The sequence below is a fragment of the Streptomyces sp. NPDC005017 genome (genome assembly GCF_042873115.1).
Lineage (GTDB): Bacteria > Actinomycetota > Actinomycetes > Streptomycetales > Streptomycetaceae > Streptomyces.
Genome location: NZ_JBIALD010000008.1, coordinates 57,045 through 170,865 on the forward strand (window position 1 = coordinate 57,045; position 113,821 = coordinate 170,865).

Here is a 113,821-nt window from a genome sequence, read left to right on the forward strand (position 1 = left end):
TTCCTGCGGGTCAAGAACCGGCACCGGTTCAGGCCGGGCCCGTGGAACCTGGGCAGCTGGGGCGTAATGGTGGGCACAATCGCCGTCATCTGGGTGATGTTCGTGACCGTCCTCTTCTGTCTGCCCCAGACCCGCCCCGACGGCGGTGCCCTCGCCACGGTCGACACGTTCAACTACGCGCCGGTGGCCCTAATCGTCGTGCTCGCACTGGCGTGGGGGTGGTGGCACAAGCAAGGCAGCAAGTACGAGGTGCCGGCCCAGAACTTCGACCGCTCGGCAGGCGAGTACGAAGACGAGGTCGTGTGATGACCACAACGAGCAACGGCACAGCCCCGCGCCTGGCCGTAGCGGCGGCTTCCGCATCGGGGGCGCGCTCGGAGAAGGCCCTGTCCCTGACCGACCTGCGCGACCTCGTAAAGGGCGGCGCGATCGACACCGTGCTGCTAGCCGTTCCCGATCTGCAGGGGAGGCTGAAGGGAAAACGGTACGACGCCGACCACTTCCTCAAGCGCGTCGCGCATCACGGTGCCGAGATGTGCGCCTACGTCCTGGCCACCGACGCTGAGATGAGCCCGGCGGACGGCTTCAAGCTGACCTCGTGGGACAGCGGCTACCAGGACCTGTCCGTTCAGCCGGCCCTCGGAACCCTGCGCGTGGTGCCGTGGCTGCCGCGCACCGCCATCGTCCTCGGCGACGCCGTGCACCACGACGGAACCCCCATCGACGTCGCGCCCCGCCAGATCCTCCATCAGCAGCTGACCCGGCTGTCACGGCACGGCCTCCAGGCCAAAGCGGGAATCGAGACCGAGCTCACCATCTACCAGGGCACGTACGCGGAAGCGGAACGGGCCGGGTACCAGGGCCTGCGGCCCGTGACGATGGACAATCTTGACTACGCCCTCGACCACGACCCCGCCTGCGACCGGTTCTTCCGCCGCCTGCAGCGGGCACTGGCCGGGGCGGGCATGCCCGTGGAAGCGATCAAGACCGAGGCCGGCCCCGGCCAGGTAGAGGTGACCTTCCCGTACGGACCCGCGCTCACCGCCTGCGACCGGCACCTGCTGTTCAAGCACGCGGTGCGCACGCTGGGAACGCGCAGCGGACTGGCGCCCACGTTCATGGCGGCCCCAGAGACCGGGTGGGCCAACGGCCTGCACCTGCACGTCTCACTGTGGTCGAAAGCCCTTAGCCAACTCCACGCCCCTGACAACGAATACGAGCTGTCCCAGATCGGACGGAACGCAATCGCGGGGCTGCTCGCAGGCTTGCCGGAGCTGGGCCCGTTCTATGCCCCGAACGTCAACTCGTACAAGCGATTCACGCCCGGCTCGTTCGCGCCGACCATGCTCCACTGGGGCCACGACAACCGCACGTGCGCTGTCCGCGTCGTCGGTCATGGAGAGGGCCTCCATCTGGAAATCCGTGTGCCGGGCGCGGATGCCAACCCCTATTTGGCCCTGGCCGCGGTACTGGCGACGATCGACTACGGCATCGAGCAGCAACTCGCCCTCGGCCCTGAAGCGGCCGGCAACGCCTACAGCGGGGGCGGCACCCCTGTGCCGCCCACCCTCGCTGACGCCCTGACCGCCTTCCAGGAAAGTGCCCTGGTCCACAGCGCGTTCGGCACCGAAGTGGTCGAGCACTATGCCCATCTCGCCCGCTTGGAACTCGACCACCAGCAGCGCCTGGTCACCGATGCCGAGCGGCAGAGGTGGCTGGCCCGGGCCTGATCGTCAGCCACCAAGAAGGAAAGGACCTGGAACTCCCGTGAGTGCACGACCGGCGCGCCCGCCCGCCAAGTACCTCGATCTCACACCCGCGCAGGTTCGGATCGCGCAGAAGGTCGCGGAGGGCAAGAGCACCGATGTGATCGCATCCGAGCTGACCATCACCGCCGGGACGATCAACGTGCAGATGAAGCACTGCGGTCAGAAGCTCGGGGTAAGCGGTCGGGCGGCCGTCGTCCACGCGTGCTACGTGACCGGGCAGCTCAAGCGTCCCGGGAAGGCAGTCTTCCCGGAGACGTTCTCGGACGCAGAGACGGAGACGTGGCGGATGATCGCCACCGGTGCGGCCTCGAAGGACTACGCGGACCGTGCTCGTATCAGCCGCGACGAAGCCCTTCAGCGGATCAGAGCTCTCCGGGAGCGTGTCCGGGCGCACAACGACCCGCACCTGGTGACGCTCGGCTGGACGTACGGGGTCATCGACGAGTCCCTCGTCGAAATGGTCTCTGGCACGGTCCTTCGTGCCCCGGCCCCTACATGACGAGCAGACCTGTTGTCAGTCCCCCGTGGCACACTCCCCATCCCTGCATGACCACCAAGAGCACCCAATCAACCACGTTTCGTGATCGGACTGGGTGCCACGGCCAATGGAAGGGCGCACCAAAACGTGACCGATATGCCCCGCGCACTCCACCAGTTGGTGGAATCGGTGACCGGCACCTACACCGTGGTTGCCGAACACCCCCGGCCCGGCGACATCAGACCATCCCTCTGGGAGATCGATGGACTCCGCGGCGAGCGATGGTTCGCCAAGCAGCACGTCGGCCCGAAGCTGCACCGGCGTGAGGTCGACGCGTACCAGAAGTGGACGGTCTCCCTGGGCGCCGACCGTGCGCCCGAGCTCATCGCTTCGAACGCGGAGACGCGAACCGTCCTGGTCACCGCGGTGCCCGGGCTCAGCCTGGACACGCTGCGGCCGCCGGCCGAGCAAGAGCGCAAGGCGTATGAGCAGGCCGGTGAACTCCTGGCCCGGCATCACACCGCGGCGGCGGACGAGCCGACCACAAATGTGAGCGAGGAGGCGTGGGACGCGACGGCTGCGAAGCTACTGGGTGATGCTGCCTCCCACGTGCCGGAGCACGAGATCGCGATGGTGCGTTCGATCGTCAAGGAGCCACCGCCGCGTCTGCCGCAGGTGGCGGCGCACGGCGACTACATGCCCAAGAACTGGATGTGGGACGAGACCGAGCAACGGCTTCGGATCATCGACTTCGAGCGGGCGGAACTCCAGCCCGCTGCCCGCCGGGACTTCAGCCGCCTGCGCTACCGGATCCTTCTGCAACGCCCCGACCTCCTTGCCGCCGTCCACCACGGATACGGCCGCCGGCTCACCGAGGAGGAGCTGGCGGCATGCCGGGCGTACGCGGCCTTGGACGCGCTCGACTCACTGTCCTGGGGGATCACGCATCGCGACATCGGGCTCGTCGACGAGGCCCACACCATGCTGGAGAACCTGCGTCAGGAGAGCGGCACGCGCATGTGGGGCGGGTGGGGTTCGTGAACGCCTTTGCCGGAACTGCCTCTTACTACCGGCGCTTCCGCCCCGGCATCCCAGTCGACCTTGCCGCCTTTCTCGCCCACGAGGCGCCCGAGGCTTCTCCACGGCGTCTGCTGGACATCGGCACCGGCCCAGGGCTCGTTGCCAGCGCGCTCGCCCCGTACTTCGACGAGGTGATCGCGGTCGACTCCGACCAGGCGATGTGCGCCGAAGCTGAGGCCGTACTCCGTCCCGCGCTCTCCGGCGGCCAGCGGTTGCAGCTCCGGCACGCGCTGGCGGAGGACTTCGAACCGCCGACGGGATGGCAGCCGCACCTCGTGACCTGTGGCCGTGTCTTTCACTGGCTCAACCGGCCTCGTTTCCTCGACCGACTGGCCGAGTACGTGGGCCCCGGCGCTGTGCTTGCGGTGTTCAGCGACCGCAGCCTGTGGACCGCCGAGAGTGCCTGGCAGCAAGCCGCGCGCGCCGTCGTCCAGCAGTTCCTCGGTGAGCAGCGGCGAGCGGGGGACGGAGTCTTCGGCCCGCCCGGGCCGCCGTATGAGGAAGTGCTGCGCGCATCCGCCTTCTGCGAGGTCACCACCGCGACCATCCCCGTTCGCCGCGAATGGAGCATCGCCGAAGTAATTGGCTACCTGTACTCGACTTCGTTCGCGGCCTCGCACCTGTTCGGCGACCGCCAGGATGCCTTCGAGACGGCACTCACCGAGGCCCTGGTCTGCTTCACGGAGGGCGGGTTCCTCGTGGAGGACAACACATTCACCGTTCTCACCGCGCGCCACCCCTCCTCCACGGACCGGTGACGGGGATGAGCGAGGCGGACTGGGACGCGGCGGTGACAGCTGACGTGCTGGAGGAGCGCTACGGGCTCGTCGTGAACGTGGTCGAGCCGGTGCACATGGGCACGGACACGATCAACCGGCGGGTCCTGACCGACGACGGAATACGGCTGTTCGTCAAGGAGTACCGGACGAACGCGGACCTGGAGGCAGCCCGCACCGCATGGGACATGTCGGAGTACTGCCGAGCCGCGCGCCTTCCCATCCCCCGCGTCTGGGACGACGAGGACGGCAACCTCATCACGATCGCGCAGGGCAGCGCCTGGGCCGTGGTCGACGAGGCGCCCGGCCGCGTGACCTCCTCGGCGATGACGGTGCCCCTCGCCCGACATATCGGCACGGTGATGGGACGCATGCACCGGGTGCTGGCCGCCTACCCGCTGCCGCAGCGCGTGCAGCAGTCCCGCTGGCGGACAGGCACGGTCGAGGACGCGGTCGCCAAATGCGACACCGTGATGGCCACGGCCCTGCAGCAGGGGCATGAAAGTCTCGAGCACCTACGGACCGACCTCGATCAGCGGCGGGAGGACCTACAGGATCACGTCCACCGGCTACGGAAGCACCTGCCCGACACGATGGTGGAGCAGGCACTGCACGCTGACCTCAGCCGCACCAACTTGATCGTCCTCGCTGATGCCGTCACCGGTGTCATCGACTTCCGGGGCGCAACCGGCATACCGGCCTGGGAACTGGGCCGGGCCGCGTTCGATCCGCGCACCGTGGCCACCAGTCCGGAATGGGACGCCTGCGCCCTGGCGATGGTGAGCGCCTACCACGCAGAAAACCCCAGCCTCCCCCTGGTGGAAGTACGAGCCTGCGCCCGGATCGCACTGCTGTACATGCTGTTCAGCTTCTACGGCGCCACCACCGCCGAATACGACCTTCCTCCCGAAGCGGAAGCCGACCTGAAGCAGCACTGGAACGAGCGGCAAACCGCCATCCGCCGCATGCTGAACAGCCTTTCCGACCTCGATGACGCGTTCGCCAGCCTCTTTACGGACGGAGGCTGCTCGTGACAAACCAGCCGTCGCGCATCGCCGGAGTCATCGGCACCCTGCACGGAGTACGCAGCGCCCTGATCGCAGGCGCCGTTCTCCTGCTCCTCCCGGTCTTCGTCCTGGCGCTCTCCCCGGTGCGTTCCCTGCGCGCCCTTCCGGCGACCACGCCGAGTCCAGGCGGCCAGGCCCCTGTCGTGACGGGCGGGCCGTCTGGTGCCAGCCCAAGTGCCCTGTGGCAGAAGGAAAGAGACAGGCCGTGACGGAAACCACCAATAGGCTGCACGGCGACAACGGCGAGACAGACGACGCGAATTCGGTGCCCGCTGGCGAGGAACAACTTGCGTTCAACCACCCGGGCGGGGACAGCCTGGAGCTGGCCGAGCTGCTGACCGGACGCACGATGGCCCGTCGGCTTCCCTCACTGATCCGCAGGACCTTCTCCCTAGCCTGGGAGGTCGATCGCAAGGCCGTCGTCGCCCTGCTGGCCTGCCAGATCGTCTCCGGGGTCTCCGGGGCGCTCGGGCTGTTCGCCACGACGAAGGCGTTCTCGGTGCTCATCGAGACGGCACACGATACGAGTCGGCTGCCCGCGGCGATTCCGGCCGTGTCCTTACTCGCCGGGACGGCTGGACTGCGGGCTCTCCTCGGCATCGCCATCCAAGCTCTGTCCAACCGGCTTTCACCGCGCATCTGCCGCGAGGCGGAGTACAAGATGCTGGAAGCGGCGACCAACGCGGAACAGGCCGCCTACGACCACCCGGGCTTCAACGACCGCTTCGACGCTGCCGAGAGGGGAGTCGACGTCAGCCGGGACATGATCGGCCAGTCCCAGAACTACATTTCCTCCCTGGCCACCCTGATCGCCGCTGGCTTGGTCTTGGCCAGCCTCTACCCCCTACTTCTGCCTCTGCTGCTCCTGGCCGCCGTACCGCAGGCGATCGCCTCCATCCGCGGTGAGCGCGTCACCTACCTGGCGACGGTCGCCACCCACAAGGACCGGCGCGTGATGTACATGCTGCGCTGGCACTTGATCGCCAAGGACCAGTCCGACCAGGTCCGCACCGACACCCTGGCCCCCTACCTGCTGGAGAAGTACAAGGCCAGCGCGGAGCGGGTGGAAACCACCAGCAACACCGCCACCTGGGACCGGGCCAAGATCGCCGCCCTCGGCGCCGCCGCCACAGGGCTGGCGTCCTCGGCAGTGTGGGGGGCGGTACTCCTGCTGCTGGGGACCGGCCGGATCTCGGCGGCAGCGGCCGGCACCGCCGTATTCGCGCTGCGCTCCGCGGCCACCGGACTCCAGGGACTCGTCGGCTACGGCCGGGACCTGCTGCGCACAGGGCTCTACCTCGACGACTGGGAGCGGTTCGTCAAGGAAGCCGCCGGCCAGCGCCTGGACCGCGGCACCATCACCCCCAAACGGCCCCGGCACATCGCCCTGCGGCAGGTCACCTTCCGATACCCCGAGGCCGCCCAGGACACCCTCCACGACATCGACTTCGAAGTCCGCCAAGGCGAGATCGTGGCCGTCGTCGGGGAGAACGGCTCCGGCAAGTCGACCCTGATGAAACTGCTGTCCGGGCTCAACTTGCCCACCAGCGGGGTCGTCACCTGGGACGGCATCAGCATCGCCGACCTCGACCCGCATGCGATGTGGCGGCACACCTCCGTGGTGCCACAGGACTTCGCCCGCTGGCCCATGACCGCGCGCGAGAACATCACCCTTGGCCAGCCGCGCCCCGAAGGCGACCTGGCCGTCCAGCGCGCAGCACGGGCCAGCGGAGCCGACGACGTGATCAAGACCCTTCGGTCAGGGCTGGGCACCTTGCTGGCCCGAGAGTGGTGGGGCGGCGTGGCCCTGTCCCCAGGACAGTGGCAGCGCATCGCCGTCGCTCGGGCCGCACACCGAGACGCGGGCCTGCTCGTCATGGACGAACCCACCTCGGACCTCGACCCTCGGGCCGAGCACCGGATCTTCACCGGCCTACGCGAGATGGCCGGGGACCGGGCCGTCGTGCTCGTGACCCACAACCTTGCCAACACCTCCGTCGCCGACCGAGTTTTCGTCCTCGACAAGGGCCGCGTAGTACAGACCGGCACATTTCACGAACTGATCAACCAGCCCGGACTGATGCAGGACCTCTGGCGCCTGCAGCAAGACCGAGACGCCTACCGCACGGAAGGGGAAGACACGTGATCCAGTCCCCCCGGGCCTACTGGGAGCCGCTGTGGGCCTCCGGCCGCCGCTACCGGCAGATCAACGACCAGGAGACCCAACTCCTCGCCAAACACCTCGGTCCCGGCCGCGCTCGCCCAGCGCTCGATGTGGGATGCGGCGACGGCGCCCTCGCCCGCCACCTGCACGACCACCTCGGCTACCGGGCCACCGGCATCGACTGCGCACCCAGCGCCGCCGCCATCGCCGCGAGCACGGACGATAACGTCCACTTCCAGGTCATGGACTTCGCCACCGACGACCTGAACCAACTGCCCGATCCGGCCTACGCGGTGGTCACCTGCCGCCTGGTATACCGGTTCATCACCGACAAGGGCGCCTTCCTGGACCGGGTCCGTCAGGTCCTCGCCCCCGGCGGGACCTTCTGGGTGGTCACCGAACTTGCCGACCGACGCACCGATGACGACCCCCTCAAGAGCCTGGGCATCACCGCACACGACGTCGAACTCCTCACCTGGCGTTGGTCCACCGTGAAAACCGTGGACCTCGACCGGTTGGCCTGCTTCGCCCTGCGCCCCTGATTCCACACTTCTCGACCATCGAAGAAGGCCGCTTGATGAGCGAGCAGACCAACCTGGCTTCCTGGAAGGCGTACGGAACGCATCACGTCCAAAGAGGAGACCGACGTTCCAGACCTCGACCGCCTGGCCTGGGGGTTCTGGCCAACCGGGCCCGGCGCCAAGGCCCTCGCGGACATCGCCGACCGCCGTGTACGCGACCTGGGCTCGGCAAGTACGCCTCATACCTCGCGCGTGAGCACGGCGCGCTGGTCGACGCCGTCGAGGTCTCCCTTCCCAGCACCAGCGCGCCACCGCCCGCTATGGCCGTAAGCCGGGCCTCAACCTTGCCTGCGAAGTTCCGGCCGCGATCCTGGCCCGCATGCTGGGCATTCAGCAGTCGGTCGCCGTCCGATGGCAACAGGCAAGCAATGGGACTGGATGGCGTACGCCGCCGAGTTTGCGGCCTGCCCGCCGGCCAGGTGAGCCGCTGGGCAGGCACGGTCAGCGAGCCGGCCAGAGGGGAACGTGCGGCGTGGCGAGCACCCGTGCGGCGATCCCCACGACCGCTGGCCAGATCTCGCTGACCTGAATCGCGTTGAGGGAAACGGTCTCGGTGTATCCCTCATACCCGTAGCCGTTGTCCAGAACGGGCTGAAGGTTGCGGGCACGCCACGACTGGACGAGTGCAGTCTCGACCCTGCGGGCGTCGGCACCGACTGCGAACCGCATCTTCTCGATCGTGATCCAGCCGTTTAGAGCGTGCTCGTACAGTCGCCTGTTCTTCGGGCTGTCCTCGCAGATACCGATCTTGGCTGCAACCAGGTCGGGCTTGACGACCAGGTAGAGGATCGCCGGGAGGTGGGGCTTGAAGCCGTGATCGGCGCATGACTGGCAAGGGCCTTGCCGTTTTTGGGAGTTGAGAACTGGCTCGCAGTAGTGGCCTTTCGCCAGACAGCGACCCGGCCACTTCGTGGCGTCGTTGCTGTAGGGGATGTCCGGATCCGGGGAGTAGCCCCACTCCCGTGCTCGCTGGCGAGCCACGTCGTCCGACAGGCGCCGCTTCCCTCCGCAGTGCTCACAGCCGCCCTGTTTGCCGTTCTTGATGTTGTCGAGCCGGGGTCCGGGCTCGCAGATCCTCCAACAGCGCAAGCACCAGGACCGGACCGCTGTCTTGACGTCTGGTATCTCCACCATGGGCAGCATGTTCCCGAGCCGGATCATGTCTGTTCGGCGCTGATTGGCCCGGTGTCGCTTGTTGCAGTGGACGCAGCCAACCCGGCCCTTCTTGGCCAGTGACCGGACCACACTGAGGTATGCGGGAAAGGGCTCGACGTGGCCCTTGCACTTCGGCTGGATGCAGCGGACGGCGAATGGCTTGGAGGTCACTCCGGGATATGGCTCTATCGGCTCCAGGCCCGAGGCCCGCAGTTCAAGGGTGGCCGCCGCATGGTCGATCTGCGGACGCTTCATGCTCGACGGCCTCCCGTGAACTGGCAACTATCGTTCCGTCGCTGTGAGTTGTCCCCATGATGACGGCCCGGTGCGAGAGCCGCCCGGGGGCCTCGGCCGACAGCGGAACACACCGTGCGCGGTTCGAGGCGCGGCCGGAACAGTGGGTGGGGCCGAGCGGGATTCGGGCGATTGTCTCCCAGGCGAAGCTCTTGGTCCTGCGCGTTCGCCGAGACGTCGACCTGCTCGATGGAGTCGATGCGCAGCGGAGCGTGGCTGAGGCGAACCCGGCGCACTCGCCGGTGGATCTAATGGAAGTGCTCCAGGCTGACCTCGGGCGTGGCGTACGACTCCGCAAGGTGGAGCCGAACGTGCGTCCAGCGCCGACCTGGCGCGGGTTGCGGGCTGCGAGGTGCCCGGGATGGGGAACGGTCGTCACCGACGACGGGCGGCACGAGCTGTGCCCGGCCTGCCAGACCGGAGAGCGCCCAGCCGAATCCGCGACGAATCCGTCCGGCACCCATGTCCGGAAGCAGTGAGGACACGCCCCCTTTCTGGCGGACCTGGTCAGGACGGTTCCTTCAGGAGTGGCACGACCATGCGCAATGGGGGCCGAACGCGCATCCGGTGGGCGCTCCGGCAGGAACCTCGAACGGTGTCGGTGCTGGTCACCTAAGAGGGCTGGGGTCCTGCGGCGCGGCGGAGCCGGTTGGCGATCGCCAGTCCCAGCCCCTCCTCCACCGGCAAGGACACGATAATGAGGTCGCACCCCTGCTGGTCGAGCTCGCGCAGGAACCCGTACAGCCCGCGCGCGTAGGCGGCCATCGAACTGGGGACCGGCACCACGGCGTCCTCCTGCACCGGGGCGCCGGCGAAGGAGGGGGAAGAAAGACTCCCACCCGGTGACTCAGTTCCTGTGCAAGCTCGGCTTCGGCGACGACCTTCTCCGGCTCGACGAGGGTCACCCGCGCCCGCGGCGCGTAGTGGGAGGGGTGCTGGCCCCGGGACCCGAAAACGGCTCGTCGAGGGCACCGCGATCGGACACACCAGCACCGCTTCGAGGTCCTCGCGCGTCACCCCGCCGGGCCGAAGGCCACTCGGAATCTCGCCCGTGACGTCGACGATGGTCGCCTCGACGCGAACTCGAAGGAGCCGCCGACCAGGACGAAGTCAATGGCATCGCCGAGCTCCGCCCGGACCTGGTCAGCGGTTGTGGGGCTGACCAAGCCGAAGCGGTTGGCGGACGGGGCCGCCACGCCGCCGCCGAAGGCCGACAGCAGCGCGAGCCTCACTGACCGCCGAACTGTCAACAGCCGTCGGCAACCAACTGCCCGCGACTCGCAGTGGGATAGCACAAGACCGTCTCAGCGCATCGCGCTGAATACGACAGCGGGTGCCCGCTCTCCGAGTACTGCGCCACCGGTCGTAGGGGCGGGAGTTTTGGTGGACAGCGTCTCGGTCCGCGACGTGCGCTACGGCTCAGGCGGCGCCTTCCGTCGACACAGGGCGGGGATGGCTGACCAGCCCCATAGCCCGCTCGATCGTGATCTCGATGACCACGCGCTCGGGATCAGGGACTGGCCTTCTGCCGTACCTGTCGGCGTAGTGGGCCACTGCGTCATCGACAGCGGCAGCGTCGGTGACAACTTCGGCTGTGCCCTCCAGGGTGGCCCAGCGTCCCCCGGCGACCTGACAGACGGCGACGCGGGCTTCGCCGGGACGTGACGCCTGGATGTTGGCGACCTTCTTACTTGATTTGCGTGTGATAACGCGAGCTATCCCCGCATCAGCGTCCAGAGTGACGCCCACGGGCACCACATGCGGGCTACCGTCGGAGCGCATCGTCGTCAACGTGCACAGATGGTACTCAGACCAGAACTCCAAGTAGCCAGGAGTCTGGCTGGATATCTCACTAGCCATGACCTGGAGGCTACCGACGATCGGCACCTCGATTGACTCAAAAGTGACCACTTCCACAGCAGAGCCAACTCTCCAAGCAGGACCGCATCGCCACTTTGATAGATAAATGTTCGCTTTCAGATCAGTCGAAATGTCTCAGATTTACAACGGATGCGATTGCCCCTCGTTGCGATTGTGGCGCTTGCGGCCGACGCGTGAAGCCCAACTTCAAGCCATGATCCAGAGCAATGTGTGCCGATTTGCCGCGACCTCACACTCGACACCTGCGTGTGCGTGAGCCGTGACTTCCGACCTTGCGCCGGTTCGAGCTTCGCGTAATGTCCGGTGACGTTCCCGATGCATGCCGACGGCATATGACTTTGCTTCCTTGGTCGTTCGCGCTAGTGATCTTTCGCTGCTTGGGAGTCTTGGGGAACGCGTCCTGCGATTCACGGCCCGGCCGCTCGCGACCGACGACGCACTGCCCTCGACACCCGTGACCACTTGCGGCTGCGCTGTGCGGAGGGGACTGGATGCTGTCGACACGGGCGTGGTCGGCGCCCGGCTTCGTGTCGGCGCGATCAACGGCTGGTGCGAAGGGGATTACTGATGTGGTCGGAAAGACATGACCGCAGCGCGGCAGACCCCAAGGGGCCTGTGCAACGCTCAGCAAGCCGTCGCCGACTGGAGCGGTGGCGCACCGCTGAGAAGCGGACGGTAGAGCGGGAACTGCACCGCCGCCTACGGCGAGAACTTCGAGAGCTCGGTATTCAGCCTCCCCTGGATGTGGAGGAGCTGGTCCGGGCGCTCAGCGAGAGGCGTGGACGCCCGATCGCCCTGCGCCCCTTCCCGCTGGAGAAGCCGGGGCCCTCGGGGCTGTGGATCGATATGCCGGATATAGACGTGATCCTGTACCAGCAGGAGACGACCCGGCTGCACCAGCGGCAGATCATCCTCCACGAGATCCTCCACATCCTCGTCGCCGAGTGGGAGGAGGACCAGGCCAAGGAGTCGACGGAGGAATCCCCGGACGACTTCGTCGAGGGCTGGGCGACCCTCATCCCCGTCCTCGATCCCAAGCTGATCCGGCGGGTCGCCCGCCGCTGCTCGTACGAGGACCAGGAGGAGTGCTCGGTTGAGCTCGCGGCCACGATCATCCTGGAGTGGTCCTCGGTGCTCGACGAACTCCCCCCGCTGTCGGAAGACCCGGAGGTACGTCGGGTTCAGTCCGCCCTGGGCGACCGGCGAGGGTGGTTGTAGTCCGTGACCGAGATACTCCTGCTGATCATCGCGGCTGCGGTCATATGGCGGCTCTACCTGTGGTCGCGTGCCCCACACGACGCGCCCACCCGCTCGGTCGCCCTGTCCCTGCTATGTGCGGGTCTGTCCTATCCAGTGGCCATGCCTGGGGGCAGCACCGGCATCGACACCGTCGCCGGGCACGGCGCGGCGAAGGTGGTCCAGAACGTCCTGCTGCTGGGGACGGTCTACTTCCTGATGTGCTTCTACCTGTACTCGGCCGACGGGCAGGGAGCGCGGCGTCGCGCCCGGTGGGAAGCCGCCGTCGTGGCCGCGGTCGCCGTGGCGATCATCCTGGCGGCCGTGAGCGTGCCGCACGAGGCGCTCGCCGGCTCATTCAGCACGGCGGATATGACGATCTCCCAGGTCGCCTTCTTCTACGTCGGCGCCGGCCTGTATCTGATGTACGCGCTCGGGGCTGCCGGATGGTGGTCCGCCCGTTATGCCCGCATGTCGCGGCGTCCGCACGCTACGGGGCTGTGGATGACCGCGATCGGCCTCGGAGCGATGGCGGTGGCCTGCGCTGTCCGCGCGGTTTTTGTCAGCGTCCGGTGGAGCGGGGGGTCCGTGCCGGACCAGCTCACGGCGAGCGTGGCGGTCGGGCTGGTGGTGTCGAGTCTGCTCTTCGTCGCGGGCATCACCTATTCGGGGGTCCGCGCCAGGATCACGGCGACGCGGCTGTGGCTGCGTCGGCGGCGAGATCACGGTCGACTGACCCCGTTGTGGCAGTTGCTGATCGAGGTCTATCCCGAGAATGAGTTGCGCCCTGCTTCCCGCGGGTTCTGGGACCGGTGGCGGGCGCGCGGCGTGCACCGCCGCTACCACCGGCGGATAGTGGAATGCCGGGACGGACTGGTCGACATCAGCCCCTACCTGGTGCGCGGGGAGGGCGGCACCGACCTGCTGGACCTTGAGCCGACTCAGCTGGCCCGGCGCCTGCGATCTGCCGTGACCATGATCAAGAACGGCGACCCGGCACCGGGACAGGCAGTCGCCCTGGCGGTGCCGCAGGAAGACGACCGGAACGCGGATGTCCGCCAGCTCATCGCGGTGTCGGAAGCGCTCCGGCTGCCCGCGTGACCGTGGGAAGAACGAGGGAGACGAGACGAGATGCTGATCACCGCCCGCAGGGTCCTGACCGGCTCCGGGACGTACCTGGAGGACGGCGCTGTCCTCGTCGAGGGCGACTCGATCACCGAAGTCGGGCCGCGCACGCAGCTCGCTGACCGCGCCGACGGGACGCCCCTGGCGTTTCCCGACGCAACGGTGGTACCCGGACTGATCGACGCGCATGTGCATCTCGCGTTCGACGGCGGCGGCGAGCCTGTGGCCACCCTCGCCGAGTCGAGCGACGAGAGACTGCTTCAGGACATGCGCCGGCGCGCGGAGCAGCTCCTGTCCAGCGGTGTGACGACGGTCCGCGATCTGGGCGACCGAGGCGGCCTGGCCTTCCGCCTCGACGAGGAGATCAGCCGGGGCGGCACTCCCGGCCCTCGTATCGTGGCCGCGGGCACACCGGCGACTCCGCCCGGAGGCCACTGCTATTTCCTGGGCGGCGAGGTCTCCGGCGTGGCCGAGGTCCGTGATCTCGTGCGGCGCAACCTCGCGGCCGGCGCCGGCGTGATCAAGGCGATGGTGACCGGTGGCGGCCTGACCAAGGACGGACCGAAGAGCTGGCAGAGCCAGTTCTCCACGGAGGAACTCCACGCCCTGGTGGACGAGGCCCATCAGGCGGGCGTGCCGGTGGCCGCGCACGCTCACGGAACGGACGGTATCGCCGCGGCCGTGGACGCCGGTGTGGACACCATCGAGCACTGCACCTGGATGACTGCCGACGGCTTCGACCTTCGTCGGGACATCCTGAAGAAGATCATCGACCAGGGCATCGTGGTCTGCCCGGCCGTGAGCCCGCATTGGCAGATGCTGCCGAAGTTCTTCGGTGAGGAGCGTGCGGCAGCCATGTTCGCCCTGGTCCGGGAGATGGCCGAGGCCGGCGCCAAGCTCGTTGCCGGAACGGACGCCGGCGTGCAGCGAGCCGGGTTCGACGGGCTCGTGCCAGCACTCGCCTTCTACAAGCATCTGGGCCTGCCCAACAGCAGGATCCTCGACATGGCCACCGCGGACGCGGCCGGAGCCCTGGGGCTCGGCGGGAAGACGGGCCGGATCGCACCCGGACTCCTCGCGGACCTGCTGGTCGTCGACGGAGATCCGCTGGACGACCTCAGCACCCTCCGCCAGATCCGTACTGTGATCGCGGCAGGACGAGTGCACGAGCCGGACTCGCCGGCACAGAAGGAGCAGTAGCCACGCCACCGGCCCGCACCCCATCGGCTGCGGGCCGGACTACTTGCCCGTGTCCACTTCTTTCTCCTCCAGCTCCGCCACCAGCTCGTTGACCAGCGCCAGCGCCTTAGGCGACAGACCCCGCGAGCCCAGGCCGCGGGCCCTCACTCGGCCCACGGCGCCCTTCTTCGCGGCGGCCAGCAGCTGCAGCCCCTCATAGACCTGAGCGGCCACGGCCTCGTCCGGCTCGAAGTACAACCGAGACACGCCGACCACGGCGGCCAGCGCGTCCAGGACCGCGGGCGGCGCCGTGTCCGTGACACCGGTCCGCAGATCGGCGAAGTCCTCCTCGGAGATGATCGCCGCCCCGGCATGGGCATTCAGGTCGGCCGCCATCTCGGCGTCCGAGGGAGGTCCCTGTGGACCGGGGTACGAGCGCTGCAGAATCAGCGTGATCTTCTCGGCGAGGGATCCCGGCGGTCCGTTGAGCTCCGCGGCAGCAGCTTCCTGGGCCCCCGGCCCTGCCGCCGTGCCGTTCTTCCTCGCCTCCGCGGCGGCCATGGAACGGTCTTCGGCCCGGCGCAGCTCCGCTTCACTGACGCCGTACTTCGCTGCCAGGGGTGGGACGTACTTGTCCTTGAGCCGGCGATCACCTCGTTCGGCTCCCGCGACCGGGCCGGCGCTCTTGGTTCCGATCACTTCGGCCGTCTCGTACTGGTAGATGCCGGCATCGCAGCGCAGATCAGCCAGGTCGGGCAGGCCGGTACGGGGAAACAGATCGTCCAGGTCACCCTTGAGCGCCGCCGCGTATGCGGGCAGCTTCTCCGGATCGGGCGAGGAGTGGCCGGCCTCCCAGTTCGCCACCGCGGAGTCGGATACGCCCAACTGTGCCGCCACCTCGCTCTGGAGGATGTCGGCAGCTCGCCGTACCGCGCGAGCACGGTGTCGGTCGAAGTGACGGGCAGGCATCAGACCTCGTTTTTTCTGCAAGTTGAAGTGAATGCATTTTGTTGACTTTTACTTCAGCTGGGAATACCTTCAGCCTAGCGAAAACAGGGTGCCTTCGCATACAGCTGGCCCTCTGGCTTCGGCCTCCCCACCAGCCCCTCCTGGCTGCGGTGAGGCCCACGCCTCGTGCGAGAGGTCCCCTCTTCGCGACGGCGCGGCGTGCTCCATCTGCGTGTCCGGGGCCGGTAGCGCCCCGCCCTGCAGCGGGCATCCCGTTCTCTCCATCCCCGTCAGGAAGTCCGAGCTATGCCGCAGCACCTCTTAAGCCGAGCGGCCAGCCCGCTCGAGGCGTGCGCCGTGTGACTCCGGGGACCGCCGCCCCTTCGCTTCGCTCCGCCTCCTCGGCCCGCCCTCGGCGGCGCCGCGACAAGTTGTAGAGGATTCAAGAGCTAAGTCTGGATGTCGTGCCAGGTCACACGTATGTTGCTGGTCCCCCCGCGGGGCACCGGCCCCGCGACCTGCACGAGAGGAGAAGCGTTGCGACGCGCACCGCCCCGAGCACAGGGCTACGGCTCTGAAAACAGCGTCGGCGCCTGAGAGCGTGCAACTCACAGACGCCGATCGCGAGATGACACTCCTGCCTGTCCAAGGGCGGGAGATTCACCCATCACCGCACCGGCCCTTTCCACGGGGCGTACCGGCGCGGGCTCACTTCACAGGAGAGTTTCGCATGTCGACTGCCCTGCGCAAAAGGCCACTGTGCCTGGCCGGCGCGGCAGACTGTGCCCCTTCCACCCCGTCGGTGCAGCGGAGTGGCGGTGATGCCTGATGGCACGCATCCGCACCGTCAAGCCCGAGATGTTCGAGTCGGAGTCGCTGGCCGAGTGCTCGGTTACCGCCATGCTCACCTTCATCGGGCTGCTGACGCAGGCCGATGACTCCGGCCGTCACCGCGACCACCCGGCGATCATCGCCGGTCGGCTGTGGGCCCTGCGCCCGGAGCACACCGCCGCACACGTCGCCCAGGACCTGGAGGAGCTGGCCACCGCTGGGCTGATCTGCCGCTACACGGGCTGTGACGGGCGTACGTGGCTCCACGTCGTGACGTGGGAGCAGCACCAGAAGATCAACAAGCCCACGGCGTCCCGTGTGTCGCGCTGCCCCAGTCACCAGGGCAATCAGCCGTGCGGCAAGTGCCAGACCGGAGATTGTCCCACGGCGCGCACGGAGGGTTCCGTGACGTCTCCCGGAAACCTCCGGGAGGACTACGGGAGCCTGCAGGGAGCGGTGCACAGCCCCGTTCCCGCCGCCACCGCCCCCGCCGAGTCCACCGCCGCCGCCGGTGAACCTGCGTCTGTGCCTCCCGACGGGCTCGCTGCCCCTGCTGCGGCACCGTCCGGGAAAACTGCAGGTCGGGCGGCATTCCCGGAGGACTCCGGGAGGACTACGGGAGGACTACCGGAAGACTCCCGCTCTGGATCTAGGATCTTGGATCCTGGATCTTTCCTTACGGGGCGCGAGGCGCCCGCACCCGACTCCGTCTCCGGATCAATCTCCGCCAAGGACCTGGTGGCCGAGTACATCCGGGACTGCTCGCGCCGACCGCCGGAGGACTTCCTCAGGCTGCTGGGGCGCAAGGTCAAGGTCCTGCTGGACGAGCGCTTCGAGCCGCAGGACATCCGCGTAGCGCTGGAGCGGCTGCGGGCCAAGGGGCTGCACCCGAGCGTGCTGCCGAGCCTGGTGAATGAGGTCGTCAACGCTGCCCCGCAGGCTGCCTCGGTGCCGTCGTCCGCCTCCGGCGCGGGGCCCTGGGCCAGCACCAGCACGTCCCGCTACACGCCGTACCTCAACCCGACCGAGCCGACGACGTTCGGAGGCCGGCTGTGACCCGCGCGCACCTCGCCGACCCGCAGCCCGCCATCGGGGAGCGGCTTCGTGCCCGCCTGGAGGCGAAGCTGGCCGAGCGCGGCATCGACCCGACCGCAGCGCTGCCGGACACCCCGGAGCCGATCCCGGCCCTGGAAGCCGCGCAGGAGCGCATCCCGGTCGACTACCGCGACGCCGTGGTCGAGCACCCCGACGTCGCCGCCTGGGTGCGCACCATCACCGAGGCGGCCGTCGAGCCGAACGCGGGCGGACTCAACCCGCACTTCGGCACGGCCGGGCGCCGGCGGATCGCCCACGGCCCGTCGCTGCTGCTGTGGGGTGACACCGGGGCCGGCAAGACCCACCAGGCGTACGGGGCGATCCGGGCCCTGACCGCCGCCGGGTGCGGCGTGACCTGGCACGCGGCCACCGCCGCCGACCTGTATGCCGACATGCGCCCGCGGGCCGGTGTGGATCCGGAGCACATGCTGCGCCGGATCGTGCGGGTGCCGCTGCTGCTGCTCGACGACCTCGGCGCCGCCAAGGGCTCGGAGTGGACGGAGGAGATCACCTTCCGGCTGGTGAACTGGCGCTGCCAGAATCGCCTGCCGACGATCTTCACCACGAACCTGCCGCCCGTCCGCGACCGCAGCGTGCCCCCGCAGCAGCCGGTCCTCCGCGACAAGATCGGCGACCGCGTCCTGTCCCGCCTGTCCGGCATGTGCACGCCGGTCCACTTCACCGGCCCGGACCGCCGCTTCCTACGCCGCTGAAGCCCGGCCCCTCCCCCTGACGCCACCTCCGGTGCGGCACCGCCGCGCCCTCACCCCGCCTCATCACCGCGCCGCGCCGTATCCACCCGCCGTCGGCACCGCGCGCCCCACCGAGGCGTACCCGGAGACTTCCTTGCGCACCATCACCACGAACGGCACCGCGCGCCCGACGCTGCGCGGGATCGCCGACCACAGCTGGCACGCCCGGGGCCTGTGCTACGGCATGACCGCCGAGGACGCCGACGAGCTGTTCTTCCACGCTCCCCGCAGCCACGCGGCCATCGCCGAGGCCAAGTCCATCTGCGGCCGGTGCCCGGTCAAGAAGGACTGCTTCAACTACGCCCTCGACAACGAAATCCGCCACGGCATGTGGGGCGGGCTGACCGAGGCCGAACGCCGCCCCTGGCACGCCAGGGTCAGCAAGCGCCTGGACTACAGCCGCGTACTCGCCGCCTTCCAGGGACGCGTCGTGCACCTCAGCGAAGCCGAGCGCGAAGCCGTGGTCCGTCACGCCTACGCCCGCGGATGGACGGTCGAACGCCTCGCCTACACGCTCCAGCTCGAACTCGAATGGGCCAAAGACCTGATGCGACAGGCCGCCCACGACGTCACCGACCGCGACCGCTACTGGGGCCTGTACGACGAGGAGACCGACGCCACCGACGAGGAGCACCCCCAGGACGAGGGCGAGGACGGCGACGAGTCCGAGGTGACCGCCTCGCCCGTGCCCCGCCAGGTGCACACCACTTCCCTGATCGCCGCGCTCGGAAAGGCAGCATGACCCACCCCATCGCCCTCCGTCTGGCCGGCGTCTCCATCGACCTCGCACACCTGCTCACCGCCGCCGCAGCCCTTGCGGGCCTCGCCGTGCTCGCAGGCGGCTGGCTCACTGTGCGCCGCCGTCGCGGCGCGGGCACGGCCCGGTCGTCCACCCCAGCAGTGTGGGTCGCTGCCCTGGCCGCAATCGGCTGCACCGTCTACAGCGCCGACACCAGCTGGCGGTTCGCCGCCGACTACCTCGACATGGCCGGCACCGCCGAGCGCGCCGCAATGTTCGCCGCCGCCGAACTCGCCCTGTTCGCCACCGCGCTGATGGCCCGCCAGAACCTCGCCACCCAGGGCACCCCGGGCCTCCCCGGAACCCTGGTCTGGATCATCACCGGCGTGCAGGTGATCCCCGCCTACGCAGAATCCGGCCCGGTCGGCGGAACCGTACGGGCCTTCGTCGGCCCCATGCTGGCGGCGATGCTGTGGCACCAGGCCATGGGCATCGAGCTGCGGCTGCGCAAGCCCGGCGCCGCCTCGCACGGCATCCTGGCCGTCCTCGGCCGCGAAGCACGCGAACGCCTGCTCTCCCGCCTCGGCATCGCCAGGCGCGACCGCGACGCCGCCCAGATCACCCGTGACCGCGCCACCGCACGCGCGGTCACCCTGGCCACCCGGCTTGCCGGACTGTCCCCGCAGCAGCGCACGAACCGGCGCGGCAAACGGATCACACGGCGCCTGGAGTCCGCCCTCGGACGCTCCGGCGTCGGTAGCGACCCCCAGCAGCTGCGCACGTTCCTCGACCAACTGGCCGCGCGGCGGCATGCCGCCGCGCTCGCCACGGTCGATCTGCCCTCGCCCTGGACACAGCCGTCACGGGACGCCGAGTGCGGGGACCACGGTCCCCTGCCCCTCACCGGAGGGACGCCAGACGCGGACCGCCCGGTCCCCCAGCGCTCGGTCCCCGCCACCGACGCCTCACCGGAGGGGGACGGTGGCGCAGGGGGCCACGGGGACCCGGTCCCGGGGACCGACCCCATCCCGAGCGGGGACCGTCCCGCCGCCGTCCCCAAGTCCGGGGACCGGCAATCGGCCGGGGACCTGGGCACCACAGTGGACCGGGACGGGGACGCCGCCAGCGAAGCTGCGAACGGGGACCAAGGCAACGCGGTCCCCGGGACCGACAGCGCGGAACAACACGCTGAGGCGAGCGAGGAACGCGGGGACAAACCCGCAGCTCAGGCCGAGAGTAGCCCGTCCCCGGCGTCGGACCTCAGCAGCGGGGACCACGCAGACTCGCTCGCCGAAACGGGGACCGGGACCACCGGGGACCGTCCCCAATCGGTCCCCGGCAACGGGCACCGCGATGCCGAAGCGGGGACCGAGCCCAACCGGGACCGTCCCCATCCGGTCCCCGACGACGGGGACCGAGGAGAGCCCGGCTCTGAAACGGGGACCGAACCCACCGGGGACCGTCCCCAAAAGGCCCACTCGCACAGGCGACCGAAGGCGTCCCGGAACCGGTCCCGCACCGGCCAGGGCAAGCCGTCCCGGAGGCAGCGGCCGACTGTGGAGCAGCTCGTCGCCCAACTCCGTCCCCATGTACCCGCGTTGCTGGAACGGGACGGGAATGCCGAGGTCACGCGCACGCAGCTCAGGGAGATCATGCGCGCCCACGACATCGGCATCCGCAACGACCGGCTGACACCGGTCCTGGACCGCCTGCGCCGTGAAACGGCCACGTCCACCAAGAAGAGGAGCACACGGTGAAGACGTGCCCGCGCATGTCGCATATCAGGTCCGACTTCGAGAGGGACATCCGCTTCCTGACCGCCTACGCGGAGCGCAACGCCGGCACCCCGCCGGCCAAGACCAGCGCGAAACAGGCGATCACGGTGAAACGCAACATGGCCAGGGCCATGAGCCGCCACTTCGCGCGCTGCCCCGAGTGCGGCTAACAACCTGAAAGAAGCAGGTCAGGCCCACGCGGAGCCACCCTCATCGCTCAGGTAGCCCGGCCCCGCGTCGGGCTACCCGCCCAGCTTCAGGAGACACCCCCTGTGATTCACCGCCCTGCTCACCCATCCCCACGCATGGCCGCCGAGGCGGATGCCTGGGCGATCGTCCTGGTCCGCCGACGGTTTATGCACGCCATGGTGCGCCTCCCGAGCGGCCAATGGCTCGTCCAGCACAAGCCCGAGGAGCCCGTCCGGCTCCTCACCGGGCCGGCCGACGTCCTCGATCTGGCCGCCACCGTGCAGCATCATCTCCGCACCACGAGGCCCGACTTCCGATGACGAACCCGACTGACAACGGCACCACCCCGGAACCTGCTCTCGATCCCAACTCGACCCCATCGCGAGCAAGTTATCCCAAATGTAGTACTCCCGTCGGTACTACATTTGAGTCACCCGCCCCGGGGGTGGCGGGAGCGGTCCAGCACCGGGGGGCGCTGGACCGGCGGGATGCGACCGAGGGCGGACCGCATCCCGAGGGAGAAGACACTCACTCGTGCCACAACCCCCACTGCGCCCACAGCGCTCCCAAGCCGCCGCCCGCACGCAACCGCCAGCGCCAGCCCAGCGCCAGCAAGCGAATCCACTTGATCGCCAGCCGCTTCAACGACGCAGAAAAGCAAGCCCTCATCGACGCCGCTGCCGCCTGCGCCATGACCCCGTCCGGGTTCCTCGCCCACGCCGCCCTCAGCGCCGCCCGCGACCTGACCCGCACCGCTGCCCAGGTCGCCGGCGAACGTGAGGTCATCGCGGAGCTGTTCGCCCTGCGCCGCCACCTCGCGCACGTCGGTAACAACGTCAACCAGGTGGCCAAGGCCGTGAATTCCGGTGCCGACGCCCGCCACGCCGAAGCAGTCCTCGACGCCGTCCACCGCGCCGCACGCCGCGTGGACGCCTTCACCGAGCACTACCTGGAAACCGAGACCCGAGCCGGATGATCCCCCGAGTCCACCAACGCGGCATGCGCACGATCGGCCTGCTGTACTACCTGTACGGGCCTGGCACCCACGAGGAGCACGTCGATCCTCACCTCGTCGCGGCCTGGGACCCGCTGGCCCCGGACCCCGGCCGCGACGCGAACGCTACGTACGCAGACCTGCAGCGGCTGCTGGACCAGCCCGTCGTGGGCATCGCCCAGCACCGTCGCCCCAAGAAACACGTTTGGCATCTGTCTGTGCGCGCCGCGCCGGACGACCCGATCCTGTCCGACGAGCAGTGGGCGGACATCGCCCGCCGCATGGTCTCGGCCACCGGCATCGCTCCGGACGGCGACGACGCCGGCTGCCGCTGGGCAGCCGTACGCCACGCTGACGACCACATCCACATCATCGCCACCACCGTGCGCGAGGACGGCCGCAAGGCCCGTCTTCACAACGACGCCGCCCGGTCCCAGGCTGAAGCCCGGCTGATCGAAGCCGAGTACGGCCTCAAGCAGCTCAACACCGGAGACGGAACGGCCGCCAGGCGCCCCACCAGCGCCGAGCGTCACAAGGCCGAACGCGAGGGCCGAGAGCGTCCCGCACGCGAGGAACTGCGCGAGACAGTGCGGCAGGCTGCGGCCGGGGCCGGGAGCGAGAGCGAGTTCTTCGACCGGCTGGCCGCCGCCGGTGTACTGATCCACAAGCGCGTCGCGCCGTCCGGTGACCTGCTCGGGTACAAGGTCGCGCTGCCCGACGACCGCAACGGGGACAAGGAGCCGGTGTTCTATGCGGGCTCCACGCTCGCACCGGACCTGTCCTTGCCGCAGATCCGCAAGCGCTGGTCCGGCGACGGCACTCCCAGCCCGGAGGACGAGGCACCGACGGACCACCGCGGGGGCCCTGTGCCGAGCGGTCCGGCCACAGCGCGGCGCCAGGCGGCCACGGCGGCATGGCAAGCGCTGCTGGTCATCGACCAGGGCGACGACGCGGTGGTGGCAGCGCAGATCGCCGCAGCCGGAGAAGTTCTTGACGCGCTCGCCAAGACCTCTGCCGCCCACACCCGTGCCCAACTGCGCGAGGCTGCCTTCGCGTTCGAGCGAGCCACCCGTTCCCACATCCAGGCCGAGCGCGGACACGACCGCGCCCTGCGCCAGGCCGCCCGCGACCTCGTCTACAGCGGGCCCGCACTCGGCCGCGGGGAGGACGGGGCCACCACGGCGATGCTGATCGACATGGCGTTCTTCCTCGTCACCGCCGCTGCTCACTGGCACGGCAAGAAGCAGCACGCCCAGCAGGCCACCGCCGCCCGCGAGACCGCCGAACACCTGCGCGCCGCCTACCAGGCCGCCGCCGGCATGCCCGTGGGCGTGCTGTACCAACGGGGCCGACGCCTGTCCCAGCCCTTGCTGCACAAGCAGATCGCGCACCTGCGCCAAGCGGTGCCCGAGCTGGCCGAGCAGGTCCTGGCCGAGTCAGGCTGGTACGCCCTGGCGGCCACCCTGGCCGACGCCGAGAGCGTGGGACACGACCCGGCCGCGCTGCTGGCCGAAGCCGCCGAGCGGCGGGAACTGGAAACCGCCGACGCGATCAGCGACGTGCTGGTGTGGCGGCTGCGGCGCATGGCGGATCTGCCCGCCGATGCCTCCACGATGCCCGAACCCGGCACCACTGCGGCAGCCCGGACCAGCGGGCGTACCGCGAAGGGTTCCACGCGCCGTACGGACCGGTCGCGCAAGCCCCGCTGATTCTGAATTTTCAACGTTGCGGCAGGTCAGATGCTTAGGGCACTCTCCATGGGCCCGCCAGACGACACAGGGATGGAGACCGCATGTTCCGACGACGTGCCCGCGAGGAGCGGGAATTCCGCAACGCTCAGCGTGAGGCGCTCGTGCTGCTCCAGATGCACGCACACGAGCCCTGGCCCGGTGACACTGTCCAGGCCAAACCCCCTGCCGCGGACGAAGCGGAGGCCGTGGTGCCGGACTTCCCGCCGGCCGACCTGCGGGCACCGTCGAGGCATGACGTCGAAGGCGTGATGATGCGCTGGATGCCCCCGCTCGTTATCAACGGCGAGGTCCACGCCTGCCCGCAGTGCGGCGCATACCGGGACTGGATCGTCTTCAACATGAACGACGACTCCGTGTGGCTGCGGTGCACCGCCGGCCACCAGGTGAAGGAGCCACGGCTGGACGCCGCCTGGTTCAACCGCAACTCCGGTCCCGTCGACCACTGGCACCCCACCCTTGAGGACGGCCTGCGCTTCCTCGGGCACTGACCCCGCGAACCCCTTTTCCTCCTTCGTACTGCCGGCACCGGAGGGCCGGCCCGGTCAGACCGTCCGCACCGTGCCACCAAGGGGTTTCCGCATGCGCCTGCACACCACGACCGTCCTCAGCCTCGGCCTCGTTGTCTTGGCCCTGGCCGGCTGCTCTAACACCACTTCCGCCGCCACCAACCCGGCATCCTCCACGCCCGCCTCCGCATCCCCGGAGGACAACAACGCCCCGGCGGCCACGCCGCTGTCCTCGGCCGCACTGGCCGAGCGGCTCCTGGACGCAAGCGACTTGGGCGAGGGCTACACCCGCAAGCCCGCGACCGTAAAGCGGCACGACGACGTCACCGTGATCGGCTGCCCCGCGCTGGCCGAGCTCGGTAGCCAGGCCGCGGCCGGCGGCAGCCTCGACTTCCCCCGCTCGGCGAAGGCGTCCTTCACCTACGCGGGTTCCAGCAACTCGGAGGTGTCCGAGGAGCTGTACAGCGACACGACCACGAAGCTGTCCACAGGCGTGGACCGGATCTTCAACGCAATGACGTCGTGCCCCAAGTACCAGGTGTCGGTGGGCAGCACGCTCATCGACATGCAGACCCGGAAGGCAGGTGCGCCCCGGCTCGGTGACGAGCGTTGGAGCCAGGTGCTCACCTACAACGCCGGCGGGCAGCGCAGCGTCGTCAAGCAAACCGCGATCCGCACCGGAACGATCCTGGTAGTCGTCTCCGGATCACCCTCTCTCGTCGATGCCCACCTCGCTAGCGCCGTGCGGACAGCGCTGGCACGCTGACCTAGGGCACACCGTCCTGCCCCGTCCCTCCCCTGCTTGTCAGAGGGGGCGGGGCATTCGTCATCCGGCGCTACCGTGTTCCCCGGACACCGCAGGGACGGTGAAACCCGTGGTGCGGCTCTGGCTTCGGGCCGTAGATCATCCGGATGCTGTCGTACGAGAAGAGGTCACCAGCGTGGCGGACGGTCCGGCGAAGACCCGCGGGTGCCTTGCGTTCGTCACCACGCCGCGCCATGAGGTCGTGCTGCAGTTGCGGGACGACAAGGCCGGCATCGGCTGGCCGGGGCACTGGTCGCTGCCCGGCGGTGGACGCGAGGCGGACGAGACGCCGCTCGAGACGATTCTGCGTGAATTGTTGGAAGAGACCGGCATCGTCCCGGACATCATCGAGGAAGCCGCGGTCACCGCGTACGAGAACGGTAAGACGCCGCCGCACGTGTTCGTCGCGGCATGGGACGGCGCCGAGAACGAGTTGGTCCTCGGCGAGGGCGAGGACCTGCGCCTGTTCCCACTCGACACACTGCCCGAGCCGATGCCGCCCCACGTCCGGCACTATGTCGAACAGCTCGTACGGCGCTTGCGACCACGGCGGCCGAAAGCCTGATCCCGCGCCCTCGCACCGTCCGGGTGCCTGCGAGTATCAGGAAGCACGGCGCGCCCTGGCTAATCGAAAACGGGCCCGGTTCCCCACCTTGGCGAAGGTGAGGGAACCGGGCCCTGGTGTTCTGGGTGACAGACGGCACGGTCGCTGCGGGAGAGCAGGCTGCCGCCTGTGGCGCCCTGCGGAGTCAGGGCAGCGTGGGCATGCCCGCTTCCGGCGTATCCGGCCGTTCGATGGCGAGCAGGCGGTCGTGGTGGATGCCCAGCTCCACGATCTCGTCGTCGGCAAGCACGTAGACGAGGACGGCGAGCCGTCGGCCCCGGGCGGGGCGGGTCACGGTCAGGACGTAATGCTGGTCCGGGCAGCCGGACAGCGTGTAGGCATCGCCGGGGTTGAGGTCGGCGGCACGGCCATGGAAGGTCTGAAGTTCCCGGCGCTGGTGCCACCAGCGGGCGCGTGTCCTCATGCGGGGAAGCGCTGCGTCCCGCCGGTCGCGCTCAATCCTCCATTCCTGGCGGCAGGGGGCGCATTCGTTGGTGGCGTCGGGGTTGGGGCCAGACAGCGGCGTCTTGCACAAGCCCATGGCGGAGGCGAGGTGGCGGCGGTGTCCGGTGACGAGGTTGCCGCGCCCGCTGGAAGCCCACAACAGATCCTCCTCGCGCGGGCATGAGCCAACGGAGAGCAGGCTCACCTCGCCCGCGAGACGGTGGAAACGCTCCAGAGCCGCCGCAAGAGCCGAGCAGTTGGCGCACACTCGCCGGGCCGAGGTCGGGCGGGCGTCGAGCGGTTTGCCGCAGTAGCCCATCAGATGACCCGGGATCGGCCGGTGAGCGATGGCACTCTTGCCGGTGCCGATGGCAGGCCGGAGATCGGGTTCGCCGCCGGGGTGCGGCTGCGTGGTGAGGATGAGCCAGGCTCGCGTACAGCTCTGGCACAGAGAGTGCGCCGTAGTTTCCGCGATCGGCGCGAGATCGGTCGAGTGCGTGACACACACCGTCAACGGCTGGGCGCCGATCATGACGCCGTGATGAGCGGTGCCGTTCGTGGGAGAGATGGACAGCCGGATCAGCGGCAGGGGCAAGCAGACCTCCAGGCAATCAGTGTGGGGCGGGCGTGTGACGAGGGGTGTCGTCACATGAAGTCGAAGCGGCCCGGCAGGGTGGCGAGAGTGTGTGCGTCTTCGGCCGCTCTGTCGGCCTCCGCCCAGGCGAGCGCGGCTGGGCAGGCGCCGTAGGCGCGCTCGTTCAGCTCTGCAGCCTCGGTGCACTGCCCGTCTTCGATGATGTAGCGGGTCACCGTCCGGACCAGGCCGGCGTCGGTGGGTGAGTCCGACACCAGCGACAGCACGGACGCCCCCCACCGATTACTCGCATCTGACAGGGCCTGGTCCACCAAGCGCGTCAGGCGGTCGAAGTGTTCCGCGCTCACCGGCCCGAGGGCGAGCTGGTTGCTGCCTAGGTAGAGGACTTCGGCGAGCGCTTCCTGGGCGACCATTGGGCGGATGACGTGCAGGTAGTGCCGGCCTGGTCCGGCCGCCGCGATGGCGTTGGCGAGCGCGAGCCGTCCAGGGGACAGGTGCGGAACGGACAGGTCGGAGTCCTTTCTCGGGGGCTACAGCCAAGGGCGACAACCCTGCGGCCAGCATGAGGAGTTCGTTGTCAGTCACGGCGCACGACGGTGAGCCGCTCCTGCGCGCCCTCCGGCAGGGTGCGCCGTGGCACGGGGACCGGAGAGGCGAGCGAGGCGGCGAAGACTGCGACCAGGTCGTGCGGGACGCTGGCGCTGAAGTTGGCGCACCACAGATAGGGGGCGCCCAGGATGGGTTCCGCCCATGCCTGCCAGCCCATCAGGTCGGGACGCGGATCAGCGTCCTGGATGAGCGGGGGCAGTTCCTCCAGCGACATGCTGGAGGCGAAGCCGGGGTCAGTGGCAGTCGTTCGGGGGCGGTCCACATCCCGGATCCAGCCCTGGGCGACGAGCGCGGCCATGACCGTGTTGGCGTCGTCGAACCCAGCATCGGGCATTTCGCGGGCGTCGAGCGCGACGAGGAGGTCGGCGAGCGCCTCGTGCGGGACGCCGGGGGTGAAGTAAGCGTTCCACTCCGTCATGGCGCTCGCGGCGTGGGGCCGGACGGATAGCTGCCAGGCCACCGGCAGTCCGCCGAGTTCGAAGGGGTAGCCGGCGAGGATCCACTCGGCGCCGCGGAGCTCGTCCGGGCTCACATACAGCAGGGTGTGGCGGGAGGTGGGCCACATGCGCCAGCCCATGCCGGTCAGCAGGTCGCCGATCCGCTCGGCGAGAGCGCCGTCGTCACCGGCCAGATGGCGCGGAGTGACCCAGTACACCGGGTCCGGCGAGTCGGGTTGGGAAGGGTCGGGGTGGTGCGGGTGCAGGGGCGCCTCCGTGTGGTCGTGGGGGATTCAGTTGCCGCCGTCGCGCGGCCCGGTCGCCTTGCGTCGGCGGTGTGAGGGAGCCTCGGTCGGCTCGTGCCAGGTGAGCTGGACGGCGATGTCCGGGGGCAGGTAGCCGATCTGGTCGGCGTCCTTGGCCTCGGCGATGAAGACCAGAGGGTTGCCGCTCTCGTCCTGGGAGGCGATCACCCCGCCAATGCGGTGGGCCATGGGAAAGAACGGATTGATGGCGAGCCGGGCCGGCGTGTCACGGTCACAGGCGGACAGAAGGTCGATGAGGTCACCGACGGTCATCTCGGGCAGGTGAGGGTCCACAGTTTTCTTCCTCGCAGTAGCGGGCAGGGGTGCCCCACAGACGGCAGGGCAGAGTACGTGGTGACGGACGACCCGGCGGCGTGCTGCGGGCAGCAATGCCGTTCAGAGCGACTGTGAGGTGGCCAGGACCTGGGCCACGGCGGCGGCGACGATGTCCGCCGGGGTCTCGGTGTCGAACGACATCCGGTACCCACGGGTCTTCGCGGTGCCGGTGACCGCGATCACCCAGCCCTCACCGTCGGTGCCGGGACGGCCCGTCGGGAACCAACCGAGGTAGAACCGCCCGTCCTTGCTGTTCACATGGACATCGGCGCGATCATCCACGACCAGTTTGAACTCGGCGTCTGTGAACTGGTCGGTCACCAACGTCGGCTGGCCGGGACCGAGTTGCCAGGAGCGCAGCCGCAGAGCCTCCACACTCGTGACGAATCCGGGCTGGGCAACCTCCACAGTCACCGGCATCACCTCTCTGACCTGGCACTTTTCTGGGGAGGCGTCTACGTTGACATGCCGTAGACGCGTTGGCCAGCCCCTTCCGCGATCTTTCCTGTCTGCCCCAGGCGAACTGTTGTAGGGTCTCAAACTTCGTGTCGGAATCTCATGGCGGGCGCCGGATGGAAGTCGGATCCGACGTGGCGCTGCGACGTGCAGGTCGCGCCTGTACCTCGAGCGCGTTGAAACGCCGACGCCTGGAAGGCCAAACGGCCGCGCCGGGAACAGCCGGTCCGGCCGACACGGTTGCATCGAGCGAGGGACCGGCGCCGCACGGGCGGGGAACTCGGAGGCCACAAGGTCGTCCGCCCCACCAGGATCCGGGCCCCAGGGTCGCGATACGCCCGCCGCGCACTTGGATCAAGACGTATTTCCGCAGGAGGACTGTTTCATGACTGACCGGCCCTTGACGCTCATGGCAGTACACGCCCACCCCGACGACGAGGCCACCGGTACCGGAGGGGTTCTCGCGCGGTACGCGGCAGAGGGCATCCGCACGGTACTCGTGACGTGTACCGACGGCGGTTGCGGTGACGGACCGGGGGGTGTCAAGCCGGGCGATCCCGGGCACGATCCGGCGGCGGTCGCCTTGATGCGCCGTCAAGAACTCAAGGCGAGCTGCGACGTCCTGAAGGTCAGCGATATGGAGATGCTGGACTATGCCGACTCCGGGATGACGGGCTGGCCGAGCAACAACGCCCCCGGATCCTTCTGGCAGACCCCCGTGCAGGAAGGCGCGGCCCGACTCGCGGAACTCATGCGGCACTACCGACCCGATGTGGTCGTCACCTACGACGAAAACGGCTTCTACGGCCACCCCGACCACATCCAGGCCCACCGCATCACCATGGCGGCGCTGGAGATGACCACGCTGACACCGAAGGTGTACTGGACCACGATGCCCCGCTCGATGATGCAACGGTTCGGCGAGATCATGCACGAGTTTCATGAGGACATGCCGGAGCCGGATCCTGCCGAGGCCGCCGCGATGGCCGAGATCGGCCTCCCCGACGATGAGATCACCACATGGGTGGACACCACCGCGTTCAGCGGCCAGAAGTTCGACGCCCTGGCCGCGCACGCCAGTCAGGGCGAGAACATCTTCTTCCTCAAGATGGGCAAGGAGAGGTTCGGCGAGCTGATGGGCATGGAGACCTACGTACGTGTCCAGGACACCACCGGCGCGGCCATACCCGAGAACGATCTCTTCGCCGGACTGCGCTGATCCGCCCATCCAGTCCGACCGGCCGGGAAAGCGCATCGACCGCACGGCGCGATCGAACGGTCACACACCCGGAGGCTTGTCCACGCGAGTTCCGCTCCGGCAGCCCGCGTCCAGGCCCTCGCCGACGGCGTCGACACGTGCCCGCACTTGCGACCCGACACCGCGCTCGTCACCAATGCACCTGGCAACCGCACAGGTGGGAGACCTGCGGGCTGCTGACTCGGAAGGCGCGCGACAGCCCAGGTCGCAAGCCCGGCGGTCTGCTCCGATCAAGTACGACAGGAGTTGAGACTCACAGGCCGTGATCCCCACTCATTCAAGGGAAGCCGTGGAGGTGTGCTCTCGTCGGCGCGCTGGCGGTATCGCCTCGCACGCCACCGGCACACGCGTGCGGGTCACCGGGAGCCTACGGGGCCGCACTGCAGGGTGGCCGACTACGCATGTTCACCTGGTCGTGAGAGTTCGAATCCGCGTTTGAGGCCGTGGCCCTCCTTCCAGTGCAATGCGCCGTCGTGCTGGAGCCGACCGACCACGATGCCAGGGGAGATACCTGCTTCTGTGGCGAAGCGCTCGATGTTGGTGAAGGGTTTGGGTCGCCTGCGAAGCGCCTCGTATGCGGCAAGGTATCGGGGTGGGATGAGGACGTTGGCGGCGAAGGTGTTGGCTTCTTCCTCAGCGGGGTCGGCGTCCGCATCGAGGGGGTTCTCGTCCAGGAAGGTCAGGCGCTTGCCGTGGAGGATGACGTGCCCGACCTCGTGGAAGACGGTGAACCAGAAGCGGTCGTCCTTCTTGTAGCGGTCGGTGAGAGCGATCATGACCTTGTCAGGGGTAAGCCATCGCGTGGCCCCGGACAGGTGGGTTTTCTTGAACGCTGGAGAGAAGATCACGGCCACGCCCGCTTGAGCGCATAGAGCGGGCAGCTTCTCGGGCCAGGTGTGCGGTTCCTCAAGGCTTAGCGCCCGCAACTGAGGCAGGAGATCCTGTAGCGCTTCGCGCTGGTAGGGCGCGCACTCCATTTCGCGGGCTTCCCGCTCAGCTGACCGCAGCCACACCGCGGTGGCGTACTCATCCGGTGATGTCACGGTGGAGCGGCGGAAGGCGGCGCGGTAGCCCTGCCAGAGCTCTTCAGCCACTTCGGGGCTGGCAACTGCAAAGAATTCCAGGAGGGCCCGAAGGTTGGCCACGGTCTTGCGCCGGTCGGGGAGGATACGGCGGGCCGCGAGTTCGGCCAGGGGGAAACGGTCCAGCCAGTTCACCTGTGCGCGGAGTGCTTGGTCCTCTTCTTCCCTCAACTGTTGGGTGCGCCAGGCGGCCTCCAGGGTGTTCCAGACGGTCGCGGGTACCTGGGTTACGCGCTCGAGGAGGAGCGCGGTCTCCGGGCTGAGGATGGCGGTGCCCTGAACGATCTGGTTGATGTGCTTGGTCGACAGTCCGGTGCGCCGGGCAAGGTCTGCCTGGGAGATGCCGAGTTCGTCCAGCGTCTCCTTGAGGGTCTCTCCGGGGGGTGAGACCGACTGGGGTGCGTACTCGAGGGGGTCGGCGCCAGGGGTCATCGAGGTGCCTCTCTTCGGGCCCGGGTGGTGCGGGGTCAGGGTGGCGTGCGGCGGCAGGGTCATGAGGCGATGGCTATGGCGAGTACGACGAGAGTCCGGACGCGGAATTCGTCCAGCCCTCCATCGAGCAGCGTGGGCGGTGGGTCGTCCCGGGGGTGCACGAGGAAGTCGGCTGCCGGGCCCAGGGAGATCAGCATGCTGCCGTTGTCCCGTGCGGGATGGCGACGCAGGCGGGCGCTGGGGAGCCGGCGAAGTTCACCGAGGTGGGTGACGGCGTTGATCTCGCAGAGGCGCCTGCGGATAGTCGCAGCGAGCACAGGGCCGTAACGCTCCGTACGAATGCTGTCGTCGTTGCAGCTACGTGCCAGGTCGTCGCTGGCGAAGAGGATCTTCAACTGGCGCCCCACGAATCACTTGCCTTTACCGACTGGGTGCATGCTACTCTCTCGATCAAGGTCCTGAAGTTTCATTTACCCACTGGGTGCATGGAACTTGGACGAGTGTGGGCTGCCGCCCAGGACGGCAGCCCAATTGAGGCACAAGGAGTAGCCATGCCAGGCAAGTCCACCGGCTCGGGAGGCCGCCGAGGCCGCAGCGCGATTACAGGTCGTTTCGTCAAGCAGTCCACAGTGCGCCGACACCCGGCGACGACGGTCAACGAGCGCGTCAAGCCGACGCCGAAGAAGACCAAGTAGTCCCTGGCAGTCCCCTCACCACCGACGTGCCCTCCATATGGCGGGGCAGGAAGGAAACACCACCATGACGACGCAGGACCTAAGCACCACCACAGCAGCCCGACCGCCGCACACCATCACGGTGACAGTCAACGGACAGCCGGTGCAGCTGCCCGAGCGCGAGATGACCGGCGCGCAGATCAAGCAGGCCGCGGCCGAGCAGGGGCTGCCGATCGATAGCGGCTTCCAGCTGTCGGTCAGGCACGGCAACCGCTACCAGGTCGTCGGCGACACCGACATGGTCAAGGTCCATCGCGACCAGGAGTTCCTGGCCGTCCCGCCGGACGACAACTCATGACCGCGCCCGCCACCACCGCCATTGACGCAGCCGTCGCCGCTGTGCAGGCGCACTTCGACCAGAGCACCGTCACCACGGTGCCGGACGGCAACGGCGGCGTGTACGTCCTCATTGACCAGGTCGACGTCGGCCCCACCTACACCCCGAGCACCACCTGGCTCGGCTTCCAGCTTTCCGCGGCCTATCCGGACGCCGACGTCTATCCCCACTACACCGGCCTGCTGACCCGCACCGACGGTCAGGCGCACAGCGCCGCAATCCAGCAGACCACCTGGCAGGGCCAGCCCGACCAGCCTGCCCAGCAGATCTCGCGACGCTCCAACCGTTGGAACCCGGCCGTGGACACCGCCGTCAACAAGGCCGCACGGATCCTCGCATGGCTGGCAGCCCAGTGAACCCGCCGACGCTCGGAACGAGCCTGACCATCCCCATCCACCTGTGGGCGCGCCTGCGTGGCCACCTCTTCCCCGGCGACCATGCCGGACACGGCGCGGCACTCCTGGCCGGGTGGGCGCCCGGCCCCCGCGGTCTGCGCCTGCTGGCCCGGGACTTCATTCCCGCCCGCGACGGCATCGACTACATCCCCGGCGAGGTCGGCCACCACGCCCTGTCCGCCACCTTCGTCCGCGATGCCGCCCTGCGCGCCCGCAACGAGCACGCCGCCTACATACCCGTCCACAACCACGGCGGCACCACGACTGTCCGCTTCTCCTCCACCGACCTGGCCAGTCACCAGCGCGGGTATCCCGCGATCCAGCAGATCACCGGCACCCCCGTCTGCGCCCTGGTACTCACCACACAGGCCGCAGCCGGCGACCTGTGGCTGCCCGACGGCTCCCGTAGCCCCCTCGCCGAAATCGTCATCCCCGGGAACAGCCTGATCCGCTTGCGCCCCTCACCGGAACAGCCTCCGCAATTGTCAGGCAGTCCCATCGGCGCGGGCGGACCAACACACCTCTACGACCGGCAGGTGCGCATCTTCGGGGACGTGGGGCAGCGCACTTTCCAGCAGATGAGCGTCGCCATCGTGGGTCTCGGCGGGATCGGCATCCTCCTGACCGAGTACCTGGCTCGCCTCGGTGTCGGTCATCTCGTCCTCGTCGACGACGACACCGTGGACGAGACCAACCTCCCCCGCCTGGCCGGCGCGCGACATACCGATGTCGACCAGCCCAAGACCGACCTCGCACAGCGTTTGGCTCGCCAGGCTCACCCCGAGATCCGCCTCACGCCTCTTCGAGAGCGTGCAGAGCGCCCGCGATCCCGGCATGAGCTCACCCAGTGCGACTGGATCTTCCTTGCCGCTGACGGAGCGGCAGCGCGCCATTGGGTCAACGCCGTCGTCCAGCAGCACCTCATCCCCGCCACCCAAGTCGGGGTGAAGATTCCCGTCCGCAGCGGAGTCGTCGGGCAGATTCATGCCGTCACGCGGCCGCTCCTGCCCGGAACGAACTGCCTGTGGTGCGACGGCCTCATCGACCCCACCGAGCTGGCAATCGACATGCAGTCTCCGCGGGACCGCGATGCCGCCCGCTACGTTCCCGGAGTCCCTGCCGCCAGCGTTCTCCCGCTGAACGCCCTCGCCGCAGCCGAGGCCGCCAGCCACTTCATGCACGCCGTCACCGGCCTTCACCACGACGACACGGACGCCTTCAGCGTGCTGCACAGGACCCGCAGCCGAGACCGTGACCCGATCACCTCACGGCAAGACCCCGGATGCCGCTGGTGTCAGCCCACCGGGCAATTGGGCTCCGGCGGCGGGCACTCCTTCTGAACCCCACACAGGGACCGGCTGTCAGTGGTCGGTGCGACACTGCTACCCAGAGGTAGTTAGAGCGCATGGCAAACCTATCTGAGCCAGCCCTTTCCGAGGCCGGATCGGCACGAAACGCCCCACAGGATGGGTGGGTGCGGGCACTGGAGGGAGTGACAAGGCAACGTGGAAGCAGGCCAGCAGGTCGCGGCGCGGATCGGGTTCCTGAGAAGGCAACTCATGGACCGTGAGCCGGGATCGCTTCGGGGCGCCTACCTGGCTGTGCCCACCCATGAACGGCCGGTCCTCCAGGGGACGACGGCTCCCGCGCTCACCAAGCTCTGGCAGCAGCGGCCGAGCGGGCTGATCACCCCGGCAACCTCGACGACCCAGCCGATCGACCTCATACAGGTCTATCTCACGTTCAAGGAGATCTTCGGCTTCCCTGCCGATCCCGCCTACCCCGTGAAGCAGCTTCGTGCGCTTCCCCTCGGCATCGTTCTGCAGTTCTGTGCCGAACTACTCAACGCTCTCAGCCGACCGGGGGCCTCACGCCCGGACGTTGACCGCGCTTTCGCGACACAGTGGCTGAAGGAGCCGATCCGCACGCGGGTCCTCAACCAACTGCGTGATCCGCGACGAGCTCTGGTAGTGCCACAGGCGCTGATGCTCCTCGCACGCGCGGCCGTTGACCATAGCCCCGACTCGCTCCCAGACGGCGCCAAGCCGGGCGACCTGATCGGCGCTCTCCTCACGCTTTCCGACGTGATCGGACTCTCCAGCGAGGGGGGTCCGACAGTGATCGTCGACCAGCCGGGCGACTTGGGCCGTGAGATGATCGCAAACCAGTACTTCAACAACAACACCTCTATACCGCACACGCTCGCCCGATACGTGCGAAGGTGGCGCGAACTACCGCAGCAACTCGCGGGCAGCGACGGCATGGTGGACCTTCCCGCCGTCTACGAGCAATGCACGGGCGTCACCCTTGATGACCTCACCGTTGTAGCCGGGGCGCTCTGGGCCGCCGCCTGCAACGGGAACGTACTCACGTCGGCCGCCGAGCTGGAAGCACTCCTCCCGGCGGGACGAGCGGCAAAGGCGCTATCCCTAATCAGCGCAGACCTAGACACTCTTCGCCGGGCTGTGCAGAGCGAGCGGGCCCAGCGTCACACGGAATGGACCTTCGACGCCTTCCAGCAACGACCTGTCGTCCGCCTCGGTGACGAATTCCTTCTGGTCATGGATCAGCGGTACCTGATCGACCGTGCCTTCGGATGGCTGCCGATCCAGGACGTACGCTTCCCTCCTGACTCCCACCCGCGTCCCGCCAACCATGAAAAGCTCGCCGGACGGGCGGTCCGGACGCTGAGGCGATTCAGCGAATTTTACGTGTCTGAGGTACTGCACAGCATTACGGGACAGGGGGCCACTCGTCGTGTATACGACGACGCCGAGCTGAAGGACGCCTTCCAGGGCAAGAAACAGAAGATCGCAGATGCGGCGGTCGACTACGGCGACACCTGGGTAGTCGTCGAAGTCACGACCAGCCAACTGCAGAGAGACGCCGCGACCGCCGTCCCTGGCAATGCGCAGGTGAAGGACATCGACAAGCTTCTCGAAGAGGTCCACCAGATCGACGCCACGATCCAGGCCCTACGAAGGGATGAATCCCGCCTTACGGGCGTGACCAGCTCGATTCGGCGCCGGTACCTACCGCTCCTCCTGCTCACTGAAGGGTTTCCGGTCAACCCTGTCAGCATGACCGTGATCAGAGAGCGCGCCAACAAGATGGGCCTACTCCAGGGCCAGGACGTCATGCCCCTCGAAATCATCGACGTCGAAGAGCTTGAGCAGATTGAAGCGCTCCAAGAGCAACAAGGCGTCAGCCTGCTGACGATCATTCAGCGCAAACAGAGCAGCAACCTGGAGCGTACGTCGATGCGTAGCTTCCTATCGGACACGCTTACGACACCCTTGAGCCATCCGCAGCGATTCGAAGGGCAGATAAGAAAGGCTCTCGGTCCACTTGAGGCCGCCCTGCTCAAGCGCGACCAACATGAGACCTCGGCCAGTGAGACGTCGCAGGTCTGTGACTAGGTCTCTTGACCCGTGCAGGAAATGACACGACTCGTGAGACTGAAGCCGCCCGACATAATGTGAGACAACCGGAGAAACGCCGAGGCCACGGACTTCGCACATGACACCCAGATTGAGAACCTACAACTGTCCTTTGCCAGCGAACCTAGCGCAGATGTCGCTGACCTGCGGCGACTAGGTTCGCTGGCAAAGGTGCCACAGGCAGCCCAGGACCGAGCCAAGTAGCCGTCTGATTCCGGATACCCCCTCCTTAGCTGGAATCACACACGCCAGGCAACCGGCGCCTGCAGCGACTTCGGCAGGATGGTCCGAGAGCGCAAGGGGAGCAAATGACCGACGGGATCCCGCCCACCGAGATGCCCTGGGAGCTCGCTGCGGTGTTGCCGGACCGCCTGTGCACGCGATACATCGCCATGAAGACCTTTGAACGGAACGCCGCGTGAGCGCCCCTTGGGCCCCTGTGCCCAGCCCCCGGCCGGAGCCGGTTACGGCATCGCTGCAGCGAACCCCGGTGGCGTTCCCGCCCGTTCTCAACGGCTTGGACTACCTCGACAGCGTAGTTAGCCACCTCTCCAACGACGAGGAACCCGACGACAGAGATTCACACCCGACGCCGCGCGACCTCAAGTACGCAGTCCTCCACCTCCAGGCCGCCACGGAAGTCCTACTCAAGGCCCGCCTTCAGCAGGCACACTGGACGCTGGTGGTAAAGGATCCCGGCAGAGCCAGCCACCAGAAGTTCACCAGCGGGGACTTCCTTAGCTGTGGCACCGACGAGACCTTGGAACGCCTACGGAACATCCTCGGCCTCGAACTCGACGCGCAGCAGCTTGAAGCAGTCAGGAAGCTGGGCAAGACACGCAACGCCCTCCAGCATTACGGGCTCACCCAGTCGGCGCACGCCGTGGAGGCCCAGACAGCCACCGTGCTGGACTTCCTCCTCACCTTCATCAACGAGCATCTTCGCCCACATGTGCCTGCCGCTGAACAGGCCCTGGTCGACGCGGGTATGGAGGGCATCCGCCACCGGCTGCACACCATGACCCGGCTGATCGCCACACGGATGGCCGGACTGCGGGAGACCCTGGACGCCTGCGCGGAGACCACGGTCCACTGCCCGGAGTGCGGGATGGCCGCCCTGGCCGCCAGCGCCCCGATCTCGTGCCGCTTCTGTTACCGACAGTGGTCGGACGGCGAGGCAGCCGCCGAGGACTACGTCTGGGCCGCCATGGTCCGAAACGTCGCAAAAGACCCCCACGACAATGAGACGCCACCGATCCACTGGTGTCCGGCCTGCTCCGCCCCCGCCCTCGTCAAGGCCACCTGCCCCCTCACGGAGGCACCGGACTACGCGATCCACCTGTGCCTCGGCTGCGCGGCCGTCTTCGACCGGTTGGGCTACTGCCACTGTGGGGGACTGCTGGACAACCGCTTCGACAAAACCGTCGACTTCTGCCTCGACTGCGCCAAGCGGATGGCAACGAAGTGTTGAGGCATGCCCAGGCAGCAATAAGGGAGCGGGCAATGCCGTACGGCACGGTCTTCGAGCGCGACCAGCAGCCCACGCCCCGAACTCCCACGAAGACCTCCTCCAATAGCTGACTAAGGCCGCGATCTTGGTCTCTCGACGACGGCCGAACCCTGACCGTCTGAACCCGGGCTGGCAGCCGCGGTCGGAATGGAAGATCACCGACCCAGCGGGGCGGCGTCGGTGGCAGGCGGCTCGCAGAGCGTCGGCGACCAGCTCGGTGCGCAGCGTGCAGCTCCAGCACCGTCCATCGGGCGGATCAGCCGCCAGGGCGAGTGCCGAGAACGCCGAAGCCCCATGAATCCGCTGCAGGGCGGTTCCATGGGGCTTTGACGGGTGGATCGGAGCAGTACTGCTCCTGGCGGGGACTACTCGTCGTCCGTACGGTGGCGTCGTGCGGCGAACACGGCTCCTCCACCAGCGACAAGCAGGAGGCCGGCGCCGCCGAGCAGCCACGGCGTGGCGTCGGCGCCGGTGTGGGCGAGCGTGCCGTCGGGGATGGGCTCCGAGATGCTCGATTCGCTTGGGTTCGTCGCCAGGGTGTCGGAAGGCGAGGCCGACGAAGAGGAAGTACCGCCGGTCTTGTCGGCCTTTTCCCGGGTCGTCGTGTCCGGCGTGGGCTCGTTGGTGATCGGTTTGCTGGACGGCTTCTCGGAGGTGGTGGGCGTCGGTGTAGTGCTGGCGGTCTTGGCGTTGGCGACGGTCAGAGTGACGGTGCTGCCGGGCTTCGCGGTGAAAGTCCGCGCGGGCTTGAAGAGCTCGTATCCGTTCGGTGCAACGGTCTGCTTGGCCCAGAACTCAGTGCCGGTACGGCTGTTGACGGGCAGTAGGGCGGAGGCGGAGCCATTGGAGCCGGTGGTGAGGGTGAGGACGGTGGTGTCGCCGGTGCCGATGTTGACCGTGGATCCGGGCAGCAGCTTGCCGCTCTTGCTGTCCTTGGCCTTGAGTAGAAGCGTGGCGGGCTTGAAGGGGTCGATGATCGTCAGCGGCGCGTCGGCATCCGGGGTGACGATGACGTCTTGGTCGTCGACCACGTCGTGCAGCGGGCTTCCGCTGGAGACCTCCTTGAGCCGGTAGACACCTGGGGCCAGGTCTTTGAAGGCCAGCTGGCCTTCGGCGTTGGTCTTGCCGCTGGCAGCCTGCTGGCCTGCGGAGTCGAGCAGGGTGAACGTGGCGCCGGCGAGTACGTCGCCGGCGGGGTCCTTCTTCAGGATGGTGACTCCGCCGGTCTCGGCCGCGTTCAGCGGGGCGATGGTGGTGGACGGCGTCGGCTCGGGGGTTTGCGCCGAGGCGGCCGGGGCCAGGGACACAGTGCCGGTCACGGCCGCGGCGGTGATGGCCGCGGCGGGAAGGCGGCGGGCGGAGCGGGTGCGCAAGAAGAGATTCTCCTGGGTGAGGCCGGTCAGCGGGTACGGCGTTGGGGCGGGACTGGTGAAGCTGCCGGTGTCTAGGGCGTTCGCGCTGGACGTCGTGCTGGGGCGGTGATCGAGTAGCGGCGGGCGGCAGCCCGGACGAGCCGTTGCTGGTCCTCGACGGGCATCGCCTCGATGCGCGCCAGGGCCTGACCGACGGCAGGGCCGAAGGGCGAGCCCGCAGTCAGGCCAGCGGCTTGGACGATCTGGGCGGCGGCCTCGGCTTCGACGAGGATGCCGTACTCAGTGGGGATGTTGAGCATGTCGGTCGCGTGGTAGCGGGCGCCGTCGATGGCCTCGGTCAGGGTGAAGTCGTCGTACAGGACGCCCTCGACCATGTCGAGCATGGTCAGCGTGGCGGTGTGCAGCCGGTCGCGGAAGGCAGGGTCCGTGAGCCAGAAGCCCTGTGGTCCCGGCGGCGAGGGGGTCTCTGGTTCGGCCGTGCGGGCGGCCTCGGGCTGCGGTCGGCGCCGGAAGGGCAGCCAGCGGGGCGGGGGCATAGGGCTCCGGATGGCGGTTCAGCGGGCGCGGGCTGCGGTGGGACCGGCTGGGATGGTCGGGGCCTTGCGCGCCGTACGGGCCGGTGGCCGGGATCGGGCGGGTGCCGTCCAGGCTCCGGGGAACCAGATCTGCGTGTACTGCTCGATCGCGACCCGCAGTCCGCGGACTTCCGCGCCGGTCCACGGCGGCTGGCGGTTGTGATGGCGCAGGTCGAGGATGCGGGCGTAGCCGCTGTAGCCGGGCTGGATGTCACCTGCGGCGTCGCGCCGGGTGAAGGTGTCGTGCTCGGCGAAGGTGAGGACGACGGCGTCGATGTCCCCCTTCTCGGAGTGGCAGACGGCCAGGCGCAGCCCGTCGTACTCGTTCTCGCGGATGGTGCGCGAGAAGTCGATCCGTAGCCGGAGCGGGGAGTTGGGCAGCGGGGTGGCGTAGTAGGTGTCGCCGACGACAGTGCTCTCGGTGAACGGAAGCGTGAGGTGCTCGGTGAAGAACTGCTGAGCGTGCAGGGACAAGGGGCGGAATGCCTTCCGATGTACGGGTAGGCAGCGGCGGCCGGTTCAGCGGCGTGGGCTGGTGCGGGCCGCTGCGGAGGCTGCGGGAACGGTGGTGGTGCTCCAGCGCGGGACGCTGCGGGTGCCGAGGGCCGGCGGCCGGCGTGCGGCGGCGCGCTGGACGTCGAGCGGTGTGGGAATCGGGGGTGCGGGCGGTGTGACGGGAGTGAGCTGGGCGGTCTCGCGCAGCCAGGGGAGCATCCCGTCCTTCCAGCGGGGCACGGGTGCGGGGTCGGCCACGCTCTGGGTGATGGCCTTCACCAGAGCGGTCGGTGTGTGGGTGGAGGCGGTGGCGTACCAGCGGGCGTGGCCGCTTTTCGGGCCGCCCGACAGGTACCAGCGGGCGTCAAGCGTGGTCAGTTCCTTCTCCGGGTCGAGCTGGCCGGTGGTGTACCGCAGGGTGGCCATCCCATCGGGGGGCTGCAGTTCCATCACGCCCCAGCGCGGGTGCTGGAACTGCCAGCCGCCCTTGATCAGCGGGACCACGGCATCGAAGGCGCCGAGCTCGGGGTCCTTGAGGACGGGCGGGGCGAGGTAGGTGTCGGGGCCGGCGGTGTATGCCTGGGCAAGGGCGGTGGTGAAGGCGGTGACGAACTCGATGGGCGCCATGTCGTTGAAGCTGACGCCCCACGCGGGCGGGCCGAAGCGGTCTCGGTAGGCGTTGATCCGCCACAAGCCGTCGTCGTCGCCCTCAGGCAGAAAGCCGAGTCTGACGCGGTGGTCCGGTGCGGTGACGTAGGCGTTGCCGAGGTCGTCGTTATGGAGGTCGAAGCCAAGCGCGTAGAGCGGCTCCAGCGCGGGGTCTCCGATGGCGGTGCTGCCGGCGAGGTAACGCGGGGATACGTAGACGTCGCCGTCAATCTCTTCGGTGTCGGGCACGAGGGTCCTGGGGGTCGGGATGGTGTCGAGCGCTGGCCGGAGGCGTCAGTGGCTGGTGCCGCGCCCGCCGGCCGGTGAACTGGGAGGGGTGCCCGGGCGGGTCTGGAGCAACTGCTCCTCCAACTGGGCGGGTTGGCCGGTGTAGTGCAGGGTGCGCAGGCCCAGCGCGGCGGCGGCCTGGCAGTTGTCCGCGCGGTCGTCGACGAACATCACGCGTCCCGGGTCAGCGGCGCCGGTGGCCGCCAGGGCGTGTTCGTACGCGGCCGGGGCGGGCTTGCACACGCCGAGCCGGGCCGAGTAGAGGGCCTCTGCCATGAGTGTCTGGCGCCATTCGGTGGCGTCGAGGACGTTGCTGAGGTGGGCGGGTGCGTTGGAGAGCAGAACCATGGGCAGGCCCGCGATCCCCACGCGGTGCAAGACGGCGAGGACCCACGGATCGGTCTGGGTCCACATGGCGGTGTCGCAGGCAAGCAGGGTGCGCAGCCACCGCGCACCGGGGTGATGGCCGAGGACCTTCGCCCAGTAGGCGAGATCGCTCAGTTCTCCGGCGTCGTACGCCTCCCGGTGAGCCCAGAAGGCGTCCTGGAAGGAGGCGAGTTGTCCGTCGGGCCACTCGGCGAGGCTGGCGAGGCGGGTCCACATGGCGGTGGTGGGCTGCAGGCCGAGGACGCCGTTGTAGTCGATGATCACGGCGTCTACGCCGGTCGGGGTGTCGGAGGGGCTGGTCAAGGGGTGGTGTTCTCCAGGGCTTTGCGGGACAGGGCGGCGACGGCTGCGGCGAGGAAGGCGGGCAGCAGCAGCGCTGTGGGCAGGGCGGTGTGGGTGGCGAGGGCGCCGATGAGAGCGGGGCCGGCGAGCAGGCCGACGTAGCCGGTGACGGCTACGGTGGCGACCGCGCGGGGGCCGCCGATTCCGGCGGCGGTGATCAGGCTGGGGATGGTGACGGACAGGCCGAGACCGAAGACCGCCCACCCGAGCAGTGCGAAGGTGATGGTGGAGCCCGCCAGGCCGGTGGTGAGGCCGAGGGCGGCCAGGGCGGCGCCGATGCGTACGACGGTTGCGGCGCCGAAGCGCGTGGTGAGCCGGTCTCCGGCGAGACGTCCGACGGCCATGGCCGCGCTGTAGAGGGCGAACGCTGCCGCGCTGGTCGCGGCCGTCGCGTCGAGGCTGTGCAGGTGGACTGCGGCCCAGTCGGCGGCGGCCCCCTCGCCAAGCAGGGTGGCGGCGGCCAGCGCGCCCAGCAGCCACAACCGGGGCCGGGACAAGCCCCCGTGTTCGTCCGGGCTCGGCGTGCCGGGGCCGGGGACAGGCTCGAGTCCGGGTGCGGCGAGACAACGGGTTGCCCGAGTCGTCGCGCAGGCGGCTGCGGTCGCGGTGGCCCCGACGCCGGCGAACAGCAAGGTGTGGGGGGTGTGGGCGGTGGCTGCGGCGACGGCGGCGCCAGCGAGGGCGCCGAGGCTGTAGCTCGCGTGGAGTCCGGCCATGATGGGGCGTCCGTGCGCGTTTTGGCAGCGGACGGCCGCGGCGTTGGCTGCGACGTCGAGGACACCGTGCGCGGTGCCGAAGACGAAGGCCACCGCAAGGAGGGTGTCCAGGCTGCGGCAGGCTCCGAGGGCGGCGAGGCAGGCAGCGAGACCGATGGCGCCGCTGGTCAGCAGCGCGGGGAGCCGGGTCGGGCGGGCAAGGTGTCCGCCCGTCTGAAGGCCGGCGACCATGCCGAGGGCGGCTGTCAGCAGGACCAGTGCGAGATCAGCATTGCTCAAGCCGGCGGCTTGCTGGACGGCGGGCATCCGCGCGCCCCACACGGCCATCACGGCACCGAGACCGGCGAAGTACCCCGTCAGCAGGCGACGGCTGCGCACCAGTTCGGCTGCGACCGTGCCGCTCACTGGGCGACACCTTCTCCGGCCGGGTCCGTCTGTGGTGCGGGAGTGATCTGGATATCGAGATTGCGGTACGTCTCCTGGGCGCGGGCCTGGGCGATGGCGGCGGTCGGGCCGGTGGTGATCAGGAAGCCGATGCGCGCGGTGAACAGATCGCCGCCGTCCTGCGGCAGCACGATCTGGTCACCCACGTGCCGCTGGAAGCGGACGCGCTCCAGTCCCCCGATCGGTTCAGTAAGGCGGCAGGTGGTGAGGGTGCCGGAGTAGGCGGGGTAGATGAAACGGATTGCTGCGGCCTCGTGGCGGGTGGGGGTCAGGTCGGGGGTGCGTCCGCAGGCGATGTCGGCGGCGGCTCGGGCGAGGTCGACGCCGGTGGCGAGGTGGACGAGGTGGCTGATCAGGTCGCCCGCGATGCGCGCGTTGATCTCGATCAGCCTGGGGCGGCCGTTGACCAGGCGCATCTCGACATGGCTGATCCCGTTGGTGATGCCCAGCGCGGCGATCGCGGCTTCGGCCGGCGGGGCCACGGTGGCGAGCAGCGGGTCGGCCGCGTCCACGGTGTGCGCGAGTTCTTCGAAGTAGGGCTCGCAGCCGACGGTCTTGCGGGTGACGGCGACCACCGTGGTACGGCCCTGGAAGGTGACGCATTCGACGCTCACCTCGTCCCCGTCGAGGTACTCCTCGACCAGGACCTCGGTGCTTTCCACGCCACGCTCTGCGGCCTGGACGGTGACGGCGTACGCGGAGGGAAGTTCGCCGGGTGTGTTGACGCGGACCACGCCGACGCTGGCCGCGTGCGCAGCGGGCTTGAGGACGACCGGGTAGCCAATCCGCCGAGCGGCCTGCGCCGCCTCGTCGACACTCCGGACACAGGCGGACGCGGCCGAGGGCACCCCGTGGCGGGCGAAGAGGAACCGTGCGGTGGCCTTGTTGCGGCAGCCCTGCATCACTTCGGGTGTGGCGGCGGGCAGGCCGAGACGGCGGGCGAGGCGTGCGACCGGAACGAGATACCACTCCGTCCAGGTCATGATGCCGGCCACGTGGTGACGTTCGGCCAGAGCCTGACCGGCCGTGGCCAGGGCGGTCTGATCCGTCGGGTCGGCGATCTCCCAGTCGGTGATGAAGTCGCGCTCCCACGTCGGTTCCACGCTGGTGATCAGGACCACGTCGTAGTGGGCTGCGATGTTCTCCAGGCAAGGCCCGCGGTACGCGTCGGCCTCCATGTCTGCGGCGGCGACGATCAGGATGACGGGGTTACCGGTACGAGAGGGCAATCAGGGCTCCAAAGAGGGATTCGAGAGAAGACGGTCGAGAGCCGAGCCGTGTGCGGATCAGGGCGTGCGTCGGCGTCACAGCTCGAAGGCGGAGGCCCAGTGGGGGTGATCGGCGATCAGCTTCCGCGCGTACAGGGCGGTGAAGTTGTTGTTCACGCCGCGGATGCCCTCGGGCAGCTGCCAGCGCAGGTCTTCGAAGAGGGCCTTGAGCCCGATGCGGGTGGCCCCGGACGCCAGCCGCTGGGCGGTAAGCCGCTCCAAGGCCCTGTACACGTAGGGGTGTTGGGCATCGAAGGCGAGGAGACGGTCCGTGATCGTGGGTCTCGATCCGGCGCGGAGCGAAGGACGGGTCACCGGCGGGTGGGCGAAGGCGTGGGGCGTGGGCATCGGGTGGTCTCCGTGAACACGAGCAGTGGGCAGCAGGCGGCCGGGAGGGGTTAGGCGAAGGAGGCGCGCAGGCCAGGGACGGTGCGCAGCCGTGCGAAGGTGACGGCGAGTCCCAGGGCCTGCAGTACGGCGCAGCTGGTGATCGCGTGGCCGAGCAGCGGGGGCGGCACGGCAGCGACGAGGAGTCCGGCGAGGGGGAAGGGGAGCAGGAGCAGCAGGATGGTCAGGGCGAGGGTGGCGCCGAACACGTCGGGCGGAATGAGGTGGGTGCGCAGGGTGCGCAGCACGACGGTCATACCGCCTTCGCCGGCCATGAGGACGGCGGTCAGCGCGAGATAGGCGCTGTAGGTGTGGCTGAGCGAGATGGCCAGGCATCCGGTGGCGGCGATCGAGGCTGAGACCGTACCGACTGTCCACAGGCTGTAGTGGTCGATGGCCTTCCGGCACAGGGCGACCGCGAAGAGTGCCGCGATGGCGGCGGCCGACCAGAGCAGGCCCACGTCCGCGGTCGAGTGCCCGAGCTGCTTGACCACGATCACCGGGGCAGCGGCCTGTAGGAGGCCCACCGCCAGATTGGACACGGTCAGTCCGGTCACAAGCCAGCCGAGCGCGGGCAGCGACCGCAGCGTCGACCAGCCGGTGCGCAGCCCCTTGAGCACGAGTTCCGCCGGGCGGGCCTGCTCGTCGTCCTTTCGGCGAGGAGCGAACCCGCAGCCGAGCAGCGAGAAACAGGCGATCGCTGTCAGCAGTCCGGTGGCGCCGCTCCAGTGGAGCAGCAGCCCGGCGAGCGCGGGACCGGCCAGGGTCGCTGTCTGGTCGATGCCGAGCAGGGCGGCCTGCACACGGTGGGCACGCGCTCCGGTCTCTCGGGCGGCCATCGCGCCGGTGGTCTCGGCGGCGACGTAGGAGAACTCGGTGAGCGCTCCCGTGGCAGCGGCGAGCAGCAGAACGGTGACGGTGGCACCGACCGGGTCGTTCTGGTGCGGCAGGATGAACGCTGCGGCCACCACGACCAAGGCCCTCGCCGCCGAGGCGAAGCGGAAGACAGCGGCCGTGCCGTAGCGGTCGACCAGAGCCCCGGCCAGCGCGAACGCCCCCAGGCGCGGCACCCATTCCAGGGCGAACGCCAGCCCGGTCAGGGCTGCGGAGTTGGTCGTAGCGAGGACCAGTAGGGGGATGCCGTACGTCGTCAGGGCGAACGCGGCGGCGTCCATGCTGCGCGGCACATAGACACCGCGCAGCAACGGGGAAACCGGTCGGCGGGAGGGCCGGTTTCCGGTACGGAATCTCACGCAGCGCGCTCCGTCTCATCCGCTGCGTGGGAGGAGCGGGATGCCACAGCCTGCAAGACCTGCGGATGTGCCTGGAGCCACTCGGCCAACACACGGCGCAGCTCAGGAAGCGCGAAGACCGCCTCAGCGGGGAGGCCGACGCCGCCGTCTGCGAGCAGTTTCAGGGTCTGGTGGACGCGGGTGACGAAGTCGCTGGCCGCGCTGGGGTATTGGTGCATACGCGACCAGCGGGCGGCGGTGTCGTACACCTCGGCGAGGTCCTCCCCCGCCTTGGTGAGCCGGTAGCGGGCCGGGGCGTGGTCGGCGAAGTGCACCAGGCCGAGCAGGCGTGCGGCATCGATGGCGTAGCGCAACTGGTGTCGGGGGAGGTCACCGAAGGCGCCCTGCAGGCTGCCTCGGCTGTAGCTGATGGGGCCGTTGTCGTCGATCTCGCTGACCAGCCGGATCATGGCCGGCAGGGACAGGACCCTGATCACGCGGCCCGTGTGCCGGTGGCTGAGGATTGCGGTGCTGCTCATCGGCGCGGGCCTCCTGCCGGGGAGACCGCCAGGGGGCGGGCGGGTGTCTGGTGGGAGAAGAGATCGCCGGCCCGCCACACCGTGGCCGCCGGGGTGGCGGGGGCGGCGGGTGCCGGGAGCCGTGTCTGGGTGGTCAGCCACGGCCCGGAACGGGCCCGGGATGGGGCAAGTGCCTGTCCCCACAACGGGTGGGCGTGGGAGGTGTCGAGTGGGCGTCCGGCTGCCCACGCCGAGACGGCCTGGAAGACGGGCGCGAGGGCATGGCCGCTGGCCGAGAGCAGGAACTCGCCGATTCCCGTGGCCCTGCGGTTGGTCGTGACCAGGCCGTCGGCGATCAGCCGGTCCAGCGGCAGGTAGACGGCGGGCAGCCCGTAGGCGGGCATGGCCTCGGCGGCCAGGGCCTTGGCGGTCGCGGCCCCGCGCGCCTTCAACGCCCACAGGATCGGTGTGGCGTGCCGGGGGCTGATCAGGGCGAGGGTGTCCTCGATGTTCTGGGCCGTGGCGATCCGCTCCGGCTCCATCTCGCCGGTGCGGGCGTTACGGACGAGGCCCTTCTCCAGGTGTTCGTCCCCCCAGGCGGCGATCACAGTGAGGCCGGGAAGCAGTTCGGTGGAGCGTGCCGTCAGTCCGTAGGTCACGTGGCGCGGGCCGTGTTCGGTGCGCTCGATCAGGCCGGAGTCGGTGAGTTTGCGCAGCAGGGGGTTCAGCTGGCCGGAGTGCAGCCACGACAGCTGGGACTTGATCTCCTTGTAGCGCAGCGGCTGGGAGGCGAGCGTCATCAGCGTCCACACGCTCCAGCGCGGGGCGAGCATCTCCAGTGACTCGGTGACGCGTGCGAGATCGCTACGGGTGGTGCGGGGCAGACCGGTGGCGGCCAAGGGGGAACTCCTCAGGCGGGGGCGGGGAAGGTCAGCGGGCGCGGGCGGCAGCAGGCGCGGGAGTCGGCACAGTGGAGGCGGCCGGTACGGGCTCGGGCTTCGGGTCCGGGGCGGGGACGCGGTGCAGGCTGGCCAGGACGCCGTTCAGGGTCTTGGCGTGGGCGTCGCGGGTGGCGACGGAGTCGGCCATCCGGCGGGCGCAGTCGAGGATGTGGACGGTCTCGAAGGAGCCGATCTGCCGTTCCGGGTGAGCCAGTTCACGCAGCCGCTGCAGTTGGAAGGCGATGTTGCGCTCGGCGAACCGCAGGTCGGTCAGACTGCTGACCAGAGCGGCAAGCATGCTGCCGTCGGGATTGGCGTCGGCGAGGACTTCAAGGTCGGCCAGCGGCTTGGCGTAGAGATCCTCGATGCGCCCGGAGATCATCTGTGAGTCGCTGGCGGGGAGCTGGGACACAGTCGGAAGGGACTTTCAGGGGCGGCGGGCTCGCACCGGCCCAGCGCGCGGGGGCGCCGGGACGGGCGAAGCAACGGCGGTGATCTTCATCTGGGCAAACTGGACTGGCAGACCTGGGCGTTGGCCGGGCTCGGGCATGGTCCGCAGCAGCTGATCGAGTGCGGCGACGTATCCGTCGCGTCCGGCGAGGGCGGCTTCCAGCCACTGGGCGTCGAAGCGCAGGTCGTCGGCGGACAGCTCGTCCATGTCCCGGTGGGCGGCGGTGGCCTCATGGACGCGGTCCCGCACCCGTGCCACCTGCTCCTCTGCCACCACCAGGAAGGAACGCAGCTCCAGCGCGCGCACCAGGGCCGCAGAGGCTTCGGGCCCTGTCGCCTGCGCGTACAGCTCCCGCACCGGGGCGCCGAACACCTGCTCCAGCCGGCCGTCCTGGGTGGAGGTCTTCTCGATCACGCTCACCGGGCTGCCCCTCGCACGGGCGCCTGCGCGACGCCAGGCAGCGGCGGTGGGGCGGTCGGCAGAGCCGGGCCCCGGCGAGCCATCAACGATCGCCACGTAGACATGCGGTTCCCGATCGCCTGGGGGTCCAGGAAGTAGCGCAGAGTCATGGCGCGCCCTTCCCGCACGGTGTGCGCGCTGTTCACCGTGTCCGCGAGCTGCATGACGTGCTCGGGCAGCTCTACGAATTCACCGTCGGGCACAGCCTCCACGTGCCGGGCGAGGGCTTCGGCCAGGGCGTTTTCGGCCCTCTCCAGCACCTGCTGGGCCTCGGTGAGCATCCCGTGCCAGCGTACGATCGTGGTGGCTTCCGGGCTGGCCCGCGGGGTGGCGGTGACGGTGCGGCGCAGCTCGGCGATCGGTGTCTGGAAGCGGGTTTCGATCTGCTCGGTGAGGACGGCGAGCACGTCGTTGGCGTCAGGCACAGCAAAAGTCCTTTCCGTTGGCGTTCGGGGAAACAGGGCAATGGGAATTTGCAGGCCAACCGCCTTACAGATGGCGGCGATTCAGGACCGGCTTGGATGGGGCAGCGGGCTGGTTAGTCCAGGCACATGTGGACGGCGCGAGGCACCGAGCAGGGCAGCTCAGGCGGCTATTCGGGTTGAGCGCATGGGGAATTGAGCTCCGCGTCATGGGAAGGGAATTGCAGGAACGAGCCCGGGCAGATGCCGTGCGGGCCGAATCAAAGAGTCCGGACAATCCCCGGTTTCGGTAACCGGGGATGTGCTGCTATGTTTCGCCCCAGCAGACACAGACCGGGCCGCCATTCCGACACGAAATGACGTAGCGAGGCCGGTAGTTGCCGGGTGGACTCAGCGGCTCGGACCACGCGGCGGCGTGGGGTGTGCCGAGACCGGGGGCCGCGTGGTGCGGCGTGCGGGTGGTGCTGGGGCGGGCAGCGGGGCGTCCTCGCCGCGCCAGTGCGCTTCCCACCAGGTCGTGGCGGCCTCAAAGGTGGCGAAGCCGCCCTCGCGCAGCCTGTGCGTGAACATGTCGGTGTCGGCCTCTTCCAGCAGCACCCGGAAGGGCACGGGTGCCCGCTCGTCCAGTGCGCGCAGGAGCACGGTGGTCTGGATGGGCTCGCTGTCGTGGGTGTAGCTGTGCAGGAGGGCGAAGTGGTCGCCGTCACGGCGCAGCCGTTCCTCCAGGGCCCGGGTGACATCGTCGGCAGGCGTCGTGCCCGTGCCCTCGGGCAGCAGGATCTTCTCCTCGGGGCAGCTGCGGGCGATCAGCCAGGACTGGGCCATGGCTGGCAACGGCAGTGGAGTGCGATCGAAGCGGAAGGTGCGCGCGATGGTGTCGCGCTTGAGGTGCAGGGCGACGATCTGGGGCTCACCGGGGATTCCCCAGGTAACGGACCCGTCGTGCAGGACGTAGTAACTGTGCTCACCGTCCGTGGTGTGGTGCTCGGCCAGGACGGTGAGCGACGTGTCGTTGATGGTGATGTGCTGCCAGAATTGCTCGGCAACCCGGTCGTTGACGGCCTCATAACCATCGAGGCGGAAGTCAGGGGCGGTTGGGGGCATTGATGCTTTCGGATCGGCGGCAGGAACGGGGGCTGCGCGGGTAGGCCGGGGAGGCGTTCACCGCCGAGGGGCGGACGGAGCCGGCCAGGCTCCGGCCCGCCGTACGGATGGCACGGTCGGCGGGCCTGGTGGTTGCGGTGAGGCGAGGAGCGTGCGGCCGGCTTCGGTGAGAGTGACGGGCTGCCCGGCGTGCAGCGGACGGGAGCCGTCGCGCACGACGAGCCCGGCCGCCTCGAAGCGCTGGAACTGGTGGTAGGCGACCCGGCTGCCGGAGGCGGTCACGACCGACAGGCGCTGTGTGAGCAGGTGTTCCCGCAGCTTGGCGCCCTGGGCAATGGCGAGCAGGGCTGCGAAGTCCGGCGCGGACAACTCCTGCGCCGGCCCAGGACGCTGGGTGCGAGCGGCCTTCTCTACCGCTTCCAATGCCATCTGCGCCGTGGCCTGCTGAGCGTCGCGCTCGCCGACGGCCTGCGCCAGTTGGCTGACGGTACGGTCAATCCGCGTGCACAGGGCCTCGTCGACCTCGAACTCGCCCGAGGCCAGACGGGCGAGCAGGAGGCGATAGAAGGTCACCGCTCGCTCTGCTGTGACCAGGCCGTGGTGGGCATCGGCCAGCCGGGTCTGTGCATCGTCGAGCAGGTGGCGCTCGCGATGCTGCCACAGTTGCTCGATGCTGCGGCCCACCGCTCCCTCGATGCGGTGGTCGAGGGCAGTCACCACGTTCGTCGATGGGGTGGATGGAGAGGGAGAGGTCATCGGGTAGCGGGTTCCTGCGAGCAGGGGCGGACCGGGGAGCGTAGGTCCAGGGCAACGTGGACCTCGACGTACGGGCCGTCGCGGGTGTGCCGGGTGGGACCCAGGTGTTCGGCAATCCGGAGTACGGCCGTGTGGGATGCCCTGGTGTACGCGGTCAGGGTGTGACCGCCGCGGGCGCGGGCGGCGTCGGCCGCGTGCCAGGCCAGGGTGGTGCCGATGCCCTGGCGCTGGCGGGCGTCGGCGACCTGCAGCCCGAGGTCGACGACGCCCTCTTGGCGGCTGACGGGGCCGACGCAGACGAGGCCGACCGGCGCATCGTCGGCGTCGAGCCCGATCCAGCACTCCGCGTGGGCGAGCAGCCGCAGAAGGTCGCGGCGTGCGAAGCCTGTTCGGCCCCAGCGGCTCAGCATGCTTGGCTCGGAGCAGTGCTGGTGGAAGGCGTCGATCAGGGGCCAGTCCCGGGCCGTCACCTGTCGCTTGCGTGCGAGGGCGGGGTGCGTCAGCAGGAGCGGCCCGCCCGTGCGTCCAGCAGATCCGTACGCCGGTACGCCTTGTAGCAGCGACCGTCGTGACCGGTGGTGTTGCGGGTGTGGACTCCATAGGGGGCCAGGAGCTTGGCGAGGCGTACCTGGGTGAGGTCGGCGTAGGGCCAGCGGCCGTCAGCGTCGCCCGGTAGGTCGCGCAGGCACAGGACGAGATCGGCGCAGGCCATGGTGTCCGGGTCGCCAATGGCGGCGAAGACACCGAGGCAGGCGTGGACGATCGTCTTCGGCTGGCCTGGGCAGGACAGGAAGTCGTCGTCCTCGTCCTCCATCACGTCCGGCGTGTCCTCCGCGTTGCCCTCCGATGCGGCGCAGCAACAGGAGGTGGACAGCAGCGCGTTGAGCTCGGCTCCCGCAGCCATGCCTTCGACGAGGACGTCGGTGAGCTTCTCCAACTGCTCGGCGGCGCTGACGCCGTCGGGCAGCTTCTTGCCGGAGAGGGCGACGAGCTGCCGGTCGAGGTCCTGGGCCTCGGTGAACACATCGAGGATGGCTCGGTGGTGCGGGTTCTCGCCGGCAGGGACGGGCTCGAGAACAGCGGTGGCGACCTGGTCGATCAGGGTGGGGAACTGCGTCAACGAAGGGGGCCCTTCAGGGGTGTTGTGGGTGCGGGTCGGTCGAGGCCGGGCATCGCGTACGGCGGCGGGCCCGGCTTGGGGATCGGTCGGTGCGCGTCCAGCTGCGGGGAGCGGGTGCGGGCTGCATGAGTCCGCGCGCTCGTCGGGCGCCGGGCGATACCGAGGCGGGCGCGGGCGGTGTCGTACACGTCGTGCCCGGCCCGCGGGCGGACGGCCACCACATGGATTTCGGTACGGTGCGTGGAGTTCGCGGGTGCCGGGCGCTGGGCGTAGACGATGCGCCACTCATTGCGGTGATCGACGTACAGCTTGCGGCAGCCAGCGAGGTCGCGGGTGAGCTTGCTGCCGAACAGGCGGGCATTGACGACGTCCTGGAGCTGGGCGAGAGCCAGATCGCGGATGTCTTCCGGGGCCTGGAGGAGATCGGTCAGCGCGCGGGGGTCGAAGGAGAGACCGAAGGCGGGCCGGGCTTCATGGCCGCCGGTCATGCGGTCCGGTCCGCCCGGCCGTCCTCCTCCGCCTCCCTGGCGGCCGTGCTGGAGGAGCGGGCGGAGGGCTTCGGGCCGGGCAGCAGGCGGTGGGCGGGCCGGTCCGGGTCCGTCATGCACGCCGACAGTGGCCCGCCGGGAGCCCGGACCGTGGCCATGGCTTGGGTGAGGAAGTCCCGGTGCCAGACAAACATGCCCGCCAGGCCCGCCTCGGGCTCCTTGTGATGCTGGTAGGCCAGCCACAGGGAGTGCAGCCAGGCCACGACGTCCTCGTGCTCCTGCCACTGCTTGCACCAGGGAGCCGCGGTGGTCACTTCGGCGCCATACCGGAGGAGGAAGTCGTTCACCCAGTCCGTGAGGGCGTCGAGTTCGTCCTCGTACTCCTCGCCGTCGAGTTCCAGGATCGGCCGCGGCTCCGGCGGAGCGGACAGCGGCGGCATGCCCGCGAAACCTGGGAGGCCGTAGGCGGCGAACGGCGAGGGAGCGGGGGCGGAGGACAGACTGTCGAGCTGCCGGGCCTGCTCTGCCGACTGATCGAGCAGCTTGCGGACCTTCGCCTCAATGCTCTCCAGATCGGATTCCGGAATCCGGACCGGTTCCATCTCCCCGTCGTCCGGGATGTTTATGGATTCAGGCACGAAAAGAGGGCCTCCTTGAACGCGCAGCCGATGGGTGGGGATTTCGGCTCCAACCATCCGGACAATCCCCGGTTTCGGTAACCGGGACATGGGTGCTACAACGCCCATGCGCGCCACGGAGAATGACGCCTGGGCAGCACTCGGCAGGCAGCACGGCGAAACAGAGTGCAGGCAGTCAGGACGTCAGGGTCATGTCGTCCTGGGTGAGGGTCCGCTGGAGCGTCTCAGTGAGCCGAGCTTCAGCGATGTCCGCGTAGTGGCGGGTCTTCTCGACGCCGATGAAGTCGCGGCCCTCCAGTAGAGCGGCCACGCCAGTCGAGCCGGAGCCGCAGGTGAAGTCGAGCACGGTGCCGCCCGGCGGGGCGATTTGCACTAGCTCCCGCATGACCGAGACAGGCTTCTGGGTGATGTGCTGCCGGGCCTTGCCCGACGGCTGCGAGGCGCTGTAGAGACCCGGCAGGTAGACGGGGTTCCGGGAGCCGTCGATGGCACCCTTGGACGCCCAGACGATGAACTCACAGTTCTGGGTGAAGCGGCCCTTCTGGGGCCTGGCCTGCGGCTTGTGCCAGGCCAGCACCCCCCGCCACAGCCATCCGGCCGCCTGGATCGCGTCCGTGGTGATCGGCAGCTGACGCCAGTCGGTGAACAGCAGCGCCGTACCGCCGGTCTTGGTCAGACGGTGGGCCTCGGTCATGATCTGCGTCAGCCAGAACCCGTACGACCGCTGATCCATGTTCTCGCCCGTGAAGTCCGGGAGGTCATGGCCGGCGTCGGCGGAGGTGTACTTCTGCTTGGCGCTGCGGCCCGTGCGTTCCTTCGCAGTCCGGCCGCCCGAGTTGTAGGGCGGGTCTGTGATGACGGAGTCGACGCAGTTGTCCGGCAGTTCGGCGAGCACGCTGAGCGCGTCGCCCTGGTGCAGGGAAAAAGGCAAAGGGATACCCCAGTTCGGTTCGGTGAAGAGGAGGGGAATGCCTCCGGCCCGCAGCCGTGATCCCGCAGCCGGCATATGGGGCGACACAGGCCCGGCCGGCGGAAGAGGGGGTTGCGAGGGGGAGGAACCAAAACTGTAGGGCACGATCCCCGGTTGAGCGCTATCGCTGCCAAAACCCTTGGAATCAAGCCTTGATCACGAACGATTTCGGCAACCGGGGATCCGCCCTTACTGTTTAGGAAATGCCCGGCGAACACCGCCGATGGCCCACTCCCTAACCCCTCTTTCGCGGAGGTCCCCCTGTCCCGGCACACCTGACCCCAACCGTCCCGCAACGGCGTGAGGTGCAACTCCCCCGTCTCGCAGGAATCCCGACTCACCCGACCCGGCCGCCCGCCCCCTTTCCGCTCCTGCGCACGCGCGGCCAGGACCTCACCTCCAAGGACACCATTGACATCGCCCTACCCTCCCCTGCCCGCAGCCGCCCCGCCGCCGGACCGTAACCGCTCAGGGGGCGCACCGGATTGAAGGGCATAGCCGCCGGCATCGGCGTCTTCGTCCTCTCCCCCTTCCTCCTGGCCGGCACGGCCATGCTGATGGCCTCCTCCAGCGAGGCCGCCCAGAGCACCTACTCCTCCCTCGCTTGCGTGGGCGACGTCGACACCGACGCCGTCATCGAGCAGGTCACCAAGATCCTCAACGGCGCGTCCGCCAAGAACGTCCACGTCGAGGGCCTGACCCTGCCCGAAGAACAGATCCCCAACGCCCGCACCATCGTGGCCACCGGGATCAGCCTCCACGTGCTGAAGAAGGGCCAGATCATCGCGCTCGCCACCGCGATGCAGGAATCGCGGCTGCGCAACCTCAGCTCCGGCGACCGCGACTCACTCGGCCTGTTCCAGCAGCGCCCGAGCCAGGGCTGGGGCACTGCCGAGGAGATCCACGACCCCGTCTACGCCTCCACCCAGTTCTACAAGCACCTGCTCGCCGTGGACGGCTGGCAGCAAATGACCGTCACCCAGGCCGCCCAGGCCGTGCAGCGCTCCGCCTACCCCGACGCCTACGCCCAGTGGGAACCCCTGGCGACCGCCCTGCAAAAGGCGATCGCCGCCACCTTCCCCGGCACCTCCGGCACGGACCCGGACACCTCCACCAGCACCGCCTCCTGCACGGCGACCGAGGACGGCTCCGGGTACGGCACCATCCCCGAAGGCTCCGTGCCCAAGGGCTACTCGATCCCCAAGAACGCCGATCCGAAGGCACGCAAGGCGATCGCGTGGGCGATGGCGCAACTCGGCACGATGTACCAGTGGGGCGGCACCTGCACCGCGCCGCACGGCCCGGACCCGATGGGCCGCTGCGACTGCAGCTCGCTGACCCAGCAGGCGTACGCGCACGCCGGCATCACGCTCACCCGCACCACGTACACGCAGGTCAACGAGGGTAAGGCCGTCTCCCCCAAGGCGCTGAAGCCCGGTGATCTGATCTTCTCCCGCGGCAGCGCCGCCCGCCCCGAACACGTCGGCATGTACATCGGCTCGGGCCTGGCGATCGAGGCACCCCGCACCGGAAAGCCTGTTCGAATCACGCCGCTGGCGGACTGGGACATCCTCGCCGCCCGCCGCGTCGTCTGACGGCCTTCGGGCCCGCTCCGCCGCGCCGCTCTCCTTCTCTCTTCCCCGTTACCGCCGGGCCGTTCGCCCTGTGCCTGCAAGGAGTCCTCTCCACACCCATGTCTTTCGCAGACCGACTCATCTATCTCGCTTACGACCCCGGCATCACACCCTCAGGTGGTGGCCTGCCCGGCCTCGCCGTGCTGAAGAACGTCGTCAACAGCATCAACCTCTTCGCGATCGTCGCTGTGGTCGGCGCGCTGGCGGTATCGCTCGGTGTGTGGGCCTGGGGGCACCACACCGGCGGCCACCAGGCCGAGGCCAACGGCAAGAAGGGCGCCGTCGTCTCGGCCGGCGCCGCGCTCGGCCTCGGCGCCGCGAACGGAATCGTGGCGTTCTTCTCGGCGCTGGGGTCGCAGGTTCACTGATGCCGAAGCGATCCCTCTCCTTGTCCGGCTACGGCCTCGGCTGGTCGACCCGGCAACGCGTCACCGTCATCGCGATCGGCCTCGCCGTCCTGCTTGCCCTCGCCGCCGCCGTCGCCCTGGTCACCGGCCGTACCGGAACCAGCACCAGCCGGACGACCAGTCCCTCCGCCACAAGCAGCCCCAACTCCGTCATCGCCGGCCCGAAGCCGTCGGCCGGGGCCGGTACGGTGGCGAAACCGCCGCCGGTGGCCGACCCGGTCGCCTTCGCCAAGGCCGCCGCCGCGATGCTGTGGTCGTACGACACGCGCACCACCAGCCGTGATCAGCAGCTCGCCGGGATGAAGGCGTGGCTGACGTCGGAAACGAAGTACGCCGACTGGCCCTCGATCGCCGCCCAGGTGCCGGATCCGGTGCTGTGGTCGCGGATGGCCGACCAGGACCAGTACACCACCGCCACCGTGGACGAGGCGCACTACCCGTCCGCGTTCAAGCAGGCCCTGGCGGACGACCCGTCGGCGATCACCGAGGCGTACATCTACGCCGTCACCGTGACCGGCAAGCAGCAGATCGTCTGGAGGAAGGGCGGCGCCGGTGCCGAGGACCGCTCGGTCACCCTCGCCGTGCAGTGCCGTCCCAATGCCGACTGCTCCCTGGTCTCCCTCGCCCCCCGCGTCGTGCCCTGACGGCCCCGACCTATGAGAAAGGAGGGGTGACTCCCCCTTGGGTTTCTGCGATCTCCCCCTGACCGACACTCTGTGTGCTGTCGGCGACGCGGTCTCCTTCGCCTCCGACCCGGGCGCCGCGATCGGCAACTGGATGGCCAAGAGTGCGGGCGAACTCGCTGCCGCAGCAGCCGACCTGGCCGCCGAAGCTGTCGATACCACCACCAAGGTCGACCTGAACGCCGGATGGTTCCGCGACAACTACGAGATGATCCTGCCGATCGGCCTGATCGTCCTCGTCGCCACCTTCTGCGCCCAGCTCCTACGAGCGGCGATCCGCCGCGACGGCCAGGCGCTCACCCAGGCGTTCACCGGCACCGCCACCGGCGTGCTGTTCGCGTTCACCGCGATCGCCTTCACCACCGTCGCCATCGAAGTGGTCGACGCCCTGTCCGCCGGGCTGTTCAAAGCGGCGAACCTGTCCATCGACTCCGCCGTACGGCGTCTGATCAAGGTCGCCATGATCCCGGGTCTGTCGGCGATGGGCTGGCTGGTCGCCGTCTTCGCCGGGGTCGGCGCCGCGCTCGGTGCGTTCTTCTACTGGTGCGTGATGATGGTCCGCAAGGTCGGCATCCTCGTCATGGTCACCCTCGCCGTCTTCGCCGGTGCCGGCGGTGGCTGGGAGGTCGCCCGGCGCTGGCGCAAGGGCTGGATCGAGGCCACCGCCACCCTCGTCGTCTCCAAGCTCCTGATGACTGTGATCTTCGTACTGGGCATCTCAGCGATGGGCAAGACCGAGGCCAAGGACGGCGTCGCCGCGCTCGCCGACGTCATGGCCGGCATCGTCATCATGGCGCTCGTGCTGCTGTGCCCGTACGCGACGTTCAAGTTCGTGCACTGGGCCGCCTCCGAAGGATCGGATGCCGAGGCCCTGCACCGTTCTGGTGGGGCCGGCGCGCAGATCGCCCGCCAGCACGCCGAGCGCGCCGGACGCAAGGCAGCCGCCGCAGCCGCTACCGCCGGCACCGGCGGTGCCGCGGCCGGAGCGGGCGCCGCTCCCCAGGGCCCAGACGCCGTCCCGGGCGGCTTCCCCGGCGACATCGCCACCAACCCCGCCCCGGACACTGGCAAGGACTCGAGCAGTTCGGGCACCCCGTCATCCGGAGACGGGGGGATCAGGAGCAGTCTCGAGAAGGCCGTACAGCCCCCGCCGACCAGCCCGCGGGACGACACCAGCGGCCTCGGCGGCAGCCCCGGCCCACAGTCTGGTGGCGGATCACCCGCCGGCAGCGGGTTCATGTCCGCGCCTCCAACCAGCACTCCCACACCGCCGCAGGGCGCCCCGCCAGCTCCGAACTCCACGAGCCAGGCCGGGACCGGCACTTCACCACCTCCGCCCACTGGCCGCTGACCCATCCCCACGCTGGCTCGGCGCCCCGCACTCCGCGTGCGGGTGCGCCGTCCCGGCCCCGCCCCGCGCCTCACCGGAAACCGGCTCTTGTCTGAACTCTCCGTCTCCCCGATCACGGTCAAATTCCCGCACCGCTCCAGGCGCGGCATCCTCCTCGGACTCTCCCTCCCCCAGCTTCTCCTCGTCTCCGGCGCGCTGGCGCTGCTCCTCATGACGGTGGTGACGACCGGACTGCTCGGCGCAATCTCCCTGACCCCGCTGTGGGCGGTCGTCGCCGCTCTGGTCGCCATCCGCCGCAACGGCAGGTCACTGATCGACTGGGCACCGGTCGTCGCCCGCTACGCCCACCGCCGCCGCACCGGGCAGACCCTGTGGCTGGCCCGGCCGGTTTCGCGGCCCCGGCAGGACGGCGTGCTGCATCTGCCCGGCACCGCCGCCTCGTTGAAGGTCGTCACCCCCGGCGACTCCGCCAACCAGGCTGCCGCCGTCCACGACCCACACCACCAGCGGCTCACCGCCGTCGCCCGGGTCAGCAGTCGCGCGTTCGCCCTGCTAGATCCCGCCAGCCAGAACGCGAACGTTGCCGGGTGGGGGCGGGCCCTGGCCGGCACCGCCCGCACCGGACACGTCGCCACCGTGCAGGTCCTCGAACGCACCGTCCCCGACTCCGGCGACACCCTCGCCCGCCACTGGGCACAGCACGGCCGCCCCGACACCCCGGTCGCCGGGCAGGTCTACTCCGAGCTGGTCGCCTCGGCCGGACCGGCCGCCGCACCGCACGAGGCGTACCTGGCCATCAGCCTGGACCTCAAGGCCGCCAAGCGCCTCATCAGTCAGGCCGGCGGAGGGCTCCCCGGAGCCTTCACGGTGCTGGAGCAGACCACCTCGGCCATCGCCCTCGCGGCCCGTAGCGCGGGACTGATGGTGACCGGCTGGCTCAACGCGCGGGAGATCGCCGCGGTCATCCGCACTGCCTACGATCCGGCCGCTCTCTCCGCCCTCCAGCAGTGGTCCACGTCAGGCCGGGCCGAGGCGGACCCTGCTGCAGCCGGGCCCGTCGTGCAGGTCGAGGAGTACGACCGGCTCCGCACCGACAGCGCCCGCCACGCCACCTACTGGATCGAGAACTGGCCCCGCACCGAGACCACCCCCGGTTTCCTGCACGGGCTGATGTTCACCGCCGGGGTGCGCCGCAGCCTGTCCCTTATATACGTGCCGCAGGGATTCGAGTCGGCGCTGCGCGATGTCCAGCGCAAGAAGGCCGCGATCATCGCCGACGCCAACGAGCGAGCCCGCCGCGGACAAGTGGACTCCGAGGCCGACTCCGTCGAGTACGCGGACGTCAAGGTCCGCGAGCGGCAGTTGATCGCTGGCCACGCCGACGTCGCCCTGACCGGGCTGCTCACCGTCAGTGCCGACACCGACGCCGCCCTCGACGCCGCGTGCGCGCAGATCGAGACCGCAGCCGTCACCGCCCAGGTCGACCTGCGGCGGCTGTACTACCAGCAGCCCGACGCGTTCGCCCTAGCCGCCCTGCCGCTCGCCCGCACGGCACTGTGACACTGCCTCCCACGCCGCCCGAGCGGAGCCATCCCGGGCTGCGCGTTCCCGTGAGTATGTCGATCTGCGACCCGAACAGACACCTTTTGCCCACAGCGCCACGAGCCACACGGCGCTCGCCGGCATACGGCCACCCGCCATCGCCTCGCTACCTGTGCTCCGTTCCCCCTCTCGCTGACCTCGCCGCTCTGCGGCGCCAAGGACCCCGTTGAACGCACCCCGCCCCGCCGATGCGCACCCCTACCTCCGTGCCGCGACGGCCGGCCTGCGCCACCACACCCGCGCCCACACCGTGCCCGGCGCCCCTGCCGACCGGCTGCACCTGGACACACTGCACGCCCACCTCACCGCCGCCCACCAGCTACTCGACCAGCTCACCGACGCCACCCGGTCCCCGCATCCGGCCGCCGGGCGTCATCTGGCCGCAGCGCACCTGCGGTTGTGGCAGGCCACCGCCGCCGTCCACGACGCCTTCCACACCGTGCCCGCCGACCAAGAAGGCTCCGCGAGCGAGGAGTGCCGGCCCGAGCGTCTCCCGGAGGGTCCGCTGGTGCTGACCATCTGCCAGCGGCACCTGGCCGCCTCCCACGCGATCCGCCGCAAGACCACCCCCACCGACCTCAACACCCAACTGCACGGCCGCACCACCGCCTGCAGCCAGTAACCCCCGCCCGCGGCGAACTGCACCTCAATTGGAACAGCGACGGCAAGGACTGCTGGAAGCACCAGTTCAGCGCCTCGCCGGCCGTCTGAGCCCCGCCCCCGCACCGAGATCGTCACGTGAGAGCCATCCCGTCATGACCCACCGGCCCGCGCGCCAAGCCCGCCACGCCAGCGCCAGCCCCCTGTTCACCCCGCACGGCACCGACCGGGCCAGCCGCAAGAGCGCCCGCCGCCAGCTCGCCGAAGCCACCGCCAAGGCCCGCGCCGAAGCCGCTGCCTATCCGGACAGCCGCGAAGCCGTCGAGCCCGAGATGCCGCCGCCGCTGTACCCGCCCCGAGGCCGTCCCGGACCCGGCTCCGCCCGCGGCAGCAGGCTGAAGCTGGCGCAGCACCGCATGACCACCGCCACCGCATCCGGCGCGTATCCCTTCCTCGCCGAAGGTGGCCTGGGCGCCGAGGGCATCTACATCGGCCGCGACGTCCACGCCGAAGCCTCCTTCACCTTCGATCCCTTCGCCCTGTACGGCCGCCTGGAGGGGTTCACCAACCCCAACGTCCTGCTCGCCGGAGTGATCGGCCAGGGCAAGAGCGCACTGGCCAAGTCCTTCGCCCTGCGCTCCATCGCCCACGGCTACCGCGTCTACGTGCCCTGCGACCCCAAGGGCGAATGGACCCCGGTCGCCTCCGCGCTCGGCGGCACCTCCATCGCCCTCGGCCCCGGCCTGCCCGGCAAGCTCAACCCCCTCGACGCAGCCCCGCGCCCGGCCGGTGTGCCGGAGGCCGACTGGGCGGGCGAGATCCGCAAGCGCCGACTGTTCCTGCTCGGCTCCCTCGCCCGCACCGTCCTGGGACGCGACCTGATGCCGATGGAGCACACCGCGCTCGACGTCGCCCTCGACTCGGTCGTCACCCAGGCCGCCGCCCTTCACCGCACACCGCTACTCGGCGACATCGCCGCCACCCTCAACAACCCCGACCAGCTCGACGCCGCAGCCGGTCTCATGTCCGGCCGTCTCGGCGACGCCGCCCGGGACCTCGCCCACGCCATGCGCCGCCTCGTCCACGGCGATCTCGCCGGCATGTTCGACGCCCCCTCCACCGTCGCCTTCGACCCCACCTCGCCGATGCTGACCATCGACCTGTCCCGGCTCGGCGGCTCCGGCGACGACACCGCCCTCGTCCTCGCCATGACCTGCGCGTCCGCCTGGATGGAATCCGCCCTCACCGACCCGCACGGCGGCAGACGCTGGATCGTCTACGACGAAGCCTGGCGCCTCATGCGCCACCCCGGACTCCTCCAGCGCATGCAGTCCCAATGGAAGCTGAGCCGTGGCCTCGGCATCGCCAACCTCATGGTCATCCACCGGCTCAGTGACCTGCTCACCGCCGGCGATGCCGGATCACAAGGCCGCGCCCTCGCCGAGGGTCTCCTCGCCGACTGCTCCACCCGCATCATCTACCGCCAGGAAACGGACCAACTCCACGCCGCAGCAGCCCTGCTGGGCCTAACCACGGTCGAGACCGAGGCCATCGCCCATCTCAACCGCGGACGCGGACTGTGGAAGGTCGCGGGCCGCAGTTTCATCGTCCAACATCAACTCCACCCCCACGAGATGACGCTGTTCGACACCGACGCCCGCATGCACTAGAAGCCCGACGAGGCGAACCGAAGCCCTCACCAGCAGAAAGAAGACCACACTGCAGCACCCAGACTTCGAGCTGTACGACAACGTCGGCCGCACCGCCGACCAGATCAGCGCCTACCACACTCGCTCGGCCACAAGGGACGACCTGTACCGCTGGGCGAAGCGAGACGCCGAAGGCTTCCGCGCCCAACACCCATTGCCTGACAAGCCGTTGCCCGTGCCGGACTTGGACCCGTACCTGACGGCACTGGCCGCGGCCAAGACACCCGCCGAGTTCAGCGCGGTCACCAACGCCCTGCTGGATGCCGCCGAACCCCTCCTCGACGCAGTCGTCGACTACCTGGCCGCAGCCGCGCAATGGCGCCGGCAGAACCGTGGTGCCGCCCCCGGCTCCCCGCCCAAGCTGCTGAGGGATGCCGCCAGCCGGATCAAGACCGCCGTGGCCATGGCCGCCGACGCCGACCTGCAGATCCTGCGCGCCCACTACGACCCGCCCCCGGACCTCGACGCGCTTTCCAAACAGGGCCGCGCAGCCCACGACACGCCTCCGACTCCACCCCCGCCCGGGCGGCAGTCAGGTCCGGGTGGGCCACGGCGCTGACCGAAGCATCATCATCGCCCGCTGCTGAAACCGGAGAAACCCGCCTGTCACCCCAGCCCGACTCCCCTGCCGCCCCAGGCTCTGCGGCCCAGGCCGTGCGTGATCTCATCGACCGGCTGAACGCAGCCCGTTCGTACGACGAAGCCGCCCAGCTCCTCCACCAGGTCCTGGAGCCGACCGAGGGACTCCTCCCAGGACTCGAAGGCTTCCTCGAAGCGGCAGCCAAGACGGCCAAGGCATCCGAACGCCAAGACGGCTTCGACCTCTACCACGACCTCCAATCGGCCGCGCTCACGCTGCGCCGGCTCGGAGAAGACCTGCACGTCGCTGTCGAACGCATGCAGGCCCTCGCCGTCCCCCGGCGCCGGAGCTGGCAGGAAGCGGTGGCCGACTACTACGCCACCGCCCCCAGCACGCCCAGCCATTCGGCATCGGCGCCCCCGCCCGCCGGACCGTCCTCCGGCCGCACCCGCTGACAGCGCCTCAGGAACCCATGCCCCCATCCCGCACCGACGCATCCGCCTTCGCCACCGCCCTCGCCCAGCACCTGCCTGGGCAGTGGTACCGCAAGTACGAAGGCTTCCCTCCTCCTAAGAACCACCGGTTGATCGCCGACCGCGTGTGGGACTGCGGTCCCGCCAATTCGGCCGTCCTGGACTTCCCCGACGCCCCCGTCTCGCTTCTCGAAGGGCCCGACGACGCACAGCTCTGTGTCATCGAACGACCCCGCTCGCCCCGCCAGTACCTGGTCGCCCCGCTGGAGCCTGAGGGCTTCAAGCCACACCACTTCCGCATGGTGGACGGGCCGAACGGGATCGCCATCCCCGACGATCCGGTCCGAGCCGCCGCCGCGGTCTCCCGCCGCGTGCTGCCCCGCTACCGGCAGGCCATGGACGCGGTCCGTCACAACGCCGTCATCCAGCCCGAGCCCCCGCACCGGCTGCCCGCACCGGAGGTCGCCCAGACCCTCACGCTGATCTGGTACCCCGACGGGGTCGTGGGCGCACCGTATAAGTCGGTGCCCGAAGACGCCCGTATGGTGCTGTACGGCTGCCGTTTCCAGTACAGCCCGCACGAGTCGGCGTTCGTGCTGCCCGCCTCCTACAGCACCAGCGACCGCGCCCTGCTGATCCAGACCGCCGTCCGGCTCCTCACCGCCCAAGGCATCGGCGTCAACTTCCGCCACACTGCCACCGCCTCGGTGGGCCCACCGACCCGCCCGCCCACAGCGGCGCCCGGCACGCAGCCGACGGCAGGCACGCCGTCCTCAGCGCGGCGGTAGACGCCCCGCACATCCTGGAGTTGCCGCTGTCCGATCCTGACCAGCGGATGCTGCTGCACGACGTGGCCGACCGGCTCAACACCGTGGCCGACCACCTCCCGCTCCCCGACCAGATCCAACCAGACCCGGCCCTGAGCGAGATCCTGGACGACGAAGTCCGCCACCTGGCCCGCCTGCTGGGATACCTGGCCGGGGAGAGCGCCTTCCGCCACCGGGCCACCGCCCGCTACCCGACCCGCGTCACGGCCACCCACCGCCGGACCACGCTCGCGCTCGCCCAAGCCGCCGAGCCCACCGGCGCCGCGCTCGCCGCCCTCGGCGCCGCCGTCCACCACCTCGGCCTCCTCGCCGACCTCACCCACCAAGCACCTGGTCCCGCCCGTACCAGGGCGATCGCCGCCGCGCACCAGGGTCTCGTGGACCGGCTCGGCGAGAGCCGCACTTGCCTCGCCCGCGCCGCAAAGCACCTGCGTGCCGCCGCCGACACCCGGGTGGCACCGGCCCTGACCGCGCCGCTCCCGCCGACGGCATCCGCCACCGCATCCCGTACCCGGTAACCCGCTATTCCCCCGGAGCTCCCTCATTCCCCTGCACACCTCCGCCCGCCGCACCGCCCTCCTGCTCACCGCCGTATCCATCGCGCTGACCGCAACCGCCTGCGCCACCGACGCCGACACCACAGCCACGGCCACCCGCAGCGCCTCCCCCACGCCGACCGCCGAGCCGGAGCTGACGAAGAAGGAGGCCCTCGCCCAGATGGCCCACTACTCCAAGATCAACAACGAGGCCAACGCCGACAACAACCGCAAGCTCCTCGACACCATCGAGGACGGTCCCCTGTACGCGATGTCGGTCGCGGACTACAAGCAGGACGAGGGCCTGCCCAAGGCCGACCGCGAGAAGTACAAGCCGTGGTCGTACAACCTCGCCGCCACCGACGTCTACATCCCCCGCTTCACCGCCGGCCAGCCCAAGTGGTTCGCCACCGTCACCTACAGCGGCAAGAACAACAAGTACACCCGCGTCCTAATCATGGCCGAGCAGCCCAAGGCGCAGCGGTGGGAGATGGTCGCCGCCGTCGACCTCGACGACCCCAAGCAGGTCCCGAAGATCGCCCTCGACGCAGACGGCTACGCCACCGCCATCGACGCGACCTCCCCCAAGGCCGTCGCCGCCCCCGCCGACGTGCTGCGTGCCGCCGTGATCGACAACTTCTCAACCGGCGACGACCTGACCGGCAAGAAGGTCTTCGCCACAACGAAGACATCGAAGCGGCAGATCACGGTCCACGACGAGACGATCCACAAGTTCGGCAGCCGCGGCACCACCGAGTTCTCCTCCGCCGTCACCGAGTTCCCCGACAGCTACGCGCTCAAGACAACCGATGGCCGTGCCCTCGTGGTCCTCGCGCACACCCACACCCAGCGCGACGCCGTCGCCCACTCCGGGCTGCAGATCGTGCCGGACAAGGAAGACCGCGCCTGGCTCGGCACCACCCCGAGCCCGCACTTCACGTACACGTTCACCTGCTCCGACGTGGCCACCGTCCCCACCACGCCGGGCAAATCGCAGCTCATCGGCTACACCTGCCGCCGAACCAACGCCGAGGGCCTGTCCACCTCCGCATGACCACTGCAGCCCCAGAAGCCACGCGGAGGAGGAACTACCCTTGCATGTAACCGAGTTCGCCACCGCGCTCGCCGACCGCCTGCCAGGCCGCTGGCAGCCCGGTCCGGCGACCACGCTCATCGCCCAGGACGCCGCCAGCAACCGCATCTGGGACAGCGGCCCCCTGGCGTACACCGCCTTCGAAGCCGCCGACGTGCAGCGATGCGTACTCACGTCCCCGCACGGACTCCAGCTGTACGTCATGCCCCGCCCCCACCGCCCGGACCAGTACCTGGTGCTGCCGATGCTGCCCGCCGGCACCAGCCACGAGCACGTCCAGGGCCTGCCGGATGCCCCGCGCGGCATCGCCGTTCCAGCGCATCCCGCCCGCGCCGCAGCCGCCGTACACCGCCGCTTCCTGATTGACTACCGTCTCGCGGCCATGCCGGCGTGGCGCCGCGCGAGTCCCGGCCGTCTGCGGGTGGAGATCCGGTTCGATGCCGAGGCCCGCCCGCGCATCACCTGCACCTACGGCCGCGCCCTCATCCACCTCCTCGCCTACGGCGGCTTCCTTCTCGACCCCGCCACGGGCGAGTGCCACCTGCCGCAGGACCTCCCGCCCGAGCAGGCCTCGCGCCAGCTCCACCGCAGCGTCGCACGCCTGGAAAGCCTCTACTTCACCGTGGCCGTCCGGCCCCCGCACAGCCCGGCACCAACCGCCGACCGGCCCGTGCCGCCACGGGCCGACCCGCACCCGGGCAGGCGCCGATGAGTCTTGCCGACGACGCCTTCATCGACGCGCGCCTGGCCTACTGGCAGCGCCACATCATGCAGACGGCCGCGAGCCTGGTCCCGCCGCAGACCGGTCCGGCACACGCTGCCCTCGGGCCCGTTCTGGACCAGCTCGTCGCCGTGTACAACCTGGCCTCCGGCCTCGTCGCCGACCTGCGCCAGTCCACCGACGGCTCCATCGCGACGAGCGACGCGGGACGCGCGTACCTGTCCCAGCTGGCCAACGCGCTCGCGCACAGCAACCGTGCCGCAACACACCTGAGCACGGCCGTGATCGGCCTCGCCGACACCCACCGGCTCACCCCGCGCCCCGGCACAACCGCCCCAGTCGAGAGCCAGCTGAGCGCCGCGCTCGGCCACGCCGCCGCGCTGCGCAGCCTGAACCGGGCCCTGGCAGCCGTCACCGGCCCGCTCTCCGACTCTCAGCCCGGCACGGGATCCGCGCCAGCGCCCGCCGTCATCGAGCCGCACCGCCGGGCCGCCGACGGCCCCGGCACCCAACCCGTACGCCGCCGCCCCTGACGTACGGACGTCAACCACCCACCATCCGAACGCCCTTGGAGAACCCCTGGCTACCCGCTCCTTCATCGCCCGCCCCACCGACACCGGGTACGCCGGCGTATACGTCCACTGGGACGGCTACCCCAGCCACCATCTGCCCCTGCTGCTCGGCGCCCATCAGTACCGCTTCGTCGGCGATCTCGATGCCTTGTGCCGGCATCTGATCGACGGAGCACCCGAGGGCTGGTCCCAGCTGGGCACCGACCTCCTCGACGGCGCCCCCGAGCCACTGCGCGCCGAACTCGTCGGCAGCGACGAACACCCCAGCAAGCAACTCGACGACGTCCACGTCATCACCGGCGGCGCAGCCGAACCGGAACCGTGGACCGTCACCGAGAAGTCCGACAGGGGCCTGGACTGGGGATACGTCCTGCACCCGTACGGCATCGAAGTCATCCCGCTCCACGCGGAGGCCCGCGGTCCCGTCGTGGCCTGGGACACCGACCCCCGCGCGCGGTTCAGCAACGGCACCTACCGCTGGCGCCCCGGCAAGCCGGTCCCTGCGACCCTGCCGCCCCGAGCCGCCGCCCTCAGCACACCGACCGCCACGCCCGCCCCCGTGTCGGCCGCCACGCCTCGGACCGTGCCTCACCGCTGACCCCTTCTCGCCTCTTCTTCCGCGGAGAACCTCCTGCACTCCCCCACCGCCAAGATCACCGTCGTCATCGCCACCCGGCTGCAGCCCGACCGGCTCGGCTACCTGACCACCCTGCACGAAAGCCTCACCCGGCAGAGCGTGCCGTGGGAGGTGGTGATCACGCTCGACGGCGCCCAACCCACCCGCCTGCCCGCGCCCCTCACCGACGACGCGCGCGTCCGCGTTATCGCGCTGCCCCGGCCGGTCGGCGCCGCCTGCGCCCGCAACCTCGCGCTCAACGAAGTGCGCACCACGTATGTCAACTGGGCTGACGACGATGACGAGTTCGCCGACGACGCCCTGGCCGTACGGCTGCACACCCTGGAGACGACCGGCCTTGGCTGGTGCGCGGGATACAGCGAAGACCTCCGCCCGGACGGCACGACCACATTGTGGCGCTGCCCCACACCGCCCGGCCGGCACAAGGCCGGCGACGTATGGACGTACTGGAAGAAGCCCGAGGACACCATCCCGCTCGGGCCGACCACCATCCTCGCGCGCACCGATCTCGTACGGGCCGCCCCGATGGGCGGGCTCGTCCAGGGCGAGGACTACATGGCCGCGATCGGCGTCACCTGTCTCGCCCCGGGCATCCTGCTGCCCGTCCCGGTCTACCGGTACCGCAAGCACCCAGGTCAGATGACCCGCCATGACTCGTACGACGTCTTGGAGTCGCCTGCTCGGCGGCACGCATGGAATTACGGACGCAGCCTGCGAGCCGCCTTCTCCGCGCGGGAGACGAGCGATGCAGCCGGGGTCGTCTGATGTCCTCCTCCATCAGCCAGGCCACCCTGGATTACCTGGCCCTACGTCTGGACGAGCTGGCCGCCCAATTCCCCACCAGTCCCGAGGCCGTCGACCTGGTCACGCTCACCGACGACATCGGCATCCTGACCCACCACCTGCAGCACGCCGCCGAACGTGCGCAGGAACGGTTCACCGCACCACAGACGGTCTACCCGCCCGAACGCGTCGCCCTGGTCCGGCTCACCAGAGCCACCGCAGGTATCGCGAGCGCCCTGGACATGCTCGCCGAGGCCCTGACCTTCGCCACGACCGGCTTCCAGCGAGAAGCCGTGGAGGACCTCGCCCACTCGCATCTGCGCAACGACCCCGAGGTCCTGCGGATCATGACGGCCAAGAAATACGTCGCGGCCCGCGCCCGGCTGCGCCACACCGCCACCGCCCTGCGCGAGGCATCTACGCGGACGACGCCATCCATGCTGCGGACGGCGGGCCTGCGGACCCAGCCGACTGCCCTCCCGCAGACCCGGCAGCCGAGCCGCCACTGAGTCCACCGAAAGATCCCGAGATGCCCCCGAACCACCCTGCCGAGATCACTCTCGCCTACAGCCGCACCGCCGGCCTGGTCGCCATCGCCCACGGCGAGCAGTACCGGTGGGCCCGCACCGCCCTGGAACAGTCCGGATTCACCAAACGGGGCGACGGAAGCTACCACGCTCCCGGGCCCGACGTCCCGGCTGCCGCCGCGAAGCTGCTGCCTCTCGCCCACCGCCACCACACCACCGTGGACGTCAGCCCCCGCCCGTACCTCGGTGACATCGCTGACCGGATCGCCGCGCAACTGCCCGGGACGTGGACCGCCCAGGTCGAGATCTACAGCCACCCCATCTGGCAGACAGACCTGCTGCCCTGGCTGTGGGACCGCGGTGAACTCGTCCGCACGGTAGAGGAGCAGCGGGTGCCGTACGCGGCGAAGCTCACCAGCAGCACGGGCATCGAGCTGCTGCTCGCCGAACGGGACGAGGATCCCCGACTCGGCTATCTGGTCGGAGCAGTCGCCTCCCACGAGGAGTTCGACAACAGCTACGACAACCCCTACGCGCCGCCCGGAATCGCGCTCCCCCCGCAGCCGGACCCGGCGGCCAAGGCCATCGCGGATACGTTCCTGCCCTCATGCCACCGGGCCCTGCACGCACGGCGTCTGGACGCCGTGGTCTCAGCCCTCGACCAACTGCGCGACGAGTACGACGCCGTGACGGCGATCTGGGAATCCGGCCGCTCCAGCGACGGCACCCCTCTCACCGGTCACGACATGGTGGAGGTGAACAAGACCTTCGCCGAGCACGCCTGGCGCATTTTCCGAGCAGTCCTCACCCACGCACCCGGCCTGCTGCAGCAGTGCGAAGGCGCGGTCACCGACCGTTCCGCCGACACCGACACCGTGGCGCAGTTGAGCGAGGCTCTCGCCTCCAGCCAGGCCGCACTCGATGCCTGGCGGCACAGCCAGAACCCCGCCTCCGCCCAGCCTTCCGCCCGCCTGCTGCCACCGGTCGAGGTGCGCACACGGCTCGGGCTTGAGGCGGTGCCGGCCATCGAGACGTGGCTCGCCGAGAGCGAGGCATTCGTACGCATCGCCGAAGCCGCCACACCCGGCGGACCCCTACAGCCTCTCGCTGACGGAACCCCACCCGCACCCAAGGCCGCCCTGCCTCCCAGCACCCGGCCGTCATCCGTGCGCCGCTGACCAGCAGAAAGGATCCGTCCCTGTCCGACCACTTCCACTTCCGCGCCCACCCCGAACACGGCTTCGTCGCGGTAGCCACGGCCCACATCCAACCCCACCTGGCCGACTGGTTCCTGACCCGCGAACAGTTCGTGCCGGTGCCCAACACTCCGGGCCTGTACCGGCTCACTCACCCCGAGCAGGACGGCCTGCGCCGCACCCGCCAGGCGGTGAAGGACCTGCGCCACCACGGCTACCAAGTGCACGCCGACTCCACCCTCGATCCCACCCTCACCCCCGGCCCGCCCCAACCGACCGCGCAGCAGGGGCTGAGGGACCGCCGCGCCCGCCTCGCGCAAGCCGCCGCCGCACGCCCTCCGCACCTCGGTTCCCCTCTCACCGCCACGCCCGGGCACGCAACCCGGCCAACCACCGTCCCCGGGACCGCCATGGGTCCGTCCGCCCGCCCCGGGCGAGGTAGGCGAGCATGACCAGCACACCGATCCGCATCACCCGCGGCCTTGGCGGCGAGGTCGAGGTCGAGGGCCCCTGCGACGCCTTCGCAGCGAGCATCCTGGCCCGCGCCGGATTCGACACCTACCCCACCCTGCGCGGGCAGTGGGTCCGTCTCCCGTTTGACATGGGCTGCGCCTGGGAGAACGAACGCGCCACCTGGGCGGCCGACATGCTCGCCGCCGCCCGCTACGCCGTCGACCTCGACCCGGACCTGCAAAGCCACCCATCCAGTACGTCCGCGCCTCCCTCGGCACCGCACCGTACGAAGGCTGCGATGACCGCACAGCCCACCCGCCGCGGCAGCCGCCGCTGACGTACGGCCACGAGACGAAAGACACCGACCTGACTTCCTTCGCCGAGATCACCCTCTACCTAGCAACCACCGCACGATCGTCGCCCTCCCCACCGGGGACGGCCGCCGGTGGGCCAAGACGGCCCTGGACCTCGCGGGGTTCACCACGGATACCGACGGCATCCACCCTCGCCGCTGGACGAACCCACCAGAGCTCGCGAGGCCCTCGCCCACCTTCACCAGGCCGCCCGTGACTACCGAGTCACGGTCATCACTCCGAGACATCACCAGGCCGCCCTCTAAAACGCCCGGTCGGTGGAATCCGTACGACTCCGCCTCCCGCACCGCCTTCACCCGCCAACTACAGCTCCGCACCGCGCCGCTGAGCCCCTGAACGGAAACTTCTCCCCGCAATTGACCACCACTGATCATGCGCCGGCCCAGTCACCAGCCGCCGCCTCGACGTCCTATCGCGCTGTGCTGGGTAGCCGGCACGTTGCCCGGCTGCTCGGCGGCACTCTCGTCGGACGCATGCCCAACGGGATGGCACCCGTCGCCATCGTGCTTCTGATCACCTCCCAAGGCGCCTCCCTGGCCTCCGCCGGACTGCTGAGTGCCCTGTACGGGCTGGCTGGTGCGCTCTCCCAGCCGGTCAAGGGCCGCTTGATGGACCGCCATGGCCAGATACTGGTGTCCGCGCCCGGGGCGCTCCTCAGCTCCGGCTGTCTGCTGCTCCTGCTGGTCGGGGGCCATCCGATGGTCGCGCTCTGCGCGGTCGTGCTCGCGGGCTTGTGCTCCGCTCCTTTGGAGGCAGGTCTGCGATCCCTGTGGAGCACCGTCCTGCCCGATCCTGGCCAGCGCCGGGTTGCCCTCGCGCTCGATGCCGGTTCCCAGGGGCTGCTCTACATCGCCGGTCCGCTGTTGGTGGCCGCGCTCGCCACCGTCTCCGGTCCCCCCGCGGCGATCATCGGGACCGTCGTGCTCGGCCTCGTCGGCACGACCGTGGTACTCACCGCGCCACCGTCGCGCGCCTGGCGCCCGCAGCACACCGTTAGTTCCGCTGCGGCCGGGCTGCACAGCACCGCCCTGTCGCTGGTCTTCCTCGCCCATGGCGGCTTCGGGATCGCCCTCGGCGCCATGAACATGTGGGCGGTGGCCATGGCCGAAGTGCACGACATAGAGATGCTGTCCGGGCTGATCCCTGCCGCCTTCGCCACCGGCAGCTTCCTCGGTGGCCTGTTCTACGCCCGCCGTGCCTGGCCGGGCTCGCCCCTCGTCCAGTTGCTCTCGGCCGCTGCCGGGTTCTTGGCAGGGTGGCTGCCGCTGCTCGCCCAACCTGGCCCGCACACGGCTACGGTCGTGGTCGCCGTGCCGGGCGTGTTCCTCACCGTGGTGATCGCCTGTGGCTTCACGACCGCGGATGTCCTCGTGCCAACGGGGCGCAGGACCGAAGCGTACGCCTGGCTGACCGCCTCGGTCGGCGTCGGGCAGGCCGTCGGCACCGCCTTGGCCGGGGCCCTCGCCACCCACCGCATCGCCGCCGCGGCCCTTCCAGCGGCCGGAGCCGTCCTTGCCCTCACCGTCCTCGCCGCCGCCCGCCACCGCATCGCCGCCCGCGGTGGCCGCTGAACCCACCGCCGTCGCCCCACCCCGTCGGCGCTTCCATCCCAGCGACAGCGGCACGGTCGTCGGTCCCCCAAGTGGGCACGGCCACCGATGGCCCGAGGCCGACACACCCCGCCTCTCCGGGGACGTCGCCACCGCCCCGCTTCCCATCCCCTACCTGTGAAAGGCCCTTTCGCCTTGCCCCACCTGTCCACGGCCTCCTGGGACTGCCACAACTGGAGTTGCGGGATCTGCACCTCACCGCACCGCGATGAGTTGACCCTGCTGCGCTGCGCCATCGTCACGCTGCTGGAGCACGGACGTTGGATGGCCGCCGACGAGATCCCTCTGTCCGAGATCCTCACCGGCGCCAGCGACTACCTGGTCGGCCTGGCCGGCCCCCGTGACGACGACACCCCGGTCCCGGCGGCCAACCACCGGGCCTGGGTGGACGCCGAACTGCGCCTGGCCGTTGCCCGCGCCGCCGGCCTGGATGCCGTCAGCACCCTCGACCCCCGCATCGACAGTGTCCTGACCGCCGCGGCCTCGCGGTCCTGGCGGCGCCAGATGGACCTGCTCGACCTCGCCGCCGAGCAGTTCACCCAGCGGCACCCGCGCCCCGCCCGCACCCACTGAACCCACCGGCGCTCCGCGCCGCACCCCGACACGAGGAGACCCTGTACATGTCAGTTAAAATGCGCTGGACCGTCACCCACGCCTGCACCCACGACGTCGTTCACGACCTGTCCGACCGCCCCGCCGACCAGCGCGCCGGCTTCGCCCGCTGGCTCGCGTCGAAGGACTGCGCCGACTGCTGGAAGGCCGCTCGCGATAACGACGCCGCTGGCAAGGAAGAGTGGCTCGCCGCCAAGCGGGCCGAGGAACAGCAGGCCGCCACCGTGTGGGCCGAGCAGTTCGAGATGCCGCCGCTGGGGGGCACCGAACGCGCCCGGGACTGGGGCGAGCGCTGCCGCCACCAGCTGGTCACCCGCTCCTACGCCGCACTGGTCACCGAGGGCACCTGGAACGAGGCCGACTGGGCGGTGCTGGAGGAAAAGGTCCGCACCATCACCCGCGCCGGATGGTGGATCGACCAAAGGGACGCCGACGGCACCGACCTGCCCGAACTCCTGGACGCCGCCACCAGCAACGACCGCGGCACCGAGAACCCGTACCGGTAGCCGACCAGCGGTTATACCCGACAATCCCCGGTTACCGAAACCGGGGATCCTCCGGAGTATTGAGCCTCCCACCGCCCCCGTGCTGCTCGTGGAAGGACCCTCTGCTGTGCCCGACGCTCCCGGCCCCTCGCACATACCCGCCGCCTGGAGATCATCCCTGGAAACGCTGACCGCCCGACGGGACATCACCCACGCCCACTTCACCCCCGGCGACCAGGTCGTGATCCCCCAACGCGTCACCAACGGCATCCTGTCGGGCGACATCATGACCATCGTCGCCCCCTCCTGGCACTTGCCCACCGACGAGGACGGCTGGCGGCTGCGCAACCCGACCGGCGGCGACCGCACCTTCATCACCGCCCACCCCCGCTACATGATCCACCGCGGCCACCACTGCCCCGACTGCCTGATCCACCGGCGCGCCCTGGAGGACTACGTGCTGCCCAAGGTGCCCTTCGGCAGCGGGCCCTTCGACTGCGGCTGGTACTCCCTCACCCACCTCAACCAGCTCGTCCACATCCACGACGCCCGGGGCGGCCGATGACCCTCCCCACCCGCCGCCCCGGCCGGGCCCTGACGCTGCTGCGCGCCGGCGCTGACGCCACCGCAGCCATCCCCGCCGACCACTGGCCCGCCCAACTGATCGCCCGTCTGAGCGAACTCGAGGCAACCTGGCAGGAATCCGCGCAGTTGTGCGCCGATGCCGCATGGACGGCACGGGCCGCCGGCCCCGGCTCTGCGCGCCGGTTTCGTCCCCGTCGTCCGCCTGCACAAGACCTGTCACCGCCTCCCCGCCAGCCTGGACGAGGCCGAGGAGAAACGTCTCGCCACTCGCGCGGTCGCCCGGCTGCGCGCCGTCAGCTACCCCGTCGACTGCGACGACGCCTTCGCCATCGAGACGCGCGAAGGCCACCATGTGCCACTCGGCGCCCAGATCGCCCACCTCGCCGGGCGGATCCGCGAAGCCACGACGACCGACCAGGTGGCCGACGCGCTGACCGAACTGACCACCTCCCACGACGGGGTGCAGATCGCCCTGGGCGAAGTACTCACGGCGAACCGCCGAGTTGTACCAGGACCTGGGCCAGCCGCCGGACCCATACACCGCGAAGCGGCTGCACTACCTCGCCGAGCACCGACTCGGCCTCATCCGGTCCGACCTGGCGCACATCCAAGTGACCTCGCCGACCGGCACCAGGACCATCCCCAGCGCCGAGCGCGCACCGCCGAGGCCGGACGGACAAACACGAAGCATCCGCCGTCTGCGCCCTCTCCACCGCCCCTGGCCCTGTCCCCAGCGCACCGGCTCCAGCCGGCCGGCGGCGCTAACCCCTGACCCTTTTCCCCGAGGAGACCATGCACGACCCCGACACCGACACCGGCTACCTCGGCTCCTTCGCCGCCGTCCTCGCCGGTGAACTGCCCGGAACCTGGACCAGCCAGTACCACCCGGACCGCGGAGGCGACAACGACCACGACGCCCTCACCGACCACGTGTGGGACATGAACGAGGTCGCCGACGCCCTGGCCAGGCACACCGTGGACCACTGCGCCGTGTTGACCCGCGACGACGGCACCTGCCTGTTCATCGCGGACCCCATCGGCCACGGCGAGGGCTACCTGATCGCCGCCATGGCCCCCCAGGATGCTCCCGCCGAAGCCTTCCGCGGTGTACGGGAGCCCGACGGCATCGCCGTCGCCGCCGATCCGTTCGGCGCCGCCGAGGACATCACCCACAACCTGCTGCCCCGCTACGACAAGGCCCTCGCCCAGGTCCGCAACAACGCCGCCCGCCTCGCCGCACCGCCCGCAGAGCCCGAGCGTGTGGTGATGACCTGGTCCGGCGACACCCTGCACGTGGCGAAGCCCCACCGGCCCGAAGTCGCCCAGGTTTTGCAGGCCAACGGTTTCGTCTTCGACACGGACACAGAGGTGTTCGTCCTGTCCGGCGACGACACCGCCGTGCAGGCGGCGTCCGTCCAAGCGGCGGGCGCGCAGCTGAGCGAGCTGGGCATCGGCGTGATCCTGCGCCAACGTCCGGCCCGGCCCGCCCTGGACACCACCGCCGTTGCGCCTCCGGCCCCGACGATCACGTCCCCGCACCGCGGACGATGAACCAACCGCACGAGGACGAACCGCAGTTCTTCGTCCTGGAGTACATCACCATCGCCCGCGACCCGCGAACCCAGCTGGTCGTCGCCGTTGGCGGCGACCAGCGCGCGGCCGGCATCCTGCAGACCACCGGCGGCTTCCTCTCCGTCCCGGGCCCGCGGGGCGATTACCACCGTCAGCCGCACACCATGCCCGTCGAGCAGCAGCGCCAGGGCGCCACCGCCGCAGCCCACGCGCTGCTCCTGGCCGGATTCAGCGTTCATCTCGACCCCACGCTCAACACCCTCGGCACACCGGGTGGCGACCGGCAAGCCGCCCACCGCTACCTCGACCAACTCGCTGAACGGGCCCGCGTGGCCGACGACGATCGCGAGGTCGCCGCCGTACTGACCGAGATCGCCGCGCCCGACGACGGGCTGCTGCCTCGTCTCGTACAGGCCCTGATCGCCACGTGGGCGCCGTGGGCCGAGCGGTTCCACGACGCTGGCGGCGAGCCGGATCCAACAGAGCAGCTGATGACCACCACCAGCAGCCTGTCCCAGCACGCGTGGCGGATTGAGCAGATCCGCAACCAAGCTGCCCGCCGGCCGATGCCGCCGACAGCGACTGCGAACCCGGCAGCCACCGCACCCTCAATACCCCAGTCCGCGCCGCCCGTCCGGCTGCGCTAGCCCCGATCTGTGAACAGGAGCAGCCCCTACGTGGGAAACCGCGCCGACGACGAAGGCACCGACGTCGAGATCTACCGCCGGGCCCTGACCGACACCGTCCACGCCGACACCCCCACCGGCGCCCCCGAGCAGCTCCTCGCGCTGCTCGACCGGCTCGGCTTCGAACGCAAGACCGCACAGCCCGCAGGCTCCGCAGGTCCGACCTACGTCTGGCACGAGGCCCCGGCCCATCTCGGCGAGGAAGAGAAGAAGCAGCTCGCCTCCCGCGCCGTGCCCTCGCTGCTGCTGGACGGTTACGTCGTCCACATCCCCGACTACCTCTTCGACCAAGCCGCTTACCGCAGCGCCGTCGCGGAGATCCACTCCCAGCGCGCCGCACCGGCCACCCGCGCACCCGCAGCCGATGCGTCCTCCTGGCGCCGCAGCTCCCGCCGCGCCGGCTGAATTCACCCAGGCCCTTGGTCCGTTCTGCAGGAGCCCTATGCCCCACCCCACCGTCCCCTATGTCCTGGCGGCGCCCGGCTACCTCGCCGGCGGCGGCAACTGGGAACACCTGACCGAGTGGCTGCTGCGCGGCCACGGCTGGCGGGACGTGTCCACGATCGACCAGCACACCGCCCTGGCCAGCGCTGACGGCCGTCTGCACGTCGCCCTCAGCCGCCGGGCGGCCTGGACCTGGAGCCTGCGCGCCACCAACCCTCGCGGGCAGGACTGGGCAGCATTGCTCGGCGCGCACCTTCCCGTTGAGTACGTCACCGCGCTCGTGGACACCATGCTGCGGCCGGCCTCCCGTCACCGCCAGGCTGTCCTCAGCCCGTTGCACACGGCCGGATGGACCACGGACACCGCATCCCCCACGCCCACGGCCGTGTCACCGGACGGCGTGGTGCGCTTCACCGAGGAACCCGCACACAACCGCGGGCCGCGACCGTGGCACGCCGCTTGCACGGTCGACGGTCACCGCTGGTGGACAGCCACCTTCAGCACCCACACCCCGCCCGGTGTCGTTGCCGCGTTCACCCGCAGCCTCGCCTCCGCCGATCCGCTGCCGCGGATGGCCATCGGAACACCGCTGTACGGATGCGGGCCTTACACCCGCATCACCCAGACCCCACACGGCTATGACGACGAACAGGCACTGCTCGAAGCACGGATCACCGAAACCCGTGCCCGCCGCCTCGCCGGGGCCCTACCCGCCGCGCCGCCGCCCGCCACGGGCCGCACACCCTTCACCCGCGCCCGCTGACCACACCCATCACGTCCCCCTCGCCCCCTCGTTCAGGAGCTTTCCGTACCTCTCGCATCGCGCCGCACTCCCCCCTCGATCAGTGCTGAGCGTCCACCCCGGTTGGCCGTCTTCCTCTTTCGCCGATACCTGCGCGCCTTCGTCCTGAGCCCCCATGGCAGGCCCAACCCGGTGGCCACCGGCCGCCCCGAGTCCGCCCTGGACGAGTCCCGCCGCTTCGGCCACCACAGCTAAGTCCCCCGCCCGCCCCGACCCAGGAGGCCCATGACCGACCCGTCCGTTCACCCCGTGAAGTTCGCCCAGGAGATCGCCGACCAGATAGGCCGGCTGTCCGAACACCTCGCGCTCGCCCCGCCGCGCGAGGCCGCCCATATCCTCGCCACCGTCCTCGACCAACACGTGGGTGTCCTGGGCCGGTTCACCGCGCTGATGGCCACCGGCTCGCAGTTCGCCAAGCGCCACTCCGAGCACGGCATCCTCCCGCCCGAGGTCTGGCTGGCGGTTGGCCGCGCCGCTAACGAACTCCACAGCATCGGCGCGGACCTCGACGAGCACGTCGAACAGCTCGGCGCCCTCGCCGACCCAGAAGCTCCGCCCCTGCCGGCGACACCGAAACCGGTCGCCTCCGCCCTCGTCGTCAGGCGGCGCCGATGAAAAGGCAGTGGACCGGCTGGGGCGCGGGGCAGCAGCCCGAGCCGCACTACCTCATCCAGCCCCGTCATCTCGCCGGTGGCGGCGACCTGCGGCACGTCACCGAGTTCCTGCGCGCTTCCGGCTGGAAGGACAAGTCCACGACGGGTGGCCGCATCGTCTTCGACAGCACCGACCGTACGGTCCGCGTCGGCTACGACCCGTTCACCCAGCCCGGCGGCTGGACGATCTCCGGCAAACCGACCGCGCAGCAGGACGCCTGGCATGCCGCCCTTGGCCGCCAGGTCCCCGTAGAGATCGTCGCCGGGTTCACCGATGCGCTCACCCAGACCCGCTCCGCGCACGCACCGAACGTCTGGGCACCGCTCCAGCAGCAGGGCTGGGGGACCGAGCGCGACCGGCACTTCACCGCCACGAGCCCGGACGGCGACGCGTTCGTCCAGTTCCACACCTCCAGCACCGGAGAGGCCCAATGGTTCGCCGGAGCCCGCACCGAGCACGGCCGGACCTGGGACGCCACGTTCACGCCGACCACCCCCCTGCATCTCATCCAGGCATTCACCACCGCACTGGCCGACCCGCAGCCGGTGATGCGTCCGCGCGGACACGTACCGCCCTCCCATCGGATCCGCACCACTTCCGTCTCCGTGCTGCCCTCTGAACTCAGCGCCTGGCAGCAGGCCCGGGTCACCGCCGCCCGCACCGCCACCTGGGCGCGCAACTCCTGGGCCACCACCCGGCCCCGCCGCACCCCCACCGCGGGCCCCTACGCCGCGCCCGGCACACGTGCCCGCCGCTGACCGGGCATCCGCAGCCGACCACTCACGACCGAAAGTTCCCTCGCTTTGCCCTACGCCGCCCTCACGCCCGGCGACATCGAGGCCATCACCACCGGCCTCGTACGCCTGAGCCAGCAGATCGACCAGGCCGAACGCCCCGAGGACATCGCCGCCGCGCTGACGCCGATCGTCGACCGCCACAACGGCGTCCTGCACCGGATCGCCCAGATCTTCCAAGGGGTCGGCAACATCTGCGACGACTTCCTCGACCAGGACCCCTACGCCTACGAACTTCAAGAGACCAGCGACGAAGCCTTCGACCAGATGCGCCACCTGACGGCCATTCTCAGCGGCCTCGACGATCAGTTCCGCTCCTTCGCCCCGGACGTCACCCGCGCCCCCGCCGGACAGCGCCCGCCCCAGCCCGACTACGAGCCGACCCCCGGCCCGTGAACCCTCCCCTGAAGGAACTCATGTCCTCAATCACCTCGCCGGCTCCCACCCGTGAGGAGATCAAGCAAGCGACCCGCACCCTCGCCCGGCTCGTCGTGTTCCTGCGCGCCAACCCTCCCGTGGAAGACGCCCAAGACCTGCTGGAACCACTGTTCGATGACGAAAACGGTGCTCCCGTGCTCCTGTCGGACATCCTGTGGGAGACCAACCGCCTGATATCCCGGCAGGTCGCGGCCCCCTGGACGGACGAGACGAAACGCATCCTGCGCACACTGGCGGCAGCCTCACGGGACTTCCGTACATGGCATGTACTGGACTGGGATATCCCCTACCTGGACAGCCAGGACTACGACCCCTACGCGGCAGCACCCCACTGGACACCCCGGCGGCTCGTGCCATGACCAACCCGGGAACCCCCTACTTCCCCACCCGCGCCAACGAGCCGCACAACACGATCTGGTTCGAGACCCACCCCCGACACCTGGCCGGACCCGGCGATCCCCGCCGAATCACCCAGACCCTGCGCGCCGCCGGCTGGAAGAACCACTCCGACCCGGACTATCCCCACGTCATCCTCGCCAGCCCCGACTACCAGCACACCCTGCTCCTGGAACCCGCACCGGAACCGTACGCAGCATGGTGGCGCATCCGCGGCGGATCCGAAGAGCGGCGCTGGTACACGGAGTTCGGCGGCAACACCCCGGTCGAGATCCTCGCCTCACTCACCGACGCTCTGCTTCAACCCGCACCCGAGACCACTCCGGAGATCTGGCCGGCTCTTACCAAGGCAGGCTGGACCTACGAGCGCGACGAGAAGGGCAACGAGAGCGCCGCGCATCCGGACGGCATCCTGAGCCTGCGCCGCTGGACCATCTCCCCCGCCGAGCGCTTCTTCTGGACCGCGGAAGCCACCCTCGCCACCGGGCTCGGCGGCCGTAACCAGATCTGGCGCGCCTCCCTCGACGATGCCATGCCCCGGCATCTGATCGCCGCGTTCGCCGCCGCCCTGGCCAGCGACGAGCCCGTGCAGCGCGGCATGTGCGACGTCCCCCACTCGGTCACCCAGCACCAGCGCGGACCGCAGGGCGAACAGCTCGCCGCCGCCCACGAAGCGCGCCTCAAGGCCGCCCGAACCGCCGCCCGCAAAGCCCGGCGCAGCGCAGCGCCGACGACGCGCAGCGTCCCGGCCCCGGCCGCCGTCTCCCGGGCCACCGCCCAGGGCCGCTGACCACGCCTGGCGGCCAGACCGCCCGGCCCACCACCCGACCTGGCCTCCACCAGGCCGAGCCCTCTAGAGAGCCCTTGCCCCAGACCGCCCCTGCCCCTGCCCCTGCCCCTGCCCCGAACGAGATCCACCAGCTGCGGCTGGACCATCTGGCCGCCTTCCTCCGGGAAAGCGAACGCATCCTCGCCGCCTGGAACACCTACTCCAACCAGCACACCGACCCCGACGGCTGGCCGTACGACGATGACGCCTACGGCCGGCGGGCCAGCCAGCGCGACGCCGACACAGCCGACGCGTTCGAGGCCGTCCGCGAGCAAGCGCACCACTTGCTCGCCACCGCCGAGATCCAGCTCGCAGCCCTGCCCGCCCGCACGGTGCAAAACCGCTGGGTGTGGCAGCTGGGCACCCTACGCGACGCACTCGACCGGCTCGACGCCCTCCACGAGCATTGGCTGCAGACCCGCGACAGCCTGCCCGCAGACGCCCGCCCCGGGACCGAGGTCTTCGACGACGCGCTCGCCGTCTACCACGCCGAGGCATGGGCTTCCCTCGAGGACTGGGCTACCCACGGCCACGCCGTTGTCGACATCCACACAGCCGCCCGGCACGCCCCCTCAGCCCTGGCCCCGAAGCCGACCACGACCGCCGGCCTCGCTCCCGGCCAGCGCAGTCCGGCTCGGAGGTGACCGTGTCCGACGCCGTCGACGTCATGTTCATCGCCCCGCCTGACCTCACGACCGCGGCGTTCCAGGTCGAGTCGGGCTGACCTCAAGCCGTATCTGGTAGCCGCCCCGTCCCTCGCCCCCGCACCACTGGAACTGCGCTCTGTCCAATACCTCCACCAACAGCACCGACGGCTACGACATCGTCTTCCGGCTCCTCCTGGCAGTCCTCGCCGTCCTCGTTCCCCTGTCCCACCTCGCCTGGCTGTCGGGCAACATCACGGCCTACCTCACCGGCAACAGCTGGGCGCCGTATCAGCCGACCGCCGCCCTGCTCCACCCCGACCGGCTCTGGCCCAAGGCCGGAGAAACGTCCCTGCTCATCGGGGCGCGCATCGTCCCAACCGTCGCCCTCCTCGCACTCGGAGCTGCGGCCGGCCTCCTGTGGGCCCGGCACAACAACCGCAGCAGCGGCCGGAAGAAGATCAGCGGGATGGCCAAGGCGCGGGACATCGAGCCGCTCATGGCCAAGGCGATCACCGACAAGGCCCGCTCGCTGCGCCCGAGCCTGAAGAACGCCAGACATATCGAGGCCAAGGACACCGGCATCCTCCTCGGCAACCTGCAGGGGACGAAGCACGAGGTCCGCATGGGCTACGAGGACGTGGCCGTCGCGATCATGGCCCCGCGCTCCGGCAAGACCACCTCCCTCGCGATCCCCTCCATCCTCGCCGCGCCCGGCCCGGTCCTTCTGACCTCGAACAAGGCCGCGGGCGACGCCTTCACCGCCACCTGTGACGCCCGCGCGAGCGTGGGGCGGGTGTGGGCCATGGACCCACAGCAGATCGCACACGCGGCCCGCGAGATGTGGTGGAACCCGCTCGCCGACGCCAAGACCCTGGACGGCGCGGGCCGACTGGCCGGCCACTTCCTCGCCGCTTCGGTGGACGCCTCCCAACAGGGCGACTTCTGGTCCAAGGCCGGCAGCAACATCCTGTCGCAGCTGTTCCTCGCCGCCGCGCTCGACGAACGGCCCATCACCGACGTCATGCAGTGGCTCGCCTTCCCCGCCGACCGAACGCCCCTGGACATCCTGCGCGACCACCAGCTCACCGCGGTCGCCGCCCAGCTCAAGGGCACCGTCGAAGGGCCGCCCGAAACCCGCGACGGCATTTACGAAACCGCCCGCCAGTACGCCGCCGCCCTCCTCAACGCCGAGATCGCCGCCTGGGTGACCCCGCACGAGGACATCCCCGAGTTCAGACCCGGTGGCTTCGTCACCTCCACCGACACCCTGTACCTCCTGTCGAAGGACGGCGGTGGCGGCGCCAGCGCACTGATCGCGGCGTGCGCGGACTCGGTCATGCGGTCCGCTACCGCGCAGGCCGAGCGCGCCGGCGGGCGGCTCGACCCGCCGATGCTCGCGATCCTCGACGAGGCCGCCAACGTCTGCAAGATCAGCGACCTGCCGGACCTGTACTCCCATCTCGGCAGCCGGGGGATCATCCCCCTCACGATCCTGCAGTCCTACCGCCAGGGCCAGAAAGTGTGGGGGGACGCCGGCATGGACGCGATGTGGTCCGCTTCCACTGTGAAGGTCATCGGCTCTGGCATCGACGACCCGGACTTCGCGGACAAACTCTCCCGGCTGATCGGCGACCACGACGTGGAGACCACCTCGACCTCGGTCTCTGAGTCGGGGAAGTCGACGTCCGTGTCGATGCGGCAGGAGCGGATCCTGCCCGCCGACGCTATCCGCGCCCTGCCCAAGGGCACCGCGCTCTGCTTCGCCACCGGCATGCGCGCCGCCATGCTCGACCTGCGCCCCTGGTACCTCGAACCCGGCGCCGACGGGCTGTCCGCCGCCTCCGCCCGCGCGTCCAAGGCCATCACCGCCCGCGCCGTCGCCAAACACGCCCCCCAGCAGAACGACTACGGCCCCGCCGCCTGACCGGCCTGCCCTGGATCGCTCTCACCACCCCTGACCATCCGAGAACTGCATGGCTGTCACCGACCACCACGACGTCTTCATCGGCTCCACCGAGGACGGATGGACGTTCGCCGTCCTCAACCGCCCGATCCCCAACGCCGCCCGCATCCTGACCGGCGCGGGCTTCACCACCCGCAAGCACCAGGGCCGCGCCCTCTACCTCCTGCCGCCCGAGACCGCCGCTGACGCGCACGAACGAGCAGGCATCGCGGCCTACGGCCTCATGGCCCACACCCTCGACTTCGTCGACCTCGCCTGGACGACCCGCCGGGCGGCCACCACCGCTCCCGAGGCGACCATGCGCTTCGTAGGCGGAGCGGTCTGCGCGACCACGACCGCCGATCGGGCCGGCGAGGTCCTGATCCAGCACGGCTTCGCCCCGACAGGAACGGACCGTCAGTACGAGCTGCCGACCGGACTGGGCGAGAAAGACGCCCTCAGCGCCGTTGTCAGCGCCGAAGCCCATCTGCATGCACACGGTTTCGGCGTGCGCGTCGACCTCGGCATCGCAACGTGGCAGGACATCCCGCCGGCACCCTCCCGCCCTGGCCCCGCCCCCGCACCGCCGCCCACCACACAGGTCAAGCGGCGCAGCCTATGACCACCGCCCCCCGTCATCCGGAGCAGCACCATTCACCAGATCGACCTGCAAGCCGAGATCGCCCGGCTACGGCAACTCGGCAGCGACTTTGCGGACATGCACAGCGAGATCCGCTCGCTCACCCTCACCCCCGGCACCGACGCCCGGCAGCAGCTCACGTCGAAAATCGTGGCCACACACGAGTTGGCCCAACGCGCCATGGAACGCCTCGCCGCTCTCGACGGCAGCCAGTACACCGCCGTACCCGGCAGCCTTCCGGCGCTGGAGGCCCTCGCCTCCGTCGTCTCCGCCGCCGGTCTCGCCGCATCCGACCTGGCCTGCGCGATGTTCGCCAACCCGCTGGAGGGCGCCCCGTTCCCCGGCCCGCCGGCTGATGAAGCAGCCGTGCGCAAGGCCCGGCATGCGGAGGCAGTTCCCGCTATGGCAGAGCACCTCGCGGACGCCGCCCACCAGCTCGACATGGCCCACGTCGGTTGCTACTACCTCGCCAGCGGCATCACCCGGGACCTGAAGCAGCACACCGAGCAGAACCAGGCGACACCAGCGCCGAAGCTCACGACCAGCCAGTACGCCGTCCTCGCCCGGCTGTCCGCCGGGGGCGGCATGCTCTACGAGACGAGCCGATCCGGCGTCACCAAGGCCGTCGCCGAGGACCAGGCCACCGTGAACGTCGCCACCCTCAACGCCCTGATCAAACGAGGACTCGTCGCGGTGGACACCACGATGTCCCTGCAACACGGCCAGCGCCTCGACGTCACCACCGAAGGCCACCGTGCCCTCGCCCGGCACAAGCCCACCGCTGCCCCCAACCGAGCAGCAGTGGTGACGCCGCCTTCGACGAAGCAGGCCGCTGGACGCACGCGATGACCGGCACCACCCCACCCAGCCCACCGTCTCGTTCCCCGCGGCGCAGCGACACCCAGCCCTCCGGCCCTGCCGAACTGCCGCTCTCCGCGTCCGAGCTGTCGGCCATCGCGCGTCGCTTGAGCTGGCAGCAGGGCGCCGCCCTTCGGGTTCTCGCCCGGACGCCCAGCCGAGTCCGGCAGCGGAGCAACGGCTCGCATTATGTGGACACCCAGACCTCGACGCACATCGCGATCGCCACGTGGCACGCCCTGGAACGCAAGGGCCTGGCCTACCGCGATCACGCCGCTCACCCCGCGTCCGTCATGGGTCAGCGCCTGGCACTGACTCGCAGGGGACTGGCCGTCCTCAACCACCTCGCCGGCCGCGCCTACTCGTCCACGGCGACCGAGCTCTGGCCACCTTCTCCGCCGGCGCAATTCACCTCGCATCCCGGGGTTCCCGAGGTCCGGGCACCCCGTTCCCGTCGCCGCTGACCGCCCGCGCGCCAACACGAGTCCGCTTCTGGGCATCCGCCGCCCCCATCACGTGGCCGGCCGCAGCACGGGCCGAACCAACAGCCGGCATCGCGCCAGCGCCGTCTGAACGGTGCACGGCCGCACCGTACGCATTCCCCTTTCGGAGTCCCCCTGTGCTCAATCCGCATTCTGCCGCTGAGGTGTTGTCGGTCTCCGCCGCTGACGGCACCCCGCTGGCCGTCTACCGCGACACCCCGGCCCGCCCACGGCCTGACGGCGCGACGATCGTGCTGGTGCACGGCGCGTCGGTCACCGCGGACCTGTGGCGCATCCACACCCGGCACCTGACCGGCCTCGGCTTCACGGTGCTGCGCTACGACCAGCGCGCGCACGGCCGCACCCCGCGGGGCCGAGCGCCGCTCACCATCGAGCAGCTCGCCGACGACCTGAACCACATCCTGCGCGCCCTGGTCCCCACCGAGCCGCTGGTACTCGCCGGCCATTCCCTGGGCGGACTCGTCCTCCAGGAACTCGCCGCCCTGCACCCCCAGCTCCTGCCCCGGATCCGCGGCATGGTGCTGCTGTCGGCCACCGCCCGCCAGGCGAGCGTGCTGCCCGGCCGCGGCCCGCGCGCCCTGCTTCTGGCCGCCGGACGCAGCCTGTTCGCCCTGACCTGCACCCACGCTCCCCAGGCAGTGGACCGGGTACGACGCCTGCTGCCCGACACCCACCGCTACACCCTCACACTCCACCCCGGCACCGGGCCGGACGACGGACCGCCGCCGTGCCGCCACGGCATACGACACACCCCCACCGCCGATCTCACAGCGCTGTGGCAATGCCTACGCCGCTACCGGGCACGCCACCTGCCCGTGCTGGAGCACCTCAGCGGGCGGCTCCTGCTGATGGCCGGCGCGGACGACCAGCACATCCCCGCCGAACACACCCGGCAGCTGGCCGACCGGCTGACCACCGCCCGCCTGGAGATCCTCCCCCGCACCACGCACGCCCTGCCCGTCCGCCACCCCGCACTCATCAGCGCCCGCATCGCCCACTTCGCCGCGGAGCCGCGCCTGCGCCCTCACCTCCCCAAGGACCCACCATTTCCGAACTCCCTGCTTTCCGAGCAATCTCACTAGGCGCCGGCGTTCAGTCCAGCGCCATGCTCGCCCTGTCAGCGGAAGGCATTCTCCCGAAGGTCGACTATGCCATTTTCGCCGACACCGGCTGGGAACCAGCCGCCGTCTACGCCCACCTCGACCGCATCGAACGAGAAATCGCCGAACCCGCCGGAATACCCGTTCTGCGCGTCTCCTCGGGAAATATTCGCGACGATGCTCTAGACCCTGATCATCGCTTCGCCTCCATGCCTCTTTACATCCTCAACCAGGACGGGAAGCAGGGGATGACCAGGCGCCAGCGTACGGGGGAGTACAAAATAAAACCGATCAAGAAGAAGGTTCGGGAACTCCTCGGATACCCCTACCCGCAGCGTATCCCGAAGAATGTCTTCGTCGAGCAATGGGTGGGCATCTCGACAGACGAATTCCACCGGGCCAAGGACGCAGACGTCAAGTACATGCGCAACCGGCACCCGCTCATCGACCTCAACTGGTCACGCACGGATTGCGTCCGTTACCTGAACTCCATCGGCCTGACCGATACACCAAAGTCGAGTTGTCTCGGTTGCCCCTTTCACGGAAACGCGCAGTGGAGGAATATCCGGGATACGAGCCCTGAGGAATGGGTGGATGTCGTCGCGTTCGATGCAGCCATCCGCCAGGGCAATGCCCGCGCCAACGCCGCCGGGAACCGGCTGCTCGGGCAGGCGTTCTTGCACCGCTCCCGCGTCCCCCTCGACCAGGCCCCCATCGATCACGTCACGGCCGCCGAGTGGGCAGCACGCCAGCAGGAACTCGACGACCACTCCGCCACGGTGGAGGAGCTCGAGAACGGCGTGGTCGACGGCTGCTCTCCCTGGGCCTGCCGCGGTGAAGCCGAGCCGGTGCAGGCCGACTTCGGGCTGGCCTCGTGAGGCGGATCATCCTCGACCTGTTCGCCGGGCCCGGTGGCTGGAGCCATGCGCTCACCGTCCTCGGCACGCGGGACATCGGGCTGGAATGGGACGAGTGGGCCTGCAAGACCCGAGCCACGGCGGGGCAGTTGACGATCCGGACCGACGTCGCCCGCTATCCGACGTGGATCTTCTCCGGTCGCATCCTCGGGCTGATCGCCTCCCCGCCGTGTCAGGCATGGAGCATGGCCGGCAAGCGCCTCGGCCTCGTCGACCAGCCGCTCGTCCACCAGGCCGTCGCCGACCTCGCCGCCGGACGCGACACCCGCGAGCAGCTGCTCGGCGCGTGCGCGGACGAACGCTCTCTCCTCGCGGCCGAGCCCATGCGCTACCTGCACGCCCTCGACACCGTGGGCGAGCCGGAATGGGTGGCCATGGAGGAAGTCCCCGACGTCCTGCCCCTGTGGCGGCAGTACGCGGCCATCCTGCGCACCTGGGGCTTCTCCGTGTGGACCGGGATCCTCAACGCCGCCGACTACGGCGTTCCGCAGACCAGGAAGCGGGCGATCCTGCTCGCATCCCGTGTACGCACAGCCGAACCCCCGCCGCCCACCCACGCGAAGACCGCCGAGCCGGAGTCACTGTTCGGGCCCGGCCGCGCCCGCTGGGTTTCCATGGCCGAGGCCCTGGGCTGGGGACGCACCGACGGCCCGGTACCCACCGTGTGTGCAGGCGGCGGGCCAGGAGGCGGTCCCGAGCCCTTCCCGTCCGGCTCACGCAAGACCCTGGCCGACGCCCGCGACCGGGGAACCTGGCTCCACCACATCGCCCCTGACACCGTCGTGCTCCGGCCACAGGCCCGGGGAGCCGGCTGGACCGCGCGCCACGGCGCCCGCGACGACGCACCCGCCGACTCCCCGGCGCCGACCTTCACCAGCAAGGCAACCCACTGGAAGTGGTCACTGCGCAGCAACAACCAGGCCAACGCCACCGTGCGCCGGGCCGACGAACCGGCCGGCACGCTGTTCTTCGGCCATCGGGCCAATGAGTGCACCTGGGTCGCCGAGTCCGCTACCGGATCCGCGGACAGCGAGCAAGAGACCGGCCCCGAGCCGATAAGGATCACTGCCCAGGAAGCGGGCATGCTGCAGAGCTTCCCCGCCGACTACCCCTGGCAGGGCAACAAGGGCCAAGTCTTCTCCCAGATCGGCAACGCCGTCCCGCCACGCCTCGCCGCACACCTTCTCGCCCCACACCTCAACAAGCCCTTCAACCCTGCCGACTTCACCCTCGCCGCCTGATGCCCCACACCCCCGAACCCGACCAGGACGACGACCTCGACCGCATACCGGCACCGAAACCCGTCCACTACGCCGAACAGGCCCTCCTCGGCGCCCTCCTCCTCGAACCCCAGCGCCTAGCCGACACGGGCACCCTGGCCACCGGCCACTTCGACAACCACACCCACGCCAGCCTGTTCACCGCGATCCGTACCCTTCCACCGCCCGACCCCGACGACCACGCCAAGGACACCACCTGGCTCAACCAGGTCCTGGAGCACACCCGCCCCCACGCCCCCGGCCTGAACGCCTCCTACCTCCACGCCCTCATCCAGTTCTGCCCACAGCCCAAGCACGCCCCGGCCTACACCCGGATGATCCGCGCCGACCACGCCCGCCGGACCCTGCGCCTGCACGCCGAACGCCTCGCACAGAGCGCCACCGACCCAGCAGGGCCCGACCCGGCAGCCGCCACCCTCACGCAAGCCGACGCTCTCGGCCGCGTCCTGGACGACCTCGCCGGACAATTCGCCCCACACCCCGGCTCTCTCCCCCGCACCACACACACAGGGGATGCCCCACGACAGGCCGGCAAGGAGGACCTCGACGAAGAACGCCTCCTCCTGGCGACGGCCACCGCCTACCCGGCGGAGGTACAACAGATGCGATGGCTGGCCGCGGAGGACTTCCTCCTGCCGCTGCACGCCGCGCTCTGGCAGTCCGTCACGGCGCTGGTCCACCGCGGCGACATGGTCGACCCGGTCACCGTCCTCGGCGAGGCCCAGCACCGCGGACTGATCACCGACGCCCTCACCCCCCGCGACCTGATGGCCCTAGTCTCCACGCCCGCCGGGTCCCCCGAGTACTGGGGCGAGAGGGTCTTGCAGCGCGCCCTCCTCGCCCGCGCCCATGCGGTCGCCGACCGGATCGCCGCCTACACCGACGACCCCGCGAACACCCCCCACCAGCTCATCACCGGCAGCCGCCGCGCCCTGTCCGAGCTCAACGCCCTGCGCACCCGCTGGCACCGCGCCACCGCACCCACCCCCGCGTCCACCACAAGTGCACCCGCACGATCCGCGCCAATTCCCCGCGCCGGCCCGCCACACCAGTTGACCCTGTCCGCCTCGCGCGCCCACCGATGACCTCAATCACCGAGCCCGCCCAACCCCCATGGCCGGGCCCGGACTCGAATCGAGCCCGCTCTCATGCCCCATAGCGCCCGCGACGCCCACGTCCGCCTCGACACCCGCCCCGCCCACCCCAGCGCCGTGACCGCTTCCCTCACCGGCGCCCGCCACCGCACCGCCCCAGGCCCTCCTCGCCGCGCGCGGCTTCGAGCCCTTCGACGAACACACCCTGGTCCTGGCCCGGATCGACCACGAAGATGCCCTACTGGGCCAACCAGGCCACCCAAGCCCTCAACGCCGAAGGCATCAACCACCGAGATCCCCCGGCCAACTGGAGGCGATCACAGAGGAATGGACCTGGGCGAACTACCCCATGCCCTGGTGCACCCGCGCCGAGATCCGCGAGGTCTCCAACGAAGCCCCAGAAGATCTACGACGACATCCGCCACGGACGGCTCATCATCCACGCCCACGCCGAAGACGGCTGGCCCACCGTTGCCGTCGGCACCTACCGCGACAGCGCCGCCTACGCTGCGGACCCCGGCGACCACGAAACCTTGCTGAGGACTTCCTCACCGAGAACAGTGAACTGGGAGAAGTGCACCTCGTTCCCTATTGGATCAGCGTGTTGATGCTGGTCTGACAGGGTGGCTTGATGGGTAAGTAGCCTGTGTTCTGGGTGCCGAAGGCGGCGATGACGGTGCCTTCAGGGCGACCAGGGTTGACAGGGTGGGCCGATCTCTCGGATACCAACTGACCCCGGATGCGCTCGCCGTTGAGCCCGGTCAGGTACTTGTACAGGCGGCGTGTGTGGAGCGGCGATTCGTCACGCAGGTCCGGTGTGGTCATGGCGAGAACGGAGCGGGCGGGCCGCTCTTTGCCGTCCACCGCCAACGTGAGCGCGTACGCCGTGACGGGGACGGGTGTCACCATCGGCTGGCCAATTCCTCGTCCTCGATGCGGCGCCGGCAGTCGCCGCATAGGGTCTGCGCAGTCCCGTCGTCGTCACCCTCATGGGGCCAGAGGCATCCACACCCCCCACAGTTTGCCAACTCTTCAAGGCTGTAGCGGGCTTGGCAGGTGAAGCAGTAGTGCATCTCCTTACCAGGGCCGTCCATGAACGCGAAGCAAGCCAGTGTCGAAGCGTGGCACTGGGGGCATTCGTTGGCCGGATGGCCAGGCTCGAACTCCTGGAAGGCCAAGGCCAAGTCCTCGGCACTCATCGTGGTGACGCAGAAGTGGCAATGGGCGCCGTTCGGAATGACGGCGAGAGCCCACTGCCCGCACACGGAGCAGGGCAGAACCGAATCGGTCGTGCCCTTGAGTTCGTTGCGCCGCAGTCGGTTCATGCGTTCGTTGACGAACGCCTCGATGGTGTTCAGGCCGCTGCGTACTCGAAACATGTCTTCTTCGATACTCTCGCGCTCCGGCGCGTCGAGCATTGGGAGCAGTTCGGCATCGAGGAAGCGGAGCAGGAAGTCGAGCACTGCACCGGCTCGTGACTCCACGGCCTCTGCACTGTGGGTCAGCCCGTAGTGCTGTAGAGCGTTCCGGTCCTTGCCGAGGTCCTTGAGAGCCGCGGCGTCCTTCTTGTTGATGTCGAGGCCGCAGATGTTCCTCAGACGTTCCACGGCGGCGTCCGTTCCGCAGCTGTTGAAGTCGGAGGCGCTGAACTTCTCTGAGGTGGCCCTGGCAGGGTCACTGAACACCAAGCTCCAGTGTTCCCTCAGCAGGCGCGACTTCAGCAGGACCTCGGCTGCAGCCTGGAGGTGCAGGACGGCGTACTTGATTTCGCGGGGCCCGGTGTGAGTGTCGGCGTCCAGATGCTCCACGACGCTGACGAGGTAGTCGATACCGTTGCGGACCGGCGGGAAGTCGACTTGCATGGGGCCGGTCCGGCGCCACCTCGGCCGGAACGGCTGGCGAGACGCTATAACGCTAGATTCTTCGGATACCACTCAAACCTACCCAGGTCATGCGGCGTTTGGCCTTACACCGACGATCACCGAGCACGCTACAGGAACGCCGTAATTCTCCTCTGGGCGATAGCCATACCGCTCGCGACTGCGTTCAAGTCCATGAACTCTTTGTCTTCTGCCAGCTGGATTTGGTCGAGATATCGCCCGTAGAGATGCGGCGCGTTCGGGTGCCGGTCGAGTTTGAGCCGCCCTTCTCGGAGTTGCTGCGTGCTGATATCGCCACCTGTTGCTCGGTAGTTGCAGGTGTAACACAGCACGATCAGCTCCCAGGGATTGGCGGCATGGCTGGCTGCTCGCAGAAGGCCGTTCTGGCCTCCCAGCCGATGTGCCACCTCCATTACGTTCTTAAGACCCAGGATGTGGTGGATGTCGAGGGGCCATGGTCCGCCACAGATCGCGCAGACGCTGGTGAGGGAGAACAGGAGTTGCCTGGCAGCAGTAGGAAGCCTTCCCCGCGGGTGCAACTGTGCCGGAGGACGCGCTCGGCCTCCAGCAGAACCACCTCTAGGTGCCTCATGCTCCTCTGCCTTGGCTGCCATCCAGAGAACTCGGAAGCGTTCGCTCAGTTCGTCCAGCAACTGTTCCTGGGTCGTACTGGAGGCCGGCATTCGCATACCGAGCGCGAGAGCCACGTCAAGAACGGTTTCCCGCGGCTGGACCTTCCGGCCGGAGAACACGTTGGAGACGGTGCTCTTGCTCCTCCCTGTGTAGCGCGCAATGTCGGCCTGACTGAAGCCTCCTGCCTCCCTCTGCAACTCGATGAGAGCACGCTGAAGGTCCCTCCTGCGGCCTGGCGGAAGGTCGGCCCCCCTCGACTCGCCCTTGCGGCCCATCTCAGGCACCCCCTCCCTTCCGTCGCCACCGAGCCCAGGCCCGGCTCGTGATCCAGACGATGAAGGCGACGATAAGTCCGGCGATAACGTTCTTGGCGATTTCGTCCATGGAGATAAGCGTTGTGCACATCCGGGGTCTCCTGGACAGTTGTGGACAACTGGCTGTGGTCCACCTGCTGAGCCCTTACCGGAGATGGGGCCGTTCGCGACTGCCGCCGCCATACGGATGTCGCTCGTCGTCGTGGAGCCGTCCGGATGTGGCGACGGCGGTCTAGCCAGCGCTTCGACCAGAGCCCCGGGCTGAGTAGGCACCCACAACACGCAGGACTTGACGGAGAAGGCACATGGTCGGACGAGACCACCCACGCCGTCCACGAATCGCTCACTCTGCGCGCGGAGTTCGTCCACGAAACAGGCCCTCGCGATACCAACTGGACGCTCGCCGCCTATGAGTCACCCATCGGCGAGCGCCTCTGGTACGCCACTGTCACCGCCAGCACCCCCGTGGAGATCATGCGCACCCTCCTCGGCACCCTCGCCTCCGGTGCCGCCTGGGAGATGGCAGTGGGCAGCCAGGTCTGTGAGGAGACCATCACCGAAGCAACCAGTCCGCTCGTGAGCGCGGGCTGAGAGCACACGGTCGACGGCCGCTGGATCCGGTGGGAGGCACCGGGCGAGGACGCCGTCGGCGTCCAGTTCGACGCCTTCGCCGCCCAGAAGCGCAACAGCCCGCTGCCGACCTGGACCGTATGGGGCGGCAACGCCGTCCACCAGCCCACCTGGGCACTCCACTTCTCCCCGTACACCCCGGCGGCCGTCCTGCAGGACCTCACCTTCGAACTCGCCGAAGGGCAAGCACGCCGCCAGGTCCCCGCTGCTACCACTTCGCGACCAGCGATGCTGACTACGCAGGCCCAGGCGTCCGCCCCTCCGGGCGGGCGCCTTCAGCCGTTTCCACCCGGACCCGCTGAGCAGCCACCGCACCAGCACCGAACGCGTGGCTGAGAGGGCCGTGCACTGAAGGTGCCGCCCTACGCGTTGTCGGTCCGGTTCGCGCAGCGAGAGCCTGGGACCAGCGTCAAGGCGCTGGGCTCAGGTTCTTTCTGTCGTCAGCTGGTGATGTGAGCGACAGCGTCGTGGCTGTGGATGCTCTCCAGGTTACGAACGCGTACAGCATGCTCCAGACCCCGTTCGCGGCAGGCGAGGCTGACGTCGCGCGCCATGTCCTCGACGAACACGGGGTGGTCATACGCCTGCATCGTCAGAACGCGCTCGTCGGGCCGCTTGACCAAGGGCACCACAGGGGCGGATGCACACTGCTCCAGGAGCCGTACAGCCTCGTGCACCCCAAGGGGATAGGGCGTGTCCCCGTGCCCCGCCACGGACAGCGTGACGCGGCTGCGCTGGTTGTGGGCGCCGTAGTCCGAGATCGCTTTCGAGCAGGGGCACAAGCTCGTCACCTCGGTCGTGACCGAGGTGATCACCGTCGTGTCGCCGTTCTCCCAGCGGCCTTCGAAACGAGCGTCGTGAACCTGCCACGACTCAGCGCCACTCGCCGGCGCGACCACGCTGGTACTCAAAGGGACATCGATCGTCACTGCGAGTGCGGGCGCATCGAGGAGGTCGGCGCCAATCTTCAGGACGTACGGCAGCTTGCGCGGATCGAACCGACGAAGGTGATCGTGTGCGAGAGCGACCATGCGGCTCATGTGGGTGCCCCGGCGGTCGTGCTGCAGCCGGACGGTCACTTCGATCTCGGCGACGCCGTCCTGGCGGAGGTGGCCGTCCTCGAAGTACAGCGGGTAGCGCAAGCCGCTAATGCCGACGTCGTCGATCTCAATGCCGCGGGAGTCGGTCTCGTTCTGGATGTCGTGCATGCTCACTCGCCCCGATATGTGCAGCCGGATGTGCACGTTTCGCGCACGGTGATCGCCGACAGGCCGGGAAGCTCAGTGATCAGTCGGTCCCAGATCCAGCGGGCCAGGTTCTCGCTGGTGGGGTTATCGAGGCCTTCGATGTCGTTCAGGTAGTAATGGTCGAGTTGTGCATCAATGGGCTTAAAAGCCCGTTTGACGTCCCCGAAGTCCATCACCCAGCCCATCTCCGCATCTATGGGCGCTTCCACATGCACGACAACTTTGTAGGAGTGGCCGTGCAGGCGAGCGCACTTGTGGCCCTCGGGTACGCGCGGCAGGCGGTGGGCTGCTTCGAAGGTGAACTCGCGAAAGATTTCCATTACTGAATTCCCAGATACTTGTGCGTCTGAAGAGAAAGCGTCCAGCGCGGGTTCTTCATGCAGTACTCGACGACGGCACGGGTGTGGGCCTCGCGGTCGGCATCGTCCAGCGGTTGCAGCCGGAAGCGGCGAAAGTCAAGGTGCTCGAACTGGGCAGGGTCGCCGCCGGCCTGGGGGTAGACCAGTTTGAGTTCGTCGCCGCTCGTGAGGACCAGGGTGGAGCCGATCTTCGGGCTCACGCACAGCCAGTCGATACCGCGGGGGGCGGGGCGGGTGCCGTTTGTTTCCACGGCGATTTCGAAGCCGCGCTCGTGGAGGGCATCGATGGCGTCCTCGTCCAACTGCAACAGCGGTTCTCCGCCGGTGCATACCACAAACCGGTGCGCTTGATCGGCGGTGGGCCAGGCGGCCTCGACGGCATCAGCCAACTCCAGGGCAGTGGGGAAGCGGCCTCCTCCCTCGCCGTCGGTGCCCACGAAATCGGTGTCGCAGAATTGGCAGATGGCACGGGCGCGGTCGCGCTCCCGGCCGGTCCACAGGTTGCAGCGGGAAAACCGGCAAAACACGGCAGGGCGGCCGGCGTGGCCGCCTTCTCCCTGCAGCGTGTAGAAGATTTCCTTGATCAGGTAGGTCATGCTCAGGCGTTCTGGTACCGGACGGGGTCCTTGACGCCGGCTTCGGCGAAGCCCTTCAGCCGCAGCAGGCAGGTGTCGCACCGGCCGCAGGCGCGGCCCTGCTCGTCGGGGTCGTAGCAGGAGGAGGTGAGGGAGTAGTCCACGCCCAGGCGCAGGCCCTCGCGTACGATCTCGGCCTTCGACAGCGCGATCAGGGGGGAGTGAAGCGTGATCTTGGAGGTTCCTTCGACGCCGGCCCGGGTCGCCAGGTTGGCCATGGCGGCGAAGGCATCCATGTACTCGGGGCGGCAGTCGGGGTAGCCGCTGTAGTCCACCGCCGTGACCCCGGTGAAGATGTCGCTGGCGCCGACGGTCTCGGCGAAGGCCAGCGCGAACGACAGGAAGATCGTGTTGCGGGCCGGCACGTAGGTGATCGGTACCCCTGCATCCTCCACGTCCGCGAGCGTCTCGTGCTTGGGCACGTCGATGTCGGCCGTGAGGGCGGAGCCGCCGAAGACCCGCAGATCGATGTCGGCGATGACGTGCCGGGCCACGCCCTGGGCCTGGGCGACGCGCTGAGCCGCCTCCAACTCGATGCTGTGCCTCTGGCCGTAGCGGAAGCTGAGCGCATACGGGGTGAATCCCTGGTCCTTGGCGATGGCCAGCACCGTGGTTGAGTCCAGGCCGCCGCTCAGCAACACGATCGCGGGACGGTCCATGCTGTCACTCCCTTATCTGAGGTCCAGTTGCCCCCGTTGAGGCAGTGGCAGCCTACCCTCCTAACTACCGGCTACAGTAACCACAACCAGAAACGAGTTACGGAAGCCAGAGGTCGATCCGCAGTGAACGAGTTGCCCATCGTGGTCACGTGCACGGACCGGAAGACCTCGTCCCCCGAGCCCGCTCTGCGGGCGCGCGAGCTGCCCGCCGCGGATCTGCCCGAGAGGGCCGTGGAATGGGCGCGCCGCCTGCGCACCGCGCAGGGGCGGCAGGTCGCCTTGGGGGAGCTATACCAGGGAGACCAGTGGCGGCGCGCCGCAGCCCTGACGACGGTTGCCTCCCGCGCCGGGTTTGCCCCCCGCCTGTACGTGGCCTCGGCCGGTCTGGGCCTGCAACCAGTCTCCAGCCTTGCCCCCTCCTACGCGGCAACTTTCCTGCCACGACACGCAGATTCCGTGGCTTCCTCCACATCCCAGGCCCCCGCCTGGTGGGATCATCTGCAGCGCCTGGATGCAACAAGCAATCTGCCCCGCATCGCAAAGGCCGCCGGGCAGGTGCTGGTGGTGCTGTCCGAGACCTACGCCCAAGCCATGCACCGCGATCTTGTCGCGCTGGCGGCCACGGGTGTTGACACGGTTCTGATCGGAGGCGCCAGCGACCTGGACGGGGTGCTGCGCGTGCCCGCCAACGCCGCGCTGCGAGGGGCCCTGGGTGGCACCCTGACCAGTTTGAACGTTCGCACGGCGGCCACATGGCTCGAGCACTGCACGCGGGGCCGCCTCATCACCCCCGCCGCACAGGCGCGTTGGAAAGCCTGGGCGGACCAGGTAGCCCGCCCCGAACGCTACGCCCGCCAGCCGATGTCGGACCAGAGCGTGATCGACTTCATCAAAGAGATGAAGGACCTCCACCCCGACTACTCCCGCACCCGCCTGCTGCGCCTGCTGAGAGACCAGGGAATGGCCTGTGAACAAAAGCGCTTCGCGGACCTGTATACCTCAACGATTGGCCCTCGATGACCTCCACTGTGCTTAAGCGCCGGGCCCTGCGGATCGAGCAGCACCCCACGATCCCCCTGTATGTGTTCACCCTGGCGGCAGAAGAGGTACACCAGGTTGCCGACGTGGCGCGGATCTCCAGGGACGAGGCCGGCAAACTGATCGGCTACCAACGCCCCGAGAAGAAACAGCACGTACGCCAGATCCTCGAGTACCTGGATGGCGACGAGGTGCTCTTTCCCAACGGGTTGATCCTGGCCCTGCCCTCGAGCGTGCGGTTCAAGTCCAGCCCGGGCCCGGGCAGCAGCGACGGCCTGTGCACGTCGGGCACGCTGGAGATCCCTCTGCCCGACACCCCCGACGCCCCGCGGCCGGCCTGGATCGTCGACGGCCAGCAGCGCAGTCTCGCTCTAGCCCGCACCCGCAATACCCGCCTGGCTGTCACTATTGCCGGGTTTGTTGCAGAAGACCTGGAAACGCAACGAGACCAGTTCCTGCGCGTGAACACGGTCTCCCCGCTGCCCACCAACCTGGTCACCGAACTCCTGCCGGAAGTCGGCACCCTGCTGCCCACCAAACTCTCCGCCCGCAAACTGCCCTCCGTTTTGGTGGAAGCCCTCAACCAGGACAAGGACTCGCCGTTCCGGGGTCTGGTGCGCCGCCCGTCCACCACGGCCGAGCAGAAGGCGGACGCCGTCGTCACGGACAACAGCCTCACCACGGCGATCCAGGAATCCCTCAACTCTCCTTCAGGCGTGTTCTTTCCCTACAAGAACCTGTCCAACGGCACGGTGGATACGGCCACCATCCGCCAGATCCTCGTCATCTACTGGAGTGCCGTACGCGAGACCTTTCCTAAGGCGTGGGGCCTGCCGCCGACCCGGTCTCGGTTGATGCACGGCGTGGGCATCCGTTCCATGGGCCGCCTGATGGACCGCGTGATGATGGCCATCGATCCCGCCTCCCCCCACGCCATCGAGCAGGCGCGGGCGGAGCTCACCCTGATCGCCCCGCACTGCCGCTGGACCCAGGGACGCTGGCCCGACCTGAACACCCCCTGGAACGAACTCCAGAACAACCCGCGTCACATCAGCACCCTGTCGAACTACCTCCTCCGTATCTATGTGCAGGAAAAGGCAAAAGCCGCGTGAAATTCTATTTCCCTGACAGCCAGGACCTGGTGAGTCCCACCTACGACTTCATCAACGACGAGTACTCGCCCTACCGAGTGCGTCAGCGTGATGACGTCTACGCCCACCAGGCCGTGACACCGATCCCCTACGACGGGATCCTCGTCAGCAAGGCGGTTGTCGACGGGTCAATGAAGGGCGCAGGAAAATACTCCGCCCCGCAGCGCGAGCGCTTCTACCGCCTAGGCGTGAGGAACTTCTTCCGCCTCCCCGATACCTGCTCCACGATCGGCGACTGCGGCGCCTTCAACTACATCGACGAAGAACGCCCACCGTATGAGGTGGACGAAGTCCTGGATTTCTACGGCCGCTGCGGATTCGACGCGGGCATCAGCATCGACCACATCATCTTCGGATACATTCCGGACGCATCCGACACGGAACCCGAAGCGGCGTGGGTGGAACGTCAACAGATCTCCCTCGAACTCGCCGAAGACTTCATCACCGCTACCAAAAAGCAAGGCACACGCTTCGAACCCGTCGGCGCCGCCCAGGGATGGGGACCTGACAGCTATGCGCACTCCGTCGCGCAACTACAGAAAATGGGATACCGGCGGATCGCCCTTGGCGGCATGGTCCCCCTGAAGTCCCACGAGATCCTCGCCTGCCTGAGCGCCATCGACGAAGTCCGGGACGCACCAACCGAACTGCACCTGCTCGGCATCAACCGCGTGGAGAGCATGGAGCAGTTCGCCCGCCACGGAGTGACCAGCTTCGACAGCACCTCCGCCTTCCGCCAGGCCTTCATGGACGACCGCAACAACTACCACACAGCCACGGACTCCTACACGGCCATCCGCGTCCCCCAGGTCGACGGAAACCCCGCGCTGAAGCGACTCATCCTCTCCGGCAGCGTCTCCCAGGCCGAAGCCATCGTCGCCGAACGCTCCTGCCTGCGCGCCCTGCGGGAATTCGACCAGGAAGAAACAGCACTCGAAGAAGTCATGAGTGCCCTTGCCGCCTACGAAGCCCTCGTACTCGGCTCGAAAAAGAAAAGCTACCTCGAGTACTACGAACGCACCCTGAGCGACGCCCCGTGGCGCACCTGCCCCTGCGCCCTGTGCAAAAAACACGGCATCGAAATCGCCATATTCCGCGGCAGTGAACGCAACAAACGCCGCGGATTCCACAACCTGACCGTGCTCGAGGCGAAGATGAGACAACTCACTTTCGGATAAAATCACCCCCCGTCTAGCTTTTTAACCCTGCCAGGAGATGAGATGGCTGACCGATACGAGCTGAGGCTTCCCGCGCTTGAAGTGCGCCAAGGCAACCGAAAAATCTACTGCTTTGCCGTCGATGGGAAGAAACTCCACAGCTTCGCGGCCGTCTCCCGCGTCCGCCGCGACGACGAAAGCTCCCTCCAGGGCTACCAGCGACCGGAGGTCCTCAGCCACATCCGCGGCATCCGCCGCTACCTCGAGTCCGAGCACGCCATGCTCCCCAACGCCCTCGTCCTGGCCTTCGACGACACCGTCCGCTTCGAGACCGGCCTCCGCCCCAACGCTGGCGTGGACTACTCCCTCCCCGGCGTGCTGGTGATCCCGGTCGACGAATCCCTCACCGACGAGGACAAGCCCGCCCTGATCGTGGACGGCCAGCAGCGCAGCGCCGCCATCCGCGACGCGGACCTGGCTGAATTCCCCGTCGCCGCCGTCGGATTCATCGCCGACAACCAAGAAGACCAGCGCTCCCAGTTCATCCTGGTCAACTCCACCAAGCCGCTGCCCAAGGGCCTCATCCACGAGCTGCTGCCCGAGACCAGCGGACACCTTCCCCCCGCCTACGCCCGTCGGCGTCTGCCCGCGCAATTGATGACCCGTCTCAACACCGACGGCCAGGGCCCCTTCTTCGGTCGGGTGGCCAGCCCCACCTCACCGCACGGCAACATCAAGGACACCAGCCTGCTGCGCATGCTGGAACACAGCCTCTTCGAAGGAGCCCTCTACCAGTACCGCAACCCCGAAGACGGCTCCGGCGACGTCGAACACATGCTGCTGCACCTGCGGTCCTTTTGGACCATCGTGCAGCAGACCTTCAGCGACGCCTGGAAACTCCCGCCCCGCCAATCCCGCCTCACCCACGGCGTCGGCATCCAGGCCATGGGCTTCGTCATGGACACCCTCACCGACGGCATGCCCGCCGAAGACGTCGACTGCGACCAGGTCCGCAACGCCGTCCTCAGCCTGATGCCAGTGACCGCCTGGACATCGGGCATGTGGCGCTTCGCCGACGGCGAGCAGCGCCGCTGGAACGGACTGCAAAACACCCCCAACGACATCCGTCTGCTCACCGACCTGCTGGTGCGCACCGTGCGGGGCTGACCGGCCGACCGCGTTCACCGTGCCCGGATCGGACACGGTGAACGCCCCCTCATCTGCCGCGCTTGCGCCCGTCCTCGGCGGCTGCCAGTTGGGCGGAGCGATGGTGCAGCGCATCCACGATGGCACGCACCACCGACACCGACCCGGCCCCCTTCGGATACACCACGGCTTGCGCGTGCTGGCTGATGAAGTTGGTGGCGGCATGAGTAGCGCACTGTGTGATCAACACACTGAAGTCCGCGTGGCGCGCCACCTCCCGCAGCCGACTCGAGCCCACCTTGTCCCCGGACAGCGACAGCTTCACCTGGGGGTAGCGATCCGCCATCCACTGCTGCACCCGATCCAGCACCCCGGCATCCATGCCATACACCAGCACATGCGCCGGCAGGACGGTGACGGCACTGTCGCTGCTGGACTCCTCCTGCCAGGCCGGCCAGACAAGTTCCAACTCCAACTCATCTGACAGGGAACGCGCCGAGGCCAGGCACGCCTCGTCAAGCCGCTGGGCATGCCGATTAAGCGGGGCCAGCAACTCCAGTGCGGCCTGCGCGCGCACCTGCGGATCCGGGGTAGCGAAAGCTGCCAACCGGTCGACGAAGTCGAGCGCCTGGCTGGCTGTCTCCGAGGCGACCCACTCCTGCACCCGCATCGTCAGATGCTCAAGGAACTCGTCGTAATCGTCCGCGGACGGCGACGTCCGCAAGAACAACTCCAGCAGCAGATCCAACACGGCTAGATTCGCCGGATCGCGCCGCTGGCCGATACTGCTGGCGGTGATCTGCGCCAGCGTCAACGGCAGGGAGACACCGCTGCGGGAGACCTCCTGCATGAACGGTGACAAGGCGTACCGCCACACGCTCTCATAGCCGACATCGCTCAGGCCGGACAGCAGATCGGCCAGGGCTGCATCCACGCCTGCATCCGCGGCCAAGGGCAACTCAGTGCCGCCCTCGGCCTCCATATCCCGGCAGACCTGCAGTGCGGCCTTGTCTCCGTCGGCCACGGCCGCGAGCAGTTCTTCCCACGACGCCGGCACCCACGCCAGGCCGACGCTGGATCCAACCGCTGTGCCAGTTGCACCCGCGGCGCTTGCATCCGCTGCAGGGCCTGCTTCTTCTGAAGATGCGCCAGAAGCAGGCACGCGGTAGAGGTCCATACCTGTCGGCACCGCCGACGACCGCTGCTCGGCATCCAAGGCCGCAATAGCGCGGGCCAACTCCGCTTCCTGCCCGCGCGCCAGGAGGCCGACCAGGAGGGCCGCTGCGGCTGCATCACTGAAGTGCACCGGATCTTCTTCGGCCAGCAGTGCAATCGGCACCCGCGGCTGAGCCAGCGCCACGCATGCCTTCTCCAGCGATCCCTCGGCCAACGAAGGCTCGAGACAGGTGGCGTAGATGGCGCTGAGGACCATGTCCTTCACCGCCCGGGGAGGATCCTGCAACAGGATTTCCCGCAGACCCGCCAGGTTAAGCAACTCCTGAGCCTGGCCCAGCACCGCCAGACGCTTGATCTGAAGATGCTTGAGGTTGGCCACCGACAGACCGCCCTGCCGGCCTATCTGGTCCAGAATCTCTGCGGCCACCTGAGGAGCGCCACCCACCAGCGCCGATTCAAAATCCGTCAGCAACCGGCCCAACGGTTTGGGCGCCGACCACGCCCGCTGGGGACTGTGCTCCACCAAGGCCAACATCCGCGTCAGCGCACCGTGCAGCGCCTTGCGCTTGTCCCGTGGAGCACGCAGCTTGAAGGTGCTGGAGGGCCCGTAACGGTCGGCAATCGCTGCCTCGATCACATCACCGTCATCCAGGTCTACCGGCACGTCATAGCCGACCTTCGCAAAAGACGGGCCGACGAAAGCCACCAGAAGATCACGCACCACGGCCGCCTCGTTCGGCCGCCGGGCAATGACGTAGTACGCGGACTCGGCCGTCGCCTCCCACAGGCGCGGCAACACCACAGGTGCCCGATGGGCCTGTAGAGCACTGTCGCGGAACACTGCGCACCATTCCGGATGCTTGCCCGCAGCGTTGTGCTGCGGATCGAGAAACAGATCGACGAACGTCTCAAGCGCCCCGTCCTGGCTCGTCTGGGTCTCCTCAGCGCTCTTCACGCCTGCTCCCACTCGTGCTGAAACTCCACCAGAGCCTGCGCAGCGGCGCGCTCGTCCACGGCGTACGTGATCTGCTCCTTGTTACGGGCAAGGCCGTTGCGGGTGAAGTTCATCGAGCCCTGGAGGATCCATCCCGGCCCCACCAAGCACTTTTCGTGAACGTCCTCGTCTTCGATCACCCGAAGGTCGCAGGCGGCATCCGCCCCGGATCGCAACCGTTGCACGAACGCCTCGTTGGCCGTGGCCGGCCGGGTCACCACCCGCACTTTCGTCCCGGCCCGTGCCAGCAGCAACAGTAGTTCCGACAACCGGCAACGCTCGGGCGGGTCCTCGCCGAGCACATAGTCGAAGGCGCCATCGGAGTTGTCCACCAACTCCACGTCGCTGATCCACGCCGACACCAGCCACACCTCACCCTGCCCGCCGGCCAGCTGCGCCAACAGCGCCGTGCGGATCAGCGAGTCTGCGCGCAACGCACTGCGTGCATTCGTCCGCAGCGTCCGGGGCATGGTCACTGCTCCGACTCCTTGATGACAGATCGCACCAGAACGTGCTGATGATCTCGGCTTACTTGAACCACTTCTCCATACACCCGCATCACGCCGCGATCCACCTCAACGAGCGGGACCTGCAGCATCACCGCACGCAGAACTTCGGGCTGATTCAGCGGCAGCACCAAATCCACTTCCGCTTCGTGTGCCAGCATGTCCTGGTACTGCTCAACCCAGTCATCGGCCGTGGCATCAATACGCGGGACATCCTGGGCATGCACCAGCGCCACCAGCAGCCGATCCAGCACGGCCGGCTGCTCACTGTCCCGGTAGGGCTGATAGGACTCCAGGTGATGGTTGCGGGCCTGGTCGCCACGCGGCCACAACATGCTGAACGCCTGGTCTGCGGTCAAAGCCCGCGGCAGAGGCACCACACCGGCCCCCGCCGCATACGCCACCACCCGAGCATCCACCTCGATGCCCACGGCCTTCTCCAGGCCATCCCACGCCTGGATCAGCGCCCATGCTGCGGCATCCGTCATTCGGTCAGAGCCCGGACGCAGCAATCGCGTCGCCAACGCCGCCACATCACCATGCCGGGGGGCACCATCCAACGCGCCCCAGGCCGCTCTGACCTGCCCCAGCGCGGCTGCAGCCGCTCCGGCTGATCCAGCAATCCGCACCTGCGCGATGGCCTGGGCCAACTCCCCGCCCGGTTCCTCCTCGACGATATGCCGCAGCAGATCCGTCAGTCGCCGATCGGTGTACTCATACGCGTTAGGCCGCATGGCAGCCGCCACCAAGGTCCAAAAACGAGCCGGATCTTCACCGTACCGGTAGGCCAACGCCTCTACGATGCCCAAGCCCCCTTCGGAGGTCTCACTGATCCAGATCGTGTCGATGTCCTCGCCGGTGCTGGCCACCACATCGATGGTCACATCACCGTCCTGGGCATCAGGACAGATCCGCAACACCGCCTCGAGAATTGCGGCAGCCAACGTGTCGCGGTAGGCGCGCCGCGCAAGCTCGCCCGTGGCCTTTTCAACCTCCGCAGAAAACAGCAGCGCACCCGCCTCGTCCATGGCGCGCGCCACATCCGGCAGTTGGCTGAGAGCCTGCAGATCGGCTGTCACTCTGTCGGCAGCCCCGCCGCCCGCTGCCTGCACGCCACCGGCCGTCGGGTCCTGCCGATACAGCATCTGGATGACCTGCTCCACATGCTCACGCCACGCCCCGTCGGCCAACGCAGCATGGATCGCCTCCGGCGTCTCCTTCTGCAGCCCCCGTACAGCGAACGCTGCAAGGTAGACCAGTGCCAGCCAGCCCCGCTGGAACACATTGGCGTGCGCGCCGATACGAGCGTCCTCAGCGACGATGCGGGTGAACACCTTCGTACGCCACTGCCGTGACCGAAGGTGCTCCCTGATCCCCGGCGCTTCGACATCCAAGGCAGCCACCCGGACCTGGATAGCGTCCACTGAGGAAGCAAACCCCATGGCAGCATCCTCATTGTCCAGCGTGTACCGGACGGACACCCGCTCCCGGGACACCGGCGTACCTCGCGCGACGTCGCACACGGCACCGTAGGTCATGCGGCGCACTTCGATGGGGTTGCCCGCCGCATGCGTGGCAAAGCCCACCCCCACAATCCGGCCCTGCCAAGCCGCCAATTCTGGCACAGTGGCCTGCATCGGGCTGCCCGACCAGTTGGGAACGAACTCGCTCGCCCACAGCGGACGCCCTTGGGAATGGCTGGCCACATCATCGGGCGGTGCGGCCAGGATCATCGTCTGCGGACGCGTGACCAGCACTGTCCCCACATCCGACCGGCCGCTGTTCCACCTGCCCTGCGGGAATTCGAGCTCGACGATCTTCCTCAGATCGATGGTGACGTTCGTCGAGCCCGCCGGCACCTCCAGCCATGTGCGGTGGCGGTCGCTTTGGTAGCCGTATCGGCGACTGACTCGACCGGGAACCGCTTCCGCAAGCGCCCGTCCTACCGGCAGCCGTTCCTCACTGTCGGTGGAGAAGGGCAGCTTGAACTCCACTTCCGGCAGATTCAGCGGATCAAACAGCGAGCGGGTGATGAACTCCGGCAAGAACGCAGAGGGACCGGCTCCGGCATCGCGGTGGACCGCATCACGGCCCACCGCGATGCGCCGCATGATGGTCGGCGCCACAGCCAGCATCACTGACCGCGGCTGTTCCCACAGCAGCGCCAGCACGCCGTCGTCATCCAGTGCCAATGACTGCTGCAGGTGCACGGTCAGATCGGCCAGCAACCCGTCGTCGCCGCTCAGCAAAGCAGCCAGGTCGCTGCATATCTGCTCCCGCGCACGCTCATACTTCTCATCCGACCTCGGATCGGCGGTGTTGGTCAGAAGCAGGCGCGCATCCACGTCGATGCGCCGCTGGCGCAGTCGCATGCCCAGCCAGTCCACCAGTGCCTGCGCGCCTTGAATCTTGACGATATGGCGGTTGCCCAGCGGAAGGTTCCGCGCAGCGACTTCGGGGGAGAACAGCGCGTCGTAGCCCTGATAGGCCAACCGGTCCCGGCCGAAGTCGGACAGCGTCACCACCGTCAATGGTCGTGTGCCACGCTCACGCCCGGCACGGCCACGCCGTTGCAGGAACGACGCGGCATCATGCGGAGCCTTGTGCTGCAGCACCAACCCGACGCGGGGATCGTTGAAGCCCACCTCAAGCGACGCCGTCGCCACGACCAGATTGGCTTCCGCATCAACCCCGGCGTCCTGCGACGAGGTTCGCCCGATCAGTAGCGGCCGCTGGGACAGATCGCGACTGAGATGGTGTCCGATCCGCTCGGGAAGGTCCCACGACTGGCCGGCCGCATACCGGGCGTCCAGCCCTGGCAGATCTGGACTGCGCAGCGCCGCCAAGACAGGCTTGTCGCGTTTCCGGCGTCCCTGATGGCCTATCTGGCCTCCTTCGGCATCTCGCAGGTCGTCGTACAGCCGGTTGGTGACATCCAGGTCATCGGTGAACAAAAACCCCCGACTGCCATGTAGGGATTGCCGCAAAGGAGTGTTGTGGTCGAGCAGCCGGCCATGCAACATGGCGGTCTGGATCGCCACCGACAGCAGACTCACACCCGAGACCGGATCGCCCCGCAGAGCCAGCGCATACTCACGGCCCTCGCTCTCCAGGTCGTCCGGGTGCGGCTCGATCAAGGTGACCTTGTCAGCCTCCAGTCCGGTCAACTGTGCCATGAACTGGTCGGCCTGCCGCAGCGTTGCACTCAGCCCCACGAACATCACGGGACTGCGCCGGGCGTGGCGCCATCGCCGCAACAGCAAGGCGGTTTGGGCTCCGGTCGAACCGGAGTGCGTGTGCACCTCATCCAGTAGCACCATGCGCGGTCCCGCCCCCGGGGTCCAGCCCAGCACCCGTCCCAGCACAGACCCGGCACTGGCCCGGTTGAGCATCTCGGTGGTGGTGAAGAGCAGCTTGGGAGCCTCCTGACGCAGCGACTGCCGCGTCAGCGCCACCATCCCCGACGGCAACTCTTTGCGACACTGCGTACAGCGCAGTACCTCTCGCTGCTCCTCGATATCGCGACGCGACCAAACCAGTTGGCCGCCCTCGCACGACGGGAACGGGCAACCCAGGTAGGGGCAGATGAAGGCGTCGCCTGCAGCCTGCCACGCCTCCGCACGCTTGGCCTTAGCCTTAGCGATCAGGTCCTTCGCGTTCCACGGCGTTTTGCCATACAGCACGCCGATACGCGGAGCGTTCAAGCCCCGCTCTTTCAGTCGCAGGTTTCTCTCCACTGCGTCCCGCAACTGGTCCCGCAGTAGTTCCACCCGCGGATACAGCGCCAGGGTATGCACCGTGTTGGCGCGCCGGTCGTGTACCAGGGCCGCAAAGTCGGGCAGATAAAACGCCAGCGTCTTGCCGCTACCGGTACCCGCACTGACCACGACTCCGCGCGAGTCGGCAGCCTGCAGACCCCGCAGCACCGCTTTGGTGGCGTCGACTTGGAACCGGGACAGGGAATAGGTGCCGATCTGGCTGCGCGCCACCTCGGCATGCAGGTCCGTCCACCCGGGCGCCTGGGCCATCTCGGCGATCGCCTCAGCGGCTGGAATGTTCCGCTTGGGATAGCGGCGTTCGGCCACGTGCAGGCGGTAGTCCGCCACCAGACGCCGACCCTGCTCCCACCACCGATCCGGAAGCTGCGACGACCCGGGCCGAAAGCCCCGCGGGGCAAAAGTCTGCCGCAACGCCGCCGTCAGCCGCACGCCCTCTGCCAAGCGCGTGCGGTAGCGGTCGGGACCGCTGGGCAAGCGGAACAGCAGATGCTGCTGCACCAGGCTTTCCAGCAGCCCGTCGCCCCCTATCTGAGCGGCCTCAGGATCCTTTTCCGCCAGCTTCCATAGCGCACGCAGCACCTCATCGCGCGCCAAGGCCCCCTCCGTCACCCCCCAGGACAGCAACGGCAACTCTAGGTTTTCAAGTACCGTCAGCGCACGTCCAAGCAGAGCGCGACTGGGAACCGTCTGCGAAGCCACTGACCGTCAGTCCGCCTTCCGGGTGACAGAGATCCAAACGTCCTGATCGTATTCACGCAGCAACGCAATGTCATCCGCGCTCAGATCACGCAGCGTCAACCCACCTGCGTCGATCCGCTCAATCAACTGAGCAAGTTCCGTCGGCACATCGCTGGGCGCATGCTCCAAAAGACGCACCACATCCGCGTAAGCGGTGCAAAAGGAACGGATCACAGTGCCATCGACGGTCCTCTTCTCAGCATGCGTGCGCATCTCCCGCAGCAGCGTCTCCGCCTCACGGCGCTCCGCCGGAGCCAGGGCCGCAAAACGCACTGACGAGACGCCGCCCACACACGCCCGCGCCCACTCCACCCAGGTCTCCCGGATCGCGGAGGCGAACTCCTTAGCGCACGCCTCGAGCGCTCTTTGGGCTTCCGTGAACACCCGGTCTGCCGGAAGACCACCACGCGATTTGTTCTCAAAACGCTCATACGCGCTGACCAAAGGCGCCAGGTCCACCGACTGCCCTGTGCGCTCTGTAAGCAGCGCAGCAATCCCCACCTGCCCGGTGGCCTTCTCCAGCGCGTTGCGCACTTCGTCGATGCGCCGCACCACTCGCTCCTGCTGGGCAGCGTCCTTCTGCGCCTCGGCGATGTGCCGCGCCTGATTCTGCAGTTCGCGTGCCTTGTCCAGAACCGATGTGCTCATGCCTCGTCCTCCGAAGCCACTTGGGCGACCCGGGCGATCTGCTGCCAGGCGTCCATCAACGCTTCCATTTGCTGACTGGCTGTGCTGGCGGCTGTCTGCCCGCGCGCTTCGGCGGCCTGCAATGCATCGCTGAGGAATGCATCTGCCGCCTGCAGCAGTTGATGCATGCCGGCCAGGTGTGGGTCCCTCAGCGGGACGACGCCCTGCAGCGCAGCGGCCAACCTGGCAGGCCCCTCAAGGTCTGGGGTGAGCTTGGCCAGGTCTCTTTCCAGCACCGTCAAACTGGCCCAGTCAGCTTCCTGCATCTCCGCCATGAGTTGGCGAATCGCCGGAACCTGGCTGCCGCCTTCCAGCCCCAACTCAGCCGCTACCCGCAGTGAGGCGTCGATCTGGCTCAGCAGATCAGCCGAGCGCTCTCCTCGCGGGAACCACTGCCGTATCTCCTGCAGGAGAGAAACCAACTGCGCATGCTGAGCAGGCACCAGCATGCGCCACCCTGCCAGCGGCTGTGCAGCATCCTGCGCCCACCTGGGCAACTCGATGTCGTCCGTCTCCCACCGTTCGGCGGCACGACGCAGCAGGGGCAATGCCCGGGCCGCGTCGATGACCTGCACTGCGCCCGTTCCCTGTCCCACACCGAGTGCTCCGCGCAGCTTGTCGACCAAAGCGCCTCGCTTGGCAAGATGACTGGCCAGGCTCGTCTGCCACAAGGGTGTACGAGAAGAGATATCGGAGCGCGGCCAGGACTGGCCGGGATTGAAGGCAGCAGCATACAACTGTGACAGCGGCATACCGGGGTGTGCGTGGCCGGCGAGCGCTGCACCCATAAGCGACACACGTAGACCCGCTACCAGGTCATCATCGCCGACTTGGGACTGCTCAGTGACGCGTTCACGCAAGACGCGAGCATAGCGGTCAGCCATGCTGGACAGGCGCACGACGTCCTGAGGCCGCACCCCAACTGCGGACTCAACGCTCAGCAGAATCAGGCTTTTGAAGAACTCAGCGTTGGCGGGGGTGCGCTTGAAAATGACAGGCGAGTCACCTCGAGCCAGCGCTTCAGCCGCGGCCTGCTCGATGGAGACTGTGTTCGCCTTGTTGGTCCAGCCGGCCTTGTCAGCGTCATTCACACCGAGCGGCTTCACCGGCGGGTGCAGCCAGTCCTGACGGTAGAAGGCAGCCCGCGAGACCACCGAACGTACGCTGGAGGCTTCCGCCGTCGGCAGGCCGGCATCACCAGTGCTCCAACTCTCCACGAGATCCAAACGCTTCTGCAGGCTCCGTGGCAAAAGCGAGTGACCGTCGACGGCCGGGTCGGCCACGGGGGGCTTCACGGACGTCGCTCGGGGAGTCTGTGCGACTGGCTTTACGCGATCGGAGTCGAGGGAAAGGTCCGGCAGAGAGAAGGCAGCAGCGATACCGGGCTCGAGATTGACGAGTTCGGTGGGGCTGTCGGCCCAGAACTCCAGGAGCTTTTCACGGCGTGCGCCGTCGGCCTGATCGAGATCCTCGATCTGTTCCCGCACCCGGCTGGCGAGGGGAAGGTCGTCCGCGTCCCGGTTGCTCTTGAAGCGGCTGCGGAACTGTTCGTCGGGGAACGAACCCTCTTGGATGCTGTCGTAGCCCTCGGTCAGGACGGGAATCAGGGCCCGGCTGAGAACCCTCCGCGGCACAAAGGCGTGCGGTTGCTCGGCCGGAGCGACCGCGTGCACGGTCCGCCGCAGAGCAGGGCGGTTGAACGGATACAGGCCGTAGCCTTCGGTTGACTTGCCGAACGCGTCGTGACACGCGGTCTGGACTGAGCACCCCTCGCACCGGTTGGGCACCGACTCCCCGGCGTGTGCCTCCAACTCCTTGCGTCCCACCCGGGCTGCGTTGAGGTAACGGCCGGCGAAGGAAGCGATAGCTTCAATGCTGTCGCGGTCGTTCAGGACGAGGTCCAGGTTATAGACGTGGCCGCCTGTGGAGGCCTCTATGCGGGTGCCGACCGTCTCCGGTAGGTCGTGGAAGTAACCGCTAGTGATGGCCATGAGCGTGCGCATCGGGGCGAGCACGGTGCGGCCATCGCGCTGCGACGTCTCCGTGATCGCATCGAGTAGATCGCCCTGGACCCCTTGAATCAAAGCGAAGTCCTCGACCAGCAGGACGATCTCCTTGCCCTGCTGTGCGTAAATTTCACGCACCTTCTTCATCGCATCCAGGACACGTCCGCCGCCAAGGGAAGAGGTGGCCTGGACCGATTTCTCCCAGTACTCGTTGAGCAGGTCCACAGCTGCGTCGCGCATCTCCGGCTTCGACAGCAGCAGTCTCAGCATGACCCTGGTGGGCGCGGCAACTCCGTCCATGGACGAGGCGACGCTGAGTGGAAGGTCGTCAACGCTGAAGCGGGGAGGGCGCTCGGAATCCGAACCACGGTCGCTGAGCATATGCTCAGCGAAGCGTGGAACGAACTTTCCCTCCTCCAGCATCTGATCCTGTAGGACCGGGTCTTGCAGGATCAGCGCCAAGCCTTTCGGGCCAGCGAGCTGCCGCTGTCGACCACGCAGCCCGGCAGAAGTGGTCCCCGCAAGCGCGAGCATCAACTCATTGATGAGCCGCAGGGCCAACGCGGAGGCATCCATGCTGCTGGTAGAACCGCGCACATCCGCGCGAATCTTCGAGATCTCCTCGTCGTCGATGCCTTCCAGCAGCGACTCGATCACGTGTCGCAGACTGGTCTTGGACTTCTCGAGGTAGATCACCTTGCGTTTGTCCGAAGCCGGGAGGTTCTCCCGTACCCAGCGGACCAGATGTGACTTCCCGGATCCGGATTCGCCGACGATCGGCAGGAGCACGGTCCCCGTCGCAGTCTTACGTCCCAGGAAATCCTTAAGGACGTCCTTCTCGTTGACCACCTGGCCGGTGTTGTTGAACGACCTACCGTCGATCTCGGCACGCTGGATCTGGAGGGGAGTGTGCGTTGCCAAGAACACGGCAGAAGAGGCCACCACCGCCTCGGTCTGGATCGTCGAGACGACCCGCTCGATGTCCCAGCAGACGTAGTCGCGCAGCTTAGGCATCGTCGCCCTCCAGCAGGGTGATGGATGAACAAATACGGGCAGAAGACCGCTCCGGGTCGTGGAGGTTGATGACCACGGAGGCGTCCGAGTCCTGGCCCAGGAGCAGCCAACCTTCGTGCTCGCCGCGCATCAGGGCAAAGGACAGGGCGGCACCTGCGACCTTCGGAGCATCAAGTGCATAACCCAGCGACACGGCCAGTGCGCCACCGGCCAGCACCGGCAGTTGGCTGCGCAGCAACTGCAAGACGGTCATGGAATCGGTGGAGCGGCCACGCTCCAACCCGTCGGTGAGAACCTGATGCACGGCACGCGTGCAATCGGGCACGTGCCGACTGGCCGTGTGAGGTGCAGGCGCAAGCATGCCCAGCGCGGTGCCCCAAGCAGCCAACGAGGGCCACCGGGTGTCATTCGCCAGCACCAGTTGGCCATCGGGTGCCGAGCGGTTGTACAGCTGATCGATGGTCGCCCAGTTGAAGGACTCTTTGAAGGGGTCTCTCGTCAGGATCCATGCAAGGGCGCGACGAATGTCGTCGGGTGGATCCGGTACCTCCCCATCGGCGCCCAGAACGGCTGCGCGGGTCACCCTTTGGAATCCCGCATAGTCATCCACGCCGATCTTTTCCAGTCCGCCGGAGAGCGACCAGTTGTCGTCTTCAGACCGGACCGCCAGGCCCAGATCCTTGAGTGTGCTCAAGGAGTGATGCACAGGGCCAGAGTTTTTTGCCTCCAGTTCCCCGGGCTCCAGGTACGTGGTGATTGTCTTTTTTGGCGTGGATTTTCCTTCCGCCGCCATGAAACGCACCACGGCCCAAACGATTCCCGGGGATGGGGTGGGGACGTTCAGCAACTGCATAGTTAGAGCCCTTTTCTCGCATGCTGAAGGGGAAGCGTGGCCGCATGGGTGTCGAGGAGGAGCAGGCCGGGCCTCTCAGGATCTTCCGCCTTCTCCGGATGCAGCAGATATACAGGCTCGCCATCCGACATGCGCGACCACACGTCAGCATCCACGACGGATGCGTCTCCCTTCTCCACCCACACCATGAGTCCGTGAACCTCGTGCACAAGACTGCCGTCGTAGTCGAACACCACAGCAGTCGAGCGTGCCTCCTCCTGGATCTGGGATGCCTGGGTGGCGTCAAGACCGGGACCGCCGAAGTAGGACACCCCGGCCCGTGCCAGGCGTATCAACAAGGGCATCAGTTCCGTGCGGCGTTCTTCGCCGCTGCGCCAGTACAGGCACAGACTGGGGCTGTAGGGGTGCAGAGGGGTGAGCGGAGCGTTGTCGCGTGGCCATTCGGCGATGTCCGGATCCGGGGACAAAGGGGTGCGATACAGAGTCCCAGGGCCGCTGGGCGGCAGACCGTGCCGTCGGCAGGCAGGACACCCGCGGCACGCCGGCATCGTGTAGAAGCCGTTGACGGTGTAGTACTCCGTCAGGTCATCGGCCAGGCACCGCTCACGCAACAGCAGTTGCTCCATCCGCTTAAGGGCACGGTCCTGGGCCACCTTGATGTCTACGCGCACACGGTTGATGGCGGCAGCGAAGTACTCGGGATTATTCGTCTGCCCGTCCTTGAGGTCGACATCGACCAGGTCGGATGCCTGTTCGTAGAACGCGGTCAGCCGCTGCTCCCACGCTTGGTCATCCTCGCCGTGTGCGCGTTGTGGCGCTTGGGGCGGGGAGATCTCGATCAGCCCGGCACGGACCATGAAGTTGAGGATCTGCTCGTTCCAACTGCGGTGGCGTTTGTATCCCTCGGCCAACCGCGCAGGTCGGTCCGTCAGGTTCAGCCGATACAAGGTGCCGTCTGTGTGGGGGCGCTGCAGGAACATGCCCTCATACCAGCGCTCCCAGGCGGTGGGGGCAGAGATGAGCTTTTGGCGGTTGAGGCTATGCGCTATCTGGCGGTCTGCGGGGCAGGTGGCGAGGTAGGCCAAAGAGGGGCTGCCGTCACGGCCGCCGCGCCCGACTTCTTGGTAGTAGCGATCCACCGTTTCCGGCAGGCAGGCATGGATCACCGTGCGCACATCACCAAGGTCGACTCCAAGCCCGAAGGCAGAGGTGCCCACAATGACGTCGAACCGTGTCGAGACAAGCGTGTCATCGCTGCGGCCCGCCCACCCGGACAAAGCAGCCCGCCGCTCCTCTTCGGTCGAATCACCATGCACGGTGGCCACACGGCGCAACCCGGCCTCAGGCAGTCGCTGCAGCCACAGCTTGGCGTCCTCACGCCGCGCCACATACAGCGCCAGAGGCTTG

At 68.8% G+C, this 113,821-nt stretch carries 122 protein-coding genes and 1 pseudogene (2 of these 123 only partly in view); 77 read left to right on the top strand and 46 right to left on the bottom strand.

The annotated features are described in order from the left end of the window. The 8 genes from ACFYR0_RS14330 to ACFYR0_RS14365 all read left to right on the top strand — a co-directional run. Positions 1-306, top strand: partial view of an amino acid permease gene (locus ACFYR0_RS14330; RefSeq protein ID WP_389326424.1) — the 3' end only. 1,227 nt of this gene lie to the left of the window's left edge; only the last 306 of its 1,533 coding nucleotides appear in the window; its start codon lies beyond the left edge, outside the window; its stop codon occupies positions 304-306. Beyond that, entirely contained in the window at positions 306-1,730 is a 1,425-nt protein-coding gene (locus ACFYR0_RS14335; RefSeq protein ID WP_389326427.1) for a glutamine synthetase family protein, read from the top strand. Before ACFYR0_RS14330 ends, ACFYR0_RS14335 begins: the two co-directional genes overlap by 1 nt. Positions 1,731-1,767: 37 nt before the next feature. Further along, a complete protein-coding gene (locus ACFYR0_RS14340; RefSeq protein ID WP_389326430.1) occupies positions 1,768-2,268 on the top strand; it encodes a LuxR C-terminal-related transcriptional regulator in 501 nt (166 codons plus the stop codon). Between the two features lie 135 nt (positions 2,269-2,403). Further along, positions 2,404-3,288, top strand: a complete 885-nt coding sequence (locus ACFYR0_RS14345; protein WP_389326433.1) for a phosphotransferase — start codon at positions 2,404-2,406, stop codon at positions 3,286-3,288. Continuing rightward, positions 3,285-4,085 carry a class I SAM-dependent methyltransferase gene (locus tag ACFYR0_RS14350; RefSeq protein WP_389326437.1) on the top strand — a complete coding sequence of 267 codons (801 nt, stop codon included), beginning with the start codon at positions 3,285-3,287 and terminating at the stop codon, positions 4,083-4,085. Before ACFYR0_RS14345 ends, ACFYR0_RS14350 begins: the two co-directional genes overlap by 4 nt. Before the next feature lie 5 nt (positions 4,086-4,090). Next, entirely contained in the window at positions 4,091-5,137 is a 1,047-nt protein-coding gene (locus ACFYR0_RS14355) for a phosphotransferase enzyme family protein (RefSeq protein WP_389326440.1), read from the top strand. 238 nt (positions 5,138-5,375) lie between these two features. Beyond that, positions 5,376-7,316, top strand: coding sequence for an ATP-binding cassette domain-containing protein (locus ACFYR0_RS14360; protein WP_389326443.1), 1,941 nt, complete (start codon positions 5,376-5,378; stop codon positions 7,314-7,316). Continuing rightward, positions 7,313-7,876, top strand: coding sequence for a class I SAM-dependent methyltransferase (locus ACFYR0_RS14365; RefSeq protein WP_389326446.1), 564 nt, complete (start codon positions 7,313-7,315; stop codon positions 7,874-7,876). The genes ACFYR0_RS14360 and ACFYR0_RS14365 overlap by 4 nt, the downstream gene beginning before the upstream one ends. 480 nt (positions 7,877-8,356) lie before the next feature. On the opposite strand, the gene ACFYR0_RS14370 is transcribed toward ACFYR0_RS14365, so the two are convergent. From ACFYR0_RS14370 to ACFYR0_RS14380, 3 genes and pseudogenes are all read right to left on the bottom strand, one after another. Then, on the bottom strand, positions 8,357-9,325 hold the full coding sequence (locus tag ACFYR0_RS14370; protein WP_389326449.1) for a hypothetical protein: 969 nt from the start codon (positions 9,323-9,325) through the stop codon (positions 8,357-8,359). Positions 9,326-9,976: 651 nt separating this feature from the next. Beyond that, positions 9,977-10,672, bottom strand: a pseudogene (locus tag ACFYR0_RS14375) (L-threonylcarbamoyladenylate synthase); the annotation flags it as partial. A gap of 111 nt (positions 10,673-10,783) precedes the next feature. Further along, on the bottom strand, positions 10,784-11,224 hold the full coding sequence (locus tag ACFYR0_RS14380) for a pyridoxamine 5'-phosphate oxidase family protein (protein WP_389326452.1): 441 nt from the start codon (positions 11,222-11,224) through the stop codon (positions 10,784-10,786). Positions 11,225-11,989: 765 nt separating this feature from the next. Here ACFYR0_RS14380 and ACFYR0_RS14385 point away from each other — a divergent pair. Genes ACFYR0_RS14385 through ACFYR0_RS14395 form a run of 3 tightly spaced genes read left to right on the top strand, consistent with a single transcriptional unit; the run spans position 11,990 to position 14,806 of the window. Further along, positions 11,990-12,463 (top strand): hypothetical protein, encoded by a 474-nt coding sequence (locus ACFYR0_RS14385; RefSeq protein ID WP_389326455.1) that lies wholly within the window; start codon positions 11,990-11,992, stop codon positions 12,461-12,463. 3 nt (positions 12,464-12,466) lie between these two features. Then, positions 12,467-13,582 (top strand): MAB_1171c family putative transporter, encoded by a 1,116-nt coding sequence (locus ACFYR0_RS14390; RefSeq protein WP_389326458.1) that lies wholly within the window; start codon positions 12,467-12,469, stop codon positions 13,580-13,582. Positions 13,583-13,612: 30 nt separating this feature from the next. Continuing rightward, positions 13,613-14,806, top strand: coding sequence for an amidohydrolase family protein (locus ACFYR0_RS14395; protein WP_389326461.1), 1,194 nt, complete (start codon positions 13,613-13,615; stop codon positions 14,804-14,806). Between the two features lie 39 nt (positions 14,807-14,845). On the opposite strand, the gene ACFYR0_RS14400 is transcribed toward ACFYR0_RS14395, so the two are convergent. Continuing rightward, positions 14,846-15,754, bottom strand: a complete 909-nt coding sequence (locus tag ACFYR0_RS14400; RefSeq protein ID WP_389326463.1) for a helix-turn-helix domain-containing protein — start codon at positions 15,752-15,754, stop codon at positions 14,846-14,848. Positions 15,755-16,561: 807 nt separating this feature from the next. Between ACFYR0_RS14400 and ACFYR0_RS14405 the strand changes: the two genes are divergently transcribed. From ACFYR0_RS14405 to ACFYR0_RS14455, 11 genes are all read left to right on the top strand, one after another. Continuing rightward, positions 16,562-17,620 carry a hypothetical protein gene (locus ACFYR0_RS14405; RefSeq protein ID WP_389326466.1) on the top strand — a complete coding sequence of 353 codons (1,059 nt, stop codon included), beginning with the start codon at positions 16,562-16,564 and terminating at the stop codon, positions 17,618-17,620. Continuing rightward, positions 17,617-18,372: an ATP-binding protein gene (locus ACFYR0_RS14410; protein WP_389326469.1), complete on the top strand. Its 756-nt coding sequence runs from the start codon at positions 17,617-17,619 to the stop codon at positions 18,370-18,372. The genes ACFYR0_RS14405 and ACFYR0_RS14410 overlap by 4 nt, the downstream gene beginning before the upstream one ends. A gap of 133 nt (positions 18,373-18,505) precedes the next feature. Next, the gene (locus ACFYR0_RS14415) at positions 18,506-19,153 is read left to right on the top strand and encodes a WhiB family transcriptional regulator (RefSeq protein WP_389326472.1); all 648 of its coding nucleotides are present in this window, start codon (positions 18,506-18,508) and stop codon (positions 19,151-19,153) included. Beyond that, positions 19,150-20,907, top strand: coding sequence for a hypothetical protein (locus ACFYR0_RS14420; protein ID WP_389326475.1), 1,758 nt, complete (start codon positions 19,150-19,152; stop codon positions 20,905-20,907). The genes ACFYR0_RS14415 and ACFYR0_RS14420 overlap by 4 nt, the downstream gene beginning before the upstream one ends. A 14-nt stretch (positions 20,908-20,921) precedes the next feature. Further along, the gene (locus ACFYR0_RS14425) at positions 20,922-21,095 is read left to right on the top strand and encodes a hypothetical protein (protein WP_389326478.1); all 174 of its coding nucleotides are present in this window, start codon (positions 20,922-20,924) and stop codon (positions 21,093-21,095) included. Between the two features lie 135 nt (positions 21,096-21,230). Continuing rightward, the gene (locus ACFYR0_RS14430) at positions 21,231-21,434 is read left to right on the top strand and encodes a hypothetical protein (RefSeq protein ID WP_389326480.1); all 204 of its coding nucleotides are present in this window, start codon (positions 21,231-21,233) and stop codon (positions 21,432-21,434) included. 305 nt (positions 21,435-21,739) lie between these two features. Beyond that, positions 21,740-22,090, top strand: a complete 351-nt coding sequence (locus ACFYR0_RS14435) for a plasmid mobilization protein (RefSeq protein ID WP_389326483.1) — start codon at positions 21,740-21,742, stop codon at positions 22,088-22,090. Further along, the gene (locus ACFYR0_RS14440; RefSeq protein WP_389326486.1) at positions 22,087-23,817 is read left to right on the top strand and encodes a relaxase/mobilization nuclease domain-containing protein; all 1,731 of its coding nucleotides are present in this window, start codon (positions 22,087-22,089) and stop codon (positions 23,815-23,817) included. Before ACFYR0_RS14435 ends, ACFYR0_RS14440 begins: the two co-directional genes overlap by 4 nt. An 83-nt stretch (positions 23,818-23,900) precedes the next feature. Next, the gene (locus ACFYR0_RS14445) at positions 23,901-24,347 is read left to right on the top strand and encodes a hypothetical protein (protein WP_389326489.1); all 447 of its coding nucleotides are present in this window, start codon (positions 23,901-23,903) and stop codon (positions 24,345-24,347) included. A gap of 91 nt (positions 24,348-24,438) precedes the next feature. Then, complete coding sequence (locus ACFYR0_RS14450; protein WP_389326492.1) at positions 24,439-25,131, top strand: hypothetical protein; 693 nt, start codon at positions 24,439-24,441, stop codon at positions 25,129-25,131. A 175-nt stretch (positions 25,132-25,306) separates the two neighbouring features. Next, entirely contained in the window at positions 25,307-25,735 is a 429-nt protein-coding gene (locus ACFYR0_RS14455; RefSeq protein ID WP_389326495.1) for an NUDIX domain-containing protein, read from the top strand. A gap of 184 nt (positions 25,736-25,919) precedes the next feature. Here ACFYR0_RS14455 and ACFYR0_RS14460 read toward each other — a convergent pair whose 3' ends face one another. From ACFYR0_RS14460 to ACFYR0_RS14480, 5 genes are all read right to left on the bottom strand, one after another. After that, the gene (locus ACFYR0_RS14460; protein ID WP_389326498.1) at positions 25,920-26,813 is read right to left on the bottom strand and encodes a hypothetical protein; all 894 of its coding nucleotides are present in this window, start codon (positions 26,811-26,813) and stop codon (positions 25,920-25,922) included. Positions 26,814-26,863: 50 nt separating this feature from the next. After that, positions 26,864-27,226, bottom strand: a complete 363-nt coding sequence (locus ACFYR0_RS14465; RefSeq protein WP_389326501.1) for a hypothetical protein — start codon at positions 27,224-27,226, stop codon at positions 26,864-26,866. 164 nt (positions 27,227-27,390) lie between these two features. After that, positions 27,391-28,077: a DUF317 domain-containing protein gene (locus ACFYR0_RS14470; RefSeq protein WP_389326504.1), complete on the bottom strand. Its 687-nt coding sequence runs from the start codon at positions 28,075-28,077 to the stop codon at positions 27,391-27,393. A gap of 75 nt (positions 28,078-28,152) precedes the next feature. Then, positions 28,153-28,437, bottom strand: a complete 285-nt coding sequence (locus ACFYR0_RS14475; protein ID WP_389327074.1) for a hypothetical protein — start codon at positions 28,435-28,437, stop codon at positions 28,153-28,155. Positions 28,438-28,560: 123 nt separating this feature from the next. Continuing rightward, the gene (locus ACFYR0_RS14480) at positions 28,561-28,920 is read right to left on the bottom strand and encodes a DUF317 domain-containing protein (protein WP_389326507.1); all 360 of its coding nucleotides are present in this window, start codon (positions 28,918-28,920) and stop codon (positions 28,561-28,563) included. 421 nt (positions 28,921-29,341) lie between these two features. Between ACFYR0_RS14480 and ACFYR0_RS14485 the strand changes: the two genes are divergently transcribed. Further along, complete coding sequence (locus ACFYR0_RS14485) at positions 29,342-30,175, top strand: PIG-L family deacetylase (protein WP_389326510.1); 834 nt, start codon at positions 29,342-29,344, stop codon at positions 30,173-30,175. 434 nt (positions 30,176-30,609) lie between these two features. Here the strand turns inward: ACFYR0_RS14485 and ACFYR0_RS14490 are convergent, their stop codons facing one another. Both ACFYR0_RS14490 and ACFYR0_RS14495 read right to left on the bottom strand, forming a co-directional pair. Then, a complete protein-coding gene (locus ACFYR0_RS14490) occupies positions 30,610-31,791 on the bottom strand; it encodes a helix-turn-helix domain-containing protein (protein WP_389326513.1) in 1,182 nt (393 codons plus the stop codon). After that, complete coding sequence (locus ACFYR0_RS14495) at positions 31,788-32,045, bottom strand: hypothetical protein (RefSeq protein WP_389326516.1); 258 nt, start codon at positions 32,043-32,045, stop codon at positions 31,788-31,790. Before ACFYR0_RS14495 ends, ACFYR0_RS14490 begins: the two co-directional genes overlap by 4 nt. A 234-nt stretch (positions 32,046-32,279) precedes the next feature. Here ACFYR0_RS14495 and ACFYR0_RS14500 point away from each other — a divergent pair, with 234 nt between their 5' ends. The 6 genes from ACFYR0_RS14500 to ACFYR0_RS14525 all read left to right on the top strand — a co-directional run bounded on the left by ACFYR0_RS14500 (position 32,280) and on the right by ACFYR0_RS14525 (position 38,105). Beyond that, complete coding sequence (locus ACFYR0_RS14500) at positions 32,280-32,423, top strand: hypothetical protein (RefSeq protein ID WP_389326519.1); 144 nt, start codon at positions 32,280-32,282, stop codon at positions 32,421-32,423. 64 nt (positions 32,424-32,487) lie between these two features. Then, entirely contained in the window at positions 32,488-32,760 is a 273-nt protein-coding gene (locus ACFYR0_RS14505) for a multiubiquitin domain-containing protein (protein WP_389326523.1), read from the top strand. Beyond that, entirely contained in the window at positions 32,757-33,155 is a 399-nt protein-coding gene (locus ACFYR0_RS14510; protein ID WP_389326526.1) for an E2/UBC family protein, read from the top strand. Before ACFYR0_RS14505 ends, ACFYR0_RS14510 begins: the two co-directional genes overlap by 4 nt. Then, positions 33,152-34,534, top strand: coding sequence for a ThiF family adenylyltransferase (locus ACFYR0_RS14515; RefSeq protein WP_389326529.1), 1,383 nt, complete (start codon positions 33,152-33,154; stop codon positions 34,532-34,534). Before ACFYR0_RS14510 ends, ACFYR0_RS14515 begins: the two co-directional genes overlap by 4 nt. Before the next feature lie 165 nt (positions 34,535-34,699). Next, positions 34,700-36,613 (top strand): hypothetical protein, encoded by a 1,914-nt coding sequence (locus tag ACFYR0_RS14520; RefSeq protein ID WP_389326532.1) that lies wholly within the window; start codon positions 34,700-34,702, stop codon positions 36,611-36,613. 538 nt (positions 36,614-37,151) lie between these two features. After that, a complete protein-coding gene (locus ACFYR0_RS14525) occupies positions 37,152-38,105 on the top strand; it encodes a hypothetical protein (protein WP_389326535.1) in 954 nt (317 codons plus the stop codon). A gap of 404 nt (positions 38,106-38,509) precedes the next feature. On the opposite strand, the gene ACFYR0_RS14530 is transcribed toward ACFYR0_RS14525, so the two are convergent. From ACFYR0_RS14530 to ACFYR0_RS14630, 21 genes are all read right to left on the bottom strand, one after another. Beyond that, complete coding sequence (locus tag ACFYR0_RS14530; RefSeq protein WP_389326538.1) at positions 38,510-39,517, bottom strand: collagen binding domain-containing protein; 1,008 nt, start codon at positions 39,515-39,517, stop codon at positions 38,510-38,512. A 71-nt stretch (positions 39,518-39,588) separates the two neighbouring features. Beyond that, on the bottom strand, positions 39,589-40,053 hold the full coding sequence (locus tag ACFYR0_RS14535) for a hypothetical protein (RefSeq protein ID WP_389326541.1): 465 nt from the start codon (positions 40,051-40,053) through the stop codon (positions 39,589-39,591). 18 nt (positions 40,054-40,071) lie between these two features. Then, positions 40,072-40,566 carry a hypothetical protein gene (locus ACFYR0_RS14540; RefSeq protein WP_389326544.1) on the bottom strand — a complete coding sequence of 165 codons (495 nt, stop codon included), beginning with the start codon at positions 40,564-40,566 and terminating at the stop codon, positions 40,072-40,074. Positions 40,567-40,611: 45 nt separating this feature from the next. Further along, positions 40,612-41,484, bottom strand: a complete 873-nt coding sequence (locus ACFYR0_RS14545) for a DUF317 domain-containing protein (RefSeq protein WP_389326546.1) — start codon at positions 41,482-41,484, stop codon at positions 40,612-40,614. 45 nt (positions 41,485-41,529) lie between these two features. Beyond that, a complete protein-coding gene (locus ACFYR0_RS14550; RefSeq protein ID WP_389326549.1) occupies positions 41,530-42,213 on the bottom strand; it encodes an HAD family hydrolase in 684 nt (227 codons plus the stop codon). Next, on the bottom strand, positions 42,210-43,373 hold the full coding sequence (locus ACFYR0_RS14555; RefSeq protein WP_389326552.1) for an MFS transporter: 1,164 nt from the start codon (positions 43,371-43,373) through the stop codon (positions 42,210-42,212). The genes ACFYR0_RS14550 and ACFYR0_RS14555 overlap by 4 nt, the downstream gene beginning before the upstream one ends. Further along, positions 43,370-44,590, bottom strand: a complete 1,221-nt coding sequence (locus tag ACFYR0_RS14560; protein ID WP_389327078.1) for an ATP-grasp domain-containing protein — start codon at positions 44,588-44,590, stop codon at positions 43,370-43,372. Before ACFYR0_RS14560 ends, ACFYR0_RS14555 begins: the two co-directional genes overlap by 4 nt. Before the next feature lie 126 nt (positions 44,591-44,716). Continuing rightward, positions 44,717-45,028: a hypothetical protein gene (locus ACFYR0_RS14565; RefSeq protein ID WP_389326555.1), complete on the bottom strand. Its 312-nt coding sequence runs from the start codon at positions 45,026-45,028 to the stop codon at positions 44,717-44,719. 50 nt (positions 45,029-45,078) lie between these two features. Continuing rightward, positions 45,079-46,320, bottom strand: a complete 1,242-nt coding sequence (locus tag ACFYR0_RS14570) for an MFS transporter (protein WP_389326558.1) — start codon at positions 46,318-46,320, stop codon at positions 45,079-45,081. Then, a complete protein-coding gene (locus ACFYR0_RS14575) occupies positions 46,317-46,838 on the bottom strand; it encodes a hypothetical protein (RefSeq protein WP_389326561.1) in 522 nt (173 codons plus the stop codon). Before ACFYR0_RS14575 ends, ACFYR0_RS14570 begins: the two co-directional genes overlap by 4 nt. After that, entirely contained in the window at positions 46,835-47,716 is an 882-nt protein-coding gene (locus ACFYR0_RS14580; protein ID WP_389326564.1) for a winged helix-turn-helix transcriptional regulator, read from the bottom strand. The genes ACFYR0_RS14575 and ACFYR0_RS14580 overlap by 4 nt, the downstream gene beginning before the upstream one ends. Before the next feature lie 31 nt (positions 47,717-47,747). Beyond that, the gene (locus ACFYR0_RS14585; protein WP_389326566.1) at positions 47,748-48,170 is read right to left on the bottom strand and encodes a hypothetical protein; all 423 of its coding nucleotides are present in this window, start codon (positions 48,168-48,170) and stop codon (positions 47,748-47,750) included. A 15-nt stretch (positions 48,171-48,185) separates the two neighbouring features. Further along, complete coding sequence (locus tag ACFYR0_RS14590) at positions 48,186-48,629, bottom strand: hypothetical protein (RefSeq protein WP_389326568.1); 444 nt, start codon at positions 48,627-48,629, stop codon at positions 48,186-48,188. Next, on the bottom strand, positions 48,626-49,093 hold the full coding sequence (locus ACFYR0_RS14595; protein ID WP_389326571.1) for a hypothetical protein: 468 nt from the start codon (positions 49,091-49,093) through the stop codon (positions 48,626-48,628). Before ACFYR0_RS14595 ends, ACFYR0_RS14590 begins: the two co-directional genes overlap by 4 nt. A gap of 387 nt (positions 49,094-49,480) precedes the next feature. After that, the gene (locus ACFYR0_RS14600) at positions 49,481-50,194 is read right to left on the bottom strand and encodes a hypothetical protein (protein ID WP_389326574.1); all 714 of its coding nucleotides are present in this window, start codon (positions 50,192-50,194) and stop codon (positions 49,481-49,483) included. Positions 50,195-50,251: 57 nt separating this feature from the next. Further along, positions 50,252-50,950, bottom strand: coding sequence for a hypothetical protein (locus ACFYR0_RS14605; protein ID WP_389326577.1), 699 nt, complete (start codon positions 50,948-50,950; stop codon positions 50,252-50,254). Beyond that, complete coding sequence (locus ACFYR0_RS14610) at positions 50,947-51,420, bottom strand: GNAT family N-acetyltransferase (protein ID WP_389326580.1); 474 nt, start codon at positions 51,418-51,420, stop codon at positions 50,947-50,949. The genes ACFYR0_RS14605 and ACFYR0_RS14610 overlap by 4 nt, the downstream gene beginning before the upstream one ends. Positions 51,421-51,449: 29 nt before the next feature. Further along, positions 51,450-52,070 (bottom strand): DUF3631 domain-containing protein, encoded by a 621-nt coding sequence (locus ACFYR0_RS14615; RefSeq protein WP_389326583.1) that lies wholly within the window; start codon positions 52,068-52,070, stop codon positions 51,450-51,452. After that, on the bottom strand, positions 52,067-52,558 hold the full coding sequence (locus ACFYR0_RS14620) for a hypothetical protein (RefSeq protein WP_389326586.1): 492 nt from the start codon (positions 52,556-52,558) through the stop codon (positions 52,067-52,069). Before ACFYR0_RS14620 ends, ACFYR0_RS14615 begins: the two co-directional genes overlap by 4 nt. After that, positions 52,555-53,160 (bottom strand): DUF4913 domain-containing protein, encoded by a 606-nt coding sequence (locus ACFYR0_RS14625; protein WP_389327081.1) that lies wholly within the window; start codon positions 53,158-53,160, stop codon positions 52,555-52,557. The genes ACFYR0_RS14620 and ACFYR0_RS14625 overlap by 4 nt, the downstream gene beginning before the upstream one ends. A gap of 211 nt (positions 53,161-53,371) precedes the next feature. Next, complete coding sequence (locus tag ACFYR0_RS14630; RefSeq protein WP_389326589.1) at positions 53,372-54,127, bottom strand: DNA-methyltransferase; 756 nt, start codon at positions 54,125-54,127, stop codon at positions 53,372-53,374. Between the two features lie 524 nt (positions 54,128-54,651). Between ACFYR0_RS14630 and ACFYR0_RS14635 the strand changes: the two genes are divergently transcribed. From ACFYR0_RS14635 to ACFYR0_RS14840, 42 genes are all read left to right on the top strand, one after another. Beyond that, the gene (locus ACFYR0_RS14635) at positions 54,652-55,761 is read left to right on the top strand and encodes a C40 family peptidase (protein ID WP_389326592.1); all 1,110 of its coding nucleotides are present in this window, start codon (positions 54,652-54,654) and stop codon (positions 55,759-55,761) included. Positions 55,762-55,859: 98 nt separating this feature from the next. Beyond that, positions 55,860-56,168: a DUF6112 family protein gene (locus tag ACFYR0_RS14640; protein ID WP_389326595.1), complete on the top strand. Its 309-nt coding sequence runs from the start codon at positions 55,860-55,862 to the stop codon at positions 56,166-56,168. Next, a complete protein-coding gene (locus ACFYR0_RS14645) occupies positions 56,168-56,851 on the top strand; it encodes a hypothetical protein (protein ID WP_389326598.1) in 684 nt (227 codons plus the stop codon). Before ACFYR0_RS14640 ends, ACFYR0_RS14645 begins: the two co-directional genes overlap by 1 nt. A 37-nt stretch (positions 56,852-56,888) precedes the next feature. Then, complete coding sequence (locus ACFYR0_RS14650) at positions 56,889-58,241, top strand: ATP-binding protein (protein WP_389326601.1); 1,353 nt, start codon at positions 56,889-56,891, stop codon at positions 58,239-58,241. Positions 58,242-58,328: 87 nt separating this feature from the next. After that, positions 58,329-59,801, top strand: coding sequence for an SCO6880 family protein (locus ACFYR0_RS14655; RefSeq protein WP_389326604.1), 1,473 nt, complete (start codon positions 58,329-58,331; stop codon positions 59,799-59,801). A gap of 208 nt (positions 59,802-60,009) precedes the next feature. After that, positions 60,010-60,465, top strand: a complete 456-nt coding sequence (locus ACFYR0_RS14660) for a DUF6238 family protein (protein ID WP_389326607.1) — start codon at positions 60,010-60,012, stop codon at positions 60,463-60,465. 133 nt (positions 60,466-60,598) lie between these two features. Continuing rightward, positions 60,599-62,113, top strand: a complete 1,515-nt coding sequence (locus tag ACFYR0_RS14665) for an ATP-binding protein (protein ID WP_389326610.1) — start codon at positions 60,599-60,601, stop codon at positions 62,111-62,113. A gap of 214 nt (positions 62,114-62,327) precedes the next feature. After that, a complete protein-coding gene (locus tag ACFYR0_RS14670; RefSeq protein WP_389326613.1) occupies positions 62,328-62,711 on the top strand; it encodes a hypothetical protein in 384 nt (127 codons plus the stop codon). Between the two features lie 95 nt (positions 62,712-62,806). Then, positions 62,807-63,187, top strand: a complete 381-nt coding sequence (locus tag ACFYR0_RS14675; protein WP_389326616.1) for a hypothetical protein — start codon at positions 62,807-62,809, stop codon at positions 63,185-63,187. A 17-nt stretch (positions 63,188-63,204) separates the two neighbouring features. Further along, complete coding sequence (locus tag ACFYR0_RS14680) at positions 63,205-63,993, top strand: hypothetical protein (RefSeq protein ID WP_389326619.1); 789 nt, start codon at positions 63,205-63,207, stop codon at positions 63,991-63,993. Between the two features lie 47 nt (positions 63,994-64,040). After that, positions 64,041-64,550 (top strand): hypothetical protein, encoded by a 510-nt coding sequence (locus ACFYR0_RS14685; RefSeq protein WP_389326622.1) that lies wholly within the window; start codon positions 64,041-64,043, stop codon positions 64,548-64,550. 199 nt (positions 64,551-64,749) lie between these two features. Continuing rightward, on the top strand, positions 64,750-65,622 hold the full coding sequence (locus ACFYR0_RS14690; RefSeq protein WP_389326625.1) for a hypothetical protein: 873 nt from the start codon (positions 64,750-64,752) through the stop codon (positions 65,620-65,622). 40 nt (positions 65,623-65,662) lie between these two features. Further along, a complete protein-coding gene (locus ACFYR0_RS14695; protein WP_389326628.1) occupies positions 65,663-66,373 on the top strand; it encodes a hypothetical protein in 711 nt (236 codons plus the stop codon). Beyond that, a complete protein-coding gene (locus tag ACFYR0_RS14700; protein ID WP_389326631.1) occupies positions 66,370-66,915 on the top strand; it encodes a hypothetical protein in 546 nt (181 codons plus the stop codon). The genes ACFYR0_RS14695 and ACFYR0_RS14700 overlap by 4 nt, the downstream gene beginning before the upstream one ends. A gap of 187 nt (positions 66,916-67,102) precedes the next feature. Continuing rightward, the gene (locus ACFYR0_RS14705) at positions 67,103-67,552 is read left to right on the top strand and encodes a hypothetical protein (protein ID WP_389326634.1); all 450 of its coding nucleotides are present in this window, start codon (positions 67,103-67,105) and stop codon (positions 67,550-67,552) included. Between the two features lie 111 nt (positions 67,553-67,663). Then, the gene (locus ACFYR0_RS14710) at positions 67,664-68,356 is read left to right on the top strand and encodes a glycosyltransferase (RefSeq protein WP_389327084.1); all 693 of its coding nucleotides are present in this window, start codon (positions 67,664-67,666) and stop codon (positions 68,354-68,356) included. After that, positions 68,356-68,883 carry a hypothetical protein gene (locus tag ACFYR0_RS14715; protein ID WP_389326637.1) on the top strand — a complete coding sequence of 176 codons (528 nt, stop codon included), beginning with the start codon at positions 68,356-68,358 and terminating at the stop codon, positions 68,881-68,883. The genes ACFYR0_RS14710 and ACFYR0_RS14715 overlap by 1 nt, the downstream gene beginning before the upstream one ends. 20 nt (positions 68,884-68,903) lie before the next feature. Next, positions 68,904-70,079: a hypothetical protein gene (locus tag ACFYR0_RS14720; protein ID WP_389326640.1), complete on the top strand. Its 1,176-nt coding sequence runs from the start codon at positions 68,904-68,906 to the stop codon at positions 70,077-70,079. A 137-nt stretch (positions 70,080-70,216) separates the two neighbouring features. Further along, a complete protein-coding gene (locus ACFYR0_RS14725; RefSeq protein WP_389326643.1) occupies positions 70,217-70,549 on the top strand; it encodes a hypothetical protein in 333 nt (110 codons plus the stop codon). Then, positions 70,546-70,887 carry a hypothetical protein gene (locus tag ACFYR0_RS14730; protein WP_389326646.1) on the top strand — a complete coding sequence of 114 codons (342 nt, stop codon included), beginning with the start codon at positions 70,546-70,548 and terminating at the stop codon, positions 70,885-70,887. The genes ACFYR0_RS14725 and ACFYR0_RS14730 overlap by 4 nt, the downstream gene beginning before the upstream one ends. A 456-nt stretch (positions 70,888-71,343) precedes the next feature. Further along, complete coding sequence (locus ACFYR0_RS14735) at positions 71,344-72,495, top strand: MFS transporter (protein WP_389326649.1); 1,152 nt, start codon at positions 71,344-71,346, stop codon at positions 72,493-72,495. A 174-nt stretch (positions 72,496-72,669) separates the two neighbouring features. Continuing rightward, positions 72,670-73,107: a hypothetical protein gene (locus ACFYR0_RS14740; RefSeq protein WP_389326652.1), complete on the top strand. Its 438-nt coding sequence runs from the start codon at positions 72,670-72,672 to the stop codon at positions 73,105-73,107. A gap of 47 nt (positions 73,108-73,154) precedes the next feature. After that, positions 73,155-73,652: a hypothetical protein gene (locus ACFYR0_RS14745; protein WP_389326655.1), complete on the top strand. Its 498-nt coding sequence runs from the start codon at positions 73,155-73,157 to the stop codon at positions 73,650-73,652. A 106-nt stretch (positions 73,653-73,758) separates the two neighbouring features. After that, positions 73,759-74,196, top strand: coding sequence for a hypothetical protein (locus tag ACFYR0_RS14750; protein ID WP_389326658.1), 438 nt, complete (start codon positions 73,759-73,761; stop codon positions 74,194-74,196). Positions 74,197-75,008: 812 nt separating this feature from the next. Continuing rightward, the gene (locus ACFYR0_RS14755) at positions 75,009-75,767 is read left to right on the top strand and encodes a hypothetical protein (RefSeq protein ID WP_389326661.1); all 759 of its coding nucleotides are present in this window, start codon (positions 75,009-75,011) and stop codon (positions 75,765-75,767) included. After that, complete coding sequence (locus tag ACFYR0_RS14760; protein ID WP_389326664.1) at positions 75,764-76,435, top strand: hypothetical protein; 672 nt, start codon at positions 75,764-75,766, stop codon at positions 76,433-76,435. The genes ACFYR0_RS14755 and ACFYR0_RS14760 overlap by 4 nt, the downstream gene beginning before the upstream one ends. Before the next feature lie 30 nt (positions 76,436-76,465). After that, positions 76,466-76,879 carry a hypothetical protein gene (locus ACFYR0_RS14765; RefSeq protein ID WP_389326667.1) on the top strand — a complete coding sequence of 138 codons (414 nt, stop codon included), beginning with the start codon at positions 76,466-76,468 and terminating at the stop codon, positions 76,877-76,879. A 37-nt stretch (positions 76,880-76,916) separates the two neighbouring features. Next, entirely contained in the window at positions 76,917-77,681 is a 765-nt protein-coding gene (locus ACFYR0_RS14770; protein WP_389326670.1) for a DUF317 domain-containing protein, read from the top strand. Between the two features lie 264 nt (positions 77,682-77,945). After that, on the top strand, positions 77,946-78,335 hold the full coding sequence (locus ACFYR0_RS14775) for a hypothetical protein (RefSeq protein WP_389326673.1): 390 nt from the start codon (positions 77,946-77,948) through the stop codon (positions 78,333-78,335). Further along, on the top strand, positions 78,332-79,132 hold the full coding sequence (locus tag ACFYR0_RS14780) for a DUF317 domain-containing protein (RefSeq protein ID WP_389326676.1): 801 nt from the start codon (positions 78,332-78,334) through the stop codon (positions 79,130-79,132). Before ACFYR0_RS14775 ends, ACFYR0_RS14780 begins: the two co-directional genes overlap by 4 nt. A 45-nt stretch (positions 79,133-79,177) precedes the next feature. Beyond that, complete coding sequence (locus tag ACFYR0_RS14785; protein ID WP_389326679.1) at positions 79,178-79,564, top strand: hypothetical protein; 387 nt, start codon at positions 79,178-79,180, stop codon at positions 79,562-79,564. 20 nt (positions 79,565-79,584) lie between these two features. Continuing rightward, complete coding sequence (locus ACFYR0_RS14790) at positions 79,585-79,965, top strand: hypothetical protein (protein ID WP_389326682.1); 381 nt, start codon at positions 79,585-79,587, stop codon at positions 79,963-79,965. Beyond that, complete coding sequence (locus tag ACFYR0_RS14795; protein ID WP_389326685.1) at positions 79,962-80,792, top strand: DUF317 domain-containing protein; 831 nt, start codon at positions 79,962-79,964, stop codon at positions 80,790-80,792. The genes ACFYR0_RS14790 and ACFYR0_RS14795 overlap by 4 nt, the downstream gene beginning before the upstream one ends. A gap of 74 nt (positions 80,793-80,866) precedes the next feature. Beyond that, positions 80,867-81,475 carry a hypothetical protein gene (locus tag ACFYR0_RS14800; RefSeq protein ID WP_389326688.1) on the top strand — a complete coding sequence of 203 codons (609 nt, stop codon included), beginning with the start codon at positions 80,867-80,869 and terminating at the stop codon, positions 81,473-81,475. Between the two features lie 469 nt (positions 81,476-81,944). Then, positions 81,945-83,402: a type IV secretory system conjugative DNA transfer family protein gene (locus ACFYR0_RS14805; RefSeq protein WP_389326691.1), complete on the top strand. Its 1,458-nt coding sequence runs from the start codon at positions 81,945-81,947 to the stop codon at positions 83,400-83,402. Between the two features lie 49 nt (positions 83,403-83,451). After that, complete coding sequence (locus ACFYR0_RS14810; protein ID WP_389326694.1) at positions 83,452-84,042, top strand: hypothetical protein; 591 nt, start codon at positions 83,452-83,454, stop codon at positions 84,040-84,042. 96 nt (positions 84,043-84,138) lie between these two features. Next, positions 84,139-84,909, top strand: coding sequence for a hypothetical protein (locus ACFYR0_RS14815; protein ID WP_389326697.1), 771 nt, complete (start codon positions 84,139-84,141; stop codon positions 84,907-84,909). After that, complete coding sequence (locus ACFYR0_RS14820) at positions 84,906-85,382, top strand: hypothetical protein (protein WP_389326700.1); 477 nt, start codon at positions 84,906-84,908, stop codon at positions 85,380-85,382. Before ACFYR0_RS14815 ends, ACFYR0_RS14820 begins: the two co-directional genes overlap by 4 nt. A gap of 182 nt (positions 85,383-85,564) precedes the next feature. After that, positions 85,565-86,503: an alpha/beta fold hydrolase gene (locus ACFYR0_RS14825; RefSeq protein WP_389326702.1), complete on the top strand. Its 939-nt coding sequence runs from the start codon at positions 85,565-85,567 to the stop codon at positions 86,501-86,503. A 23-nt stretch (positions 86,504-86,526) separates the two neighbouring features. Then, positions 86,527-87,399 (top strand): hypothetical protein, encoded by an 873-nt coding sequence (locus ACFYR0_RS14830; protein WP_389326705.1) that lies wholly within the window; start codon positions 86,527-86,529, stop codon positions 87,397-87,399. A 5-nt stretch (positions 87,400-87,404) separates the two neighbouring features. After that, entirely contained in the window at positions 87,405-88,679 is a 1,275-nt protein-coding gene (locus ACFYR0_RS14835; RefSeq protein ID WP_389327087.1) for a DNA cytosine methyltransferase, read from the top strand. Next, a complete protein-coding gene (locus tag ACFYR0_RS14840; protein WP_389326708.1) occupies positions 88,679-89,803 on the top strand; it encodes a DnaB-like helicase N-terminal domain-containing protein in 1,125 nt (374 codons plus the stop codon). The genes ACFYR0_RS14835 and ACFYR0_RS14840 overlap by 1 nt, the downstream gene beginning before the upstream one ends. Before the next feature lie 597 nt (positions 89,804-90,400). On the opposite strand, the gene ACFYR0_RS14845 is transcribed toward ACFYR0_RS14840, so the two are convergent. The 3 genes from ACFYR0_RS14845 to ACFYR0_RS14855 form a co-directional block, all read right to left on the bottom strand. Then, the gene (locus tag ACFYR0_RS14845; protein WP_389326711.1) at positions 90,401-90,721 is read right to left on the bottom strand and encodes a hypothetical protein; all 321 of its coding nucleotides are present in this window, start codon (positions 90,719-90,721) and stop codon (positions 90,401-90,403) included. Beyond that, complete coding sequence (locus tag ACFYR0_RS14850) at positions 90,715-91,674, bottom strand: hypothetical protein (protein ID WP_389326713.1); 960 nt, start codon at positions 91,672-91,674, stop codon at positions 90,715-90,717. The genes ACFYR0_RS14845 and ACFYR0_RS14850 overlap by 7 nt, the downstream gene beginning before the upstream one ends. A gap of 128 nt (positions 91,675-91,802) precedes the next feature. Then, complete coding sequence (locus ACFYR0_RS14855) at positions 91,803-92,822, bottom strand: helix-turn-helix domain-containing protein (protein WP_389326716.1); 1,020 nt, start codon at positions 92,820-92,822, stop codon at positions 91,803-91,805. A 33-nt stretch (positions 92,823-92,855) separates the two neighbouring features. On the opposite strand from ACFYR0_RS14855, the gene ACFYR0_RS14860 reads away from it, so the two are divergent. Further along, the gene (locus ACFYR0_RS14860) at positions 92,856-93,230 is read left to right on the top strand and encodes a DUF317 domain-containing protein (protein ID WP_389326719.1); all 375 of its coding nucleotides are present in this window, start codon (positions 92,856-92,858) and stop codon (positions 93,228-93,230) included. Between the two features lie 24 nt (positions 93,231-93,254). Beyond that, on the top strand, positions 93,255-93,605 hold the full coding sequence (locus ACFYR0_RS14865) for a DUF317 domain-containing protein (protein WP_389327090.1): 351 nt from the start codon (positions 93,255-93,257) through the stop codon (positions 93,603-93,605). Between the two features lie 104 nt (positions 93,606-93,709). On the opposite strand, the gene ACFYR0_RS14870 is transcribed toward ACFYR0_RS14865, so the two are convergent. Genes ACFYR0_RS14870 through queC form a run of 4 tightly spaced genes read right to left on the bottom strand, consistent with a single transcriptional unit; the run spans position 93,710 to position 96,169 of the window. After that, positions 93,710-94,477 (bottom strand): GTP cyclohydrolase I FolE2, encoded by a 768-nt coding sequence (locus ACFYR0_RS14870; protein ID WP_389326722.1) that lies wholly within the window; start codon positions 94,475-94,477, stop codon positions 93,710-93,712. A gap of 2 nt (positions 94,478-94,479) precedes the next feature. Next, complete coding sequence (queD, locus tag ACFYR0_RS14875; RefSeq protein ID WP_389326725.1) at positions 94,480-94,836, bottom strand: 6-carboxytetrahydropterin synthase QueD; 357 nt, start codon at positions 94,834-94,836, stop codon at positions 94,480-94,482. Beyond that, the gene (queE, locus tag ACFYR0_RS14880; RefSeq protein WP_389326727.1) at positions 94,836-95,471 is read right to left on the bottom strand and encodes a 7-carboxy-7-deazaguanine synthase; all 636 of its coding nucleotides are present in this window, start codon (positions 95,469-95,471) and stop codon (positions 94,836-94,838) included. The genes queD and queE overlap by 1 nt, the downstream gene beginning before the upstream one ends. A 2-nt stretch (positions 95,472-95,473) precedes the next feature. Then, entirely contained in the window at positions 95,474-96,169 is a 696-nt protein-coding gene (gene queC, locus ACFYR0_RS14885; protein WP_389326730.1) for a 7-cyano-7-deazaguanine synthase QueC, read from the bottom strand. A gap of 123 nt (positions 96,170-96,292) precedes the next feature. Between queC and ACFYR0_RS14890 the strand changes: the two genes are divergently transcribed. The 4 genes from ACFYR0_RS14890 to dbpB (ACFYR0_RS14905) are packed head-to-tail and all read left to right on the top strand — an operon-like array spanning position 96,293 to position 100,682. Beyond that, positions 96,293-97,189, top strand: a complete 897-nt coding sequence (locus ACFYR0_RS14890) for a hypothetical protein (RefSeq protein WP_389326733.1) — start codon at positions 96,293-96,295, stop codon at positions 97,187-97,189. Beyond that, positions 97,186-98,319 carry a DGQHR domain-containing protein DpdB gene (gene dbpB / locus ACFYR0_RS14895; RefSeq protein WP_389326736.1) on the top strand — a complete coding sequence of 378 codons (1,134 nt, stop codon included), beginning with the start codon at positions 97,186-97,188 and terminating at the stop codon, positions 98,317-98,319. The genes ACFYR0_RS14890 and dbpB (ACFYR0_RS14895) overlap by 4 nt, the downstream gene beginning before the upstream one ends. Continuing rightward, the gene (dpdA, locus tag ACFYR0_RS14900; RefSeq protein ID WP_389326739.1) at positions 98,316-99,536 is read left to right on the top strand and encodes a tRNA-guanine transglycosylase DpdA; all 1,221 of its coding nucleotides are present in this window, start codon (positions 98,316-98,318) and stop codon (positions 99,534-99,536) included. The genes dbpB (ACFYR0_RS14895) and dpdA overlap by 4 nt, the downstream gene beginning before the upstream one ends. Positions 99,537-99,578: 42 nt before the next feature. Next, positions 99,579-100,682 (top strand): DGQHR domain-containing protein DpdB, encoded by a 1,104-nt coding sequence (gene dbpB / locus ACFYR0_RS14905; protein ID WP_389326742.1) that lies wholly within the window; start codon positions 99,579-99,581, stop codon positions 100,680-100,682. 49 nt (positions 100,683-100,731) lie between these two features. Here dbpB (ACFYR0_RS14905) and dpdD read toward each other — a convergent pair whose 3' ends face one another. The 7 genes from dpdD to dpdF form a co-directional block, all read right to left on the bottom strand. Then, complete coding sequence (gene dpdD / locus ACFYR0_RS14910) at positions 100,732-102,792, bottom strand: protein DpdD (RefSeq protein ID WP_389326745.1); 2,061 nt, start codon at positions 102,790-102,792, stop codon at positions 100,732-100,734. Continuing rightward, complete coding sequence (gene dpdK / locus ACFYR0_RS14915) at positions 102,789-103,301, bottom strand: phospholipase D-like domain-containing protein DpdK (RefSeq protein ID WP_389327093.1); 513 nt, start codon at positions 103,299-103,301, stop codon at positions 102,789-102,791. The genes dpdD and dpdK overlap by 4 nt, the downstream gene beginning before the upstream one ends. 2 nt (positions 103,302-103,303) lie before the next feature. Next, positions 103,304-107,710, bottom strand: a complete 4,407-nt coding sequence (dpdJ, locus tag ACFYR0_RS14920; RefSeq protein ID WP_389326748.1) for a protein DpdJ — start codon at positions 107,708-107,710, stop codon at positions 103,304-103,306. A 111-nt stretch (positions 107,711-107,821) separates the two neighbouring features. Continuing rightward, on the bottom strand, positions 107,822-108,502 hold the full coding sequence (locus tag ACFYR0_RS14925) for a hypothetical protein (protein ID WP_389326751.1): 681 nt from the start codon (positions 108,500-108,502) through the stop codon (positions 107,822-107,824). Beyond that, positions 108,499-111,561: a protein DpdH gene (gene dpdH, locus ACFYR0_RS14930; protein ID WP_389326754.1), complete on the bottom strand. Its 3,063-nt coding sequence runs from the start codon at positions 111,559-111,561 to the stop codon at positions 108,499-108,501. The genes ACFYR0_RS14925 and dpdH overlap by 4 nt, the downstream gene beginning before the upstream one ends. After that, positions 111,554-112,414, bottom strand: coding sequence for a protein DpdG (gene dpdG, locus ACFYR0_RS14935; RefSeq protein ID WP_389326757.1), 861 nt, complete (start codon positions 112,412-112,414; stop codon positions 111,554-111,556). Before dpdG ends, dpdH begins: the two co-directional genes overlap by 8 nt. A gap of 2 nt (positions 112,415-112,416) precedes the next feature. Then, a protein-coding gene (dpdF, locus tag ACFYR0_RS14940; protein WP_389326760.1) for a protein DpdF crosses the window boundary here: on the bottom strand, positions 112,417-113,821 show its 3' portion. The gene runs 1,175 nt beyond the window's last position; only the last 1,405 of its 2,580 coding nucleotides appear in the window; its start codon lies beyond the right edge, outside the window — the gene reads right to left on this strand; its stop codon occupies positions 112,417-112,419.

Bases quoted from the DNA above. Each gene is read 5' to 3' on its own strand.
- ACFYR0_RS14625 (WP_389327081.1), bottom strand. From the start codon at position 53,160: ATGGAACCGGTCCGGATTCCGGAATCCGATCTGGAGAGCATTGAGGCG.
- ACFYR0_RS14445 (WP_389326489.1), top strand. From the start codon at position 23,901: ATGTTCCGACGACGTGCCCGCGAGGAGCGGGAATTCCGCAACGCTCAG.
- ACFYR0_RS14535 (WP_389326541.1), bottom strand. From the start codon at position 40,053: ATGCCCCCGCCCCGCTGGCTGCCCTTCCGGCGCCGACCGCAGCCCGAG.
- dbpB (WP_389326736.1), top strand. From the start codon at position 97,186: ATGACCTCCACTGTGCTTAAGCGCCGGGCCCTGCGGATCGAGCAGCAC.
- ACFYR0_RS14475 (WP_389327074.1), bottom strand. From the start codon at position 28,437: ATGACCGTCGGTGACCTCATCGACCTTCTGTCCGCCTGTGACCGTGAC.
- queD (WP_389326725.1), bottom strand. From the start codon at position 94,836: ATGGAAATCTTTCGCGAGTTCACCTTCGAAGCAGCCCACCGCCTGCCG.
- ACFYR0_RS14560 (WP_389327078.1), bottom strand. From the start codon at position 44,590: ATGGAGGCCGACGCGTACCGCGGGCCTTGCCTGGAGAACATCGCAGCC.
- ACFYR0_RS14400 (WP_389326463.1), bottom strand. From the start codon at position 15,754: ATGCCTGCCCGTCACTTCGACCGACACCGTGCTCGCGCGGTACGGCGA.
- ACFYR0_RS14420 (WP_389326475.1), top strand. From the start codon at position 19,150: ATGACCCACCCCATCGCCCTCCGTCTGGCCGGCGTCTCCATCGACCTC.
- ACFYR0_RS14510 (WP_389326526.1), top strand. From the start codon at position 32,757: ATGACCGCGCCCGCCACCACCGCCATTGACGCAGCCGTCGCCGCTGTG.
- ACFYR0_RS14820 (WP_389326700.1), top strand. From the start codon at position 84,906: ATGACCGGCACCACCCCACCCAGCCCACCGTCTCGTTCCCCGCGGCGC.
- ACFYR0_RS14690 (WP_389326625.1), top strand. From the start codon at position 64,750: ATGGCCCACTACTCCAAGATCAACAACGAGGCCAACGCCGACAACAAC.
- ACFYR0_RS14605 (WP_389326577.1), bottom strand. From the start codon at position 50,950: ATGACCTCTCCCTCTCCATCCACCCCATCGACGAACGTGGTGACTGCC.
- ACFYR0_RS14700 (WP_389326631.1), top strand. From the start codon at position 66,370: ATGAGTCTTGCCGACGACGCCTTCATCGACGCGCGCCTGGCCTACTGG.
- ACFYR0_RS14715 (WP_389326637.1), top strand. From the start codon at position 68,356: ATGTCCTCCTCCATCAGCCAGGCCACCCTGGATTACCTGGCCCTACGT.
- ACFYR0_RS14840 (WP_389326708.1), top strand. From the start codon at position 88,679: ATGCCCCACACCCCCGAACCCGACCAGGACGACGACCTCGACCGCATA.
- ACFYR0_RS14345 (WP_389326433.1), top strand. From the start codon at position 2,404: ATGCCCCGCGCACTCCACCAGTTGGTGGAATCGGTGACCGGCACCTAC.
- dpdK (WP_389327093.1), bottom strand. From the start codon at position 103,301: ATGCCCCGGACGCTGCGGACGAATGCACGCAGTGCGTTGCGCGCAGAC.
- ACFYR0_RS14600 (WP_389326574.1), bottom strand. From the start codon at position 50,194: ATGCCCCCAACCGCCCCTGACTTCCGCCTCGATGGTTATGAGGCCGTC.
- ACFYR0_RS14830 (WP_389326705.1), top strand. From the start codon at position 86,527: ATGCTCGCCCTGTCAGCGGAAGGCATTCTCCCGAAGGTCGACTATGCC.
- ACFYR0_RS14760 (WP_389326664.1), top strand. From the start codon at position 75,764: ATGAACCAACCGCACGAGGACGAACCGCAGTTCTTCGTCCTGGAGTAC.
- ACFYR0_RS14565 (WP_389326555.1), bottom strand. From the start codon at position 45,028: ATGCCCACGCCCCACGCCTTCGCCCACCCGCCGGTGACCCGTCCTTCG.
- ACFYR0_RS14485 (WP_389326510.1), top strand. From the start codon at position 29,342: ATGACTGACCGGCCCTTGACGCTCATGGCAGTACACGCCCACCCCGAC.
- ACFYR0_RS14810 (WP_389326694.1), top strand. From the start codon at position 83,452: ATGGCTGTCACCGACCACCACGACGTCTTCATCGGCTCCACCGAGGAC.
- ACFYR0_RS14685 (WP_389326622.1), top strand. From the start codon at position 64,041: ATGCTGCTGCACGACGTGGCCGACCGGCTCAACACCGTGGCCGACCAC.
- ACFYR0_RS14645 (WP_389326598.1), top strand. From the start codon at position 56,168: ATGCCGAAGCGATCCCTCTCCTTGTCCGGCTACGGCCTCGGCTGGTCG.
- queC (WP_389326730.1), bottom strand. From the start codon at position 96,169: ATGGACCGTCCCGCGATCGTGTTGCTGAGCGGCGGCCTGGACTCAACC.
- dbpB (WP_389326742.1), top strand. From the start codon at position 99,579: ATGGCTGACCGATACGAGCTGAGGCTTCCCGCGCTTGAAGTGCGCCAA.
- ACFYR0_RS14720 (WP_389326640.1), top strand. From the start codon at position 68,904: ATGCCCCCGAACCACCCTGCCGAGATCACTCTCGCCTACAGCCGCACC.
- ACFYR0_RS14575 (WP_389326561.1), bottom strand. From the start codon at position 46,838: ATGAGCAGCACCGCAATCCTCAGCCACCGGCACACGGGCCGCGTGATC.
- ACFYR0_RS14770 (WP_389326670.1), top strand. From the start codon at position 76,917: ATGCCCCACCCCACCGTCCCCTATGTCCTGGCGGCGCCCGGCTACCTC.
- ACFYR0_RS14620 (WP_389326586.1), bottom strand. From the start codon at position 52,558: ATGACCGGCGGCCATGAAGCCCGGCCCGCCTTCGGTCTCTCCTTCGAC.
- ACFYR0_RS14490 (WP_389326513.1), bottom strand. From the start codon at position 31,791: ATGACCCTGCCGCCGCACGCCACCCTGACCCCGCACCACCCGGGCCCG.
- dpdG (WP_389326757.1), bottom strand. From the start codon at position 112,414: ATGCAGTTGCTGAACGTCCCCACCCCATCCCCGGGAATCGTTTGGGCC.
- ACFYR0_RS14505 (WP_389326523.1), top strand. From the start codon at position 32,488: ATGACGACGCAGGACCTAAGCACCACCACAGCAGCCCGACCGCCGCAC.
- ACFYR0_RS14355 (WP_389326440.1), top strand. From the start codon at position 4,091: ATGAGCGAGGCGGACTGGGACGCGGCGGTGACAGCTGACGTGCTGGAG.
- ACFYR0_RS14450 (WP_389326492.1), top strand. From the start codon at position 24,439: ATGCGCCTGCACACCACGACCGTCCTCAGCCTCGGCCTCGTTGTCTTG.
- ACFYR0_RS14395 (WP_389326461.1), top strand. From the start codon at position 13,613: ATGCTGATCACCGCCCGCAGGGTCCTGACCGGCTCCGGGACGTACCTG.
- ACFYR0_RS14730 (WP_389326646.1), top strand. From the start codon at position 70,546: ATGACCAGCACACCGATCCGCATCACCCGCGGCCTTGGCGGCGAGGTC.
- ACFYR0_RS14870 (WP_389326722.1), bottom strand. From the start codon at position 94,477: ATGCACGACATCCAGAACGAGACCGACTCCCGCGGCATTGAGATCGAC.
- ACFYR0_RS14790 (WP_389326682.1), top strand. From the start codon at position 79,585: ATGTCCTCAATCACCTCGCCGGCTCCCACCCGTGAGGAGATCAAGCAA.
- ACFYR0_RS14680 (WP_389326619.1), top strand. From the start codon at position 63,205: ATGCCCCCATCCCGCACCGACGCATCCGCCTTCGCCACCGCCCTCGCC.
- ACFYR0_RS14745 (WP_389326655.1), top strand. From the start codon at position 73,155: ATGTCAGTTAAAATGCGCTGGACCGTCACCCACGCCTGCACCCACGAC.
- ACFYR0_RS14805 (WP_389326691.1), top strand. From the start codon at position 81,945: ATGGCCAAGGCGCGGGACATCGAGCCGCTCATGGCCAAGGCGATCACC.
- ACFYR0_RS14860 (WP_389326719.1), top strand. From the start codon at position 92,856: ATGTGGCGACGGCGGTCTAGCCAGCGCTTCGACCAGAGCCCCGGGCTG.
- ACFYR0_RS14500 (WP_389326519.1), top strand. From the start codon at position 32,280: ATGCCAGGCAAGTCCACCGGCTCGGGAGGCCGCCGAGGCCGCAGCGCG.
- ACFYR0_RS14405 (WP_389326466.1), top strand. From the start codon at position 16,562: ATGGCACGCATCCGCACCGTCAAGCCCGAGATGTTCGAGTCGGAGTCG.
- ACFYR0_RS14430 (WP_389326480.1), top strand. From the start codon at position 21,231: ATGGCCGCCGAGGCGGATGCCTGGGCGATCGTCCTGGTCCGCCGACGG.
- ACFYR0_RS14640 (WP_389326595.1), top strand. From the start codon at position 55,860: ATGTCTTTCGCAGACCGACTCATCTATCTCGCTTACGACCCCGGCATC.
- ACFYR0_RS14780 (WP_389326676.1), top strand. From the start codon at position 78,332: ATGAAAAGGCAGTGGACCGGCTGGGGCGCGGGGCAGCAGCCCGAGCCG.
- dpdH (WP_389326754.1), bottom strand. From the start codon at position 111,561: ATGCCTAAGCTGCGCGACTACGTCTGCTGGGACATCGAGCGGGTCGTC.
- ACFYR0_RS14425 (WP_389326478.1), top strand. From the start codon at position 20,922: ATGTCGCATATCAGGTCCGACTTCGAGAGGGACATCCGCTTCCTGACC.
- ACFYR0_RS14815 (WP_389326697.1), top strand. From the start codon at position 84,139: ATGCACAGCGAGATCCGCTCGCTCACCCTCACCCCCGGCACCGACGCC.
- ACFYR0_RS14335 (WP_389326427.1), top strand. From the start codon at position 306: ATGACCACAACGAGCAACGGCACAGCCCCGCGCCTGGCCGTAGCGGCG.
- ACFYR0_RS14925 (WP_389326751.1), bottom strand. From the start codon at position 108,502: ATGAGCACATCGGTTCTGGACAAGGCACGCGAACTGCAGAATCAGGCG.
- ACFYR0_RS14480 (WP_389326507.1), bottom strand. From the start codon at position 28,920: ATGCCGGTGACTGTGGAGGTTGCCCAGCCCGGATTCGTCACGAGTGTG.
- ACFYR0_RS14465 (WP_389326501.1), bottom strand. From the start codon at position 27,226: ATGGTCGCCCAGGAAGCGCTCGCCGAAGTCCTCTACCTAGGCAGCAAC.
- ACFYR0_RS14380 (WP_389326452.1), bottom strand. From the start codon at position 11,224: ATGGCTAGTGAGATATCCAGCCAGACTCCTGGCTACTTGGAGTTCTGG.
- ACFYR0_RS14795 (WP_389326685.1), top strand. From the start codon at position 79,962: ATGACCAACCCGGGAACCCCCTACTTCCCCACCCGCGCCAACGAGCCG.
- ACFYR0_RS14845 (WP_389326711.1), bottom strand. From the start codon at position 90,721: ATGGTGACACCCGTCCCCGTCACGGCGTACGCGCTCACGTTGGCGGTG.
- ACFYR0_RS14755 (WP_389326661.1), top strand. From the start codon at position 75,009: ATGCACGACCCCGACACCGACACCGGCTACCTCGGCTCCTTCGCCGCC.
- ACFYR0_RS14665 (WP_389326610.1), top strand. From the start codon at position 60,599: ATGACCCACCGGCCCGCGCGCCAAGCCCGCCACGCCAGCGCCAGCCCC.
- queE (WP_389326727.1), bottom strand. From the start codon at position 95,471: ATGACCTACCTGATCAAGGAAATCTTCTACACGCTGCAGGGAGAAGGC.
- ACFYR0_RS14850 (WP_389326713.1), bottom strand. From the start codon at position 91,674: ATGCAAGTCGACTTCCCGCCGGTCCGCAACGGTATCGACTACCTCGTC.
- ACFYR0_RS14370 (WP_389326449.1), bottom strand. From the start codon at position 9,325: ATGAAGCGTCCGCAGATCGACCATGCGGCGGCCACCCTTGAACTGCGG.
- ACFYR0_RS14775 (WP_389326673.1), top strand. From the start codon at position 77,946: ATGACCGACCCGTCCGTTCACCCCGTGAAGTTCGCCCAGGAGATCGCC.
- ACFYR0_RS14440 (WP_389326486.1), top strand. From the start codon at position 22,087: ATGATCCCCCGAGTCCACCAACGCGGCATGCGCACGATCGGCCTGCTG.
- ACFYR0_RS14855 (WP_389326716.1), bottom strand. From the start codon at position 92,822: ATGGCGGCGGCAGTCGCGAACGGCCCCATCTCCGGTAAGGGCTCAGCA.